This is a genomic window from Pseudovibrio axinellae, assembly GCF_900110875.1.
GTDB classification, from domain to species: Bacteria; Pseudomonadota; Alphaproteobacteria; order Rhizobiales; family Stappiaceae; genus Pseudovibrio; species Pseudovibrio axinellae.
On the sequence record NZ_FOFM01000010.1, the window covers coordinates 1 to 112,367 of the forward strand.

Below are 112,367 nucleotides of genomic sequence, written 5' to 3' on the forward strand. Positions count from 1 at the left end.
CCGGGCAGATAGGGCTGGAAATGATAGCCGCATAAGGCTTGAATACAAACAATGGATCCTCACAAAAACTGGAGGAAACTTGGGTCTCAGGTCACGAGGACAATCGTATGGAAAGCCGGTGCTCCGTATTCTTCCATCCAATGACATATCAAAGCTCCAGATAGTCCGCTGGCAGTGCCAATTTCTACAAATACTTTTGGCTTCCACTCTTCAATCTTGGCTTTTATATAATTGCCCTCTTCCTCGTTAATACTCCTGAGGGTTGTCCCATTTATTTCATTGAAAATATTGCAGATCATGTCCTAAGCCTCCCAACAACCTTAAGATGCCAAACTTTCCTTTTGGGTGGCGTCCAATTCTGCACGCATTTTCAATATGTTCTCGATGGATTGCTCCATGGATATGGTGTTTCCTGTTTTCCCTTCGAAATATATAGAGTTTTTAACACAGGTTAGATAAAACAGTTCCTCGATTGTCCGCTTCTCTGTTCTTCTGTGGTTTTTGTTCCTGTCATCTGTCAGCCCCCAGCCAGAATAAAATGGCTGTCCGTAGACGACGACCTCCTTGTCTCTTAGCAAGGCTTCAAATCCGACCTGTGAAGATATTGTATAAACCTTTGAACAAACGTCTAAAATATCTACAGTAGAGAACTCGTCTCTAACTTCTATAATCATTTCTCTATTTTTAATGTGTATCTCAGCATTCATATGTATATTATCAGGGTGCCACTTAAACAGGATCACTTTATTGGGGTTCTCAGAGAGAGCCTGATCCAACATATTAGTTACAACACCATTGTCTGAACGCGCCAACTCGATAGACATATCGCTTCGCTTTTGATCCACAACGAGCACAACACCTTCAAATGCAGACATATCTTTTCTCTCATTAGAGACGTAGGCATTGTACTTTGTTATTCTGCTATCTATAATTTTTCTAATAAGACTTTTAGATCGCGCGATCTGCTTATCATTAATAATTGGACCGCTTTTATTTAGCTCAATCTCAAGTCGTGATGGTCCTCTTGCATCAAAGTAATATCTAATATCATCTATTACAAAACCAATAGGCCTTCTGTATTTACCATCCAATGTATCGTCAAAATAGCCACCAAATGAAGCAAAAAAACTTGATTCAATAAAGTACGTTGGTAATCCGTAAAATGATGACTGTTCGATACATTTCCAAAACTGCTCTGTATCAGGTCTATAAACTGTTAAGGCAACAAAGCTCGAGTTATTAATATATCTTTGACCAACTGAATTACTTGAAAATAACCAAGTTAGGTTTGAATTATATTCTTGCAGATCGATTTTCCGCATATTCGTGAGCACATTTCCACCTTGCCTTAGATTATCAAGAGCAATCGATGCTGAAAACTCTGCCTCGCCAACCCGTTGGTATAGCAATTCATGGAACTGATTAGAAAGCATTCCGCTATTGTAAGCTAATCTATAATCAACTTTGACTTTGGAAGGCCAGCTTCTCCGATATATATCTCTTGATATTTTCCAAATATCTGTTTTCGTAATCGCTTTTTTTATCTTGCTCCAAGTCTTGGTGATGTATTCGGTGTTGCGCGCAATTAATTTATTCTTATTCGTTCCAGCAATTAGAATATCTATTCTGGCGATTTTATCTTCAAATCCGCATCCTTTTACATACTCATACCATTCTCTTGCTCTAGGATGGTTCAGTGACGTCCAGGGCTTCCTTTTGTATGTGTAGTGAATGCCGCTCGGGTCCTGTATTGCGTCTAGGGCTTCATTGAGAGACATTTTGTTGCGCACACCGACTGTGTTACTTGGCCAGTTCTTCTCGAACATCGAACCGTGCACATTCCAGCGTACTGGCAAGTAGGTGATTTGATCTGAGAACACTTCATTAATGATCTGCTGATCCCCTAGCTCGATACGCTGACCGTGTTCCTCGATAAAGTTCATGCAAAGGTCGGTGAACGGAATGGATCTCATCAGTTTAATGTCGACCAACAAGACCCCCGCATTAACATGCGGAGCATCGGGCGGTACATCAAATTTCTCATTATAATAAGTACTTACTGAGTCTTCGACACCTGCAAAGAGATTCCCTTTTAGGTCGGCTTTAAATAACTCTGAAATACAACTTTTAAATATGACATCACTATCTGTATAAACAACCCGTTTGCAGTCTTCTGGAAGCATATAGTGCATGTTGAGGCGGTAAAAAGTAGCCTCTGATATGCCTGGGGTCGTTCTTATACCAGCATACCGACCAGCAGAAGCTACTAAAAATATGATTGAAGCTTTATCTTTGCTTTGTAAGAGAACATTGAATCTGAATTTGTAGGCCTCATTGGGCTCTTTATCGACCAGTATGAATATTCTAAGCATTGAGGAGCTGCGCCAGTGACGTAGTATCGAGTTAATAGTCACCGCAGTATATGGTAAGAATTTATGATCGGCTGCTAAAACAACGTCTATGCTTTTTTGAGCTTTTACGGAAGTATTTTCCATATTTTATTAGCCTTTGAAAGTTAAGTAGCAAATTAGGCTGCAAAAAGCTATATATTTTTCTTAATACACAAATGTATTGGTTGGCAGTTAATAGAATTGGTGTTCAGAGCCATAAGTTTTACGCTACCCGTTTATTCAAAATCCATCTTAGTTAAATTGGGTTTATAGGAAATCCCCGTGTAATCGCCCCTGCAATTGCTCTGGTTTAAAAATGGAGATATTTTGCGCTTCATATCGAGGTCTGAAACTATGAAAATATCTCGCTTCAACAGCACGCTATTTACCCGGTAAACTCGGCTGCGATTAGACGGACCAAAAACGAATGCGGTCTTTGATATCGTAGTCGTTTTCTAAACTTCGTCTCTTGGCCATGAAACACTCCTCAACACCTCAATTAAGAAACATTTGCTCTTGCATCAAACTGCCTGGGGAAATAATTCCGTTTACGTAAAGTGGAGACTTACGCGCAAGGAAAGTGTGTCTCTGCTAATTGGAGCCAGAGGAGGATTGAATGGCATTTTTTGAATATAAGGACGAAGACGCGTCGGAATTGGTTGTAAATGCGATGGCGCTTGCAACCTATGCAAATCAAACCTACCAATCGGTTTATGCAGCAGGCGATACCTCTATTGTAATTAGTAGTGAGCAAGTTGTGGGTGGATGGACCATACTTGCTCCCGAAGTCTTAGGGTATTCGGGCTCCGTTGACGAGAACGGGGCGTATCATGGTGAAACAGAGGAATTTAAAGACGCTCAGGCTGAAGTCTTTGCCCAATATGACGAAAACGGCAAAGTAACATCAGTTGCTTTTGCTATTCGTGGGACCGACGAGTTTGGTGACATATTTGATTACCTGGAGTTTTTGAAATCTGAGCCAGAATACGTCGAAAAAGCCTTTGCTGACTTACTCGCGTCGCTCAAGGACTTCATGATTGCAAATGGTTTGACTGCACAAGACCTGATCGTTACTGGTCACTCACTCGGCGGGGGCGCAGTGACGAATATGGCGGAACGGAGCGACCAGTTTTTAGAGGGCTTCTTTGTAGATGCGAACTATGTTGGGTTTGCCTCCCATTACACGCCTGAGGACGGCGACAGCCTGCTGGATTCAGGAGCGGAGATCTTCAGTGTTGACTTTGAGAATGATCCGGTCCCTTCAGGTATCTCCGAGGGTTCAGCAGATGTCTTCGGAAATGATCAAGATTATGAGTACGCGACCAGTAATTTGATCTTCTATAATGCATATTACGGGACGCCGCTTTATTGGGATGGGGGTAATATCTACAACCCGTTCGCGTGGGATTCACATTCTTCAGTCAATTATGCCAAGGCTGTCAACGTAATCGCATCCTCAATGTTTTACGAGGAGATGGAGCGCGACAGTCTTGTTATTGTCTCTGGTTTGGACGAGGACACAGCGGATGATCGGTGGGTTGAGGACGAATTCATTCCTCTTGATGACCCCGGCCATTTAGGTGATGACGCCTTCATACTCGGATCTAACGCAGACGACTGGTTGCGTGGCAATACCGGAGACGATGCGATTGAAGGGTTTGACGGGGACGACCACATCACCGCGGGCAATGGCGATGACCGGATATGTGACGGTGAGGGCATGGATGAGCTGACTGGTGGGGCAGGTGCTGATATCTTCATCTTTGTTGCAGATGGACAAACAGACACGATCACCGACTTTACAGTAGGTGAAGATAAGATCGACTTAAGCCAAGCTGGCGTCACTTCAATTGATCAGTTGAGTTTTGATGATGGCGGCTGGTTTGATGATTATGAGGTGGCCTATTTCGACGACGTTATCGTGCTCGAAGAAGGTTGGTTTGATGGTTATAACACTCTCAGTGCCGACGACTTCCTCTTTGCATAAGCTTTAACAATAGCGGTACTTTTCACAAAAGTACCGCTTAGTTCAAAGTGCGATTGTGCGTATCAGCATCTGGGCTATCCCGCTTGGACCGGCGTCTTTGCGCTATTCATTGCCCGCTCATTGTCTACGGTAAAGTCGCGAAGGAGTGGGACAGCGTCACGTTCTTTTGATAGCATGAGCTGAAATACCATGTTGGAGCCGTGGAGGAAGCCGAGTTCAACCGCACAAAGATAGAACTCCCACATCCTGCAAAATTTCTCGTCGTACAAGGCCTTAACCTCTTCGTGGCGTGCCTCGAAACGGCCTCGCCAATCTCGAATGGTGTAGTAATAATGCAGTCGCAAAACCTCGGCATCGCATACCCAAAGACCAAGGCGCTCAGTAGAAGCAAAGACCTCCGACAAAGCCGGAACATACCCTCCTGGAAAAATATACTTGCGTATAAACGGCCCAGTGGTGCCGGGAGGTGTCATCCGCCCAATAGAATGGATCACCGCAAAGCCATTATCGCTCAGACACTCACCAACCTTCGCAAAATATGCGTCCAGATGACCAATACCCACATGCTCCATCATGCCAACCGAAATCACCCGGTCGAATTTGCCTTCAAATTCGCGGTAATCCTTTAAAAGAAACTCAACTCGATCATCCAGTCCAGCCTCAATAGTCCGCTGCTTGGCGATGTTCACTTGCTCAGGCGAAACATTGAGTGACGTGACTTTTGCTCCTGCCTGCGCCATGCGAATAGCAAGGCTCCCCCAGCCTCCGCCAATTTCCAAAACTCTCATTCCTGGCTTTAAATCAAGTTTGGCCACAAGATGCGTGAGTTTAGCTTCTTGCGCGTCTTCCAATGTGTCATCAGCGCTACGATAGTAGGCACAGCTGTAATTCAGCCCGCCCTCCAAAAACAAACGGTAAAGGTCCGTGGACAGATCATAGTGGTGACGCGCCTGCTTTTTGGCGCGCTCCACGCTGTTTTTCTGCTGATGGCGCCGAAGCGATTTCCAACCTTTGCGCAGCAGGCTTTGGACGGGATGAGCACCTAGCGGCGCGCGGTTGATTGAGAACAAGAACAGAAAGTCATAACAAGAAGACCCTTGCTCCATGGTCAGCGTGCCATTCATATAAGCCTCGCCAGCCGCGAGTTCAGGATTTAGGAACAAGGAGCGATATAGCTTTTTGTCGTGTAGCCTAATTGTTACGGTGGGGCCATCATCGCCAGAGCCGAAGCTATGCAAAGCACCTTTAACATCATAAACGCGCATCTGACCGCGTTTGATAAATGACCGCAGTAACCCAGATAACAAACGCATCAATTATGCCCCCAGCACAAACAGGTGTTTTCAAAACGCAGAATGAACGCATAGTACTTTGGCAATATCGATAAATGCGCTTAGCCTGGTGACATCGCCAAAAACTACATGCTGAAATTTTGGAAAAACAGAGCATGAACCTTGTTCTTTATTGGCCCTTGCTGCAATCCCAAGAATTCTCCCACAAATTTCACAGGCAACTCTAACTCCAGGATGCGCCTACCTTGGTTTGCTCACAGCCTTCGGCAGGATGTTGGGGCAAAGGGCATGGTTGTTTGCACAAAGGAGTGTATGACGTTTCTTTCTGACCACCTGTGGGCTGGCAACGGCTTATACAAAGAGGGCTTTGAACATTAGGAAACCAGAGATGAGATCAAGCTTAAGAGAGAAAGCCATTAAGGTGTGCGATGAAAAAATCGCGAAGAAAGGCGAGGGGGTAGGCCTTTCATTTTATGCGTTCTTTGCAAATAAAAATGATGATCCAGACTTACTGATGGAAGCAGCACAATGGTGGATAAAAACCCATGCGCTCGATCATTTTGAAAAGGCCGTTAAAATCCGAGATCTGATCAGCACAGGAAAGTAAACAAGGGAGCCAGATGGAATTTCCTTTCCGACCATCTGCTCTAAATATCAGTTTACACCTTTATCTGCTGGCTGCTCCCATGAGCGCGCGCCCTATGATCCAGACTTAGTTTTTAAGGGGAATGAGCCATCGTCCAACGCGATAAAACTGCAAAACATCGGGTTGGGCTCAATCTTGAACGTTCACAAGCACGAACGCTCGCGAGTCCCGGTCATATTCCATCTTAAGGTTTAAGCGATGAAATGCCTGCGCTGCGGTATCATCTGAGTTTATTAGCTGCTCTAGCTCAACATTTGAAAACTCACTCGTAAGACGTGCAACCAGCTGCGCGGACAGGTCAGTTCGCCCTCTATCAAATATCCGCGTGCTCTTGCGCGGTGATTGGGTCTTTCCTCATATAGATATCAAAGATCACCCCTCGCAACTCATTAAGCGTTGTGTCGCTTAATTTTGCTAGCATTTGGGTTTGCTCCAAATACTGCGTTGCAAGTTGCTCTTTGCTCGCACCAGCCAGTGCGGGCGCTGTAAGAAGCGCAACGCAAAGTGAAACCATATAGATTTGCTTCATTTAAAATCCCTGCACACAGCGTAAACGGCAATTGTCGCGATTAAAATACACCTCCTGCCTCAGGTAGGATAACGAAAAGAATTCAGGGAATTTCACTCAAAACGGGATAGCACGCTTGAACTGTGTCAGCATAAGGCACGTGACGGAAGCAACAAATACCGATTATAAACCTGCCTAACGACCTGACTATACTACCTAGTAATACTACACGTATAATCAAAGGTTATTTATATATGGCTTTGCGATTAAAGTATAATCGAGCAAATTGAATAACACATAATATTAAATACATTATTCATTCTGCATATTAGTTAAGAGATTGGCTTTTATGACTAGGAAATATCTAAATTGTCGCTCTATTTGCTATAGATATTACTTAGAGTTAATTTCTTTGTTGCTGTTTTTTGGGTTAGCTCCGCACCATACATATGCGCAGGAGGCTTCAGGTTGGCAATGGAGCAAGCCTAATGCGCCATGCATGGGTAAATGTGCCGTCAGCGTATATGGTGGCCGTTTTGTGAAGACCGGTATGAGCGATATTGCGACCACCGGGCTGCCTGCATGGAACTGGGACTACAACAACGACTATTTTGTGGGAGCAACAATCTCAAGGTCTTTGCTGTCGTTCAAGAATATTTTGGACTTTGAGCCTGAACTTGGCGTCGGACAGCGGTTCGGCGTTCAGCATGAAACGGAGTTTTGGGCAGCCCTTTATGTACGGTATTCGGCGTTTCCGTGGAATGACTATCTAATGACAAGCATAGCTGTTTCGACAGGGGTAAACTATGCCACCGGCGTGAGTGATATTGAACAAAAGCGCGGCGGGCAGGGAGGTGGAAGCAGGCTTCTTCATTTCCTATCGCCAGAAATTACTTTTGCACTCCCATCAGCTCCAGACAAACAGCTTTTTTTTAGGTTTCACCATCGCTCAGGTGCCTATGGCATTATCAGCGATACAAAGGGTGGTTCTCAATACGCAACTGGGGGCTTTCGCTATAAGTTCTAAGTGTATTGGCTTCATCAGGATCTCAAGTTGCAAAGTTTTAAGCCCACGCAGTATGCAAACCGGCTCTGTCCGTCACAGGCAATAAAGGCTGGGCAGCGCGAAACCTGAACATTTGAAAATCTTCTATAGGCATACAGTGCAACTTGCTTAATTGGTCGGCCTAATAGATCATTGTATGCGCTTCGTTTTTGTTGTATTTCACGGCAAAACACGCCCTAGGGGAAATCTACGAGTTGAACCGCTTGCAAAATTCATCTGAAATTCGGAACACCTGGACACGTGAAGAGGCTGAAGCTCTTTACAATCTGCCATTCAATGATCTTCTGTTTAAAGCTCACTGCGTTCACCGCGAGCATTTTGACCCCAATGAGGTCCAGCAAAGTCAGCTTTTGAGCATCAAGACAGGCGGTTGCCCCGAGGATTGTTCTTATTGCAGCCAGTCTGCCCGAAACAATGCAGACCTACCGGCATCCAAGCTTTTGGAAGTGCAAACTGTTCTTGCAGAGGCCAAAAAGGCGAGGGACGGCGGCGCTACACGCTACTGTATGGGCGCTGCGTGGCGTTCCCCTAAAGATCGTGACATGCGTGCGATTGAAATGATGGTGGAAGGCGTCAAAGAGCTTGGCATGGAAAGCTGTATGACGCTTGGTATGTTGACCCCAGAGCAGATCTTACGCCTTAAAGACGCTGGTCTGGATTATTACAACCACAACATTGATACCTCAGAGCGTTACTATAGTGAGGTCATTTCCACGCGTAAGTTCTCAGATCGCCTTGAAACGCTCAATCTGGTCAAAGAGTCTGGCATTAAGGTATGTTCCGGCGGTATTGTTGGAATGGGTGAAGAAAACATGGATCGCCTTGACATGCTGGTCTCACTCGCGACTCTGGAACAACACCCCGACAGCGTGCCGATCAATATGCTGATTCCGATTGAAGGGACACCGTTGCAGGATGCAAAGCCCGTTGAGCCGATCGAGTTTGTTCGCCTCATCGCAGTGGCGCGCATCATGATGCCCAAGTCTCATGTGCGACTTTCGGCAGGACGAACAGAAATGTCAATAGAAACGCAAGCTATGTGCTTCTTTGCCGGCGCTAACTCCGTCTTCAAAGGCGAAACACTGCTCACGGCAGACAATCCGGAAGAGTCAAAAGACGCACATTTGTTTAAACGCCTAGGCATTCGCCCGATGGCGTTAAAGAGCTGCACAAAAGAAGCCGAAACTTGCTGAAGACCCACAATAGGCACTCTCCAGAGTAAGGCGCGTTCAGCTCTGGAAAGCGCACGGTTATCTATGCTTCTAGGGCTGGCCATAGGGCCAGCTCCTGATCGTCCCTCATGTGCAAACCTTGGCCAGCATACATCGGCAAATGACGACCAGGTGTCGCTCTCCCAAATCGCTTCGTTTGGAGCTTTGGGGGTGCACAGGCAGCGTTGAGAGCTATCAGGCTTGTTTACGAATGAAAGTGCAGGGGCTTGTAATGATCTTATACAGGATTGAGCAAGTACCCGGTGCGTTTTGCCCTCACTCTGCCTAAAAAACTACGCATACGCGGTGCATTCTCACGAAATTAAATATTCGTGAGATAAAACAGTACTTAACGATGTTGGTGGATTGGTTGGAGTTTCGGTATGAAGAGCATACTTTACCTGCCTGCAGATAAAACCCATCTTTTTTCCAAGGCAGTCGGGTCCGGTGCCGAGTGTGTGTTGTTCGACTTGGAGGATGGGGTCTGTGATAACGCAAAAGAAGCAGCACGCGATCAGTTAGCAAACCTCCCACATGGACTTCGCGGCCAAAGTGCTTGCGAGATTGGAGTGCGGATTAGTCCGCTAAGCACCATCGATGGCATGAAGGACATGCAGTGTTTGATGGAGCTTCCTCAGCTGCCTGAGTGGATCTTTTTGCCAAAGTGCGAAAGCCCGAGAGACTTGGTAGTCCTTCATAAATTAGTACATGAACACCCCACGAGAGAACTCGTAAAACTCTGTCCGTACCTTGAAACGCCGTCTGGTATTGCCAACGCAGAAGCGATTGCCTCTGCACCTGCGCCCTTGTATGCTCTGGCTTTTGGTGAGGTGGACTACTCGTTCTATACAGGTGCTACCATGAGCTGGGAAAGCCTGATATGGCCAAGAGGTATGCTTATAAATGCAGCCGTCGAAAACCATTTATGGGCCATCGATGGGGTTTTTCTGGACTTTAACGACCCCGAACATCTTGAAGATGAATCCAAAAGCGCTCGGGATATGGGCTTTAATGCCAAGTTTGCCATACACCCGTCGCAGGTCGAGGTTATCAATGCGTGCTTTGAACCTCGTGATGAAGAGGTTCAGTGGGCGCTGGGTATCATCCAAAAGCATAAAGAAACCGCAGAAACTGGCCTTTTTATTGTCGATGGAGCCGTCATAGGAACGTCTGCAGTGATGCGCGCGCGCCGAATTTTGGGGTTGCCAAGCGATCCGCAAATAGCATCAAGACATACTAAAGATGTACCAAAGTAATATCTGTTAATTCCATAATCTACCTTATGCCTGTACCGAATATTTCGATATAATTACAGTAAATCAAAGTATATATAGATAAAATAAAATATATTTACTTACTCTTTAGCCTGTGATTTCCATGCGCGCCATGCAGTTGTTCATTTCTTAGCATAGAGTAGGGAGGCTAGTCTGTAGCGGCACCCTTTAGATTGAACTATTATTTACCCGCGCGGCCCAAGGAAGATGAATAGCATGACCTTTGTTATGAGATACCCCGCAGCCTTGATGATGAGCCTACAATCATAACCCCCAAGCGTGCCTGAGCACTTGCATTCCTTAAAGGCAGCGAGCTTTGCGCTTCTGTAGTTTTATATTCTTGATGTTCATACATCGCTGCAAAGCCAAATAAACGTACCATCTGACAGATACGAAACGCATACAGCATTATTAAGGCTTTTAATTCTTGGCATGCAGACATGGATTGGACACTGTGAAGTGGCCAAGGCAGCATCATAGGTGTGTCATACCTAATCACAACCTAATTACGCATAAGGTAGATTATGGAACTAAAAGTGAGAGCGGCTTATGGTTAGCCAACATTGCGGATCTTGATGTCATGCGTTGAGTTTATGTGTGTTTCGACGGCCTGAGCAATTCGTTGTGATGCATGCCCATCGCCAAATGGGTTCTTGCGATCTACCTTTGTCTGGTCTGATCGTAAGATGCGTGCGACTTCATCAACAATGGCTTTCTGATTAGTGCCGACGAGTTTTGCAAAACCACTGGTCAGTGCCTCAGGTCGTTCTGTCGTCTTACGTAAGATCAAGAGCGGCGTTCCAAACTCAGGTGCTTCTTCCTGGATGCCGCCGCTGTCTGTGAGGATCAGATCTGCATCGCGTTCCAATGCAATAAGCGTTTCATATGACAGTGGCTCAACAAGATGCACGCGCGGCACTTTCTCGAGCACTGAGACCACAACATCTTTAACCGCCGGGTTTGGGTGCACTGGTAAAACGACCTGCAGATCAGTATGCGCATTAAGGCTCCGCTTGATAGCATTGCAAATATTGCGCATGGGTTGACCCCAGTTTTCGCGCCGGTGCGTCGTCACCAAAGCAATTCGCTTTTCGGGGCCCAGAACGCCTTGAAGCTCCGCTAGCTCGCGCGCCGGCTTAATTTCTCGCGCCAGATGACGCACAGCATCGACAACAGTGTTGCCCGTTGTCAGGATCTTGTCACTGCTTATTCCTTCACGAAGCAAGTTGTCTCGCGCTATAGATGTTGGTGCAAACATACGATGGCACAGCTGGTCAGCAAGCCGCCGGTTAGCTTCCTCAGGAAAAGGATCATACAAATCCCCGCTCCGCAAGCCTGCCTCAACATGTCCGACCGCGACTGAGCCGTAAAACGCTGCCAACGCTCCAACAAAGCCTGTTGTGGTATCGCCATGCGTTAAAACGTATTCAGGATGATGCTCGCTGATATGTTTGCGTATGCCCTTGAGCAGTTCTCCGGCTTGGTCGGCCAGGTCATGACAACCCTTCGCAATCTTGAGCCAGTTCAACTGGAGAATGCCAAAACTCTCCAATGCTTGGGCCGCAATTTCGCGATGTTGTCCAGTCATCAGAACATGGGCGTGAAGCGATGGACATTTGGATATTGCTCGGATGACCGGAGCCATTTTTATGGCCTCAGGGCGTGTGCCAATAATGCACATAACTTTACAGGGACCCATGCCAAGTATTCTTGGTTCTGTCATGATCTTATCACTATCAAGGTTATTGTGTTGCGGTCACAGCGGTCCTGAAGATCGACCTACCGCAGGTCTTAGCATTTTTACTTAAGAATTCTTCAATATCACGACTGTGTTTATTGTCGTATTTCAGGATATGGCTGGAGAGCGAGAATAAGGCGACCGGCTGATTGGGGTCGAATCGAGCGTTATCCAGTCTGCGTTTCATGGTGCCTACAGTGGTTGGCATTGTTCTAAAGTCAGGTTTGCGTGGATCAATCTCAAAAATCTCCACAACAGGAATGACCGTATGGCCGTGTTGCTTGAATTGTGCACTTATGGCACGCTGTAATTTGCGACTGGAATAAGGCTCCATAAGCTTCGCCCCAAGACCATCTTGGAGAAGTAGAACATCCACGAGCGTATTATCTAAAAGTGTGTCCCAAAGACGTGCCAACTTCTTGGGTTCATGGGTAGAGTTCGTATACCCCGAAATCGAGACCGGCCCTGGAAGAATACGATTGAGTATGGCCTGCGTTTCCAGCATATACTGCGTCAACAGCTTTCGAAGCTTGTTATCCTGCAAAAGCGCAGCGTCAATCTCATCTGAAATGTACCAGCCTGCAAATACCTCACTAGGATTTGCAGCGTAGCTCATCTGAGACTTGAGCGCCGTTGCAATCTGTTTGGTCTCATGAAGACGCGCATCGAGATATGGCTGCCCTTTGTTTTTAAGGTTCTCAATAAGAGAAGGATCATAGCGCAGCCCGAACCAAATCTTGGCGCCGGCTTGGTCTGCTCCCATAATCGCGGCCTCTACCCACACCGGTAACGTGATTTCTTTGTTTAAATCAGCGCCCCACATAGTCCACTGCAGGACAACCTCATCAACACCAAGCCTTTGATGTGAAAGGAATTCACTCCTCCATAGTCGTAGATTAGGAAAATATTCATCACCCCACGGCTGAAGGAAGCTCATGTGTATAGGAATACATTCCTTCTCGCCGAAGTCATAGCGTGCTTGAGCTTTATCCATTGATAGGAAAGGTAAAGTTACAAGGAAAGCCACTCCTAAGAGCAACGCTTTAGAAGTTTGCTTGAAGTCCGAGAAGGATACGACTGGTTTGACTGTCATCGGTGTTCAGTACTTCGTGTCCTACACGCCCAAACAACTCAAGAAAAAGAATGTCACCATAGGTTTCGGTGTACAAAGTCTTCCACTTGAAAGATGCTCCCAGCCCTGCTTCGATGGAAACAGCGCTGATAAGGGAGTTCCAGTTTCCGCTGCCAATAGAATACGCAAAAGTTGAGAAAAGCAGGTTAGGATCAAGCCTAAAAGTGTAACCAAGCCGCCCATCGCCATAAAACAAAATTGTCTTTTCGTTTTCAAAGAAACGCCCAGTTTCAAGATAGAGATGGAGGTAAGGTTCTTTTTCAATTGGCTCCCCGGTTTCATAATCGTAAAGCGGAAGAAAGTCATGTCCGGTGGTAAAGGACCAGAGCACCCTGCCCAGCCAGTTATCTTCTGTGAGTTCACCGCCTTCAAAGAAACGCTCCAGCCCCAACTTTAAATTCTGGGTCATAAAGGGTTTGAAGCGTAAGCCAACAATGGATTGGAATGTATCGGGATTAGGCCTGAAACTGTAACGATCATTGAGCCACTGCGCGCGGGCAATGACTTCAAAGGTACGGCCATTTTGATAACCGATGACGGGTGGCCGCCAGGCCACTTCAACTGTACCAAAGGGGCTGCTGGATGGAATACCCAATATGGCTCCCGTAATATCCTGTTCGTCCTGTCGTGAAGGGCTTATGCCGTCAAAAATAAGGAAACTGAACGGGATCTCCAAAATCCGAAGCTGACGCCTGAAACGTTCCAGCTTGTCGCGCTCATAAATATCGATCTGCTCTTGGTTCAAAGCCTCAATACGCTGGCGAAACAATGCAGCTGCCTTCTTGTTTTCGAACACCGCCATATAAGTGTAGGCAAGGTCCTCCTGAACGTCCGGCTGGTCAGGCTGATATTCCAGCGAAGCTTCAAAGCGAATGATAGCCAGATCATCGTCATCCAGCGCGCGTGCAAGATACGCACCCAAAGCCAGCGTGGCAGGGTTTTGTTTGTCACGAGGTGGAAGGCTTTGATATTCAGCTTCGGCCTCCTCAAGTCGGCCGAGTTGGAAAAGGACCTGCACAACAGAAAAACGAATGTCCTCCGTTGTTTCAATGGCGCGTGCCCTGCGCAAGTCTGATAAGGCCTGCTCAAGAGACTCTGGGCTCTGGTTGTCGTTATGCAGTGTAATCTGCGCACGGGCGGCATAGTAACGGGCCATTTGCATGCGCGTTAATGATGCTGGGGTAAGACGCACCAAAATGCGCTGCGCCTCGCCAAACCTCATTTGTTTCAAGTTGATGTAAAGAAGAGCCATACCAGCGCTCTGGTCGTTGTATTTTTCAAAGCTTTCGCTGAACCATCTTTGCGCTGCTGCATGGTCACCCATTTCCTGACTAAGAAAACCAAGCTGGCTAGCCGCTGAAGCACTGGGGCTTAGCTCGTAGGCTTTCTCAAGCTGTTCGTGTGCTTTTCTTTTCTCGCCAAGGTTTTGATAGATCCCAGCCAACGTAAGTCGCCTGACGTGATCGTTGGGGTGTTTGTGGACATCTTGCAGCGCACAGCTCAAAGCTTCCCCATCACGCCTCAATGCACGATAGGCCTCACATTTGATCGCTACTGTTTGATCGGTCTCATCCAGACTCTCAACAAGAACCAGCGCATCGCCGGGTTGTTTTAGTTCCAATGCAAGATAAGCTGATTCAAGGCGTGTTTCCGGCTGTGAATCCAGTTGTAAAGCCCTACTATAAACCCGTGATGCCTCGTTGGTTTCTCCACTGGCTTTTAAAATGCGCGCCAATGAAAGAAAAGCGGCTGCATACTTGCTCTTACTCTCATCAGATAGATTGTTTGAACTGGCGTAATTTGAGACGTAGTCCAACCACATGTCAGGCGTTACATTCTTTGATGTGCTTTCACGAAGCATCAGGTAGGCTGGTACAACCAGTGTCGGTTCCGGTTGAACATCCCAGTCTGCAACCAGGTATTTTAACGCATCCTCCCAATCCTCGTTGGCCGCCGAAACAGCCGCAAGATCAAATAAAAGCCGTGTATAGGCTTTTGTATCGTCATCGCTGAACTGATCAGTTGCACGCGCTTTGGTCGCTTGGTTTAAAGCATCCACCAATAGAGCAACAGCAGCCTGATTGTCGTTGGAAAGCAGGGCGATCTGCCCCCTTTTGGCAGTAATGCGCCAATTGGGTATCAGCACGCCAGCTTCTTTCAGCACTTCATTGGCAAGGTCCAAATCCCCTGCCCGCCGCGCAAGATCAGCAAGTGATTGGAGCATCTGAGCCCAAGCCTCCGGGGCTTTTAGGCGCTCAGCTTCATTCACGAGGGATCTGAGCTCAACAAGGATGCCAACTGCAGCCGTGTCCCAACCATTATTAAGGGCCAGCTTGCTTAAACGAAGACCATATTCCGGGCTTCTTGTAAGTTCGATAAGCAACCGTGCTGCTTCAAGCGCTCTGGCATCGTCACCAGCACGAATGGAAATATCGGCAAGTGCAAGATAGTAATTGGCAATCTCTTCGCGACCAGAGGCTTTGGTACTAAGAATCTTACCTTCTGGCGTAAGGAGCGCCATTTCCGCCTCGGCACTGGAACCTTGCTTCACAAGCGCATAAGCCAACTGAACGCGAGAGGATAGACCCAGCAGCTCAATCTTGCCAGCTTGCAGAAAGTCCAAAAGCTCAGGCAAATGACCGGAATTGAGAGCGCTGGCAGATAAGGCCCTTGCAAATGTGTGCTGCTCCAAAGCCGTCGCCAGCCGACCAGTGAACAAGCCCTTCCTTTCAGCTCCCATGAGAAGCTGATAAGCCTCCTCATCCAATCCTTGATTGAGCAGGAGGAACGCCTCATTTAATATGGCTGTTCGTTGGGTCTGAGGTGCGTTTTCAAGTTTTGAGAGCTCTTGCCATTCTTGGCGTGCTTCATCCAACTGGTTGAGGTTCCGCAGCAAGTCAGCACGTACGAGCCGGTGGCGCGGTGTTCCAGCGCCTGATTCAATGAGAATATTGAGCGCCTGCAACGCATCCTGTGTCCGCCCAAGCTTTATGGCGACCTCAGCGGTACCTTCAAGCGCCTGCTCCCGATCAATTTCCAGGAGCTTTCCGGTTTCCAGTGCCTGTCTGAAGTTTTTTGCTGCCTGCATATACTCGCCAGCCTGAGTATACAACTGAGCGAGCGTGAGATAACCGCGGCTGAAAGCAGGAGCTTGCGATTGCAAGGTCTTGAGTTGCTCAACGGCTGTAACAGGCCGGTTAAGCGAAATCAGTAACTGAATTTTTTGCCAACGTGCGACCAAGTGATCCGGATCCCCTTGCAGCAACTCATCTAATGTCGATAAAGCCTCTTCATTCCTGCCTTCCGCCAACAGACGATAAGCCAGATCCAACAATGGATAAGAGCGGTAGTCACGCCATGTTTTATTTAAAAAAGACCGACTGTCCTGCTTGTCTTTCAATAAGCTGGCGTAATAGGCATCTTTCTGGGAGGCCGTGTAAGAGTCAGCAGGGTTTTGCGAAAGCGTTGGAATGGCAAGACCCAGCACAAAAATGCCAATCCATAGGAGATGAAAGGCAGACCTTCCATTGGCCTGCTTTCTAGCTTCATGGGATTTGCGAAACGGGGTCATTGGTGCGGATCATTCTTTCCAGTTTTGGATGGCGAACTGTTGTTATGCGGATAGTCATGCGCGGTTTTATCCCAACCGATGACATCGCCGGTAATCAGGTGCCTGATCCAGGTTTTACTCGCTCGTATCATGGCGAAATAATTGATTGTGATGGAGACGAAGTAGCGCACAGTGACTGGAAGTAACGCCCGAAATCCATAATGATATCCGGTCCAGATATGACGCTGAATAAGTCGGTGAAGGATAAGGATTAGGTTGAACCAGATAACATACCAAAACGGACTGTTCTCAGGCAGCAAAGGAGGCAAATTGTAGGCATCAGGAGCAAGGCGCTGGTAAAGACTAAGACCCCAGTAAAAGATCAATGCGATGTAGCCGATAACGATGGCGTGGCTAAAGAAAACCATTTTTCTGTCGCGCCAATAGAAGTATTTATCAGCGATTTTTCCCTTCCAACCTAATTGCGCCCAGCCTTGAAACGCAATGCCGATCGTCCAGCGCGTCTTCTGGCGCACACTGCGCCAGTACCTGGAGGGAAACAGCTCTTGCGTGACAGCAAAGCTGGTGTATTCATTCTTCTTGGATGGATGGACCCAGAGCAGGCGATGTGTGAGCCCCTTGCCTGCAAGCCGCATGGCCAGATCATAATCTTCGGTCAATGAACCCGTATTAAAGATCTCATGAATACCGTTTTCATCCACTTCACAAATGGATTTTGCGGTTTCTAGTGTTTTTCTGGAATAACAAGTCCCCACGCCCGCGCCAGGCACTGTCCCGGTCAAAGCGCCTCGTACAAGCACTTCCTTGGAGTGGAACTCAGCAAATTCATCCATGTAATGGCCAGCCGTGAACTGAAGGCCCCTTCTGGGTAACGACAGTACGGGAAGCTGAACCACATCGGCCAGCTCAAGGCTGGCATTGAAAACGCGCAGCGCATTGGGATTGAGAATATCCTCCGCGTCTTGCATCACAAAACCAGCAAAAGAGATATCTTGTTCGTGTTCAAACGTTTCGATCGCAGCAAGAATTGTGTTCACACAATCTGCTTTACAGGTTGGCCCTTCATCTTGGGTGACGACGACACGCAGGTTGTCATGTTCCGCAGCAAGCTTATTGGCGGCTTGAACTGTTGCTTCGTCATTGGGGTAAACGCCGATAAAGACCCAGTAGTTGGGGTAATCCAGCTGAGACATAATATCTGTAACAGCTGGGTAAAGAATTTCGGCCTCATCCCAAGCCGGCATCATGATGGCAAGTGGTTTTGGGTCTGGCTCGCCAGCTTCTTCAAAGATAGCTTCTTCCGTTATCCCGGCCATCGGCCCGCGATACCAAGCAACAAAAAAGTAATAGAGCGTATCGACAAATAGGTCGTCTGCGCCTGAAACAGCAAAGACGTAAGATGCGACAAGAAAAAGGCTCTGGGTAATGAGAAATAGCAGTACAAATGCGTCTGTTACTAACATTCTCGCGTGCACCTTTTCGCAGGAACTCCAATAGAGTAACCCTAGGTGATTCGATCAGTCGTTCTCATTCACGGAATGTTCTGAAGGGTTTAGCGCGAGACACTTTTACCATTGCAGGGAGTGCTACTCGCACTCCACTGTTTTTGTGTTCTCCATCGCTAAATACTGCTGTTTATGCCAAAACCTGCTTCTCCTGCATATGTTTGATATCGTCGAGCGTAAATCCAAGCTCTTGTAAAACTTGTGAATTATGCTCTCCGGTGCGATTTGCTGGTGACGGCGTATCTGGTTGGCTGCGGCTAAACCGTGGAGCAGGCGCTGCCTGTGTGATGCCGTTAAGCCGGATCCGGTTGCCACGTTCAGTGTTAAGCGCAGCAGCATTTGCCTCTTCAATGGACAAAACGGGCGCAACACATGCATCCGTCCCCACAAACACTGCACTCCAGTGGTCTAGAGTTTTGGCCTTAATTGCATTGCCTATGGCCTCTTCCAGAGCGGGCCACTCCTGCCTGTTCATCTGCTTTCTGGAAAACTCTGCGGGCAAGCAGAGCCCCTCCAGCAGAAGCGCAAAGAACTGAGGTTCCAGTGCCCCTACAGAAAGATAGCGCCCGTCAGACGTCTCATAGCAGCGATAAAACGGAGCGCCGCCATCGAGCAGGTTGTCCTGGCGTTTGTCCTGCCACAAACCGCTGCCAAGCATAGAGTAGATCAACCCCAGCATAGCTGGAACACCGTCAACCATAGCCGCGTCAATCACCTGCCCTTTGCCGCTTTGTGAGCGCTCAAACAACGCTGAAAGCACCCCTAGAAGCAGGAACATAGACCCACCGCCATAGTCCGCTGCAATGTTGAGCGGCGGTACCGGCGCACGCCCGGCTTCACCAATGGCGTGCAACATCCCGGTCATGGCAAGGTAGTTCAGGTCATGGCCTGCGCAATGCGAGAGAGGACCCTCCTGCCCCCAACCTGTCATACGTCCATAAATCAGCCGAGGGTTTTTCTGGAGGCAGACATCAGGCCCAAGCCCAAGGCGCTCCATAACCCCAGGGCGAAAGCCCTCAAGTAAAATATCCGCGTTCGTGATCAGCGAGAAGAAGACCTTCACAGCCTCCTCATTCTTCATATTCAAGGCGATTGACTTTTTGCCTCTACGATTGACATCCTTGTCAATCCGCTCACCTGCTCGCTTGTCAATCACTGTGACATGCGCGCCCAGGTCTGCTAGCAACTGACCAGCCATAGGCGCAGGACCTAAACCAGTCATCTCTACCACTTGTAACCCGACCAATGGTCCTGATTTTTGTGCTGCAGACACATGCACCTCCCATACACCTTATCCAAACACGGTGCAGCAGGATGACCTGCTGACCGTAGCGTTGACTAACTCTAGAGTGGCAAGGGCTAAGCCCACAATTCTCCATTTGGTGAATGGGTTGTCCAATAGGTCAAGAATACGGTGGCAAGTCCGCTCAAAAAAACGCAGCTATAACCTAAAAAACGCAAACCAGCGCAAAAGCAACTCAAACCGTTATATGTGATAGATGTCAGTGGCTTAAGTCTATGTATTAAACAGTGTTGTGAGGATAGGACTATGAGCTACTTCCAGTCCTTCAACCACCGTAAAATGGTTTTTGCCAGGGTCTTCATAGGCCGCAATTTTGGTTTCAAACCCTTCCCAAACAGCACAATGCGCAGCATTTTGACGCCGGAATTCAGTCAATTCGTCCGCGCCAACCCAGCCAGTAAAGACGAGATTTTCTAATGGATCATGCAGAACCGGGCTCTCCAAGCGAGCCTCTTCAGCATCGATCTGGAGTGTTTCGTTCATCTGGGTAAGCCGAATTGGACGCAAATCATAAACACCGCTAATGCCCAATATGTGCTTTATCCGCTGGCCAACCGTATCCGGAAGATTGCGATTTTCGCAGCCTAACCGCGCAACAAGATGCCCACCGGCGGAGTGGCCCGTCAGATAAATTGGCCCCTCTACAATCTCAGCAACGACTTCAAGAGCAGCCTGCATCTGATTGGAAATATTGGATATTTTGGCATGTGGGCACAAATCATATGACGGAACAGCAACAGCATATCCCATCTCAACAGCCCCTTTTGCCAAATGGCTGAAAGAAGATTTATCGAACGCCTTCCAGTAACCACCATGTACAATCAACACAACTCCCTTTGGAGCTGTCTCCTTCGGAAAAAAGAGATCTAATTTCTCCCGCTCACCGCTTCCATAAGCGATATCCAGCCGATTTTTGGAGCTCGCTCGAAAGGCCTTAGAGCGTTCAACCCATTGATCAAATAACTCTCCTGCGTTTGGTACCGCACCAGAGTTATGATAGGCCGCATCCCAATCCCGCATTGTTTTTATCCTGCCCTTGGCAATACTGCCGTTGCTTCAATTTCCACTTTCGCACGTTCTTCCACCAGATCGGCAACCTGTACCATTGTCATGGACGGAAAGTGCTTTCCAAAGACCGCGCGATAAGCCCGCCCGACTTCACGCAAGCGCGATGTATAGTCTTTTTTATCTGTCACATACCAAGTCAGACGCACGACATGGTGTGGCTCAGCCCCCGCGGCAGTCAAAATTGTTCTAATGTTTTCAAGAGTTTGTTTTATCTGGTCGACAAGGTCGTCGCTTTCAAATTCCTGTTGGGCGTTCCAGCCAATTTGGCCTCCTAAAAAGATCGGCATACCTTCAGCCATGATGCCATTTGCATAGCCGGAGGCTGGCTTCCACCCCTCTGGTTGCAAGAATTTAAATAGTGCTTGCTGTGTCATGAAGCTTCCTCTTCCTGCAAGAAAACGCTCATTTTCTCTTTGATGGCCTGTGGCCAGCTTGCAGGTTTCTTTTCTTGTCCTTTGACGTAAACAAGCACTGAGCGGCTCGTTAGGCGCAGCTCGCCATTGCAAGTAACATTGAACTGCAAATGAACACTGGAACGTCCCAGCTGTGTCACTGAAAGAGTGAATAAGAGTTTATCGCCAAGTTGGCTCGGCTTCTTAAAGTCTGTTTCTATCTTGGCGGTGGGAACGGCATCCCCTTGTTTTATATGAATATCTACAAAGGATGCGTCCAAAGAGTGCTCAAACCATTCCTCTGTAACTTGATTGATCATCTCAAAGTATCGTGGATAGAAGACAATTCCAGCCGGATCACAGTGCTGAAAGATCACCGGCATCGTGCGTTCAAAGACCAAGATATCTGTCCTTCATTTCTTCTGTCAGCGCTGACGGTTGCCCTGCCCAAACTGACTCGCCTTTTTCCAAGATGATAGCCTGATCAGCGAGCGGAAGAAGCTCCTTAAGCGTTTTGTCGACGATAAGAATGGACAGGCCTTCCTTTTTAAGGGTCGCAATCGCTTGCCAGATCTCCCCACGCACCACCGGCGCCAATCCTTCTGTCGCTTCATCAAGGATCAGCAATTTCGGGTTTGTCATCAATGCTCTGGAGATGGCGAGCATCTGCTGTTCACCGCCAGATAAAGTGTTCGCACTTTGGTTTTTCCGCTCTTTAAGACGCGGAAACAGCGCATACACCCGCTCCAAAGTCCATTGCCCTTTGCGCGCGGCAGCACTTAAGTTTTCCAGCACGGAGAGATTTGGAAAGCACCTGCGGCCTTCCGGAACCAACCCCAATCCAAGGCGGGCAGCTTTGTGGCTGGACATGCGGTTAAGGGTTTGACCACAAAACTCAATTGTTCCCTTTGTTGGCGTCATCATCTGACATATGGAACTGATCGTAGTGGATTTGCCCATGCCATTGCGCCCAAGCATTGCCACCATTTCACCCTCATTGATGGAAAGATCCACACCAAAGAGAGCCTGCGCAGCTCCATAATGAACCTCTAAGCCTCTGACTTTTAACAGCATTAGGCTTCCTCTCCCAAATATGCTTCTCGCACCAATGCACTTGCTCGAATTTCGTCAACTGAGCCAGATAAGATAGCAGCACCGCCAACAAGAACAGTTATGCGATCAGCAAGTCGAAAAACGGCATCCATGTCATGTTCGATGAGCAAGATTGGGATTTCGGGACGAATTTCCTCAAGAAACTCAGTAAGCTGCACAGAACCAGTCGGGCCAAGGCCTGCCATCGGCTCATCCAGCAGCAGCGCTTTGGGTTTCAACGCCAAAGCACAGGCAACCTCCACCTGACGACGCTCACCATGAGAAAGCTCTGAAACAGCAACATCTTCGCGGCCACTCAAACCAACTTTTACAAGCCAGTGCCCCGCTGTCTCGCGCAGGTCACGATCAGATTTGATCTGCCCCCAGAAGCGAAAACTGGACCCCTGACTGGCCTGAACAGAAAGCATCACATTGCGACGAGCACTCACCTCCATAGCCAATGAAGAGACCTGAAAACTGCGCCCAAGTCCCTTTTGCGAACGGCTTGCCACAGTTTCTCCTGTCACGTCCTCACCATCAAGAATGATGGAGCCGCTATCAGGTGTAATCCACCCCGCGATTTGACCAATCAAGGTCGATTTACCCGCTCCATTGGGTCCAATAAGTGCATGAATCTCATTGGGTTTCAGATCCAGACTAACATTCTTGGTAGCCTGCAAAGCCCCAAAGGATTTGTGCAGGCCTTTGACTTGAAGTACCGGCTTAGTCATGGCGCGCTCTCCCTGCAATCAATCCCATAACGCCACCACGTGCAAACAAAACAACGCCAAGCAACGCAAACCCCAGCAACAGTTGCCAATGCTCTGTCCATTCGCCGATATAAGTCTCAAGCAACACGAACAGTGATGCGCCAATGACAGGGCCATACAAACGCCCGACACCGCCAAGGATGACAAAGACCATGATCTCCCCTGAACGGTGCCACGACAGCATTGAAGGCCCGACAAAGCCGTTCAGCTCTGCAAACAACGCCCCAGCCAACCCCGTGATCATAGCGGAGATGATAAAACCGGTAAGTTTGATCGGAAAAGGATTGATGCCTGATGTTGCCAGTCTGGTTTCGTTCATGCGTGCAGTGCCAAGGGCTGCTCCAAAACGAGAGCCAGACAAACGGGCAGACACAAAGATTGCAGCGAGCAATAAGCCAAAACAGATCAGAAAAAACGTCAGAGCATGGTCTGTGTCGACAGCACCTATTTGATTTCGCAGGTAAATCGACAGCCCGTCTTCACCCCCATATGTGGGCCATGAAATAGCGAAGTAATAGATCATCTGGGCAAACGCCAGTGTGATCATAATGAAGTACACCCCTTCCGTACGCAGAGAAATGGCACCAATGGCAAGCGCAGCAAGGCCACACAGCGCCATTGCAACAACCCAGATAATCAGCATCTGATTGGTGCCAGAAATCGCAAATGGAACGGACATGAAGAGCGTTTCTTCAAAACTATGAAAGGCCGCAATGCCAGCTGTATACCCGCCAATACCAAAGAAGGCCGCATGCCCAAAGCTGACCATGCCACCTTGCCCGATAGCAAAATTGAGGCCCACGCCTGCGATCGCAAAGATCGTGATAAGGCTCGCCAGATTGACGTAATAGTCCTCACCAACAGAAGAGGCCCACAGCGGCAAGGCCAACAGAACAGCCATAACAGCCACATTGGTGGCACCTTCACGGTTGAACTTAAATCCTGTAACAGGTTTTGGAGCTGTATCAGTTACTTGCATTGAAAAGCCCCTTTGGTTTTACAGCCAAAATACCGGCCATCATCAGGTAAATGAGCATCGAGGACAAAGCCGCTCCAACACTGTTGGCACTGGAATTTTCCATAAAGAATTTCAAAATTACGGGTAGGAATATGCGCCCGAGCGTATCAACCAGACCAATCAGGATTGAGCCAATCAATGCCCCTTTTATGGATCCGATACCGCCAATGACGATAACCACAAAGGCCAGAATAAGAACAGGTTCTCCCATGCCAACCTGCACAGACCTCAAAGCCCCAACAAGCGCGCCAGATAGACCTGCGATAGCTGCGCCCAGAGCAAAAACGATTGTATAAAGCGTTTTAATATCAACGCCCAAAGCTGCAATCATCTCGCGATCACTTTCGCCAGCGCGAATGCGCATGCCAAGGCGGGTCTTCGAGATCAAAGCGTAAAGCAGCAGAGCCACGGCGATCGCTGCCAAGATGATAAAGAGCCGGTAGAGTGGATATGCCTCAACGCCTGGAAGCGCGACCGTTCCCGTGAGCGCATTAGGAATATTCAGGTAAAGCGGCATGGAACCAAAGACCATGCGTGTGCCTTCTGAAAAAATCAGAATAAGCGCAAACGTTGCTAACACTTGATCCAGGTGATCACGGTCATAAAGCCGACGGATGACCAACGCCTCAATCAACGCCCCCGCAGCAGCAGCCCCAATCACACCTCCCCCAAGCCCTAACCAGAACGATCCAGTCTGCTGAGTTACCCAAGCACAACAAAAGGCACCAACCATATAAAGTGAGCCGTGAGCGAGGTTTATGAGGCCCATCACGCCGAATACCAGCGTCAGGCCTGCTGCCATGAGAAACAGTGTCAGGCCAAATTGCAGGCCATTTATTATCTGTTCGAAAATCAAAGCTGCCGTCATCTATTAAAATTCCCGAGGCTTCTTTTTCATTAATATTTTAAATTCATGCGTATCGTTGTGCACCTGCCAAAACACATGCACAGTATACGCTTAAGGGGATCAGCGGAGGAAAGCATCACACTCCCACCGCTGATTAAACGTTATAATTAAGAGACTTGAACTATTTCATACGGCACTTAGAAGCGTATACATCCTGATGGCCCTTAATGGCTACACCAACGATTTTGTTGGTAATCTGGCCATCTTCCTTCACCACTTCACGAACATAGATGTCTTGAATCGGGTGATTGTTATTGCCAAATTTGAAGTCCCCGCGAACGGATTCAAAGTCTGCCTGTTTCAGAGCTGCGCGGAAAGCATCTTTGTCACTCACGTCAGCTTTCGCCATCGCCGACAAGATCAAGTTCGCAGCATCATACCCTTGTGATGCGTAAAGGGATGGCAGGCGGCCGTATGTTTCTTTAAAGCCCGCAACGAATTTCGCATTTACATCGCTTTCAAGATCTTTCCCCCACTGAGAGGAGTTTGCAACGCCAAGTGCTGCATCCCCAATAGCTGGCAAAATGTCTTGCGAGAACGAAAATGCAGGGCCCATAACAGGTACATCCAACCCAGATTGGGCGTACTGCTTCATGAACGCAATGCCCATGCCTCCTGGCAGAAAAAAGAACACGCTGTCTGCACCAGAAGCACGGATTTGTGCGATTTCGGCGGCATAGTCATCCTGCCCGAGTTTTGTAAACAGCTCACCAGCCAACTCACCTTCATACATGCGCTGAAAGCCTTTGAGCGCATCCGTGCCAGCTGGGTAATTCGGAGCAAGAATAAAGGTCTTCTTGTAGCCAGCTTTATTAGCATGAGAGCCCATGGCCTCATGAAGGTTATCGTTTTGCCAAGCCACGTTGTAGTAGTTCTCGTGACAAGCTTTGCCTGCAAGCGCAGACGGGCCTGCATTTGGGCTGACGTAAAGCGTGCCTTTGCGCGTTGCTGCCGGAACAACCGCCATTGCAAGGTTCGACCAGATGATACCTGTCAGGATATCAACCTTGTCTTTTTGAATGAACTTATCAGCCAGTTTTTTGGCGACATCTGGCTTACGAGCGTCATCTTCAATGAGAAGTTCAATCTCAGTATTGCCGGATTGTTTAAGGGCAAGCTCAAAGCCGTCCCGTACATCAATACCAAGTGTGGAGCCACCGCCCGAAAGGGTGGTGATCATGCCGACTTTAACGTCGGCGTACGCTACGCTTGCTGTACAAGACAAAAGAGCAGCGATACCTGCTGAAACTAGTTTTTTCATATAAGTTCCCCTGATTGGTCCGTGATGGGTTGTTCCTTCAGGCGGAATCTTTGAATTTTACCCGTCGCGGTCTTTGGTAGAGAATCTACCAGTTTTAATGAACGAGGATATTTATAAGGCGCTATAGTGGATTTTACATAGTCCTGAAGACGTTTAACTGTCTCCACGTCATGTGGGTGGCCCTCCACCAGCACCACATGCGCTTCTACAATTTGCCCTCTTGCCTCGTCAGCTACGCCAACAACGGCACATTCAGACACCTCAGGACTACTTAAAAGAGCAGCTTCCACTTCAGGTCCGGCAACGTTGTAACCGGATGTTACGATCATATCATCGGCGCGAGCTGCAAAATGGAAATACCCTTTTTCATCTTGATAGAAGGCATCTCCCGTCAAGTTCCACCCATCACGCACATATTTTTGTTGGCGTTCATCGTCCATGTACCGACACCCTGTCGGGCCTCTCACAGCAAGTTTCCCAACTGTGCCGCGTGGTACCTCGTTCATGTCATCATCGACCACCTTTGCAGCATAACCTGCAATCGGGCGCCCGGTTGTGGCTGGCATCGCATCATTCAGATGATTGGAGATGAAAATATGCAACATTTCCGTTGCACCAATTCCATCCAGCATTGGGACGCCAGTTTTGTTTTTCCATTGCTCAAACACTGGCGCTGGAAGAGTTTCACCCGCTGAAACTGCGATACGCAGAGATGACAGATCAGCCCCTTCGTCCATAGCCGCCATCATTGCACGGTATGCCGTTGGTGCAGTAAAAGAGATAGTAGCTTTGTAAGTCTCAATAATCTCAATTAGTTGCTTTGGTCCTGCTGTTTCCAGAAGGGTTGCAGTTGCACCAAAGCGTAAAGGAAAGATCGCCAGACCACCAAGACCAAACGTGAAGGCCAATGGCGGGCTGCCTACAAACACATCTGATGGCTGAACGTTCAAAACCTCTTTTGCATAGGCATCAGCTATAATCAAAAGATCCCTATGAAAGTGCATTGTCGCTTTGGGTTGACCAGTTGTACCGGACGTAAACCCGAGCAGACAAACATCATCCTGACCCGTTTTGACAGCGTCAAACTGCACTGGTTTGGACAATGCAATCTTATCCAACTCCCCCGCAAAGTTGGCCGTGCCGTCAAAGCTAACGACGCTCATGAGGTGATCGTTCTGCTCGCGGCAAAGTTCCATTTCGTCCATAAGGCGCACGTCGCACAAAGCCAGTTTGATTTCAGCTTTATCGACAATTTGCCCCAGTTCCACGGCGCGCAGCATTGGCATCGTGTTCACCACCACGGCACCCGCCTTCGTTGCTGCCAGCCAGCAAGCAACCATGGCCGGGTTATTGGCAGAGCGGATGAGAACCCGGTTACCCGGCTCCACCCCGTAATCTTCTTGTAAGGCACGTGCTATGCGGTTCGTCCAATCCGCAAGCTCTTTGTAGGTTCGTTTTCGACCATTGCCGATGAGAGCAATGTTGTCACCAAAGCCGCGCTCCACCATCTTGTCGGTGAGCTCTACTGCAGCATTGATATAATCTGGATACGCAAAGCCTTCCATCTGGAAGACGGGCTGCTGATCAACTGGCGGCAGCCTGTCCCTTGTGAAGGTGTCCCTGTGTGCGCTTGGTCCCAGCATTTCTCTCCTCCTGAGAAAGCAATTGCCTTGCTACTATGATCTTTTGAACATCGGAGGCCCCTTCATAAATGCGAAGGGCTCTGATTTCACGATAGAGTTTTTCGACGGTATTGCCAGATCGGACGCCTTCGCCCCCGTGGATTTGAACCGCCTTGTCAATTATTTGCTGTGCCTGATCAGTTGCGAACTGCTTAGCCATGGCCGCTTCACGCGATACACGTGCCGCTCCCATATCTTTCGTCCACGCAGCGCGGTAGATCAGAAGTGCAGAGGCATCAATGTCAATCGCCATCTCAGCCATATGGCCCTGCACCATTTGCATATCGGCAAGTACGCCATCACCAAGTTTGCGCGTTGTCGCGCGCGCAATGGTTTCTTCAAGTGCTCTACGTGCAAACCCAAGAGCTGCTGCTCCCACCGTGCAGCGGAACACATCCAACACCGACATCGCTATTTTGAAGCCCTGCCCAACTTCACCGATGCGGTTTGATGCTGGAATACGAAGCTGTTTGAACCCCAGCCGGGCCAGTGGATGTGGCGCCATCACATCCAGCCGTTCTTCCACCGTAAGCCCAGGTGTATCTGCAGGCACGATGAAAGCACTAATCCCTTTAGCACCGGCTGCTTCACCCGTTCTGGCAAACACAACATATACACCTGCAATGCCACCGTTCGAGATCCAGGTTTTTTCGCCATTCAAAACATAGTCATCACCATCACGAATGGCGGAAAGTTCAATATTGGCAACATCTGAGCCAGAGTTAGGCTCCGTCAATGCAAAAGCTGAGAGCGTTTCACCAGCTCTTGTCTTATTGAGCCACTGTTGCTGCTGGGAGTTGCCGAACAAACTGATCGCGCCTGTTCCCAACCCTTGCATAGCAAACGCGAAATCACCTAGGCCGTCATGGCGTGCCAATGTCTCTCGCATGATACAAAGACTGCGCACATCCAAAGGCTTTGGATCAGACGGATCAACGGCTGATAACTTCAAAAAGCCAGCAGCTCCAAGATCGTTCACCAGTTTAATGCAAGCAGCATCTGTGTCGGAATGGTCCGCAGGCAAGTTGATGCAACACCAACTTTCAATCGCATCGCGCAATTCGCGGTGCTTGTCTTCAAAAAATGGCCAGTCTAGAAATGTGGTATCAGCCATTTATGCGCCCTCAAACACAGGTTTTTCTTTAGCGACAAATGCGTTGTATGCCCTCTCAAAATCTTTGGTTTGCATACAGATAGCCTGTGCCTGAGCTTCTGCTTCGATCGCTTGATCCAGACCCATGTTCCATTCTTGGTTCAGCTGTGTCTTGGTGATCCCATGAGCAAAATTTGGCCCAGCTGTAATGCGCTGAGCCATTGTCACCGCAGCAGATTCAATTTCTTCTGATGTCGACATCGCATTGAAGTAGCCCCAGCTATAGCCTTCCTCAGCGCTCATGGAGCGACCCGTGTAAAGAAGCTCGGCGGCGCGCCCTTGACCAATGATACGCGGCAGCATTGCACAGGCGCCCATATCACAGCCGGCAAGGCCGACACGCGTAAACAAAAATGCTGTTTTTGCTTCCGGCGTTGCAAGGCGCATATCAGAGGCCATTGCCATAATAGCACCCGCCCCAACGCTGATACCATCAACGGCTGAAATGATCGGCTTAGAGCAGTTGATCATGGCTTTCACCAAGTCCCCTGTCATGCGCGTGAACTTCAGGAGATCCTTCATGTCCATTGAGACAAGCGGACCAATGATGTCATGCACATCCCCTCCGGAGCAATAATTGCCTTCGTTAGGCGCAATGACCACAGCATTGACGTCATCAGCATAGGCAAGATTGCGGAATGTATCACGCAGTTCGATATAGCTTTCAAAGGTCAGTGGATTTTTGCGATCTGGACGGTCAAGTTTGATAACCGCAACATCGCCTTCCATGCGCCAAAGAAAGTGATTTGGCTTCAAATCAGCCATTTTATAGGTTGTTAGCATTATCGGGCCTCCCCTTCCCAATCACTCGCAAATACCTTCAAGGTCTCAGCAAGAACTTCAGACTCTTTCGTGGTAAAGTGAGAGAGTAACTCATTTACCCACGCGCGATGGCTTGCAGCCATTATCTCAAAATTCTCACGCCCAGCTTCTGTAAGCAGCACCACGGAGGTTCTTCGGTCTCCGTCACGCAATGTGCGCTGAACCAAGCCATCTGTGGTCAAACGATCAATTAAGCCCGTGACGTTTCCATTTGATACCATCAGGTACTTAGAGAGCTGAGACATAAGCATGCCGTCCGGCTCTCGATAAAGAGCTGCCATCACATCAAAGCGCGGCAACGTCACATTAAACGTTGTACGCAATCGCTCTCGAAGCTCGCCCTCAATCGCGCGTGAGGCCCTAAGGAGCCTTAGCCAGAGGCGAACACGGGACTTGTCATCTGTTGTTTCCGGGTCCATTAGCACTTCCTGGGAGGTCATTATTGTGTCTCACCTCCTGATACAGAAACGGCCTGTCCAGTGACTGAACGGGCTCCATCACTAATGAGCCAAGCAACAGTTGCAGCGATTTCATCTGGCTGAATAAAGCGCTGTTGCGGATTATCTTTAAACAGTGCAGCGCTTGCCTGCTCTTCGCTCATCCCTGTTTTTTGCATGATGTTTTCAATCGAGCGCCTTAACATCGGTGTTTCTGTAAAACCGGGGCACACCGCATTGACCGTAATGGGCTTGCTGGCAAGCTCCAACGCAAGAGAGCGCACCATCCCGACCACACCATGCTTTGCCGCGGCGTAGTGAGAGACATATGTATAACCGCGCAACCCTGCCGTAGATGCAATCGCGATCAAACGTCCATAGTTTTTACCTTTCAGGCCTTCCAAACCCTTTTGAAAACTAAGGAATGTACCTGTCAGATTGACGTTGAGCATACGTTGGAAGCTGTCCATATCAATCTTTGAAAAGGGCGCGGACTCCGCTGCACCAGCATTAGCAATCACGATATTCACCGGACCGTGCAGCTGAACGGCTTGTTGAAACATATCAGCAACGGAATCTTCATTCGTCACGTCAGCTGTAACTGCACGAATTCGGTTGTTTTCAGCTGCCACCTGCTCCAGCGGTTCTGGTCTACGCCCAGTAATGGTGACGTTAATTCCAAGGCCAGCAAGATGGCGAGCAATTTCTGCGCCAACTCCGGTCCCACCACCTGTGATAATTGCGTGTTTTTCCAATTAGTTATTCCTTAGACCCGAACTTTCATCGTCTCAGCGCGCTCTGCCAGACGGTACAGTTGATCTCGACCAGCATGGTATGGTTCTGGCCAGTGAACGCCCTTATCACCAAGTCCAGCTGCTGCATGTAGTGTCCAATAAGGGTCAGAAAGATGTGGACGCGCAAGGCACACAAGGTCAGCGCGACCTGCCATAAGAATGGAGTTTACATGGTCAGGCTCAAAGATGTTTCCAACGGCCATCGTCTTCATACCCGCATCATTACGGATGCGGTCCGAGAACGGTACTTGAAACATGCGCCCGTATACCGGCTGTGCGTTGATACTGGTCTGACCTGCTGAAACATCGCAGATGTCAATTTCGGCCGCGTCTAGCATCCTTGCAATATCAACGGCTTCTTCTGGGCTCAAACCCTCATCTTCCACCCAGTCTGTTGCGGAGATACGAACGGACATAGGCTTTTCCTGCGGCCATATTTCCCTAACGGCTTTAATGACTTCGAGCGGATACCTCATCCTATTTTCTAAGGACCCGCCAAATTCATCCTGGCGTTTATTGGTTAGCGGTGAAATGAAGGATGATAACAGGTAGCCATGAGCACAGTGAAGTTCGAGCATATCAAAGCCCGCAGCTTGTGCCATTTTCGCCGCGCTGACGAAGTCGGCTTTAACCCGGTCCATGTCGGCACGGTCCATCTGCTTTGGAACCTGATTGCGTTCAGACCATGGGACGTTGGATGCAGCAATGAGTGGCCAGTTGTCGCTTTTCAGCGGCGCATCCATCTCCTCCCACCCAAGCTGGGTTGAGCCTTTTGGCCCTGCATGACCGACCTGGCAACAAATCTTTGCTTGGCTGTGTTCATGGACAAAGTTTGTTATGCGCTTCCATGCCGCCTCGTGTTCGCGCTCATATAGACCCGGGCACCCTGGCGTAATACGCCCTGTGGCGCTTACGCAGGTCATCTCAACAACAACCATCCCTGCGCCGCCCTTGGCACGTTCACCATAATGCGCCAGATGCCAGTCGGTTACAGTACCATTGATCGCCTTGTACTGTGCCATTGGGGAGACAACCACCCGGTTGTTCAACTCCATGTCACGTAACATGAACGGAGCAAACATTGGCGGACGCGGGGCATTTCCTTCCTCAAATACACCGGCCTCACTTTGGAACCAGCCCTCTGCCGTTGCCAGCCATTCAGCATCCCGCTCCCGCAAATTCTCATGAGAGATGCGTTGGGAGCGCGTAAGTAGCGAGTAGTTTAACTGGATCGGGTCGAGGTGAAGGTAGCGCTCGACGTTCTCAAACCATTCCAGCGAATTGCGGGCGGCGGACTGGAGTTTAAGGACCTCCAAACGCCGTTCATCCTCATATTTCTGGAAGGCATCTTGAATAGAACTCTCACTGTGAAGGTAGTTTGCCAGTGCGATGGCACTTTCCATAGCAAGCTTGGAGCCTGAGCCGATTGAGAAATGCGCTGTTGCGGCGGCATCTCCCATCAGCACAAGATTTTCATGAGACCACTTCTCACATAGCACACGCGGAAAATTGATCCATGCTGAACCACGAATGTGGTTCGCATTTGTCATCAACTCATTGCCAGCCAGATGTTTTTCGAAGATCTTCTCACATGTACGACATGAGTCCGCTTGGCTCATATCGCCAAACCCAAACGCCTCATAGGTTTCTTCGCTACACTCTACGATGAACGTGGCGGTGTCACTGTCAAATTGATAAGCATGAGCCCAGACCCAACCGTACTCGGTCTCTTCAAAAATGAATGTGAATGCATCATCAAACTTCTGGTGTGTTCCGAGCCAAACAAATTTACATTTACGGGTGTCAATGTCAGGTTTGAAATGCGTAGCAAACTCGGTGCGGCTTGAAGAATTTAAGCCGTCTGCTGCAACAACAAGATCATAGTCAGCCATGAACTCGGTTGCGCTTGTGTAAGCACGCTCAAACTCCATCTTCACCCCAAGTTCACGAGCCCGCTCTTGGAGCAGGAAGAGCAATTGCTTGCGACCGATGCCACAAAAACCATGCCCACTGGAAACGTTGCAGGTGCCGCGGTAATGAACAGCAATGTCATCCCAATAGGCAAAGTGCGAGCGAATGGATTCAGCGCTTTTAGCGTCGTTTATCTTGAGATTTTCCAGGGTCTCAGCTGAAAGTACAACACCCCATCCAAAAGTGTCGTCGAATTTGTTGCGTTCAATCACTGTGACGTCGTGTTCCGGATCACGCAGTTTCATGCTAATAGCAAAATACAGTCCTGCTGGGCCACCTCCAAGGCATATGACCTTCATCGTTTTCTCCCCATCAGAACATATCGGTTGATCAACGCCAATCAACTGAACATGTAATGCGCTGCAAACACCCAATTTCAACTTGAGATAAGCGTGACAGGTTTCTTAAATTATTTCAAACATAAAATATCTAAGTATAAAGCATATGTTGCATACCAAAAAATATACGTAACATATTGTGTAATATAGATTAATTATAGAAATCAGAAATATAAAAGGGTGAGACTTGGAATAAAAAGTACTCCGTCGCCCACCCTATATACCTTCAGAAGGTACAAATTCGCCATCTCGCAGAGCTGCGATTCTATGCGTTCATCATAAGAAGCAAAAGATTCATGCAACCGAATGTATTGGATACTCAATTGCCCAACCATCATAAGCAGGGCAAATGTTCTCAGGCAGTTCTGATTTAAGCTTCTGATAGTCCAAATCACAATGCAGGTTTGTGAGAACACTTTGAGCAGGCTTCATTTTGCTAACCCATTCCAAAGCGTCCTGGACGCAAAAGTGACTTTGGTGTGGCTTTTCACGCAGAGCATCTATGATCCATGTATCCAGCCCTTCAAGAGCATGCAAACTACTGTCAGGAATGTCTTTTACATCCGGCGTGTAGGCAAGGTCCTCAAAGCGGAAACCAAGCGCATCAATATCGCCATGATTGACCTTAAATGGCAAAGCCGTGATTGGGCCACCTGCCCCTTCAATCGTGACGTGCTCTGCGTCCGTTAAACGGTTTTCTTCCAAAATTGGCGGATAGCTTGAGCCTGGTGGGGTTGCAAAGCAATAGTCAAAGGCGGCACGAGCGCGCTTAGATGTAAAACTGTCCATATAGACAGGGATTTTGGCACGCTGCATCAATGCGTAGAACCGCAGATCGTCAATGCCGTGCAGATGGTCAGCATGGGCATGTGTGTAAAGGACTGCATCCACATGCTTGACCCCGGCAGAAAGCATCTGTTCGCGTAAATCTGGCCCGGTATCGACAAGAACCGTGGTTACCCCTTCACTGGAGAACCGCTCAACCAGAAGAGCGCACCTACGACGACGATTCTTCGGTTCATTTGGGTCGCAATGTCCCCAATCACCGCCAATTCTTGGAACGCCCGTGGAAGATCCGGAGCCCAGTATTGTGACCTTAAAATTGCTGGTCATAGTTCCTCTCAATCAATAGCGGCGATACCAACGGGACCGGTTTAGCCAATTATCGTGTCTTTGGTACCTTAGAAAAAAGGCGCAGGAAGTTCTTCGTCGTCGCACTCGCCATCTCACCTTCACTTACACCAAGTGCTTCTGCCAAAATCTTATTGGTGTGTGCGACATAGGCTGGCTCATTGCGTTTTCCGCGCCATGGCTGCGGGGCAAGGTATGGTGCATCTGTTTCAACAAGCAAACGGTCCATTGGAAGCTCAGCTGCAATATCGCGCAGTTCCTGAGAACGTTTGAAGGTTAATATGCCAGAGAACGAAACATAAAGACCAAGCTCCAGGCCTTTTTGTGCCAGTTCCTTACCCGAGGAGAAGCAGTGAAGCAGCGCTGGGAAGCTGCCAATCTTCATTTCCTCTTCCAAAATGCGCATCATGTCTTCATCGGCATCCCGGCTGTGAATCACGAGTGGCAACTGAGTTTCGCGGGCCGCAGTTATATGTGTGCGTAGCACTTTTTCCTGAACATCTCGCGGGGCATTGTCGTAAAAATAATCCAGTCCAGCCTCGCCAATGGCAACTACTTTGGGGTGTTTAGCAAGCTCCAGAATCTCTTCAAGCGTAACGTCCGCCTCTTCCTCCGCCTGATGCGGGTGAGTCCCAACGGAGCAATATACGCTGTCGTAAGCTTCAGCAATTTCTTTGATCTGATCAAAACGACGGACACGTGTACAGATTGTGACCATCAACTTCACCCCGGCTTCATGTGCTCGGGAAATGATCTCATCACGCTCTTCTGCAAAATCTGGAAAGTCCAGATGACAATGACTATCAACTAACATGGTCACAGCAAAAACGCCTCCAGCGCAAACTGTCAATAGGCCATCCAGGCCAACTGTTTCAACAACAAGAGAAACGTGTGTTCTATAACCGGTTTCTCTCATAAAAAAGGGAGGCTTTTATGCCTCCCTCAAACCAAAATAATTTGGTTGTTTATTCAGCACTTTCCGGCTCTACGTAGCGTGGGAACACACCTTGTGGCTTTGGTAATTCACGGCCACCTTTAAGGCGTCCGGCTTCGCCAAGCTGTGCGAAAGTCCGTTCGTCTTCACCAAGAACTAAAAAATCCAACAGTTTTGCAGCAGATCCCGGCATAACCGGTTGAGCCAGAATACCAACCTGCCGGATGATTTCGGCAGTTGTGTAAAGAACTGTCGCCATGCGTTCTGGATCGGTTTTCTTCAGCGCCCAAGGCTCTTGAGAGGCGAAGTAGCGGTTTGCTTCTCCCACCGTTGCCCAAACACAAGCCAGTGCGTTGTGAATTTCCTGCTTGGCCATAAAGCCACGGCACTTCTCAAGCATTTCATCGGCCTGCACCAGAATTGCCTTATCTTCTGCAGAAAACTCGCCCGCAACTGGAAGCTTGCCTTCACAGTTTTTGAAAATCATGGACAAAGAGCGTTGCGCCAGGTTGCCAATATCATTTGCAAGGTCAGCGTTGATACGGTTGACCATAGCTTCATGATTGTAGTTGCCATCCTGACCAAACGGAACTTCACGCAAGAAGAAGTAACGGATCTGATCCAGACCGTAGGTTTCCACCAAATCACGCGGTGCAATGACGTTGCCAAGAGACTTGGACATCTTTTCACCGGAGTTAAAGAGGAAGCCATGCGCAAACACGCGCTCAGGTAATGGCACACCCGCGGACATCAAAAACGCTGGCCAGTACACCGCATGGAAGCGGATGATATCTTTACCAATGATATGAGTATTGGCAGGCCAGAACTTCGCCATGCCGCCATCCATATCTGGATAGCCAAGTGCTGTGATGTAGTTGGTGAGTGCATCCACCCAAACGTACATGACATGCTTTTCATCACCAGGAACAGGAATACCCCAGTCAAATGTGGTGCGAGAAATAGACAGGTCTTTCAAACCGCCCTTAACAAAGCTCATAACCTCATTTCGGCGCGCATTAGGGCCGATGAAATCAGGTTGACCTTCGTAAAGCGCCATCAGTTTGTCTTCATAAGCTGACAAACGGAAGAAATAGCTTTCCTCCTCCACCCACTCAACAGGTGTGTTTTGCGGACCGTAACGCACGCCATCTTCTCGTAGCTCGGTCTCACCTTCCTGATAGTAGGCTTCATCGCGAACAGAATACCAGCCAGCGTAGCTGTCTTTGTAAATGTCGCCAGCGTCCATCATCTTTTGCCAGATTGCCTGACAAGACTTGTAATGACGCTCTTCATTGGTCTGGATAAAGTCATCATTAGAACACCCAAGCATCTCAACCATTTCGCGGAAGAGCTTGGAGTTCTTATCGGCTAGATCTGAAGGTGACATGCCTTCCTTGACGGCGGTCTGAAGCATCTTTTGACCATGCACATCGGTACCTGTCAGAAAGTGTACTTCACGGCCATCCAGTCTCTGGAAGCGGGCCAGCACATCAGTTGCAATTGCCTCATAGGCGTGGCCGATATGTGGCTCACCATTTGGGTAGGAAATTGCAGTTGTAATGTAGAAAGGCGTTTTTTTTTTTGTCATGTCCTAAAGCGATCTTTTGATGCGGGATCTAAATCTGGAAAGATCTTTGAGCAAAACACCCAAAGACAACAATAAACACGTTAGCTTGCGTGGGCTTTCCGCAAATCAATGAGGAAAGACAAAACAACCTGCTTCCGGTCAAGGTTCAAAGCATCTGCCGTTGCTGCAGCGCGGCCCACCTTTTCCCACAAGTCAGCCCACCTGACAAGCGCATCAGGCCTTGTGCTTGCATCTTTACGCAACTGATTGCTCAAGAATGTTCTCGCGAGCTCCAAAAACGTATTCCAAGCATCCTCTGCACCACGCCCTGCAACCTTATCGGCAAAACTGTGAACGCGGATCATGTCCACATTGGCAGCGGTCTCTACCAAACGTGTAAACTCCTGAGCAATCTCCAGTGCGCCGCCATTGATTGCAAGTGCAGCTTGACGCAGACTGCCATCAGCCAGTGTATGCAAAGCTTGCAAATTACGTGGCGGCCCGACGTGACTTTCAGTGAGCGCTTGCTCAATAATCGGTTCATCCAGCTTGCGCATCGTAAGCTTACGACATCTGGAACGCACCGTAGGTAAAAGACGGCCTGGATTGTGCGACAGAAGGATGAACAAAGACTGTTTGGGAGGCTCCTCAAGAATCTTCAGAAGTGCGTTGGCTGCTGACTGGTTCATATCATCAGCTGAATCCACGATGCAAATACGCCAATTTCCACCAGCAGCTGTTGCCCCGAAGAAACCAGTCGTTTTACGCACCTCATCAACGGGAAGGTCTCGCTTAAAGCGCTTGGTCTTTAAGTCCCATGGTCGCCGCAAATGCAAAATATCTGCATGCGAACCGGCAGCAACCATCTGCGCATTATGGCTTTCTGGCGGAACATAAAGACTATTGGCCGCCATAGCATGTGTCGAAAAACGATCAGGGTGTTCAAGAATAAATCGGGCAAATCGGAAAGCAAGTGTTGCCTTGCCTATGCCTTTCGGGCCACCAAGTATCCATGCATGGTGAAACCTCTGTGATCTATATGCATCAAGAAGCTCAGTTTCGGCAATTTCGTGGCCATAAAGACGGGTTTGCTCACGTGGCAAAGGCAAGCCATCAATCTCGTCAAACTCTGGTGTCGCTTCTAGGATGGGTGCCTTAGCCATATTCACCCTTTCTCGTGTGGCAGCTGGTCAGTTGTAGAGTTTTCCATCACAGATGCAAAACGTCTTTGAACCGCCTGCCAAATATCATCAGTTACGTTGTCTTGCGGCTGATCGCCATCAATAACCACGATGCGCTCTGGCTCCTTATCCGCAAGCTCAAGAAAGATCTTCTGCCGGCGACGGTGAGTTTCCAGCGTATCAGTTTCAAAGCGATCTGGACCATCAAATTCAACTGGCGCCGTACGTTTTGAAACGCGCGTCAGGCCAACTTCAGGTGTCACATTGATAAGCAGCGTCATATCTGGATTATGGCCTGCTATGGCAACTTGTTGCAAGGCCTCAACGGTTTGCGATGGGACACCGGATTCCCCTTGATATACGCGTGAGGAATCTGCAAAGCGATCGCACAAGACCCACTTTCCATCTTGCAATGCCGGTTTGATGAGTGTGTCAATATGATCTGCCCGTGCGGCAGCAAAGAGAATGGCTTCAGCTGTCACACCATATTTCTTGGCAGCGCCCGACAACAGAACTTCGCGCACCAGTTCAGCTCCCTGTGAGCCCCCCGGTTCGCGCGTTACAATCGTTTCGATGCCTTTCGACGCGAGTTTATCGCGTAAACGCTGGATTTGGGTGGATTTACCCGCACCTTCACCGCCTTCAAAACTGATAAAAATACCCGACAAGGTCGCACAGGCCTCCAAGACCTCCGGCGTTTCAAAAAACTGAAATCCGCTAAATTAGAACAACTGGTAGAAGAACTCTCCAAGTGCATCCCAAGCACGGCCCTGAAGGTCTCCCATGGCTACATCCTCTCCTGTAACCAGTGTTGCGCGATAAATCACGTCATTTTTGGAAAGAACTTGAACTTCTCCCACCTCCATTCCTTTGGTAACAGGTGCAGGAATGGGCCCATTATAGACAACACGAAGTTTGTAATTGTCCTTTTGACCGGGGTTGATGAGCGTTGCGACCACATCGGTTACCTCTAAAGGGACGGTCATTTGTTTGCCGCCGTAAACCTGTGCAGTGCTCACCCGGTCGCCTTTTTGATAAAGTTGCTGGAGTTTCAGGCCTGAAAAGGACGGAAGTAACAAGATCTTCATATCCTGAATACGGTCTTGTACCGTCGGAGATCCTGCAATCGCAGCAACGTACCTCCGTCCATTGCTGTCCAGCGTCCCAATCCCGGCAAATCCCTCTCTTTCAGAAAAACCAGCCCCAAACCCATCAAGACCCTCAATCTCACGCATCAAAGGGTTTTTGTTTCTTTGCGTAATATTATTCCAGGTAAAGCGGTCAGTCATGAACATAGAATGTAATTCGGGTTCATGTTCAATCACATAAGCTGCTAAAATGGAGAGATCTTCTAGCGTTGTTTTGTGGTTTTCATCTGGAAAGCCCGTTGGATTGGTAAAGTTGGAATTTTGCATACCAATGGACTTTGCAAACTTGTTCATTTCCCTCGCAAAGTTTGCTTCACTACCAGCAAGCCCCTCAGCAAGAACAATAGCTGCATCATTTGCACTTTGAACGGTCAGGCCGTACATCAGATCACGCACGGGCACTGCTGAATTTAAACGCGCAAACATTGTGGTGACACGCGCTGGTGCACCACCAGTTCGCCAGGCATGCTCGCTAACAGGAAAGGTCGTTAACGGCGTAATATCACCGGCATGAATTGCTTGTTGCACAGTGACAGCTGTCATAAGCTTTGTCAGGTTAGCTGGGGCCAGCTTAACCCGCGAATTTTTGGAGAAAATCTGAGATTTATTAGTAAAATCGTAAAGCGTCGCGGCCTTTGCTTTAATCTCAACCGCTTCCGCACGTACACCTGCCACCATAAGCACAAGCGCCATGCTCACAAGTGCGCGGCTCCCCCAAAGACGTAAAGACAATCGGCCAACAACATTTCCGAGAGAGCTAAACGCCCCGCACTTATTCGGCCCAACTTTCACGCCTGCATCTCCCAGATTGCTTTTGGTTGGGCAATGTTACGCCCATCCACTAAAACAAACACTAACGCAGGCGCACAGGTTAGGTAAAGCCGCTTAAAACCAAACGACTTAGTGATTTTCACCCCTACGTACTAAGAGTAGGTCTTTCAAACTAGAACCGCCAGAAAATGACTTAAATGCGTCATGAGCGCCCTCAAGCCTTTGCTGCGATGCATAAGATGAAATTGCATTGCCACTTTGGAGTGCGGGTGCACCATTGCTTGACGGCGTAACCGACGTTCCAGAACTTGGTGGAAGCAGAACCGAACCACCAAACGACGCAGAAACTGGCTGTACTGCATTTGCGCCAGCTGCTGTATTTGGTGTTGCGCTCGATGCTAGTGCGCTATTGATCCGGTTTTCAAAGCTGCTGATAGAGGCAACTTTCGTTGTGCTCAAATTACGTTCATAGACCACCGCTGGATCCAGCTGTTGCGCACTATAGCTCAACATATTTTGTGCTGCCAAGATAGGCAGGTCATACGGCCTGCTCTTCGGCGTGGGAGCAGCTCCTGTAATCTGGTCCAGTGGTCTTGCAGAGGCAAACATTGTTCCCGTTGCAGATCGCCCACCATTCCACTTGCCACCGCGGCCAGAATATGAGGCAAGCAGCTTTTTCTCATCCAGTCCATGCAGTGGAGCCCGGCCAACATATTCAACGCGAACCTTTCCTACACCACTCGATTTGGTACCAAGCATGCCAGCAACGCGTTCAGAAAGGTCAATAATACGGTTGTCATGGAATGGACCACGATCGTTCACTCGAACAATCATGGACTTGCCATTTTGCGTATTGGTGACCTTTGCGTAGCTTGGAAGTGGCATGGTCGGGTGTGCAGCGGTCAGAGCGTTGCGGTCGAAAATCTCGCCATTTGCAGTCTTGCGGCCATGGAAGGTTGGACCGTACCAAGATGCCTTACCGGTTTTGCTATAGTCATCATCCTTCTTAGGATAGTACCATTTGCCCGCAATCTTATATGGCTTCCCAACAACGTAATACCCACCACCTTTAGGGACGGGTTTTGCGTCGGTGACAATCAGTGGACTCGCAGCCACGCCGTATTTCTTAGAGCTGAACTTCACCTTCTTGGTGTCGCCACCACAGGCTGCGATACCTGCGCATAAGGCAAATATAGATATACCAGTCGCTACGCGTTTGATTGTTTCAGGAGCTGGCGCTTTGACCGAGCGTTCCCAATTCAGCAAAAAAGTCATACCGTTGTTACTCACTACATGTTCGGCACTGACGGACTTCAGGATGATTGAGCCATATTACCCGAGCTCATTACAAACTGAACCAATATTAAAAGGATAGTCTATAAATCTTAACTGAATCCCTTCTCAATGTCTCCACAAGAAACAACGATTTTCGCAAGACCAAACTGCCCAAGGGGAATTGGCGGTTTTGATGCTATCAGTTGATTGCATTGCGAAAAAATTAAATTCATGCTGTGGAACAAGTTTTCATTGGCTTGACTTTGGAGGCGCCATGAACCAAATAGAGCCCACCACACACCTCGGAGGGGTGGCAGAGTGGTCGAATGCACCGGTCTTGAAAACCGGCGAGCGTGTAAGCGTTCCGTGGGTTCGAATCCCACCCCCTCCGCCACCTTATCTTATTGATAAGTAAGGCCAAAAAAGCCCGCCCTTGAGGCGGGTTTTTTGCTGTTCGAATGAGAACAAAACATGGTCAAAATCCGGCAAATCCCTACGAAAATCCCAGAAAAGTCCCGAAAGTCCCAGAAAAGTCCCAGAAAATGGAGAACAAGCGTTCCATTCCTGTTCAGGGTTCGATCACGGATTAAATTCAAGGTTTGACAAACAAAAAAAAGACCCGCTGAGTTTCCTCGGCGGGCGTTATTCAAAACTCAATAGATGGGGCCTCCATCTCATGTCGATCATTCCTTTTCTTCTTCGTAATTTTGAATTTTGAGGCGCTTGAGACGAATGTCAAGGTATCGACCGTAAGCAAGCAGTACCGCGCCTATCAAGACTGCGATCAAAAGTGCAAATTGTAGGACTGGCTCAAGATAGCTACTCGCATATCCTAAGATTCCATAGACACTTAGTCCGGTAACAGTACCAAATTCAGTCTTTGGCGTCATGTTGAATTCCCCTCGTCCTGAGCGGAGCGGTAAAGCTCTTGCCAACCCTCCCGCTTTGCTTCACACACAATCAGCGCCGCTCGGTGTCTGATTGCATCAACGCCTTTATCCCCGGATAGTCCAGGGTCTTTACATTTGGTGGTTAAGTCTGGCGGTGGATCCGGGAGGTTATTGAGCGCCACCGAATTGGAGTGCTCGCATCCGCTCAATATAAGCAGGATCAGCAGGACAGGCAGATATGCTGCCTTTTTCAAGCTCAATTTCATAATCCGCGACCTGTTGTTGGAGACTACCGACCTGCACAATACGTTCTAGCAGGTCAGCGTTGGTTTTTTGAGCGATGCGCTTGTGTACCTGCGCAATGCGGTCAAGCGCGGCTACCCGAGCCTTTAGGTCTGCAACCTCTTCATATCGCGCATAATGGAGCGCAGAGAAGGACCAGACTGAAACACACAAAAGCAGCACAGATACGAGTGTTGAGAGGGCTTTGGGTATTCGAGGGTCCAGCCTTGCAGCAAAGGCAAGAGCCGCACCGGCAAGCGCCAGATAAGCAACCAGCGTATGCAGACCTACGCCGATCGTTGAGAGAATAAAGCCAATCACTTTAGGCCCTCCATGCAGAGTTTGTATTCAGCGCTCCGACGGTTCACCAGACCTTTGACCTTCTTGCCCCCGGCCCGGTTGTACCAGGTTGCCGCCTCACAGGCCCCCGCCAGATCGCCTTTGTTTAATCGTTTCGCTGCGGTTGATCTGCAAAACGCACCACTGCCGATATTGTAGGTAAGAGAGACAAGAGCGACATACGACTTAGCCGGGATCTTGTCCGGCTCCTTCAGACAGCGCCGCATGTCCGTTTCGTGACGCTTAAGGCCCTCTAAAAGCATCGCGTCACATTCGGATTTACTGTAGCTGTCACCAAGCCTGACGCCTTTCGTTTCGCCGTAGCATACTGTTTCAACGCCAACGATATCTGTATAGGCTTCAGTCCTAAGCCCCTCCCAAACGCCAACAAATCCGCAGGCCAATAGCGCAAGAGCACCAGTCAGACGGGTTTTATTTCCCATTGGTCAAACTCCATAAAAAAACCCGCCGAAGCGGGCCGAATAATCTATTCTTGGCGTTAATCCCAAAGCCGTATCATACGGGTAACTTTGCGAGGTGGCTCTGGTGGGAGAATAACGAAGTCTCCTACCGACAGAACTGGACCTTTTGCTGCCAGTCCTCGATTGGCGTTTAACACAAGTTCTAAAGTGCCATCGTGATGGCCGTAAAACTGGAATGCAATCAGATCGACAGCATCACCGTCGATAGCACGATAAGCGTAGTTTCCGTTCTCCAGCGGGATAAAATCCATTGATAACCCTATTCTGGGCCGTCGCCCTCATTCAGACCGATATTGTTGGGATTTGGCGCGTAAGGACTGCTAAGACGCGCTTTTGGATCAGGGATTACCTCCCCAGCTTGAGCAGCTTTAGCAGCTTCAGTCCGCCCCACGGTCGGCACTTCACACTGAAAGGTTGTATAATAATAGCTATCACCCTTAAAGTGATGCGTAATGGAAGTACTCGACCAGAGCCCGTCTGCCTCCGGCCTGATATTTCTCGAAAGGACAAAGCAACCGGCCTGTACCCAAATATCACCGCGAGTATTGAATGTTGCCTTGCCTGTTGCTCTAGCAAGTGCAGTTGCCTTAGACTTGGCCGCTGTTTGCGCCTCTTCCTGTGAAGGGAACACTTCTGGTATCTCGAAAGTTGGGCCGTCTTCGACCACCTCTTCCTCTTCAATTTCCTGCTCTGCCTTAGCCCGATCATACCATTTGGCTTTAACCGTGCCGTATTTGGGCCTTTGAAGATCTTCAACGGAGTAGCCGTTATCTGCTAATAGGTTGAAGCCAGGTTCAATTAAATATGGCTCTATTTCTCTTCCTGAAATAGTTTTGCCTGTCCCTTTTTTCATGACAACGAGATTACGGTCTTTGATGGACACACTTGCATCGAACTTGGCCCCCAGTCGAGATGCGAACTCTGTGTCATCTTCTTCGGACTGAGCCTGATATCGGTTCTTTTCATTACCAACGTCGTCGCTGATTTTGAGTGTCCAGTCATTGCGTCTGGCAATTTCATCAAAGATATCGCGAAAGGTCGGGTAGTCCTTGGATTTATAAGCCCTGGTCTGTTTTTCCTTCACTGAGGAGCCAGCATCAAGAGACTGCGCTGAAATGAAAATCGCATGCGGGTAGCCAGTTGGCCTGATCTGGTCGACTTTGAACTTACCAAAGTCCCGACCAAAACGCTCACCTGATGCAGAGTCTTTAAAACCCGCAACAAGATTAAACTCCGTTCCCTTCTCGGGAGGCTCAATTTCGGCGTTAGGGTCCGTGATTGTGAATGTTACAGTATCTGAGTTTCCTCCTGCGTTCTCAGTAATGGAACATTCAATTCCATAGGCGCGCATGCGACCAGAAATATCTTCGCCTTCAGACCAGACTTCAAAAAATGGTGTCATATGGATATCGAAATGAAGCTATCGATGGCTTGCTGGCGGTCAGCATCCTCCGGCGCGATGTATTGAGTGAGAGCAAGCGAGGTCACAAATTTTTGCGGAACAGGGTGGACCCCCCAGATGCTTTCAGTTTCGTCGCTTAAGCGTCCGACCCACATACCAAGCACACTTCCTGTACCATGAACTAGAAGGGACGGTTCTTGAGACCGTACGGCTGCCTGAATTCCCCGGAGCTGTGTCAACCCAAACCGATTTAGATGATGGGGGTAGAATGTACTTTGCAGTGTAATCGTATCGGGGTTTGCTCCAAGGGTATGAACCTGCGCAACAGCACCAACAACAGGGACAGAAGAGACCCGCCCCTCAACTTTGCGCTTCAGCTCTTCTACAGAGTAAGTGGGAACGGAAAATATAAACCGTCCCCATCGCATCATTACTGGCATTGCTTTACCTTATCCAAATTGAGTTCGACCACTGAGGGATATTTGCAATGAGCGATTCATCTGCCTCTCCATAACCGCAAGAACTTTCCGTGCATGAGCTTCTGGGTCTGCTGCAGAAAGATGCCAATGGTTTGTAAACGACACAGCTCCACCTAGCTGCTGTGAAGAAGAACCCGTCATAGCATTGCCAATCTGGTTGTTTGGAATGACGTTGCCATCCTGCCCCATTTCAAGGAGTTCAGGCCCATCTTCACCAACAAGGAATAGACCACCCTTCCACACGGGGCCGCCACGCCGACGCGCTCCGTCAATTTTTTTGCCAGGTTCTGGTGCGCCAAAAGCCACACCAGGAGTGAAGATTGTTGAGTTATGACCATTCCAGACCCCCTTCAAAGAGAGGAGGTTCGAACGAAGAGCGCTCACTTTGGAATTAGCAGCATCAATACTACTGGTATCAATGGTTGGTTTGGCTGTTACGCTCAAACTGGATTGAGTTTTCTTTCCTACTTGCTCAGCGCGCTCACGGAAGCGCTGCAAATATTTATCTTGATACAGTTGTTCAATGGACTGTTCTCCGGCAGCAGCTTTTCTGATACCAGCCTCCAGCTGACCAGCAATTGCACGCGCACGTTCTCCACCTTTACTGAGCATTGCCATGTAGGCTTCCAGCGCAATTTTTAGATCTTCTGGCCAGTCGCTTACAGCGGCCACAAGGGTTTGGTCAGTTTCTGCCATTGACCGTCGAGCACCCTGATCAGCTCCATTTATTGCGTGGCGGGAACGGTTCATTTGGTCAGCACGCAATTGCGCAACAGTCATGATTTCTTCGAAAGAGTACTCTCGCGTATTCTTTGAATTAGGCTGTGCCTTGTTTAGAAAACTCTGTGAAGGGACGGGTGCTTGCGATGGCCCTTTATAGTTATAGTTTGCAGCAGCCCAAGATTTTTCCGCATGTTCAGCGGCGGCCAGCTCTTCTGGCGTTAGGTTTTCAACCCATAACGTGCGCCAAATATCTTTCAAACGGAGCACGAGTGCACGTAATTCTTTCTCAGCGTCACCTGAGGCAAAGTACTCGCGCCAAGGCGGCGGACCATCGAACACCAAGCCCCAAGCAAATGTTCCAAGTTCCTCTGCAAGCAGCGCCCATCCGATAGGACCAATTAGCCCTTTCCAAATCGATTTGCTCAAAAAAGGGATCACTGATGCCCAAGGAAATTTCCCCAGGATACCCTTCATAGCAACCCATGGTATTTTCCCAATTCGTCTCTTCCAAAATGACGGTCTAAGAAGTGGGATGAGAACTGTCCATTTTAAAGCCCCAGCGAGACCCTTCCAATTTTCAATAGGATTAATGATGTCCCCCCAAGGGATGGGGTCAATCAAATTCTTCCATACAGGCGGAAAGATAATCCCTGACCAGTCGTTCAAAGCGGGAAGCAAATCTTTCCATACAAAGGAGGTAGTTGCCGCTATCGCATCAATCGGGCTTGGGATCACCCAATCCCAATTCAGAAACCAAACCTTCAAGTCAGAAAAGGTTGCTTTAACCGCATTGATGCTATCTGTTGCACTGTTAGCCCAGCCAGCGATCCCCTGCCCCATCTGAGAGCCCCAGCGCCGCCAGCTAAACGTATTTGTGTTTCCAGTTAGTGTGGTGAACAAAGAGGTGAACGCAGATCCAATGTCGTCTAGGAGGTTCAACGTATCGTTACTTAGGCCAGTAGTGAGTCCGGCCCAAAAACCGTCTGCAGCAACAGAAAACTGTTTCCATTTCAGATGAACGAATTTGGCAAAACCTTTGAAAAATTGTAGCGCTGGTCCTTTGATCTTATCCCAGTTCATAGCTGCAATCGTGGCCAGTCCGGCACCAACCCAGGTGATCGGGTTCAATGCAAATGCAGCTGTTGCGGCAAGACCGCTCAAAACAAATCCCAAGGGCGCAAGCGCACCAATAGAGAGAGCAGCATAAGCGCCAAATTTTAAAAGTTCAGGATTGGCTTTCGAAAGATCCTTTATGCCTCTCGTCATCCCTGAGATCGCAGTGGAAACGTCTTCCAACATACCCGTTTTAGATAGACTGATCGTGAAGTTCTCCCAAGCAGCCTGTATACGCATCCAGACGCCAACGATACCTTTTACACGAATTCGAGACATTCGGTCAGCTGCACCAACATAGTGCTCAGCCAGCGAGGCAATAGTGCCTTCAAGATCAGACCCCTGCATTGCAAGCATCTTGGCAGAGTGACGTACTCCAAATAACATTGGAAAAAGACGTGCTGCATCTGGGTTCTTTTGTGAGTCAATCAGCAACTGAATTAGATCAACTTCAGTACCAAGAGCAGAAACAGTTTGGAATATCGAGTCTGATAATTGTTTCTTGTCTAAAATACTGTCACCGGCCAGCGATTTGCTTATCAAATCAGTCAGTGCCGCAGTCAGTTTTAGAGGAGAGCGACCAAGATCCGGCGATTCTAACGTCGACTTGATCTTGCCTTCAATCGCTGAGACATTAATACCATCAAGTGAGAGCTGCTTTACCAACTCTTTGGAAGATATTTGGCGCGCTCCCTTAACATAATCTGCGGTAGTTTTACCCATGCGTTGTAAGGCGGCTTCAACCTCTTTTGTGGGCTTAATCAAGCGAGTAATTGCAAATCGTAACCCTGTGCCAGCTCCTGAGGCTTTAATCCCGTTATTGGCTAATACCATCGTCATGGCAGCCATTTCTTTTAGGCTCATACCTGTAGCAGCTGCCAGCGGAGCAACGTACTTAAAGGTCGTTGCCATTTGCTCAATATCAGTATTGGATTTCGTGGCAGCATAGGCAAGGACGTCTTCAACTTCCTTCATGCTGGAAGCTACCTGCTCACGAGTTGCCATCGGCAGACGCATTGCCTGAGCGATGTTCGTCATGATATCGGCAGTTTTGGGGATTTCGATATCACCAGCAAGAGAAACATTCAGCGTGGAACGCAAAGAACCCATCATCTGTTCAAAGTTCATCCCAGCACGGTTGAGCTCAAAGGCTGCTCCGAGAATGTCTTTGTTCAGAGCGGGGAAGTCTGAGTTGAGCGCCATCACATAATTTTCAAGCGATACGCGTTGCTCGTCAGTGATCTGCCCTACTGCCTGTGCAGCATTGCCCATCTTTTTGTAATCGTAAACTGCACGGGCAGAAGCCGTCGCGGCCATTAAAATACCGGCAGACAAGGGCGCTGTATTTACAGCAGAACGACGTGCAGCGTTTCCAACGGCCCCCATAGCAGCCGGTGCCGCAAGAGAGGCAGTCCTTAAAGATCTCGTTGCAGCAGTAACGGCTGCAAGTGAACCGGCAACAGCTTTGCCAGGTCCACTCACACCGTCAATCAGCCGCATTATCAGCTTGGCTTCGCGACCAGAGGACATACCATTCTCTCAGATTGTCTTTGAAAAATGCGCCGAGCGCGGGGGTGCCATTTCCCGATCAATTCATCAAATGGCGTGTCGAGTAAATCTTGTCGGGAAAAGCCGAGTTCTCTTGCAACTTCTGCAGCGTGATCAAACCACAGATCTGTGATCTCTTCCCAAAAGGAGAAATGAGGGACCTCTAACTGTCGTTGTCCCGAATTTGCTCTTGCGCCTGCATTATCAAGCGCTTCGGCAAAAAAGGCACTGCCTTCTCCGTCAGAGTATAAAAGTCTTCCCCGTCCAGACCGTCAAACTCTTCATTCGTCAAACCGCATACGACGGCAAGGACGTTGGTATCATTGGCCTGTGCCTGAACAATGGTCCGGCCAAAGGGCCTGTTCAAAGTTACGTGAGTGATTTCTTTCACAAGAACATCGCCCTCATAAATCTCAATCGGAAATGTCAAGCTCACTGTAACAGGCGCAGGTGCCCCTCTTCGCAACACTCTGCGCTCAGGTGCCCGCTGTACAGCTGTCTCCTTTATGGCGCGAGGTTCCTCCTGTGTTTCTTTGTTCTTTGGAAAAAACTCAGCAGACCCCATCGAGGGCTCCATCTGCATTGTCTTTTCAAGTTCCGATTCAGTGAGTTTATCAAGCTCTGACATAGAACCAACGTTGGGGGTATCATGAGTAGTCATGCAACGCTCCTTGGAGGGTAAAGGATTTCAGTTTGCAAGAGGCAGTGCCTTGGACTAGTAGCCCAAAGCGTTGTTGACTTGCTCAAGGTGATCCACACCATTAATAATGCGCTTTGGCGGATACGCCTGCAAATGGTGGATGATCTGAGTTCCAGCCATGCGCTTATAATAGCTCACACCTTGAATGAGTGCATCAAATCCAGCCTTTTCACCGCGTTGAAGATCGTCTGTGGAGTCTCCGTTAAACTCGCCTTCAACCACAGCAACATGAGGAATGACGTTGCCATTCGCCTTGTCCTTCACGGCCAGCCGGAAGGTTGTACGAATTTTCATGCCTGGTTGCTGCCCAATCATGGCTGCTATGTCTGTATTCAAACCAGAAAATTTGATACCAATCTCGATCGGTTCAAGGGCAGCCATAGGCTGATTTATCCCTAGATCCATACCACCGCCACGATACTCTTGGGTGACTGATTTGGGCATCATGAGCTTTACTACTTCCGTGTCGATACCATGATCTTTTCCTGCAACGAACATGGTAAATCCCAGCATAACGTCACGCATCAGGCTGTCTCCTAATTTTTATATAAGGGAAAAAAGGCGTCAAAAACGCCGTGAATATCAGAGAGCTGCAGAGTTCATGCGACCAATTTCTCGGGTCACGCTTTCGGCCAGTTTAGCGTAGTATCCGTTGTTACGGTTGAACTCGAAGACAATGGTTTCAATTGGCGCAGGTGTTTCTGCGTCGTAGGAAACGTAGAGTTTTCCGGATTGCCACGTCAGCGGTGTGTTCAACTGTGGATCAAACCAAACCTCGCCACCCAGCGTAGCACCTAGCCCCGCCCATCGGCGTAATGCACCGTTGACTGTCTCGGCAATATCCGTAAGCGTTTGCAGGTTAAATGGCTTATCAATGAAAGGTGCATGAGCGATCTCGATGCTCTCAATGATGATATCGTGACCACGACGAACAGACCAAAACTTGTTGAGTGGATCCGCACTTAGGTTTCGACCACCAAATAGCTTAAACCCACCGGTCTCTTCACGAACGACCGTTGTGATATTGTTGCGGTTTAAATGTTGAGACTCAGCAGAAACGTCATACATGGAATGTTCAATTGGACGGCTGGTGCCCAAAACCCCTTCCAGGACCCGGTTTGATGGCGAGTGCCAGAACCCTTTTTCATAATCAACACGAGCCTGCAACCCTGCAGCACGAGCGGAAGTAGGTTCAGAAATAATCTCACCATCACGCTCTACCTTAACGAAGGGATCAATCATCATGAATGGCCGGTCGCTATCATACCCCAATCGGTAATCGAGAGCGTCTTCAAGAAGACCGTTTGGCCCATCAACAATCACACCAGCTCGTAAAGTTCGGCAAAGTGAATGAAGGCCAGCGGCAACCGGGTTATTCACTGTCCCAACCGTTGCAGTCGCAGCTGCACCTGTTCCTTCACCACCTGTAAAAGTAACGGAAGGAGCGGTCGTGTAACCCCACCCAGGGTTGCTCACGATAATTTCGGTGAGTTTACCAGTACTACTGTCAATGATTGCAAGGGCCTCTGCCCCTTGACCACCACCACCGGTAAGTTGGAGGTTAGGCGCACTGGTATAACCACTGCCAGCATCTGTAAGTTCAATCGATGCCAATCCATCAGTCGGTTTTAATGACGTAAAGCTAGGTGCGATGAGGAGTTTCGGCTTTGCTCCCAGCAATGGATAGGCAAGGCGAAGTGCATGCATACCTGTACGAGCAGCAGAATTGCCAAGAACATTACTCATGGTATCAGCAATGTTGTCTTCTTCTTCAACACGGATAGCCACAACAGTCTGAGAAACTTTGCGACTACTGTGATCATGAATACCTTTAAGAAATTGCGGGAGTGTTCCGTTATCACCAAGGCCCTGCATATCGTCACCATCACCAAGGATCAACTTAGCTTTGTCCTTGCTCCATAACGTATCGTCCGCGTCTGGTGCAGTTCCAATGATGCCAATCACGCCTGTATCAATAGTTTGAACAGGACGCGGGCCGTTGTTATTCTCGACCGTTTCGATGCCGTGAAGTTGAATATCAGACATGATTTCCTCATGGATTGTGTACCCGGCATCAAACTCCGGGCATTAAAAAACCCGCTCCAGCGATCTGCTGTGCGGGTGGGTTAGACTGGGGTAAGTGATGTTGGTTTAGGAGGCTACAGCCTCTGAATTCAGAATATCAGGAAGGGTTTGTGACTGGTCCCACAGCTCGTCCTGGGAAGGGTCAGGGATCGGGTCAAGTTGCTGGATTTGTGCAGAACGCTCCAAAACAAATGATCGGTACAGGATTGCAGCGCTGTAGACCGCTTCGACCTGCTCGCGGGTGGTAAACGTGAGCGTATCGCCTGCCTCTGTTGAGTATGTGCGACCCTCTGCTTCTACCAAGCCCATGTCGAATACGTCCATGAGTTCGCGGAGCCTTTGGAGGGATTGCTCGTTGGTTTTAAATTGCGTGCCGTTGATTTGAGCGCCAATCTCAATAAGTGCCTCAGCCTGATAAGCGACTTGCAAGCGCTCAAAAGTCACCGGCACATCAACCCATGTTTCAGCCCCAGCGTCCCACTCACAATTTGCATTAGGTTTAAGAGGAACCTCTACCGTCCCCTCTGGGTAATCATCAGTAAAATGGTGAGGCCGATCAGGCGTTACCCAACCTCCCGGTACCGTGTTTCCGTCCTCATCAACGCTATCTGGTAACTGATAGTCCTCAGGCACAACAGGTGCATGGTAATCATTAACCTGCCAATAGCCGCGCTCTGAGTGGTAAAAGCCTTTATCCATAACCATTAGCTACTGCACTCCATCCATTTCGTGAAGTTGCCCAATACCTGATAATAACTACCGGGCGGAATTGGGATAGGTGCGGAACCAGCATAGATTGATAGGTGTTGTGAATTGTCGCTTGAAACAGACATGGCTACATAGGTCGCATTGTAAGATATGAAAATTAAACCATCACTTGTATTTTGATAGACAGTATTAGGGCTGCGAGATGCGGTCACATCCTTCCACTCCATGCCCTGTAACCAGCCATCAACCTGCCCGATTCCTGCTGCTTCGGCCATTGCCGCCAAGTTGCCTTCATGGACACCTTCATGATCTCCAACAAGCACCTTGCCTATTTGAATAATAGAGTTTCCCTTGGCTTTGTATTCCTTATCAGACACGCAGTGCCAAGTATTAGTAACATCGTCATGCCAGAAGTGATCTACATTTTCACTGGTTTCATACGTGTCGATGCCCCCAGAGCAACTAGTAATAATTGCATTGTTGGGAATAAATAGGGGCTTTTCAAAGCTCTGGAAATCGCTAAATGTATTTTCCTGATCCAGTGAGGCCAATCCTGCCGCCTCTGCCATTTCAGCGAGGTTGCCCTCGTTTACATACATGACCCAATTTGAGCCCCACGTTTCGGCGTCAATGGATGCACGAGTGTATAATGCGCCAGTCTCTTTTCCTACAAACACTTGTAAACAACGTATATCGCTTTCTCTTACAGTTAGGCACGTGCCATGATTTACAGGTCCACCACCACTAGCACTCACTTGTTGGTGAGACAGGCCAAACGGGTAATTTTTAGGTGGTAGATTTAGATCGTTTTCAGACGTTGACTGAAATGAAGGAGCGCTTTGGGTTCCGCTGAACGCGTTTACAGCATCAAGTTTTGCCTTGCCAGCAAGCGCGTCCGATAGACCAGTAATTGTGCTCAAATCGTGCGTGTGGCTATTGTCTGCCTTACCTGCCAGCACTGCAGTTAGAGCTGTGGTAGTGACAAGATTTTGCCCCAGTCCCCACCCGTTATTGATGCGCATCAACACGGCACCAACAGCAGCCCCTTGGACGCTTACATCACTTAAGTCATCAAGAGCGTGATCATGGGTTACTGGTGCCAGGCCAGACAGGCTTTCGATTAACCCGTTGATGCCGGACACCTCGTGCCCGTGGCCCTCTGATGATTTGCCAGTTATATCAATCAGGACTTGCGCGAGGACAGTGTCCAGGTGAGAAATAAGTTGATTGACTTTACCATGATCGAGGGATACCTGCGCACTGCTGTCAAGCAACGGCAGGCCGAGATTGGGTGTGGTTGCCATCGGTAGCCTCCTTAAATTGCAGTCGCACGCAGCTCAGCCAACATGGGACGCACTGCAGGTGCTCCAGTCAGCTCAATCTCAATCGCACTCGTGGAACCCACGGCCCGATCAAGCTCATAAGTCACGTCTTCCCAGCCACCAATTTGCAAAATTTCCGCTGATTTCTTGGGAACATCAACAAAGCTTCCATCTGCCTGCCTCAGGCGTACGGAAACAGCAGACCCACTAGGCACATACTGTTTCAATCGTACAGGAAACCGCAGAGCGCCATCCGTATCAAATGCACGGCTTACGTAATTGGCAGCTTCAGCCATCGAGCCTTCACGTACCTGTATGCCTGGGAACAGGCGCGGACTGGCGTAGGCCGTGCCTTTCAAAATCGCTGCAACTGAAATATCCTCTGTGATCCAATTATCAAATTGATAGTTTTCAAAGGGTTGCAAAAGAATTTTCTCGCTGTTCGCACGGGTGATCTCAAACAATACTGAACAGCCTGTATCTGGCAGGTCACAGGTGGCAGCCACTTGTAAGTCCGAGCAGCGATCCAACGAAACACTACCCAGCTCAACGCGTGCTGTATCCAGCGTGAAAAGCGCCGCCCCCACCTTGAAAGTTAAGTCAGAACTATGGATCGGGACCCAGGTTGAATTGTTCGAGCTCTCAAGTTCAACGCCATTTGTGTACGGTTGTGCAGTTAATTTCCGCTTATTGATCTCATCGTACCCACCCAGTTCCGCCGCCGATATTGAATGCTCAGGGTCCGGTGTTTGTGCGATCAATGCCCATTGCCGGGTATTGCTCAAGTAGGGCAAACTTTCAAAAAAGCATTCATGCGGTGCGCCGATTGTCACTGTGTTCATGTCAATCAGTGTGCGGGCAACGCTTACATGTGTTGGGTAGCCGGACTCGTCCAGCTCACGGATTTCAACAAGTACCGGCACATCGGGATCGCCAAGATGGCAGAACCACAAGGTTGCGCTGGCGCAGTGCCGCGAATGAAACGGCCAGCTAAATGTTTGCCCGCGAGGGTCAACATCGCCATCGCTGCCATCGCGATCATTATTGTTGCTTGGTGTCGGCGGCGGTGCTGGGGTTGGGTCCGGTTCTGGCACAGGTACAGGCACCGGCACCTCTGTAATCACTTCCCGGATAATCACTTCAGGCGGTGGCAGCTGCAGCACTGTGGTTGTAATCTGTTGCATGGTCCGTGTAGTGATCATGCCCTGTCCAACGTGCTGTCCATAAGCGCGAGAGCCACCCTCACCATAAGCCTCGATCAGCTTGGTCCCGGCTGCAAAGGTGTTGCTGGGAATATCAAGATTGAATGAGATCTTCCCCTCATTATCCCCGATCAGATCATCCGAAGGGGTCATATCTACTTCATCAAAAAATACCTTCTCCAGCTTTTCACCATCGCCAAACCCCTCAAGATCAATCACGAGAGATTTTGCGCGGATAAACTCAGCAGGTTCTTCCGCTTCACCAACCACACTGTTTTCAACCACAGTGCCAGGTTCATCTCCATAAACCCGATGAGATACAGCTGACAGCCATGTCTCATCAATATCAGTCCAGTAATCAACAGCTGGTATTACCGTCATTTTTGCAGGAAACGGGGTGTGGTTGGCAAAGCGGTTGATCAACTTGCAGGTCGTCTGTGTGGTCTGCTCAACCACCTGTTCCACCTCATATGGCAGCATTTCAATAGCACCGTGAGCAAGCTCATGGACGGTCACCGTAAGGGGCGCTCGCAGTAACCCTTCACGGGTCGCTGCATTTTGAGAGATGCCTGCGTCACGCCAGCGGTCATCGACGAATGAGTCAACAAACATGCCCTTTTTTGCAACAGGTTCCTTGTCATGAATATCCAGTTGCAATCGATTGAGCGCGACCAAATCGAGCGCCTGCACCAAGCGATAATACATTGCTGCAATTGCATCGAACGTAAAGTTATGTGTGCCGTTGTTGATGACAGCCGGAACGCCATCAAATGAATTATGCACTTCCGCAAGCTTTAGCAGATGTTGCGGTGCAGCTGGGACCACAGGGCGGACATGCGGTAATCCGTGCACGTACTGGGGCACCCCATTTTGATCAAGGCAAACCAGATCAATCCGAGGTAAACGTTTTTTGTAGGTGATCTGCACATCACCGCCGTCCTGACCGGCAGGCAGGCGCAACCGATAAAGCTCAGTATCAAGCGGCTGAACAGCTTCAAAATAACGATAGGAAACAGTCATACTCGAACCGGAAGAGGGTTCATCGCCACTCAAAGACCAGTCAATCTGATCGGCTGTCAGTTGCCAGCTCTGCCCTTCTTGATAGCTTGTAGATCCTACCTTGACAGAAAGAATTTCCCGCACACTGTCAAATGCAAGGGCATCGCGACCACCAGCCACGCCTTTGGTGACTGCCTCGGTGTGCTCACGCTCAATCAAGGTCTGTACAACACTGTCAATTGGACCTTGCCGGATATCGACCCAAAAGTCAGAGCTGCCCTCAACACTGTGAAATTCAGCATCAATCTGGGCAGTCGCCCATCCTTCTTCCGCCAAAAGACGCAGCGCCCCTTCGCGTTGGCGCTTAAAGCCGTTAATGTTGGCAATGCCGCCCGCAATTGAAAACGCCTGTGCTATGCCGTCTATCCCTAGCGCGGTTACCTGGCAGCCCTCAACAATATAGTGGCCTCTAGCCTGCACATCATAAAGGCTGATCGCCTGCATCGTGGTAGAAAGCTCAGTTGGTGATGAGGTATCCAACAACACGCCACCAATGACGCGGTGGACAGGGTAGAATATCCCCTCGCCGCCATCATCAGGCAGCGCCCAGACAAGGCTCTTTTCTTCGCGGCAAGCCCCACCCTCACCTTCAGCTTCAGTTCCCGGTGCCAGCCCTACCAGCGTTGGATCGTCTTCAGGGCCAGTGTTTTTTGACATCAACCGAACACCTACATCCAGCGTGCCGGAAAACTCTACACCCTCAAAAAGTGCAGCCACTACAGGGCGCACGTCACCATCAATATAAATTTCACCTTCCTGCAGCTGCAGGGTCCCTGCGCCCACATTCACTTGCAGACCAGCCCCAGAAACCCGATCCCCATCACGGGAGGATAAAGAGCCAGCCCGAGCTGCCTGCCTTGCTGCAATAGCCTGCATTTCATTGAGCTCAGCACCTTGCAAAAACTGCCCTTCCCGGAAAATCAGCGAGGAGTCATTGGGACGAGCGGACGAGCGGTCATAGGCACCCGGTACAAGCGGATGTTCAAAAGCCATGGGGCAATCCTTATTTTATGAAAAGCTGAGCAAAAGCTTGATGCGCTCGCGGCGTGTATGTTGAAACTCAAAGGCCAACGGCTGGTGAAGCACAGGAGCAATCGGCGTGACGATCTGGTCAGGGAGCAGCCAGCTTTGCGCCTGAGGCAAACCCACGACTGGCTTTGCTCCCATCAAAAGCGCTATTGAGTGGAGCTCCTCACCAGCTCCGTTTCCAAACCCGGTCAAGGCCTCAATGAAAACCCGTTGTCCAGCAGGGTCAGGCCCGACCTTTTCACCATTAATTTGATATGTTGTGGTTTCCGATGAAACCTGCTGTGTGATTTTAAACCGCCGAGCACCAATCAGTGACCCGTCTTCCCGGTAAAAGCCCAGATACCCACCAAGGCGGACAAACTCGCCCGCCATAAATCGTTGTGCCGTCCCTGCGCCTAAATCTTCCCAGGGAACATCAACGCCTTCCCATGGCACGGTTAGGTCATCCCAGCTCAACCCGTCTCCGCCATCAATGTGGATACCAAGAGCCTGCTGAGTTGCTTTATCAAGTGCCAACGCGATTTCGTGATACTGCCCAAAGCTCCACTTGGTTTGATCTTCGCCAACCCGAACGCCGGAATGCGCAGATAAAATTGTAGACCCGAGTTTTGAATAAGAGAGTTCCAGCGCTCTGATATCGTAACCACGGAAAACGCGAGCAACTTTAGTCCTTCGGGAAACAGACAACCGGGCAACCCCGGCAACACGAGGCAGATCAGCCTCAGTTATTGGCAGCCTATCAAGAGCCAGTTGGTCCCAGTGCCACTTGCGCCGCCTGCTTGGAGCAACTTCAAGCGTTCCGCCGTACCCGATAAACCCAAGACCTTTGTAAACAGCCGCCTCAAACCCGCGAATACGCAGCCATTCCAACCCGTCATCATATAGCTCATAAACGTTGTCAACGTATGGGCTTAGCATCCCCAAGCCGGTTTCTTCTATCAGGTGCGGCATGATACGCGGTTGTGGGTTTGCCCACTTCATGCCCATGTTTTCAATATGTGGTCGTAATTGTTCAACTTCACTTTGTAAGTTTTTGCCAACTAAGCGGACCCATAGCTCTGCCGACTGCGGCGTCAATCCAGAACTCATCGCCCACGGCCCATTGATGTTATGCTGATTGACCCGAGCGCAATTGCCTCATTTGGATCTGCAATCACATCAGCAAAAGGTGCCTCAACAATCACATTGTTAATCCCGTCACGCATCGCAGTGCTGACCAACCAGGCCCGTGTAAGGTCTAGCCCAAGACGATCTTCAACCTCCCATGCAGCTCTCAGTTTCTCTTCCAACTCGATAGGCGCAGTGTCTCTGGCGTACTCCTCAAGCTGCACAATGAGTGCAACGTCAACAATCTTAGTCACAGCAGATACGACATTGAAGCGGTCAGAGGTCACTCTATTATCTGGTAAAATCAGGTGGGAATACACCGCCACCAAAAGCTCAGGCCCCGCAATGCCTCCAGGTACTGTTGACAGAACTCCGACGTTTAGCGTTGGATCAATACCATCATCCCAGATTGCAACATCCATCACATCAATATGCGCATCCATCGCAAGCGCTTTGTAGCGCTCCTCTGGCCCGCCACCAGAGCGTCCGGCAATATGAAGAAGGAGCCGTTCACGAAAGCGAGTATCTTCTTCGCCCGTCATGCGAGCAACACCGTAAAAGTCAGCTAACTTATCCAATGGGACGCCTTGTGAATACATCACAAAATGAGAAACCCATTCGTCATTTATATGGTGCCGGGTATTGATGAGTTCCGTTGCAAAAGTCTCAAGTACTCGCCTTAGCGGGTCGGCCTGAATATTCAACGTTGTGTAAGAGACGTCATGAGCGCTGAAATCAGTCATAACATTTTGTATCAATCGATCCGCGATTGTCTCAAAGGAAGTGTCGGTTATCAGCTCTGGAGGAAGAAGAGTATTATCGCTCATGACAGGTTCCATGTCTTAGGCTCTTACGCAAGCAAGTCTGGCTTCGAATATGCGACGTCTTTCCGTTCAGCTCGTTCAAAAGAACCCAAGTGGCCCAAGGGAAAATAGATACCTGATAATATCGTAGTTAACTTCGCAGGAACTGAAGCATCTATCGAAATATTCTCTAGATGAAATCGTGGCTCTCCATACCAAGTGCCACGAACCAAACGTGGCTGTAATGCAAGTGCGATAGAAAAGTAAAAGTCGACAATCAAATCTTGATGTTGAGGTTTATCGATAAGCTTAGAGATGTCACAACCCCAGTCTCGACGTTGAGCATATGAACCCAACTCGGCTTTAAGCGTGGTCAATATACAGTCTGTTGTATTTTCCCAGCCAGAATTCAATTCCGGCTGGGAAGTGCTAAAACCGAAGCTCGACATTATTTGTCCACGTCTGTTTTATCTTTAGACACACTCTGGCGCACCGAACTGTTTTTCTTTGCAGCAGGTTCTTTTTCTTCTACCAAATTGCCAGCTCTGCGATCAGCATCAGTGGCGAAAGGTGTACTGGTGATAACTTCATCTTTCTTACGCAAAGTACCATCAAACCAGAATGGCTTAAGGCAACGATATTTTTTCATGTTTTTCTCCTAAATTATGCTGGCGGGCCGGTGTTTTGGTTGCCCGGTTCAATGCCCTGATGCTGATGATCATGACCAACGTTCTTATCGTTATGCGTGAGACTTTCGCCATTAACTTTCACGTCCCCGACAAGCCTGATTGTCGATGCCGAGATGATCATTTCTTCATCGGACATTTTCATGCTTGTATCGCCTACTCCTTTAAACCACTGTCCGAGTTGGTCATGCGGTTGCAGAAACTCATCAGTGTATCCACCAGGCAAAACAAGGCCTCGCCCCGGTTCTCCTGTGGGATTAAGAACCAGAACCCTTTCTCCTTTTGAAAGAGGAGCCCACTCAGTAATGGCGCCTGCGCGGGTCAACTGAGGGAGGCGGTCACTATCAAGCCCCTGCATTTTGACTTCAACGGTGCCATCCTCATAAGAGGCTGTAACCTTTGCTTCGCGCATGAAATTGTTCTGCGCACGCAAGAGGTGGCGTGTCAGATTCTCAAGGCGCTCCAACCGAAGCAGGAGCTCATCGATAAAGTTGGGCATGTCACGAGCTGCCGTTTGAAGCGTGGAACACAATTTCAGGGGTAATAGATACCGGGGCATCAGGCTTAGGAATGCCGAGGGCTTCTCGCACCTTATTGGGGTAGTTCAGGTGCACAGCATGTTGCGTTGACAGAGAGAGTTCTTTGTCAAAAGCGTAGGCTTCAAGAAGGTCCTCAACGTACTCGCCGTACTCGCCCTTACTGCGAAGTTCTTCCAGAAAAGCGGTAACTTCTTCGCTTGGCTGGCCCACAATTGGGTCACGATCACACAGCACTTCAACCGTGATCTGGCGAGCAGCAACCTTGGATCCTCCTTCAACAGTTGCCCCACGGCGACTGATAACATTGTCATAGCTATTGATCAGAGATCTATAGGCATCACAAGCAAGATTATCGCCATGCAGTGCTCGGAAAATCTGCGCCTCGAACATATCAAGCGAGTACTCAAGCTCAGCGTCTGTGTTGGGGAGGTTCAGGTTAAAGGTTTCGTCCTCATCAACATCAAAAGCACCTATGAACACCTCGAAGGTGATGGTGATCGTCCGCTTATCTCTCTCGTACCCAAGAGCAGGAGGTCCATTGAAATCATAGTCTGTGTAGACTACGCACATTGGATACACGGTATCTTTCTTCTGCGTATGGACTGGCTCAATTTTACTATCAAAGATAAGCCTGCCCGCTATGGTTGGGAGTGGCTCATCCATATAGTTAGATAGTGCTGATACCACCGCCCACCGCAAGACTATCCGATTGAGGATCATCGTGTGACCTCCAACACGCGAAGCCGCATTTCAATGCGCTCCATACCGTCTGGTTGAACATCTAAAATCTTGAATTTTGGGAATTCAGGTTTGGAGGTGATTTCGAAAATATCACCCTGCTCTGGATGAGTTTCCAAGTTCTCAAAGTAGTGAGCTGCAACCGAGGCAAAGGGAGCGCTACCGATTGAGATCGCTCTGAAATCGTTAGCTTCCCTGTAGGTCTTACGTACGCCCAATTGCATGCCAAATTCTTTTGCTGCGTAAATAAAGGGGCAGCGCCCCACAACGACCGCTCTGTTGGGGTCAGGCTTGGCGCGACTGTTAGTGGTTTCATCAGACATAGGAGTGATTTTGAACTCATAATCTCCCATGACATCATCAATGGTGTCAGAAGCCATATGCACCAAGTCCTGAAACATCCCTCTTATCCCTTGGAAGTGGTCTTGCGGGGAGTGCCTCGTTTCGCAGGTGCTTTTTGGGCGTCCTGTTCAAGCGGCTCACCATCTTCATCCACTTCAATCAATAGCCCTGCTTTCACGTAGCCCTTCGCACCTTCTTCAGTTAGGCGCAGAGCAGTGTCTACAGCAAAGGGTTTGCCCTCAATTATCGTTCTGCCAGTGGTCTTGTAGTTTTTCATCGTGGGCTCCGCAATGTGGGTGCGCTATGATCAGCGCACCCAATTGATAAGGTCAGCACTTAGAAGCTGCGCAGCAGCATGATCCGCCCGATTGTGGCATCAACTGAAGCAGGCTGTTCTGCAACGCCCGCATAAGTGTTGTCGGTCGCGGTCGTGGTCATGGTGTCAGTATCTTCGTCGTAGTAGAGCTTTACGCCCTGCTCCCAGACTTGAGCACCTGTTTTGCCGTACTCGTAGACACCTCCGGTGGTGTCCAGTTCGTACTCATCGCCTTCTTCAGCGCTGGTTTGAGAAATTCCAGACATTGCGCCGACCGCGTAGAATTTGCCCGATTGGGCGCCACCGGTTCCAGCAACCACCGTCACGCGTTCACCGGATTTGATATAGTTCTGAGCCATCACTCTTCCTCAGAGTTTGGACATAAAAAAACCGGCTAGAGCCGGTCGTTCATGTGCTGGTTTAAGTAAGGGTTATTCACCAGCGTTGCGCTGGATTGCTTTCCGATCAACAGGTGCTGCACCAAAGTCCAGACGAATCTTGAGCTGCATCCCATCAACTTTAAAGCCCATCTGAGTTTCAGTAGATGGGCCGTTCTCACCTTCCAGATAGGCAAACTCAACTGCAGGTGCCTGATTGGGATCAGCAACCATATGCCATGCTTTCCCGCTGATATCTGATAGACGATCTTCAACGATGCGTTCGTAGCCTGTCAGATACTCAGGAACAGTGTCTGTGGTCTTCGTTGGCGAGATCGGCGCAAATAGATGAGCTGCAGGCAACTCCAGTTCTGTCGGCAGTAGGATAAAGCGAGGACGTAAGCGCAACTTTACCTTGCCAGAAACGTCCAGCTGCTGAGACATCCTGATCCGTCCGGCAGCGATTGCATTCAGCGAGAGCGCCGATGCTGCGCCAGTGAGCAGGTTCTTGTGGTCAGCATGGAACAGAGCCTTGCCGTCCGACATTTTCTTGTTGTCGACCAAGCAGTTGTAAACAACGTCGGATTCCAGAATTGAAACCTGATTACCAAACTTGCGTGGCAGGTCATTAAAGACGTTCAGGTCATCATTGACAATGGCTTGGCGGGTAATGCCGATGATGCGGCCATAAGTGCCGATGCGGTAGCTTTCTTTACCTTCACCGATAGTAGTGCTCTCGTATTCACCATTCTCATTGACCTTGCGCAGCTCGCCAACTTCGCCAACACTGATGCGGTGCATGTCACGGAAATCCGTTGCCGTTGCCTGCTTGGCCCAACCGCGGAATGTTTGAGTTTCTCCCTGATAGGCCTGCATCACCTGACGGTTTACAACACCTTCCAGAATGATCGGGAAATCACTGGTACCTTGGAATGCGCGTTCCGCCAGTTCCATGGCGCTCAAACCGCGAGTTCTTTCGCCAGCAAGCTCCAGACATTCGCGAGCCATTTCCTTCAAGGTCAGGCCACGATAATCGCGAGCAGGGTCAGTGAGCTTATAGTGGCCGGGAGAACAACGATGCAATACCGCATTTGTCATTGCTTCGCGTCGCGTGTCTACTTCGTCCTGGCGGCCCCTAGGTTCAGCGGAGTTGGAGTGAGGGAAGGTCTCGCTTCGCTCCTCATCCTGTGCCTTTGCATCCAGAATTGCATCCTTGAAATCAGCAACAGACGTACCATCGTCGATTGCTTTGCGTACCTTGGCATCCGCCATGTTGTGCTGTTGCCCCAGAACATGAATTGATCGGGCGCGCTCTCGCTCCTGCTCACGGGCTTCATCAGCAGCTGCTCCCCGTTCCGCATCAACATCCACAGGAGGTGTTGAAGAGGCGTCGTTAACAACGACAGGGGGTTGAGCATTGCGCTCGCCACCGGTTGCGGAAGGTTTGTTTGCATCAGGTGCCGGGTCCGCATTGCGCTTTGGCATGTCTTCATCCTCTTGAATTAATGCCGTATCTTCCACGGCAGCTTCGGAGCGTACTAGGACGCAGTCGAATTCGGTTTCATCATTAGGCTTGACTGAGCGTGAGTGCGCACCGGCATCAGCTGGCACAGGAACAACAGAGATCTCTGAAGGCTCCCAATCAATTGCCCGCCATTCCGGAGCTGGCTCATCGTCTTTTTCGATTTTCTCAAATTTGTAGACCCGATACCCAACACTCACTTGGAATGGATGGCCGTCACGCAAATCCTGAATGATCTGTTCTGATGTCTCTGAAGAGTTGAGTTTGACAAGGCAGTATCCCTTGCCGTCAGCCAGTCGCACGCTTCCAGGAACAATCGTACCAAGGCGATCTTTCATGCTCCACTGCGAGTGCGAGTCGAGCAGTGACATGCCTTTTTCAAAACGCTCCATTCGCATGGCTTCAGAAGACATGACCAGTACTTCATTGTAAGGGCCATGCTGCCAGGAGTTGCGCATGTAAGGCGTGTCGGTCGCGAAGATGACTTCAACCGTGCGCTCACCTTCGTTGAAGGTTGCTGAACGCACTTCTCCCGGGGCGTTCCCTTTAGGGATCCGGATATTCTCTTGCAGTCGCTTTGGCATGAGGTTTCCTAGCTTTCGTCGCTATCATTGCCCTCGCCAGATGGATCACCTGCGAGGAAAGCTTGCATTTGCTGGTGAAGCTGACCTTGGCTGGTCAAATAGCGCGGGTCGGAGTCCAAAATGATGCCCATGTCGTCGAGTAAAACATTGGCCTCTTGGATCTCCTCCAGCACCTTACGTGGGTTGCCACCGCGTTCTGTTATCACTTGTTGCAGGGTCTTCATGCCCGATCTGATCGCGATTAAGTCTGCGCGAACATCATCAATCGGATTGATGTGCTCAAAAATCGGCAGCGTCCACATCACCGGGATGGGTTCTTCAGGGGCAATGCCCACAAGGTGTGCCATTTCAAGAAACCAGCGCCAAACCGGACGGCAAACCTGATGGATCATCAGGTGTTTCTGGCAGCGGCGCACAAACGCACGATAGGCAACCAGAGCGGAGCGTCCTGAGGAATAGTTGACCTGCCCAAAGTCTTTGGCAACCAGCTCGTAAGGTGCCCGCATGCCCGCTGAAATACCCCTTAATGATAATCGAGTAAACTGCTCGGTATTGCCGCCAACAGCAGGCGCGTTGAAATTGAGTTGACCTTTTCCTCTAGTAAGATAGATCAATCCTGGTTCGATCTGCTCTATCCTGTTGCCATCTGTATCAAAAACACCAACCCCAACAGTAGCGTCGGTTTCTGATATCTGCTCTTCCCCAATATCCAAAGACCCAACCAGGCAAGCTTCAGTTAGCTTACGAACCAGTTCAGCTCCCTCGTAATCCCTGTATTCTTTTGCGTCGATGATAATTGGTGTGGTCCACGGGAGTCCTCTCACCTGAGTTCGCTTGGGCTCATACAGGTGGAACACATCTGCGGACTTAATTAGTTTTGACGTTGCCTGCCCGCCGCCAAATCCGTTGGCATCATTGGGGTGACTGGAGTACATCCAATAGCCGGTGCGCGCACCAATCTTGTCAAATTCAATACCACTCACGATCTGCCGGTTCTTGGAACTGGCTTCACGCTTGCTCTCATCAATGAACTCAGATTCAAAGACCTGTACCTGCATGGGCACCAAACGTTCATCCAGAAAGCGGCGGGTGCGACGGCGACCAAACATTTCTCCGGAACCAACAAGGCCCGCGCACAGCTGGCCTTGTTGGCCATAAAAGTCTAATTGCCCGTCAGGGGCAGACTTTTCAACCCACAAATCCCACGCGTCATTGATGCGTTGGTTGAGATCGGGGTTATTACTGGCAGCACGAGGGATAATACCCGTGCCCACAAAGTTATCGACGTGGGTGCTGACCGCACTCTCAACATACTTGTTGTTGTTGATAAGATCACGAGATCGAGCGCGCAATGTCGCAGCATTCGCCTGAATGTCCGTATCAGGTGAGTTAGAGCTGGGCCGCCAGTTACTGACACGAGGACCGCTACTAGCACCGTCATAACCTCTGGTGACTACATCAAGCACCGCCCGCGCTCGCGCTCTTTTCAAACCAGAGGACGGAGAAAAGAAGCTTATCGTTTTATCAAGAACGTTGGCCATTACAGTCCATTCGAGAAGTTGGTACGAATAACGGATCTAGAGCGCTTTCCGTCGGCTGCATCGATGGACTGCTTTAGGTCACGGATTGCCTGAACCATTTCGCTGTCAGACTTGTATTCCACGTCGTAGTCACGGAATTTCACTCGCGCAGCTCCAGAAAACCGCGCCTTTTCAAGCTTATTCAAAAGCTCTTTCTTTTCGCTGGTCGTCAGGCCGGATATATCGTCACTCACCAGATGCTCCCTCGCTCACCAAACCAGTTGCTCTTTTTCTTCTGCTGACGTCTTGTGGTCTTGGAAACGCGCCGGACCGGAGAGTTTGCACGCAATTGGAGAACGTTCTCCAACTTACCTGCTGCAGCCTGCATCGCTTCACAATCAAAATAGTGGTTGTCTTTTTGGCGCTGGACCCATTTGACCTGACCACTCGCCTTCTTCAAACGAGCCTCGGACACCATCTGCTTGCAGTAGTCCTCCGAAACATCTTCAGGGAGATGCCATGCACCCAGCTGGTCACTTTCCCAGTTGAGCCGTTCATGCACCCAGCGTTTGAAGTAGTCCGTATCAAGCCGGTAGTGCTCGATCTCGTTCTTGAGAAGTGTACCGTTCACATTCACGTCTACCTTCGTAGCCGCGATGGGGCGAAGCATCTGCGAAGAAGAGCCTTTTGTTGCCCGGGCAATTCGTTTGTTCCGCTGACAAAACTCATAGACGCGGTGAATTGGGACTTCGTCTTTCTTACCTGGCCTAAATCCCGCATCGATGAGAGCGAGACGGATCGGGATACCGTCAAAGTCTTTCTGCAAAAGCTCTTCCAGGTCTTCCCAGACAAAGTGCTCTTTGGTCTCGCCATACAGCTGTCCGTATTCAAGGAGCCACGAAGTTGCGCGTTCACCCCATCCACGAATGGTGTAATACAGGCAGTTTTTCTGCACATCGATGCATGTCGTGATCTTCTTCACGCCGCTGGGGGCCTGCCCGATCACATAGCTTGGTGAGGCGAGTTCCTTCACCTTGGACCAGCTGGGAACCTCTCCGCCACCAGGAGCATACAGCTCACCAAAGGAAGCGTTGATGCAGACCTGAATTTCATCAGGATCACCGGTCTTTACCGCTTCCACATATTCTGCAGCTCTATCACCCCAGGTAACAAAAGGTGATGCTAGTCCACTGACCCAAAGGCTTTTGGTCCAGCTTTCAGGCTCTGCGCCTAAAACCGTTCCATCCGGCTGAATACTTTGGCCCGGGGCAACCGGGACGCCGCGAGCATTCATCTTCTCTTTATGAGAATGATCAATATCCAGACCACATACAGCGCACTGCAGTCTTGCCGTATTGCGTGCAATAATCGGATCTGAAGCCAGTTCCCGCCCTGTATGATCTACTGGCTTGTCCCACTTTAGATTTCGAAATCGCGGGATGAAATACTCACCACAATGTGGGCAAGGCCATGCCCAGTGATGCCGTGTTCCGGATTGCCACATCCTCCAGATAGTAGATTCAATCTGGTCAGGTTCCTGTTCAGCCCAGAATTCAAGCCCAGTTTCCTCATCACGCTCTATCTCCGAAACACCGATTGATGGCGTCGAGGATGCAGCATGAACAAAATCTGCGTAGGTCTCACCGCGCTTATCAATGAGTCGGAGAGGATTACCCTGCCCTTTGACGTTGGCGATGAGTTCATCAACTTCATCACTGAGTGCAAGTCCGAAGGGGTCTGACTTCAGCGCAGTTGAGGACCCCCCATGTGCCAGCCGAAGCGGAACGCCTGCGCATACCTTCTTCGTCTTGGTCTGGCGTTTAGTTGCACTAACTTTGTCGGCAAGAGCTGCGGTGTCCGTAAGGAAATCCTCAACCCGAGGTTCAAGCTGTTCTTTAATAAACTGCTTGGTGGGACCAACAAGGATCATTGGAACTGGAGAGGTGTCTAGCCTCTCGCCAATAATATCAAAATAGCTATCCGTTTTTCCGCCTTGCGCATGCATCACAAGCACAACACGCTTATGCGTTCTGGCCTGTACCCAGCGAACAAAGGGGATGTTGTAGGGTGTCAGCTCTGGCTTGCGTGGTCCGGGGTGGCCACTGTGTTTTGGATACACACGATTGTGCCTACCCCACTCATCCGGCGTCATCCTCGGACTTGGCTTCAGAAGCTCCGCTACCCTGCTGTAAAGCTTTGGTAGTTTTGAGGAAACTTCCAACCAGTCTGCTTCGCTCACCATCACAGATTTTTTCAATGCGGCGCCGTTCATCCAGATCCCTTGTGATCTGCGCTGGAAGTGTGGACATGGAGGTCAAGAACTCACCAGTCACATCTTCCAGAGCTTCCATGGCCTCATCAATTGTGATCAACTCACGATCTTCACGGGCCATCTTGCGAACCAGAGCTTGCTCACGGCGCTGCGCCAGCTTGTCGGCACTGTTTGGCGCCAACTTTGAAACTTCGCCCTGCACTTTGAAATCGATGAAGGCCTTCACGTTGAATGTGAGAGGGAACTTCCCTCGGCCTTCCTTGCGCAGCACACCTTCAGAAACGAGCTGGCCGAGCCTGCGCGGCGTGATATCCAGGAACTTGGCCATCTCACCCGAGCCGACCATCTCCGGGAGCTTGCTATTTGCAGGCGCTGCGCGCTTGGCGCATGCAATCTTCTTTGCCTTCGCATCCTTAGGTGTCTTAGTTGCCATGCATTTGAACTCTTTTTAAAAAACGGCAGGTCCGTGAGATTGGCTCGTCACCACTTCCAAACGTGGATCCAAACATCCCGCGTTTCGCTGGGAAAAAGGTTCCCCGGCTATCGATGCCTGCCCACCGACTCCTCCCTGCCCCTTGGGAGGAATAAGGGCCTCCGCACACGCCTACAAATACTCCTGGTGGAACCAGAACCTTCAACGTGTGCAGAGAGGACTATGCGTCAGTGCTAACTGATATTCACGTCAGAACCACGTAGAGCTGCGATAACACCAACAACGAGCAGGACCGACCATTTGAAGGCGATCCCAAGGCCGCACGTCAATCCTAGCCAAGTCCAGAAACCGGAAACATAAAGCTGTAATATCTCTATCATTGCTTACCTTCTGGCATCGGCAAGCACCCAAATGCCCACAGCATATTGACCTGAAAACAGTAGAGCCCCCAATAGGCTTCAAGAACGGAGGGATGCATCAGATTTCTCTCGCTTTACGTTCAATAAGGTCAAACACAGTGCCCCCTGCAACAGCTTCTGGACTGTTTCAAAGCAGCAAACGGATCATGCCTGCTCCATCCACAGTCCCTCTCTCTGGGGGTGTTAATCGGCTGGTGTGAGGTCGATGTAGAACGTATCCCCCAACCCCAGCTGCTCAAGAGCGGCTGGATTGGTGATGGTCATCTTCAACTCACCACTTGGGGTCCACTTGCTCCAACCCTCGTTGTCATTACCATTGTGCACTGCGTTCAGCGTGACTTCAGCGCTAACTTCTCCAGGTGACGGGTTGTGGTGGTTTGTGATCTTTGTGACGAAAAACTTTGCTCGAATTCCCATTTTTCTTTTCCTTATTATTGAGGTGAGGAAGGACGCGATTTCGCTTCCATCGGATCCAGCAGAAGGTCCTCTCGGGCTCGCTCCATCAGCTTTAGCGCAACAGCAGTGCCTACATTAAAACACGCAATGCCGAGCCAGTTTCTCAGCACCAGCTCTGCATCTGAAACTTCTTCGGCTAGATCTCCGAATGTGCGTTGCTCAACAAAAGTGCCAACGTCTTTTGGCATTTCTTTGCGAATAATCTCACCGACGCCGACATAGCTCTTCTGATGCATAATTTGACCTTTGTTTTAGAGGGATGATTGCAGGGAGTGGATTTGAACCACTGACCTCAAGGTTATGAGCCTAGCGCGCCCGGACTTCTCTACCCTGCTTAAAATTTCACGAGTTTTGCGATGCGTTTCTCAACCTGCACCCTGAGTTCCTTGGGAGCTTCCTGCTTGAAGGTTATCAAGGCTTGGTCTTTCTGCATCTCTTTGCCCAATGCAGGGCCAAACAAACGACGCACACGGTAGCCAGCTCTCTGCGATGACTTGAACCGGCCTTTTGTGTCTCTTGGCTGGCTGGATTTTTTGCCAAAAGTCCAAAATTCTTTAGGCAGCGCACTGGATGTGCTTCCACCTGGGATCAATGCAAAGAAGCCGCCATTGGAGGAGAACGAGCGCTTGAATGTTCGTGGAGCATTCCAGACACCGGACTTAACGAAGCCCTGATCATCAACGGAACGACCCGAGTTATACCGCTTTGCTGTGCGCCCCTTAGAGGAAAGAGCCTTCAGCCCCTTGTAAATCTCGATCTTGCCGCCCTTGTTGTTGGCAACGATCACCCCGGCAAGCTCAGCAGGCTTCGAAAACGCCCGCGTGTTCTTCACAACGTAGCTTTGATAGTTCCCAGGCTTCAGCGCCATCTGCTTGGCGGCAGCTTTCTGAACCTTGGTTTTTACTTTTTTGGTTGCAGCCATCACCCCGCGCTGGGCTTCCTGCTTCCATTTCCCATTTGCAAGCAGTTCAGAATGCTTCTTAAAGCTCACTAAGTGCTTGGTTTTCAGCGTAACTTGAACTTTCATGGCCAGTTTCCATTCCATACCGTTTTCGGAATCGGAAATCCGAAAAAAAAAATCCAAAAAACGTTCAAATACTGCGCTGCGGCTGCCCCGCGGTGGTCCCCCCTCTGGAAGGAACCTATGGGGGTGGGGTGAACAAAGGGGGATCAGGTGGCCTATAGGTCACAGAGTGCAGAAATGCCACGTGGCGCGACGGTGACAGTGTGGTGATCCTGCACTTGGCACGCGGATTGCTACGCGATGCACGCGGGGTTCCTTCTCTGCTTTCCGTGAGGCTAGGTTGATCAATGGGAAACGTTGAGGGGGCAGTTGCTACCGGGTGCCGGTCCATACCGGGCACCCTGCCCCTCTCAGAGAGCACGCAACAAAAAACCCGCCAACTAGGGCGGGTAGTCTTTGGGGAGGCTTACGCAATCTCTCAACGTGGGAATACTTGTGACTCGTTTTTAGCGTTTCGGCAAGTGATTCGCCTACCAAATCCAAATATTTTTGGCCTTTCTTTTGTTGTTTCTCAATGAGTTATCATTTTAACGGATCAAATTGGTGCTTTTAATGTTGACTATAAGCTCAAAATGATCTTTTATTTAGCCATCGGAACAAACAAGCCGATTGGCCCAGAAGCCAGCTCATTGACAATAAGCCGATAGGAAATTCCAATTTTTGGAATGTTTGCCAAAACTGAGTTTAACCGCTCCCCTTGGCAGATTGCACAAAACACGGATCACAATTTCAAATCGTCGCAATAGGGGAACCTTCGACAACGCACGACAAAGCGTTGCAGGGAACGGGGTTAGCGTGTGACCTGACTTACAAGCAACACGACGGAATTTTGCAGAAGGACTGCAACACACTCGCAAAGCATGAGTGTGCCAGCCGATTACCTAGGGGCTTTGCTTCTTAGGTTTTCGTCTAAGGCACTGGATAGGGCGACGGATCAACAATGGGTTCGTTTAAGTGAACGAGTTGGAATTCCTAGACGCCATGCGGAAAACGTGTGGCGTTCGGTGTTCTAACAGGGGGGTTACATGTTCTCGATTTCTGAAGTTCAAACCAGCATCAAACAATTTGCATCATCCAACGGGACAATCACACTTAGAGGTGCAACGCTAGCGCTTAAGCCTTTTGGATTGTCAGTGCATGCTCGCATCACTGATGGCGCAATGTGCAAAGACTTCTCTGGCTCTCTCATAGCGCAACGTATCAGCGAAACGCACAACATTTACCGCGCAAGCGATGTCCTTACATTCGCTTCTAAGCAACTCACCTAAGCCAATGCCTCTTCACTAGCCGCCAGTCTTGGCGGCATTTGTGGAAGTATTGTTTATTCTAACCAAAGGAACCCAATCATGTCTTTCAAAGTTCTTTCCGGTAAAGCTCTCTCACGCGCTATCTCTGGCTACGGCAAAACAGCTGCGAGCTTTGCGCAGCGCACGCACCAACTCGCATACTGTGCACTCCTGCACGTGGAGGAGCACAATTGTGCCTCTCTCCTTACAAAACTCTACGAGTCCTCTCCTACCAATTATCGCACACAAATTCGCGAATATGCATGTGCACTTGGCAAGGTTGCATTCGACACTGACAAGCAGGAGTTTGCCTATTCCAAGGGCAAGAAGTCCGACATGGAAACCGCGTTGCGTGTATCGCCAGCTGAGTTCCAGCGCGAGATAAAGCAAAGTGCAAGTGCGTCTAAGTCCTTCGCTGACCGTCTGTCAGCACTGGTTGAGAAAGAAATGAAGGCGGAAAGTGGTGACCATGCGCTTGCAAAGAAGCTCGCCAACTTCCTCAAAGCGAACGAACCAAAGTCTGTAATCGCTCCTGCAAATGATCAGGGAGAGGTGCAGCTGGAACTGGCATCCTGATAGTCCCCCACACTCCCCCCTTGTATGGGGGTGGTGTGGCTCCCTGAAAGCACGTGCCAACGCATGCTTTCAAGGTGCCATACCTGCACCTGTATCCCACCCACCAGCCAATTTTCAAAACACCAGAGATTTAGACGGGAGGAATCTGTCTGCACTCTGGCGTATGGAGGACACGGACATGCCACGTTATCACAAGCATTTTGAGACTTACGCGCAAGTACAGCGCCGTGAATTCCGTGATGAAATTGCTGAGTTTGTCGCCAACGCCGCGCTCCAACGCAAGCGCTACCAGTCTCGACGTATCCTGACTGCACGCTGATATGTCGCGCCACTTCTATTTCTCAGTAGCCATGCTGGCGCTCTGCATCATGGTGGCTGTCCACTCCCTTTTCATCATTCCAGCCTGACGGAGAACGCATGGAACACTCCATTCCAACAATCTACTCGCGGCTTGAGCAACACGCCGAGCCAGTTTTGCAGAACTACAAGACTGATCTCACAGAACACGACCGTCTTGAGTGTCGCAGTCTGAAGGCAGGACAAGGGGGGATCTGGGGTGTTCGCGAAAATGGCACACACTTTGTCGTCTTCCCTCTCCTCTATGGGCTGTCACCAGTGGTACTCGCCGAGCTCCTCAAGAAAAGCCGCATTACCCTTGAGCACATCAAAGAGATTATGCGTCTTCACCCTAAGGCGCGTTGGTACAACTTCACCTGTGAGACGAACCAACGTGGAAAAGTGCGCCTAACTACAGCTGAGCACGCACTGTCACGGCTGAATGCGTCACTTGCCTCAATCCAAGCAAGACTTGCAGAGGTAACCAACGCTCAACCCCATTCACAGTGAGACACTGACAATGGCCCTAGTTTTTGATAGCCTGTCCTACGCAAAAGATTTGGAAGATAAAGGTGTGCCACGCAAGCAAGCAGAGGCACACGCCAACGCAGCGCGGGACTACATCATGAAAGATCTTGTCACGAAAGAAGACTTGCGACTGGCGCTGGAGAACCACGCCAATGTTATGACCATTCGCCTTACTGGCATTATGGCCGCAATTCTTGGTTCGTTTGCGCTGTTCGATAAGTTCTTTATCTAGCCCTCCCACTCATTCAACAATCCACTTGAAGCGCTCCCATCTGGGGGCGTTTTTTTTATGCCTGAAAGGATGCATCAATGCCTGTACTCCTCCAGACTACTGCGTATTGCCTCACCGAGCTTCCGAAGAATGTCCAGAGCCGTGTGCTTGAGCGTTACCGTGCGTTCTATGTGCACGATGACTGGTATCAATCCATCTATGAACACGCGGATCAGGCTGCCCAGCTCTTGGGTATCACGATCAACCGCAAGCACATCAACACCCAACGCCTTTGCACGACACCCGCAATCTATTTCCAAGGGTTTTGTTCGCAAGGCGACGGGGCTTGCTTTGAGGGGCATTTCTCCAGCCCAGGCAACAGTTCGCAGATCGTTGCCAACATTGCAGCATTCAGTCCTGAGGATGTGGACTTACTGAACATCGCCAAGCGGATCCAGCACCTTCTAGTGCACACAGATGACCAGTTGACTGCCACCCTCACCCACAATGGGTCTCGTTACTCTCATCCTTCCACTATCTGCGTAGATGCAGAGCTGGTTTCTGAGAGTGATGAGACCATTGAAGCAATCACTCCCCCTCAAGGCATTGAAACAGAGCTCACTGAAGCTCTGCGCCATTTCATGGGCTGGATCTATCGCAAGCTTGAGCGGGAGTTTGAGTACCTGACCAGTGATGCTCAGATCGCTGAGGCGCTCAATAGCAATAGCTTCCTCTTCACAGAATTTGGCGAACCAGCTGCCTAATTCTCTCCCTTTCCCGAACCACACTTTCACAAGGACGAGTAGCCATGAACGCTATTACCGATATTCCATCCGTATCCAACACCCTCGCCAGCCGCGCTATGCTGATTTCATTGTCAATCAGCAACTGGTCCGGTCGCAAACTGGACCGCAAGGTAACAGAAGAGGTCAATACCTCTCGCGGTGCTGCATCCGATGCCGGTCGCTACAACAAGCAGTTGCTTCCCAAAGAAGCGCTTGATGCAATCCATAAGAAAGCAGGTGCAATCCGCAACGAGTTCTATGCTCGTACCCTCCCATGGATGGACGACGGTCAGCGCATTATGGCGGCCAATGCGTTTCTTGCACACTCCCAGTGGTTCGCAAACCAGCGCACAGGTTATGACAAGCTGGTTGAGGACTTCCTGAAGGAATATCCAGATTTCGTTGAGCAGGCCAAGTTGAACCTGAAGGACATGTTCAACGCTACAGACTACCCACCTGTTGATGTTCTGCGCCAGAAATTTGGGATTGAGATCACCGTCCTCAATGTACCCAACTCCGAGGACTTCCGTGTCTCCATCAGTGAAGCACAGGCAGACCAGATCCGCACCCAGATTGAGGCTAAAGTCACAGAGGCCTCACAGAATGCGGTGAAGGATGTTTACCGGCGTATCACCGAATCCCTGACCCGTATGGTGGAGCGGCTGAACAACTACAAGCCAGGTAACCGCGTTGAGCGAGCGCAAGGTGTGTTCAGGAACAGTCTTGTCGAAAACATTCGTGACCTGATTGAGGTCATGCCTGCTCTCAACATCACCGGAGATCCAGAGTTAGACCGGCTGGCAGAGCGTTTGAAAGACGTGACCATCTATGACGCAAATGTCCTGAAAACCAATGCAAATAAGCGGAAAGACACAGCTCAGGAAGCCCAGGCGATCCTCGATAGCATGTCTGCATTCGTGGCGTAAGACCCAACAGGCGGCCTACCGCCACCTCTCTCTTTCTTGGTAAATTCAATGTCTGACAATGTTCGAAATTTTCTCGACCTTTCAACGGGTCATCTCCTTCCGTCAACACGAGATCTTCTCGACGGAGAATTGCTCTCCATCAGAATGTTTCAGCATGAGTATGGATGGCTCCTACCAACCCTAAGCGAAGACCATCCAGATCTTGGCGCTATTCCATCCGACTTATTGGCATGCATTGCGCTGGCTCGGAAACGCTCTTGTGACTACATCTTGTTTGATAGAGATGCTTCTCCTGATGACGACCTGATCTATTACGACGACAATCATATTGGCACCGTGCAGGTTCAGGTCTCAGAGATCGTGGAATACCACTTCGATATGCCGGTCACTCAAGAGCAATTGGACCTCATCCAAAATGATCCCAATGCACTGGATGAACCCGCAGAGAGCTTCTTTACCGAGGTTGGAGCCAAGCCAGAGTGGGTGACATCTGTCCATAATCGCACAGTCGATATGATCGACGCGGACGACGCCACCCAGTCCTGAACTTCCTTTTCACGATTACCAATTTCCTGGAGAACACAGCATGACCGCCGTAACCATTTCACGCGCATCCACATTGCTCGAACACTACATTGCCAAGGATATTCCTGCCTTTCTTTGGGGCGACGTTGGGATTGGCAAGTCAGACAGTGTTGCTGCTGTCGCCAAGAAACAAGGCGCCGAGCTGCTGGACATTCGCCTTTCCATGTTTGATCCGGTGGACTTGCGCGGCCTACCCACAATCCAGAACGGTGAAACCGTTTGGCTAAAGCCAGCAATCTGGCCAAAGGACGACAACACTCCCAAGTTTCTCTTCTTTGATGAGTTCGACCGTGCTTTGCCGTCCGTACAGAACGCTGCCCTTCAGATCGTTCTGAACCGGCGCATTGGTGAACATAAGCTGCCTGATAACGTGCGTATCATTGCCGCTGGCAATGGCAACACTGACCGTGTTGGAACGCAGCGCACGTCAGCCGCTGGTGATAACCGTTTCGCTCACATCTATGCGGAAGCAGATCTACCATCATGGCAACGTTGGGCGGCTTCAGCTGGCGTGCACCCACTCATCATCGCCTTCGTGTCATTCCGGCCTGAACTTCTTCACAAGCGCGGAGGAAAGAACGAGAAGACCTTCCCCACTCCCCGCACATGGGAAGCCGTCAATGACTTCGCGGATGCACCTGATGATATCCGGATGGATTTGGTAACGGGTTTGATTGGAGAAGGAGCAGCAGCTGAGTTTGAAGGCTTTGTGGGGGTGTTCAAGAACCTGCCTTCGCTTGATGCGGTCATTACAGACCCAACTGGATCACCAGTTCCCTCAAAACCAAACACCCGCTACGCAATCAGCGCTGGTCTTGCAGTGAAAGCAGACATGAACAACATCCAGAACATCATCACGTACCTGGCACGCCTGCCTCAAGAATTCTCAGTCCTTGGCGTGATGAATGCGTCTCGCCGTGATCCATCAATCACCCACACTCCAGCCTTTATCCAATGGTCGTGTGAAAATCAGGATGTGACCTTATGAGTGCATTTGATGCCATCACCAAGGCTCGATCGAAACTTGTTTTGCAACAGCCGTTCTTCGGCTGCATGGCCTTGTTCCTCACTCCTGAAGAGGAAGAAGGTCTAGAAACCATGGCGACAGACGGGAGCAAGCTGTTCTACGATCCTGTCTGGCCAACAACCTTGAGTGAGCAAGAGCTAATGGGCGCCCTCGCTCATGAAGTCATGCATGTAGCTCTTGAGCACACCATCCGCCGCGGTCAACGAGATCCACAACATTGGAATGAAGCTTGTGACTATGCGATCAACGCCGAGCTCATTGAAGCAGGGTTTCAGCTCCCAAAAGATGGCTTCTATCGCAAAGAGTTCGCAGGCCTCACGGCTGAAAGTATTTACAGCCAGCTCGCAGATGAACGGGAGCAAAACAAGGACCAGCACAACAATGATCAGGGTCAGGGGGATAGCCCTGCAAAAGACCCCGGGGGCTGTGGTGCGGTCCGTGATGCCACTCAGGCACACGACAAGGCCGGGATGGAAGCCACTCGTGCAGACATCCAAGCCAAGGTGAGACAAGCTGCAATGCTGGCGCGTAAGGCTGCCGGTGGTGATCTGGGAGAAGGTGTTGAGCGTCTGATCAAGGAGATCACTCAGTCACGGATCAATTGGCGCGATGTGTTGCACCAGTTTATCAACGACCGAGTTGAGCAAGATTACTCTTGGCAGCGCCCCAACCGGCGCTACCTGCAGCATGGGCTGATCATTCCCGATCTGGTGGCTGATGGGATATCGCACGTGGTCATTGCAATCGATACCTCCGGCTCGATTAACCAGCGTGCACTTGAGGCCTTCACCTCGGAAGTTTCCGAGGCGTGCGAAAATGGCGCGCTTTCACGGCTCACCATTGTTCATGCAGATACCTGTGTCCGCAAAGTGGATGTGTTTGAAGGTGGTGATACTGTCAGCATCAAGCCCAAGGGAGGTGGTGGTACAGCGTTTGCCAAGACCTTCGAGTGGATCGAGGACAATGCAACAGATGCAGCTGCTGTAATCTACTTCACCGACCTGGAGGTGAGGAGCTTTGGCGAAGAGCCCCACTGCCCCGCTCTCTGGGCTGTCTGGGGTGATGAGCGCAGGTTCGAACAACTCTCGCAAGCCACTCCGTTCGGAGAAGCAATCTATCTAGCCGCTCATTAGCGGCCAGTCCAACTAACCTTCATTCATTGCGTAAATCAATTTTGAGCTGACCGGTCGCAGATCGGGAAGGAGTACAATCATGACCAAACACACTGCAATCGTACCGGCAGCCTCCTTGGAGAAGATGTGTGAGGAGCGGGATCTCGCTTTGGAGGTACAGCGACAGGCGGAGGTGCATTCAGCACAAGCAAACACATTATTCAGAAACGCCAGAATTCGTGCAAACGGTATGACACGAGGTTTCTTCACGCAAGAGTTTGGAGCACCAGTCAATGAAGAACAGTGCATCAATGACGGTGTTGAAAGCTTCCGACAGGAGATTGACCGAGCTGCGTGGCGTTACCTTCGGCACCTGATCAGGTTTGATGAGATACTCGACAAGACCGCAAAAGAAGAGTTCGAAGATGGCCTGAAGGAGGATGTTCCAGAGTTTACAGCAGGCAATGTTCAGGCAACGGTTGCAGACTTTCTGATGAACTCCAAACTGATCTTTCAACGCGGTTTGGCGCGCTGCTTCAGTGAGTTAGACCGCCGCTTCAAATCACATGATGGCTTCAAGGTTGGCTCCCGTATAATCTTAGACAAAGTATTTGATGATTGGGGGCATTGGAACCACTACAGAAATCACAAAGATACCTTCCACGACATTGAGCGTGTCTTCAATAAGTTGGATGAAGGTAACACGACGTACATCCCAGAGGGTGAAGAACCTCCAAAACATCGTTCTCTTGTCGATGTAATCGATGATGATCGAAAAGTGAACCGCACTGCACTTTCTGCCTATCGCTCTACGGTCGAGTCCGAGTACTTCAAGATTCAAGTGTTTCTGAATGGCAACGCCCATGTGTGGTTCAAGCGGAAAGATCTGGTTGAGAAAGCCAACAAGCATCTTGCCGAATTCTACGGTGAGGTGATTGGAGACGCTGCAACCAAAGACACCAATCCAGATGATCTGAGAAGCAAGTCAGGACTACCAGCCAAGAACTTATCATTCTATGCAACACCAGAACCGGTCGTGCGTAAGCTGATCGATATGGATGTTAGGGATTGTATCAAGGGCAAGCTTGTACTGGAGCCAAGTGCGGGGAACGGAGCAATCGTCGCCAAGTGTCTGGAACTGGGCGCCACAGTTAAGGCAATTGAAATCCATCCAGATCGAGCCCATATGCTCCGCCGGTTTCAGACCTGCAGGCTGGAGGTCGGGGAAACGAACTTCCTCAATGCAAAGCCTCGTCCGGTCTACGACTACGTGTTGATGAACCCACCGTTCTCCGGAGCACATTGGATGGAACACGTCATACACGCCTATGACTTTCTAAAGCCGGGGGGCGTCCTGCGTGCTGTTTTACCAGCAAGTGCTGAACTGAACGACACCAAAAAGCATCGCACATTCAGAAAATGGGCAGAGCAACGTAAGCCACGGTACGGCAGGCTCTGGGAAAGCCTCCCTCCTGAGAGCTTTGCATCGACCGGCACGCGGATCAACACTGTCATCATCGAACTTTACAAACCTCACTCCTAAGGACACCTCCATGAATTTCTCAGAGTGCTCCATTGCCGGAGCGGTCAAGGATCTCGTGCGCCTCGGTTTCGTCATTGCGGATCAGAAATGCTCCGAAGATGGTGACGCCAGCTGCACGGTCTCCGGCCTCCTGCCCTTCGTCCACGTCCGCTGCTCTGGCAAGGTAGTATCAACTGAGACTGCACTGAACGAGGGTTCTCATGGGCCTCTTTACCTGGCACCTGCAAGCAACTTCAAGGCAGAGATACTCGCGATTTTGGAAATGCAGGCCTTGGAATTGTCGCGGCCCTTTCGAAAAGAAATGGCAGCTTCTCTTCCCTCTGAAACGCTTCTTGAGATCGATCGCCTGAACAGCACACCCGAATACGAAGGGTGCTGTGCTTCTCACGACTTTATCGACGCCAACATGGTCATGGACGCTGCGCTACGCAAACGCGGTGAAAGATTCCAAACCAATCACGACAACTACGAGACAACTGCCCTTCGGAACCGTGCGTGGTCAGTTACTCGCGAACAAGGATTTGCCAATGAAACTTCCTCCTGAGTTTGATATCCGCCCGGTCATTGAAGTTGGCAAGGACTGCCAGTCTTTTTCCTCTGAAGAAAGCTACAAGTCTGCTCTGAAGGATTTGCTGGAAGATGAGAAGTCCCCCTCATTCAGCACCTTCTGGACGGTATATCTACTGGATGACGTTGGATGCAGTAGCGCCGTTGCCGACCGTTCCTCCAAGCAGTCTGCATTGTTGCTGGTGGCCTCCCTTGCGAGCCTCAAGACAGAACCAAATCGCAGTCTCGCAATCAATGCCGCATGTGTTTGGGAAGCCATTGTTGACGGCTCCTGTGAGAACAATGCTCTCTGGGAAGGTTGGCGCAGTGACCTTGGTTCATGCGAAATGCGTGATCAGGTTTACGACCTCGCGGTTTGGGTGCAACAGGTCTACGACGAGTGCATCAAGCAGGATGCGGAAACCACACAAGGACATCCTTTCGATTGGGATTTTGTCCCTGCAGCACTCGGCTTCATCAAATGCCCCAGTGAAGACAAATACCCCGGTCCGGATGACTATCCTAAGCCGGATGAGATAGCCCCTCAGGTACTCGCCAAACTCTCGTAACCGCCACACGGCGGTTTTTTGTGTCTCAATTTCATTTAACGTCATTGTTTAGAGGACTAACCCATGTCTGCATTGCCACAAGCCACCATCGCTGCAACCGATTTCTCCGCCGCTATCAAGAACTGCTATAACGTCGCTGCACGTCGCTCAACAATCTCTGTATTAACCGGAGTGGTGATCTCAGGAAATGATAACGGCGAGCTCTCATTCACGACCACTGATCTAGATCAACTGAACACCTCCACAGTGAGAACAACCGGCGATACCATTCCCGTTGATTTCACCGCACTGGTGAGTGTTGAGAAGATCAAAAAAGTGCTCGACAAGTCAAAGACTGGCACACAGGTCGAGCTCACATCAAACAATGATAACCTTGAGCTGAAATGTGGTTCACTCAGTCTCACCTTTCCGATGATTGCAGACATCTCTGAGTTCCCGGACACATACCTGACAGAGGATGCACAAGTGAAGGCATTTGAGCTTTCTCGCTCGGAACTCAAAGACATCTTCACCAAGACGCTCATGTCAGTCTCAACCGAGGCCACGCGCTACTACCTGGGAGGTGTCTACATGCACACTGTTGAAGGGAACACGCTGATCTTCACGTCCACCGATGGCCACCGAATGACAAAATACGAAACACGCCATCAGATAGAAGGCCTGCCAGATGTCATCATCCCAGCACTGGCTGTTAAAGAGATGCTACGTCGCCTGAAAGACAAGAGCTGTCCTGAGACCGTTACAATTGAAGTAAGCGACAGACAGGTCAACCTGGTTTCAGGTCACGATAAGCTCAGAACAAAGGTGGTTGATGGTACCTTTCCCGACTACCAGCGCATCATTCCAGAGCTATCTCGGGACAGTCATGTCACCTTGAAGATGGACGCAAAGAAAGCCATTGAAGCGATTGGAAGCGTAACATGCGTAGCAGACAAAAAAGGTCATGCAATCAAGATCTATCAGGAAGACGATAGCTACTGGATCTCATGCAGTGCACAAGGCGGCACAGCAAAACACAAACTCGAAGCAACCGGTGAGCAACTTGATTTTGCGATTGGATTTAACAATTCCTACGTCACGGACATTCTCAAAGATGTTGGCTCTGAAGCACAGATCCATCTCTCAAACTCTGACAATCCAGCAGTGATCCAGCCGGTCGATACCTACGGCCTGACCTACGTTCTCATGCCGATGAGACCCTGATATTCTAACAAAAGAGCTCCTTAATGGAGCTCTCTTTCAGAAGTCAAACCTGACATCCTTCAGCTCTGGTCGCTGCCCGACCTCCACGACCTCTGCCTCTATATCAAACTGGCAGCGCGGGTTTTCTTTCACGCAATTGTCCAACATCAAGCGAACGAGAGGCATTTGGTCGTTTGAAAAGTTTGCTATTAGCGTCGTCAGAAACTGGCCGTTGTAAAACACCCTACAACTCATGCCGTACACGCCATTGGCGACCCACATACAGCTGGTCAACTGGACCCGCTGCCCTACCAAGGATTGCTCACCAAATACCAAGTCTTGGGCGGTGATCCGAGGGGCTGCCTGAGCCGACTGCACAGCGCTCAAAAACAAAGAGCAAACAATAAAGAATACACGCATCAATCAATCTCCCACCAACAACAGATAGTCAACATCGCTTGCCCCTTGGCTGTCAACATCATCATATGAGGAAATTTATGGTTGCAATCACGACGCCTAAAAGCTTTAAAGTCGCCACAGGCAAAGGTGGTGACATGGTTAAAGAACAGACTGACTTTGAGATCTGGATGCAAGCCCATGGCTTTCACGGAAAACAGGTTTCAGCAGCCGGGGAAGCAATTGGGTTTGCCAGCGCGACATCCAAGCGAGCAAAAGCCGGTACGAAAACCCTTTCCAAGACCGACCGTCTTGCAATGGCTGCTGTGAGAGCCGGAATACCTGAGTGGACACCGGAAACAGATGAAGAGATACACGCCCTTGGTGTGTTGCGTCAGGCTCTTGCCGCGTCTTCACAGTCCTCCGGCGACTGATGTGGGGGAGTGATAAAGTCTCATACTCAGTATTCTAAGAAGTAGGACTCTACGAGCGGTATTTTTGGTCGGTGCGGGTTCTGGGTAGACCGGATGGCGACCGTCTCCCCTTGGTTCTTGATGCCAGCGGAGTGTCTGCTCATTACCCAGCTTGCAAAACGGATCAGGGACACTGCTGTGGGTGAGAATCTGATTGTTATTCAAAAGCCAATCTTGTCCAATTTAACTCGACTACGAACAATCAATCTCAACCTATTCGATAAGCATAGTTTAGTACTCGCCATTGGTCTTGCAGAAGATTTCTTGCCGGTGGAAAGCAAGGAACTTTCTTTGCGCAGAAGACGGCCTTTTTCTCAAGGCGCTTCCTAACTGTAAGAGATTCCGCTCGGACTCCGTGAGTGAAGCGGATATGAGCATCTCCCCAGTATCAGAAAAAGAGATTAGGCCGCGATCAAATAGGGCGTCAAAATTTGCTGTTAGCAGAAGGCCGTTTTCTACGTCCAATCGTTCCTCGTTGGTCGATGATCGCCAGGGCTTGATATGTGAAGCTCTTAAAACTTCGCGCCTTTGACAGTCGGTTACGGCACAGCCATTTTGCCAATAACCATCTAATTTGCTGCGAAAGTTTCCCTGCCCAACACGTGCCAGTTGAAGTTGTTGTCTATCCGTATTGGAGATCAATTTGTCATTAGCAATTGCGTAAACGTCTTGTTCTAGTGAACTCGTTAATCCACCAACAAGCTCGTCAATTTTTTTCCACGCAGGTTTTCTTTGATCAAATGGAATTTGATGAAGAATTGATTTTGCGACCTCTTCAGGAATTACTGTATGACTTGTAAATCGCGGAATAAGACGACTCTTACCGGTGATGTTTGGAGCTGACAAAGTAACGGGTTCAGAAAGCCACAAAAAGTGATCTTCAGGACAGTGCCAGTTTGGAATCCAAGTTTCGCCCTTTTTAAAAGATTTATTGAACTCGGTTTCGTTGTTTTTGTATTTCTCTCTTACAAGAGGCTCCGCCCATGCTTGCTGCCGCATTGCTCTGAAATCGAAGTTTCCCGTAATCTTACGTCGTTCTCGCTCTTCTAACCTATGTGTTGCAGACCCCGCGACCCCAACCAAGTCTTGTCTTCCATCGTGACATGCATACATGAAGACCACTGTGTTCCCCAAATTCTCTAAGGATGTTGCCGCTTCAATACCTTCTGTGTGAAATGCTCTTTGAGGAATGTTGTCGAGAGAAAACCGCATGAGATCGGAGTTATTCCATTCTTCATGCCCATACCCTTCTTCAAACGGAAAGCCCGAACCAGCCTTGTGCCCGCTTGGTTCCTTATAGTCTTTTGAGTTCCAAAATATTGGTTTTAAAATATAGAGAGACATTTTTTGTTCTGCCTAAATGAGATTCATAATTGTTAAAATGAAATCAACTGCTAGCACTCGCTATGCCAATATGCGGACGAAGTGGACCTTCGTTGCACTGCGTGAACTGAGGTAAGAGAGAGGCCGTTGCCTGCACGCAGGGCACACTGCGGACATTCGGGTGGTCCGATCAAAGGTTGAGCCAGTCGTTGCGGATGAGACGACGCTCTCGTTCTGGAGAACTCGTCTCGGCATATGATCGTGTGACTGCCGGATATGAAATGGGGTCATTGTGCGGACAGTCAATATGACAAACTAGGCCTCCGCTCAACGCACATAATGGTAGATTGAAGATGGCTTTACGTTCGCGATAGTTACATCATCCCTGATAGGGCCATCCCGTCAATTCAAGTCTATTGAGGAATTCACCATACAGATGCGATACTGCAAGGTCTGTATGATCGTGCGGAGCCCAATCTACAAAGTTTTCGTTATTGTAGAGCTCAGTTTCTAACAAACGGGCTTCGTCAATTTCCCCTTTTCTTTTCAATACGCGAATCTTACGCAATGGATTGGCATGCAGTTTTCTCTTAAACTCCAAGTTCGGATGTAGTTGCGTGTCCTTTGTCCCAAATGTCCGGTTTGTATCAGTAGGTCCACCAAGATAATCAACAGCACGTATGTCTGCAGCTACAAGTGAAATTCCGTATATATTCGCAAGGTTCAATGTTGCTGCATCTGCAAATGCCGGAACCACAGATCCAGTAGGCGGGATTGGTCGGTTCAGAATTGCATGATCGAAGCTCGTGCCTCGCAGTTCAGCACGAAAGAAGTCTGCATAATTTAGTAGAGAGCCACTTAGCAGAGAACCTTTAAGCTGGCTCTCTCGAAAGTTAGCCGCTTCCAGTCGACTGCGAATAAAAATTGCGGCTGAAAATTCGCCCTTGTTAAAGTTAACACCGGACAAATCTGTTTTTCTCAAATCCAATCTAAATTCCTGGCCCCACTCAAGTTGTATTTGCTGTTCGGAACGCCGCCCAATGACACTGATGGCAGCCTGAATATCAGTTCGGGGAATAGCAAATTTAAACGGTGGCTCGCTTGGTTCTAGAGAAGTAACTGGTGCATTTTCTCTAACGTAGGCACAAAGTATTTCCATGATCTGTATGTGATCACGAAGGCTATCTTGTGCAATACGCTCCAAAGCATAAATTGCCCCAATTCGAACTTCCAAATTGGGGACACTTTGTTCGTACGTTTCGCGGTCTACAATCGATGTTCCGTCAGGATGCACAGCTGGCATTGGATTTCCGTCTTCACCCACCTGCCATTTGTCATCCACACTCTTATATCGAGGTGTTTCTATTATTTCTCTTACGGTCTTTTCAGTACCGAGTCCCTCAACAGCCTTATTAATTCGGTCTGTAATCTGACTTTGCAGTGCAACATCTGCATTCTGCTGGGCTACTATAGACCGCCAAACCAGGAATGGGGCAGCAAATGTGGCAGCTAAAACAAGACCAATGTTTCTAATAGCTCCCCCAGTAGGGTCACCTGCATACGGGCCAAGACCAATGAATGCGAGGCAAAGCAGTACTAGCCCAACAAGGCTAATTAAAAAAACCATAATCATTGCAGCGAACAGAACTGCTCCAATAGAGCTACCCAACCAACGGACGCTTGAAAAGTCAGGGTTCTTCTTGAGATGAATCCAGTCCCAGAAAGTCAGCTTTTCGCTTTTCATGGAATATTCTTTCCAGCAATACAAATGTGTTAAATCAAGATTACGCCAAGTAACTAAGTATTCTAGGCTACTTATGGCAGACCAATTTTCTTAGCTCAAGCAATTAAATTATTAACAAAAGGCGTAACAGCCACCTAGAAAATTTAATTACCACTGGGTAGCTAGGAAGTTCTTATTCTCTATTGAATATTCGTAGAGGTAGCCCTGAGAGGGCTAATACTGGATCGATAAACTCGGCCAGTCAGAGATTTGTCTTTTAGATGAAACGATGAGGGAACGGGATGATCTTTAAGTTTTATGGCGAAGATATCTTAAGTCACGAAAGTACATCTAAACGACAGCTTTGGTCACCAAGCGCTATGTTGCATCCGCGAGAGCCTGCGCTCCGATGAAGGTCAGCTATGTTTTCGTGTGGAAATTTACTCAACGTAGTATGATACTTTATTTCTCTCCTCCGACTGAAGCCACTTCTCCCAGAACTCACCCTTTGGGAGCAGGTTGTAGTGGAGTGCGGCATAGTCCAAGGCCCGTTGAACTGCGACTATGATCGAGCGCTTGCCCTTTCCGCTCTTCCGCTCCCAGACCCATTCATCACACCACACCACACGCTCAAGCAGATCAAAATACTCCTTGGGCATTGCTTTGGTGAGTTTGCTGATCGACTCCATTGCCTCAAGCTTAGTTCCTGCCAGAAATTTCGGGCCTTGTGATCCGGTAGGCTCACTCATCCAGTCTGGAGAGCGCAGGCCGGAGATCTCTGCCTTGCTCATATCCTGCCGGAAGCGAAACCCAGCATCGGCCCTGTCATTGGCGATATTCTCGTGCATTGTCGGATCATGTAGCTTGTCGTTGAAGACCAGCCATTCAAAGGGTGCAGAATTAGCATCCAGAACAAGTATGTTATTCCTGCTGATGCGTAAATCGCGCTTCTTACCGTTCCGGCCCACATCCTTGTTTGTGAGGCTTCGTGCAGCGGGCTTGGTGTGCCAGTTCTCAAAATCAAACTCTCGGGCCATAGCTGCATAAAACCGGTAGCGCTTGCCTTCCAATTTGTCAGACCGGCGATAGAAGCCAGCAAGCGGGATAACAACAGGAGCACCGGGACGACGTGATATCGGTTGAGCTGCTGCCAGAGCTTTCAAAATCGCATTCATCCATGTCTCTCCTTGCTCATAAATCCAAAGTATGCTTCTTCCGCTTTCTCAATCGCCTCAAGAGCCGTCGGTGCGTAACCTTGCTCTATAAATCTCCGTTCATTTGCAACCCAATGCCAGGTCTCTTCACCACCTCCACCTGAAACAAACTCACGGTAAACTCTGAGCTGGCACTTTGGGTTGTGCGGGTCATTCCCTGTGCCCTTTTGCCGCTCATCTGGCCAACTGCGTTTCCACACCAGTGCAGGTCTAAATGGGTTGTTTGGCATGGTAGAGCTGCTTGTTCCCTAGTTGAAGGTGTGAATGCCCACAGCCGACATCAAAATGTGTCAAAGTGGTGTAGTGATTGCACCAGATAAGGGAGAGACGTGCGCCCAGAGCATGTTGTCAGAAATTACTGTGTTGCCTTACAAGTTTCTGTAAGTATTTTATATAATGATTTACTCATAGCTGGATTTGAAAGTCCTATCAAAGCTGCTTTATTAGTTTCCCAACATGATTCATAATTTGTCGGCTTAAAGTAATAGGCCGATGCAAGCAAAGCTGTACCAGTTATGAAGGAAACTGAGACTGTTAGATTTTCCATGTTTTCACCTTAGCTGGGTTTCTGTTCAAAATTCCACTCACATGTCTAGCAAGACAGCCTTATGCCGCGGCAATTTATCGGCTGCGTTTCCTCTGATCACTACACAACGGCTCAATCGACCATTCGAAATTCCGCAGCCTGCCGCCACATCGGAACTGTTTTGCATCTGCATCATAGTGGATCTGTCTCAGTTTTGTGAGCTCGTCCTGACGGGCTACATCCCCCAATCCTGCACGATCCTTCCATGGAGATCTGGCAATGATCCCGGCAACCTGTTTCTTTGTTTTCAAGCCTGCTACACGAGCGGTGATCGCCTCCGTATGGCCCTTCAGCCACATGGCGTAAACGATAAACAAGGTTGCATCTGAGTGTTTGCTTTTCCGCGGCATTGCTATACCTCATAGATGCGGCCAGCGCGGCCATCAAAGATACCATCACGCACAATCAGATCACCTTTCCGTCGTTTAAGACCATGAAATTCGATCTTACCTTTGTGATCTTTCATCTCTTTCAGCCATTTACTGAACTCGTGGTGTTCTTCAGGGTCCACTCCCGCTGGAATATGAGGCTTGTTCTTTTTGAGCCAAGTTTCTGGCCTCGCCAAACCTAATACCCAGTCTGCGTCCTGTTCAATTGAGGAGCCGCCATCAAAGTCATCGAGCCTCGGTGCCCACCCATCTCTGCGTTGGGATGTTCTCGTTCTTTGAGAAAGTGCGACAACAGCAATACCAAGTGTTTTTGCCAATACTTTCATTTCCCCGGTAATCCACTCAACGCGGTCGAATTTGTTTGAGAAGCGCTTTGTTGCCCGAAGGAGACGAAGGTGATCGACGACAACAAGGCCCAAGTTTTGAGACCTTTTAAGTTGGATACACCTATCCCTAAACTGTTCGAAGGTTAAACCTGGCCTGTCATCGATGTAGACACGTTCTTCAGATAATAGCTCTTGCTCTCTTTGAAGGGCCTGAATTGAGAACATATCATAAGTGCCCTCTTCAATTTGGGAGACGGACAGGTCTGTTCCCCCAGCAAGTTCTCTTCGGGCCATATCTTCCGCTTCCATTTCCAACTGGAAGAATGCAACTGGCCTAGTTATTTGCGCTGCCCTACATAATTGAAGGCCAACGACAGTCTTACCATCACCTTGAGCTGCACCGATAAACCCAAGGTCTCCGGGCAAAATACGTCCCATAACTTCATTCAGGGTTGGTAACCCCCATTCCATACCAACCACTTCACCTGTTTCGTGTGCTCTCATAGAATTTGCTAGTGCCCGTTTAGCACTATCACCCAGTGTTTTTACAGGTTGGCCCTGCGATTGAAGGCCAATCTCTTGGAAGCGCTCATTAATTTCTGAGAGGAAAAGTTGTGGAGGCTTATCCTTCTTACCCAGCTCTTTGACAATCCATTTCTGTGCATTTGCAATTTGGCGACGAGCCCAATCATCGACAAGGTCTTCTAAAAAATCAAAGGGGCTTAAAATCTCATCTCTTTCCGCATCTCTAATAATCGCTGTAAGCAGGTGAACTGTACTTTTCCCGTCTTCATACTCTTCTCCAATTCTCGCAACTAACTGTTGAAGAGAGGGTTTTCGACCGGTTGAGCATATCTCTAGGAGAGCCCTGAATATTTTGGAGTGTATCTCTCTAAAGAAATGTTCAGGTTTAAGGACTTCAGCCACATCAAATAAAACAGAGCTGTCTTTTAGCAAGGAGCCAATCACAATACGCTCTGCTGTTGGGTTATGCGGCGGGGTGTCTTTGTTCGAATGCACTATATGTTTCCCAAAGGTCTAAGTTGTCACATTTGTAGATGCAGGGCTCATTGATCACGACATGGACGCCGACTTGCCGCAGATTGGCAGCGCATTGTTCGGCAGCTTTCGTTCCAGGCGGCTCCCCAACCTTCTCACCCTCTGAGATTGCGTTATCGCTATCAGGGAAAATATCGGAGCGCTCAACAAACCCGGGCGCTTCGAACGTCACCATGCCGCTGGTGCTCATAGTGGCCCACATGGGATAACGGAAGTCATGAAGCGCCCAATTTCCAAGCGCAGTTTCGCCACCCTCCAACAGACCTATGCGCGAGGCATCGCCCCCTATTCTGCAGGCCGCGCCGGAGGACGCAGCGAACATAACCTTGGCATTCGGAATGGTGTCATTCGTCTGCGTGATCTTCACACCCATGGCAGCATCCAAAAAAATGCGTTGCAGAGAAACGATGTCTCCAAATGGGTCCTGAAGGAAAAACACCAGAGCCGGAAAAGACGGCCCCTTCTTGATCAGTTTTTCGTCGCGGTACTGACGCAGGTTTTCCATCTCAAGGCCTGGATGAAACCCAATGTGTTCGCGCAGGTCAGTCGGCCATGCGGATACGGGAGGTAGTCTGCGTTGCCCCTGTCCTGCGCCACACAGATACTGTTCAGCAGCAGTGTCCAAGATTGGCCGGCACTGCTTTGCTATCTCCGCAGCTGTAACGGCCTTGCGCTGTGCGCGCTCCAAAACCGCCTGCTCTCGTTCCTGTCTCGTGCGCTCCCTGGCTTCCCGGTCTTTGGCTTGGCGGGCCTCTCGCTCTTTACGATCTTCTTCAGTTTCTTGCCTGTCGTCGATCCCAAGCCAACCACGCGCCCATTTAAAAGCTTCTCGGTATCCTTCAGCCGATTTGGGCTCATATCCCAACGCATAGGCCACAAGCTCAACAGAGCCACCTCCAATCTGCTGAGAAAAGCGATACCATTGGCCTTGCCTGTCTCCATCCAGATTGACTGTAAAGGAAGAGCTGATGCGCTTCCCCTTCTTAGCTGGTGTCATCAGGCCTTTGTGTTTATTGGAGGGGTCGGTGATCCAGCCCCCGTAAAAGTAGTCGCAAATCTGAGCGATACGGCTATTAAGAAGCTCGCGGATCTCGGTCGCAACATCGTTTTGTCTCAATGTTTCCGCCTCCCCTTATCTTCGTCCACGCGCCGGATCTCGTAGTTCCTTAGATGGTACTCAGCTGCGTAGAGCATTCGAAGAAACTGGGCGACCCCCTCTCCTTCAAAGTGCATTTGGAATTCACGAACCGGTGCACCGTTCCGGTCTTTTGCCCTGCACTGCAATTCACCCAAAAAGATCTGGATGTCATGCAACGGAATCTGAGAGGCACGCTGTTTAGGTTGAGCCAATCACGCTGCCTCCGCTCTAACAATCATCTCCGGGCAGTTGGCCTGCGACAGAGCTTTGGCCCATGGAGGGGGAACACCGTTCCCGCACTTGGCAACCTGCTCCTCTTTCGAAAAAGGTTTGCCGTTATGCTCAAAGTCGATGATATGGCCCTCTGGGTAGCCGTTGGCCCTGTAAAGCTCCCGGCTCGTGAGCATTCGCATTCCAATATCGGTGATGACATATGGCTCACCGCTGATCTCGACACTCACTAAACCAAAGCGGTCTTTGGTTGTTGTCGTTCCAATAGGCCTTGAAAGCTTCTGCCCTACGCTAGTGCCATAATAGGCCGTCAGGAAAGAGCGCACCTCCGCAATATGGTTGCCGCCTGCTGTGTTGGTAGGCATGGGCTGGTCAACAGATCTTCCGTGCTTGCAGCTTCCTCGCATCATCGTGAGGTGACTGGTAACAAGCCCGTACCGGCGAGCAGTGGTCAGAGTATGGAGTGGACTGTCTGGGAGATGACCGCGTATCTCCCCATCACGCTTCTGGCCATAATATTTGTGCAAAAAAGCAGCCACCAAAGCAGAACCACCACCGCCACCAGCAGTTACAGTCCCAAGAGGGTCTGTGATATCAGCACATTTGGAGTTACCGTACTGCCGGTCAACACAAGGAATCACAAGTGCCCTGCACCCACCTTTTTCTGTTTTGATGGTCGTCATGGGTCTTCTCAAAGGTTCCAATCTGCCACCATGACTCATGTTGAGAATGAAAGGTTCCTGAGCATCGATGACAAACTTCTGTATGCCCGCCGCAATGCGCTTCATTGTCTTTGGAACCAGAGGCTTCTTCCGGTTGAAGATCGATTTACAGGGAATGGACCAGTCAATACATTCTGCTGCTGTGCGCCAAGGTCTCAGGCCAGATCCAACAAACTCTGCTTTGTTTGGGTCTCCATGTGTTGGCGCAGGCCAAACAATCGGCTTTCCATCCCTTCTTGCAATGATAAACAAGCGTTTTCGGATAGTCGGCGCCCCATAGTCACTCGCTCTTAGAACTCTGACTTCGAGCTTGTATCCGAGCTTACGCAGAGCTTCACACCACTGTTCAAACGTCTCACCTGCCCGAGACTTTATTTGATTTCCTTCATCATCCAGCGGCCCCCAGCCTTTGAACTCAACCACATTTTCAACCATGATGACCCGAGGGCGTTTAGCCTTGAGTTTCTGGCAGAAGTGTACAATTGACCAGGCCAGCATACGCACTTCCGGCGAGAGAATACGCTTGCCCCCAGCACGCGAAAAGTGCCTGCAATCAGGTGAGGCCCATAGCAAACCAACTGGGCGACCGTTGGTATGGGTCTTAAGGTCGACGTCCCAGACGCTTTCTGTCAGATGGATCGTGTCTGGATGGTTCTGCGCATGCATCGCCAGCGCTTTGTCACAATGATTGATCGCAATATCGGGAGAGCGGCCAAGTGCTTGCTCGATGCCTGTAGAGGCACCACCACCACCCGCAAAAGCGTCAATGATCAGCTCTTCGTGCGGATATACTGGCGACTGAAAACTTTCAAACTGAAACAGATCTTGCATCACACCGCCTTTTTCTGCGCGAACAGATCTTGAGGTGAATTTTCCAAGTGAAGGTGAAAGGCGATCAGGAGACCTTCAGCTGCATCGCCACTCTTTTGTGGGTAGCCCAGCTCGGAGCACAGCTCCTTAGCGCGATTTTTGTACCAAGTGGTCGGTGTGGTTTTTGAACTCTTTGGTGGTTTGCCGACCCCTGTTGTACTGCGCCAACTTTGAGATGGAACGTAGACTACTGGAACATTGCGCTGCACCGCCAGCTTGACTGACAGCATCACTAAACCATTCAAAAAGTGAACTACGTCGAAAGACGTTCCACCAACCGTGATTTCCTTGACCTTCTGAAACTCCATGCGATTGTCGCCAAGCGAATTCTGATCGTCTTCTTTGACTTTCTTCGTACGCGTAGGGTTGCCAGGTAAGGGTTGTTCAACACCAATTGAGTCAGGCTTGAGCTTGACCAGAAGCGCGTCTAAATTTTGACAATACCAATGCCCAACACGGCCAGAGTAAGCAGCATCAATCTTGCCGCGAACCAGCCCAAAGGGTGGCTTGATGGGACACCTGAGGGTGCCCGCATCAACTTCATCGGGTGAGTACAATCCCCACCCAGTACAGGATTTGGAAACATCTAACCCAAGGAAGCGCATCAGTCCTCCTCGGTCTGAGCAGCAAGAGCAGCATCCATTGGATCTGGATCACCACTATCTGGATCGCCTTTCACGAGTTCCGGGGCCGCATCCGGGCCTTTCTTCGGCTCCATGGAAAGAACAACACGTCGCTCTTCCGCGCCTTTATTCCAGCCTTCCATCCATTTCTGACCGGCATCTGAGCCCAAATCATGAGGGTTTTCATTTTGATTTTCACCAAGACGGCCTGCGGAAAGACCACTTACATAAGCGCGTTCATCAACTGGCGCTAAAGTGGTGTCGGTAAAATTGAACAGCTCAAGCTGGTCTTTGGTAAGCTCAATACCGCACAGCCGCAGATACCGGACAGTTTCGCAGACCTCTTCAACCCAGTCCTTCGTTTTATCATCGCCCTTCTTCAGTAAGGAGAGTGCTTTTTTTGCAGCCTGCAGGTTCAGTCCGGCAGCCTCCGCTTTCGAGTATTCAGCGCGCATCTCTCCTTGCGAGCTGGCTGCTGTGTCCGCGACCTTGCGCAGCTTGGAGAGCGTTGTAGTAACAACCGCATCTTGTGGGGGTTCATTCACTAAGGTGGTGTCAGACATGCTTGTCCTCTTTGGGTTCGGGGGCAAAATTCCAAATCAGGTATTCTTGAGCAGGCAGCAGATCAGGCAGCGAACTTGTGAACTTCGTCGCCCCAGGCAGTCCAGCCGGGTCGCACCTGTCTGGAGAACAGATCCAGACGGTTAAAGGCATCTGGGCATAGGCGTTCAGCTGTTGCGTAAGCTTCTTCAGGTTTCCGCGAATGGTCTCTGCGCAGGCCCTCAACGACAGAGCGGACATTGTTTGCAAACCTGGGCTTACCAATCTTTCCTATGAGAAAAGGCTCCCCTGCAGAGCGCAGGCAGTATCCGGTACCAAACCCCAAAGTGCGCCGTTCCAACCTCTTGTTGTAAGTGTACTTCACCCAATGACCGGCAGTTACGAACTTGAATCCCCAGGCATCCATCAGTTGGAACGCCTGCGGCAGCATCGGGTTTGTCGCCCATAACCACAGGCAACAATCCTTTTGAGAAAAGTTGCTGAGCGGCAAGGTCATGATGTCCTCAACCTTCAAGCACGTGTACTTGCTGGAGGCATTCTTGTGCTCGCCCTTCTTTGACCAATTCTCATACTTCCACGGGGGATCAGCCATGATCAGGTCATAGGAAAGCGGAACCAGTCCGCTCACATCCCAGATCAATTCGCACCCCGGCTCGCGCCACGGCTATTTGGATGAAACGAGAGGTAGACCTGTTCCAGTGTGTACTCAGACATTTCAGCGATAAGCCAGTAAAAATCTGGATTTGGTTTGGTTTTTTGTGACCGCCAGTTTGCAATCGTAGATCCACTCACTTGAGTACCAAAGCGCTCTTTTATTTTCCCGATAATCTTCCGTGGAGGGCCTGCCCTCTCCCAAATCCGCTCTACCGATGGGAGCTCACAAGGAGTATCATTCATGCGAAATACCTCTATTGGTTCAGAAACACCCTCTACAACGGGCCAACCTAAATTGGCGTTTAAGCCAATATATTTTGACAAAAAGCAAAATGCAAGAGTGAAAAATTCAGCATTTGGCGCCAAAAGCCAAAATATTCCAAATAAATTAATGTATAATGCCAGCATGACTAGAGGTGAAAGAATTATTCAAAAGCGTAAGGAGCTTTCCTGGAGCCGCGTCAAGCTGGCAGACGTGTCTTGCGTTGGCTATGACCGACTGAACAAGCTTGAACGCGATATGACAAAGGAACCCCGTGGCGACACTCTCAACAAAATTGCGAGAAGCCTCGGTGTTTCAGTGCACTATTTGGAAACTGGCGAAGAACGAGATCCAAACTTGGACAGTGAAGAACTTCACTACGCCATTCAGGGCAACTTAGATGGCGGAAACGGAGTACTCGCTAAAAAAGCCTGGGAAGCAGCCGAGGCTATTGAGGAACGCGTATACGGTAAACAACGCGGAGGTATGGACTTCCTGCTGGAAACCTATGAACGAATACTCAAGCGACTGATAAATGATAAAGATGAAACAAAGTAAATCAGCCGCCAACTAGGGCGGCTTTTTTCTTGACTACCGTAGAGGTTACCCAACCTCAAGCGCATGCTCTCTGAGCATGAATTAAGAAAATCTTCACTCAAAACCTCAAAAACCTAATGACACTTTAATAAAGTGGCTTTTGGAATTTCCTTGCGAGGAACAATGTATTTGAAATTAGTATCGGAAGACCTCGATCTTCAAAAGAAAGACCCTTTACCTATCGAAGATCGTTTTATGCAGCTCGTTGAATGGGCAGAGGATGAGGGTATTGAAGTCCTGCTGTTCTCATTCATTAAGTCACGCTTTGACAAGATAGACCTGGAAGACCTGTCAGCTCGCGAAAAAGAGATTACCTACGAGCATAATAGAAGAGCCGTTGTCATGACACGATATAACCGTTGTCATGGCACGATATAACCGCGAGACCTCATATGACCACCATCATTAACTACCCAACCAACATCGCTGAGCAAGGGCTTTTGGGGAGCCAAGCAGCGCAACTATTTGAAACGTGGAGAGAAAATAGCTTTTGTCTCAATCACAACTTCTTAGAGTTGCTGCCATACCTCAACCATTTCGCAAACCCGATGGATAACGCAGGCGTAACCGACATCTTGATGGTCGGTGATAAATCATACCTGGCCAGTGTCTATGGCGCATCGTGGACCAACGATTCCCCACTGAAACGGGCACAAGTTGACCCTGTCTTGATGAAAACAGTGTCGACGGACTATGAGATTTCCGCTCAAAGTCTGGCCCCAAGGCTGGATCTTCTTTGCACACCGATTGCGTTGCCCCAAGGCGGAGTGGAGTTTGTTCACTACTTCAGAATCATCCTGCCATTCCGCCTAAAGCACGGCAATATCACGCTATTTTCTTATGCCAGCCCAGTTCATCAATAACAAGCCGAGCCAAATCGGCTGTCTCATCGCATGTGATAGCGACAAGTCCAAGGTCATTTGGAATTTCTGCTGGTGCTCTTTCCCAATTGAGCGCCTTCAAATAAGCACGTGTCCAGCCATATTGCTGGGGGCCAACCTTCATGTGTTTTGATGTGAGGAAAGCGTAGATGAACCCTACCCCCCACATCTGAACAGATAATAAAATTGCCAATTTAACCAGTGCCTTAGCCGCTTTCAAATTACGAAGATCTGGGCGTACCCACAGCTCTCCCACATAGGAGATTTCGTGCATAGGTTGCCGTGCATAAGCTGGAACCGCGTCAACCAGGGCCGCAGCTCCACTCTCGCTTGTATAAATCCGCCCAAAATAATTCTGCAGATATTCTCCCAGGCACTGCCCGCCTAGGTTGTCTTTACGTGCAGCAATACTGGCTACGCATTCACCACCGTCATCACTTAACGAAATCCCAAAAAACCCGGCTGGTGTGAAGGAGTTCAGTGAAAGACTCATGTTTTCACCGAGCTTTGATTTGGCGCTTTTTTCTATTACGTTTGAGAATTCTTTATGAGACCTATGAAAATCAAGAAAAAAATTCCTATCTTTCAATTCAGTTGATAATAGCGAAATTGCTTCACTTATTTCTATAGGATTTAGATACACCATTACTACCATTCCAATATCAATTTACTCTCTGTCGGCAGGCTAGACCTGAGCTGAGTCGGGCAGACGAGACCCAAACCCGTTTAAAAAAACAGGTTGGCCGTCACCCGTGCAACGTATCTGCCGTATAGGCTGAGCCATCGCTTTGCCGGGGGCGCCAGCACAATAACCAAGCTGGACACCGGGGTACTTTTTCGGCTGGATTGCCGGAGGTACGGGCACACCCCTCTCGACGAGACCCGTAAGCGCTTAACCTCATTCCCATCCATCGCGCTGTAGTTTCTATGCAAGTCGGACCGGTTTCCGCTTGAACTTGCACGCTAGTGGTAATTCCAAAATTGGCTAAAAGTCAATCCATCGTCAAAAAAATTGGATTTTAGACAAAAAAATGTTTGACAAAAGGCCAATTTCGCAATTACCGTACAGCCAGAACGGGAGAGCGAGATGAATGTAAACGGTGCAGTTGTTGAAGAGAGCCTGACCAATCTGGAGCAATCAAAGATCCGGATGTTGCTGGCTTTGCAGAACAATTCTCGTAAGCTCTCGGCAGTTATGCGCAAAGAGCTCTTTCGCTTGCTCAAGGGCAAACACCAGTCTGGAACTGCTACAGTCGTAAGCAACCAAATCGCCTGCCAAGACGCATTTAAGCTTTTGGCTGAATATCAAGCGGAGTTGGAACATGTCAGAACCGTAAAGAAAGCATACCAGCAGTTTATCAAAACTGGTGAACACTCGGGCATGTGTCAAAGTCCAGACCAAACACCAAAATGTATATTATTTGATTTCGTCGACGGGCCAGCATCAGACCAGTTTCTGACGCCTGCCCCGTAACTTGGAATTCCACTGACAATCTTCATTTACAGCCACCATGAGGAGACCTCCCACTCCTCAGGGAACCGGAGAGTTATGCCCCTCGTCTCTCCGGTTCCCCCTCCAATGGCTGAGAACCAAAGGACTTTTTTATGCGCATCCTTAGTGCGAAAGTTGAAAACTACATGGGCGTCAAGCTGTTTGACGCGGATTTTGACAAAGATAAGAATGTTGTCGAGATCACAGGGAAAAACGGTCAGGGCAAAACTGGCTCATTGGATGGGATTTGGGCAGCGATTGCAGGAAAAGGCGCGATTGCAGACAACCCAATCCGTGAGGGTGAAGAAAGCGCCACCTTGCAAGTCAACTTCGGGCATCTCATTGCAACCCGCAAGTTTAAGCGCAAAGAGGAAAAGGAATACACCACCAACCTCACACTCACGACACCGGAAGGTGCGCGGTTCCCCAAACCGCAGGAAATGCTGAACGAGTTCTTCAACTCGATTGCGCTGGATCCCATTGAGTTCCTGCGAAAGGAGAGCAAGCAGCAGACCCTGATCTTCCGCTCGCTGATCTCTGACTTTGACTTTGATGAGAACGATGAGCAGATCAACACACTGGCCGAGAAGCGCCAGAACACCAATCGTGACGTGAAATCACTACAGGCCCGTGTGGATGCATTCCAGCTGCCGGCTAAACTCCCTGAAGACGCCATCGACGAGCACGAGCTGATCAAACAGCTGGCGGGCGCTCAGGAGAGAAACCAGGAGCGTCAGAACGAGATCAGCAGGCGCGATACCTCTGAGGCCGAAATCAAGGGCCTTCGCGACACCGCCAACGCTCAGTCAGTAGAAAGCGCAAGTGCAACCTCCCGCGCCATCGAAGAGGGGCACCGCTTGATTGCAGAGGCTAAGGCACAGGCTGACAAACTGCGCGCTGATGCCGAAATTCAGGCGGTTGAATTATCTAAAGAAGCCGAGACAAAACATCAGGCTGCCAACGACATACAGGCAAAACTTGATGAACTGCTTCCGATACCAGGCCCCATCAACCCAACTGAAATTCAAGAACTCATTGAAGAGGCCAAAGCTTCAAATGCCCTCTACTCAAAAAAGCAGCAATACGATGCGCTGGCAGAAGAGCTACGGCTGAAGAAGCTGGAGGCGAGAGGCTTTGATGGCAATATTAACGAGCTTCGCAAGAAGGCGGAGGACGCTGTTAAGACCGCAGACCTGCCAGTCCCTGGCATTGGCTTTGATGAAAACGGGCTGACCTTCAAAGGCCTGCCGCTGTCACAGGCCAGCAAGGCAGAACAGATCCGCGTGTGCTGCGCCATTGTGGCTGCCCTCAATCCCGAATTACGCATTTGCCGGATCTCAGATGGTTCGTTGCTCGATCAGATGAGCTTCGATCTACTGGAAGGCTTTGCCAAGAAATACGACATGCAGGTGTTTATCGAGACCGTGGAGTCCTCTCGACAGGGTGCCATCGTTATCGAAGCCGGTGAAATCGTAAGCAAGAACTGAGGCATTTCACCTATGGCACGCATCCTAATCGCACCAACAACAAGCAAGTCGGTCAAAGACAAGCTCTCCAAGCTGCTGAGAGACGAAAACCACGCGGTCATCGACAGCAATAAAAACGCTCTGGACTGGAGCGACGTAGACCCTGCGTATTCCAATTGGACCCCTCAAGAAGCCATGTCCTCGTTGCTTGAAGACACCGCCGTGAAGAGCGCTTACGCCGACTTAGAACGCGACATGCGATCAGCTGATGCGTGCCTTCTCTTCTTCCCTGCAAGCCAGGACGCCGCGCTTATGGCCGGTTGGTTTGTAGCACATCAAAAAAACGTTGTCGGGGTGGTTTCTGGCAACGGCAATCTCCCCACTCTGGCTTTCATGACAACAGACCTTTGTCTGAATGTTGATGAGGTCGTGGAAGCATTTTCTGGCCGCTGAACACGGTCGCAACCCTGAGAGGACAACATGAGCAACTTTAAATTCCAACTCAACGATACGGTCAAGATCACTGCCAGTGGAGAGACCGGAACGATCAAAAGTCGAGCCGAGCACACCACAGGAACCAACAACTATCGCATTCACTACAAAGCGGCGGATGGACGTGCGGTCGAAGCTTGGTGGGACGAATGCGATCTGGCTAGTGATTTGAGTTCTGAAGACGTCCAGTTCTGAACCCCTTCCTTCAACTCAACGGCGTAGCCCTTGGCTACGCCCTCTCTTCCAAACCTCTTGGAGTTCCAAATGTTCGACCTAAAAATTGGCGATCCGGTCCCCCTTGGTATCTACTTCGGGCTCCCCGAAGACATCTATCACGCAGACCCTGAGGCCCTTGGCTCTTCCCCTATCAAGGAAATCCATGTCAACCCAGCTGACCACCAATACAACAACATCATGGGACAGGAGCACGTCAAAGAGTTTGATCTTGGCTCCGCATTGCATGCTCGCATCCTTGAGGGTGAAGACGCTCTGAATGCCCGTTTTGCGCCTATGTTCGATCCCTCCGAATACCCGGGCGCTCTGGATACAAACGCAGACCTGATCAAATTCCTGAAAGAACATGATCAAAAAGGCATGAGCGGCAAAAAGAAAGCTGACCTCATTGAATGGGTGCTCGAAGTCGATATGGACGCAGAGGTCCTTGAACTCCGGAAGAAAGACTATTTGTCCGCCAATGAAGGCAAGACCTTTGTATCTGTCAAAGACTGGGCGCTGGTCGAGAATGCTGCTCAAATGCTACAGAAAGATCATGACCTCGGGCCTGTCATGGAAAATGGCGCCTTCATTAAAGGTGCACCAGAAGTTTCCTTCTTTTACATGGATGGTGACATCAAACGGAAGTTGCGTGTTGACCGTCTTCTCAGGCATGCCCTCGTAGACCTCAAGAGCTTCTCTCCCAAGTCCACCGGCAATATGCAGCGACTGGTTCTTGCTGCCATTCGAACCAACTATTACGAAATCCAGTCCGCTGACTACCTTCGCTCATTTGGCATCGTCAAAGAACTCTTCCGGGATGGTGACATTGAGGTGTTTGGTGAGCCTCCTTACGACACCTTCCTTGAGGAATGTTTCGCCTCTGACGAGGACCCTGACTGGGTCTGGGTGTTTGTTAAAACCAAAGGCTGCCCGCAACCTCAACTCGTAAATTGGAAAGGCAAACAGCGCATAGACGACCACAAGCAGAAGGTCGTCGAAGCACTCGAAACCTATCGTTTCTTTGTCGGAGAGTACGGCAAAGACGATATCTGGCACCCGCAGCACCCCGCCATTGATTTGGATGATGAGGACTACCGCGGAGGTGCCTCATGAGCAACGATCTCCAAATCATGGATGAACACACTGACACCTCACTGCAAGGTGAGGTTCTGGCGCCATCCAATATTTTGAGCCAGGAGCGGTTCGAGCTTACCAACAAGTATGCCGTTGCCATTTCACGCGCCTCTCTACTTCCCGAGCATCTGCGCGGCGAGAGCCCGGAAGAAGCCTACTCCAACTGTTTTTTGGTGGTCAATCAAGCTCTCACTTGGGGCATTGACCCTCTTGCAGTCGCACAAGCCACTGCCGTTGTGCATGGCAAGCTTTGCTATGAGGGCAAACTGGTCCAGGCCGTTCTTAATATGAACAGGATCCGCTTGCACTCCCGATATGAGGGGGAGCGCGGGACAGGCGACTACAAGATCTACCTGTCTGATAAACCGTTCAAGGAAGACGGCAGCACTGAAGGGCGAATGGTGGAAGGCTCAGTCAAAGACTGGGCGACATACGGCAGCAAAAAAGCTGGCAAGGATGACGTGATGAATGCCGCGTGGAAGAGCGACCCCTACTCTATGCTGCACTACCGTGGCCACAGGCAATGGACGCGGCTGCATGAACCAGGGCTGATTATGGGGGTCTACACCCCGGATGAAATGGCTCTGGAAAACGATGCCCATCGCGCGCGCCAAGCGAAGGACATCACAAAGTCTCGTGAGAACAACCCCCTGCTCTCTCCTGAGGAGCGCCAATCCGGAAATCATAGTTCCTCCAACCAAGCCCCTGCACAGGCGCGGTCCGGATCAGGTCCCCAGGAGGGCGGCACGCCGGAGGATGGCACAGCTGACGATAAAACGTCATCCTCCGGCACTCCACTTTCCATATCGCGTGGAACCTTTGAGCTTTATGCCCAAAACCTGTCCAAGCTGCGCAGCGAAGAGGTCTTGAAGAAAGGCGATAAGAAGTTTTCATCTGAGTTAAACGCCACGCCGAATGAGACAGACGTTGCCCTGTTCAGACGGATCTACACTGCCTGCGCAAATCGCGTCAGCGGCAAGATCACGGCAAAGGACTGTGAAACCCATATTGCAGATCTGATCGAGGAGGCCTTTAGCTGATGCTGTTGTTCCTCGACCTTGTGACCAGCGGTCTGCTGCGAAGTGAATTGCCGCTTGGTCATTCCTCCCAACCTTGGGCGTTAAAGATTGCTGGGGAACTGTCCGATGCACAGGGCAACCGCATCAGTGCAATCGACATGCTGATCAAGGCCGAGGGACGCACCGTCAAGCCCCAAGCAAAGAATATCCATGGCGTTGAAGAACGCAGCTGTGAACAGCTGGGCGTAAAGCAGAACGCGGTGCTGGCGTTAATCTCGGACCTTGCAGGAAAGGCCCTGCGGGTCGTGACATACGGCGAATTTGACCGGCGCATTGTTACTTCGCTTCTGACCAATCTTGAAGAGCAAACCCGGGCCAGAAAAGGCTCGTTCGTGGGCAGGTGGGAGCGCCCTGGTCTTGAGTTTTTAAACATTCAGGACCCCGTTTGTACCCGTGAATGCGGGCTGCTCCAAAAGGAAAAGGACACTGAAGAGGCTCAGCTTCGCTGGCCCACCATGGAAGAGGCCTGCGCTCACCTCCTACCCGCTCCCGTCGAGATTGACAAAGCTGATGCCTGGTCAGGTCTCAATGCAACCAAGTCTCTGTTTTTTGAACTCTTAAAACGCGGTCATTTCGAACAAACGGCCTGCTGAAAACCAAGGTGAAATCATGTCAAACGTAAAGAAGGCTCCTAAACCAGTTGATGTTCATGTTGGCTCCCTTATTCGCACGCGGCGGATGTTGATGGGCATGACTCAGGAGAAGCTGGGCGACACTCTGGGGATCACATTTCAGCAGATCCAGAAGTATGAAAAAGGCACCAACCGTGTTGGATCAAGCCGCCTGCAGGATATCGCCAATGCGCTGAAAGTCCCCGTAGCGTTCTTCTTCGAAGGCGCTCCCGGGTCTGAGATGTCCAAGGACAGCACAGCGACAGATGAAATCCAGTTGCTTGCCATCCCAGGGGCGGTTGATCTCCTGAAAGCCTTTGCCGTCAGTTCCAAGAATGGGCAACGCTCGCTAATCAACATTGCCCAGCAAGTCGCAGCGTAGGTGCCAGACATGGACAACACAGCCCATTTTGAACGCGCCAAAATCCTTGCTTCAGATCTAACCACGTTCCTGCACGAGCGTGGACGCTTCAATCCACATACCCCTGAAGTCACTGTGACCGCGCTTGCTTACGTCTTGCGTGACCGCTTAGAGGAGCAGCCAGACGCTATTAAAAGAGAGCTACTACAAGGCATTTCTGACCTTGTTCGCAACCCGGATTCTCAAGTGCAGGTCGTTCAGGTCCCCTTCAATGGAACCATCAGTTAACCCGTTCTCTAGCGAGGACAGATAGGGCGTACGCGCCCTTTCCACCCCCTTTACCTGTCATCACCAGACGGAGATCTAGCAGCCATGAGCAATCGATCGTTGATAAGAAATTCTAAGGGTGAGTACGCCGTCCTGGCAGATCGGGGTTGGGTACCAGGCAAGAAGATTGAGTGGACCACTGACATTCATCAGGCCACCGTTCTTGCCACCTACTACATGGAGAGAATTGCAAGGTCTTCTCGTGAAGAAATCTATGTGCTTCCTGCCAAGTGCGAGCGCAAGGTAACACCTCTAAGACCGTGGCAAATACAGCCAACCCCTCCTGCACAAACCGAAGAGCCACTTAACGCTGCCACACTCGAACATTTTGAAGAATGGGCACACACCGAGCGTGGGCAAAAGACGCTTCTGGCAGTTTTACTGAACGCTCTCAATTTTCCGCGCTCTTCCTGAAAGCTGGCATCTCATTTTTCAGCCAATTCTTAAACGGAGCTTTTTTGAAATGAATGCATTTACTCCAAGCAAAGACCTTAAAAAGCAAGCACGCCCCTTCGGATTGACAGAGCGCGAGATGGAATGTGCAGACGCGCTGATCTCAGGCAAAACATCGGCTGAGACTGCAAAGGATCTGGGGCTCTCACAATCGACTGTGGTCGGCTACATCACAACAGCAAAGCAGAAGACCGGCGACACGACAATTTACCACCTGTGCGCTCGCATGGCTGCCTACAAAGAACGTCAGAAGGTGGTGGACTATCTGCGTGTTGCTGCCGATGCCGAAAATAACGCCTATCGCTGTTCCCCGTGCACGCACTGCGGCTCGATCTCTCTAAGCCGCTATAGGCTGCTTTCTACGGTCGCTGGAGTGGTTGATAGCGGTTTAGCTGGCCCCGCCTTTATCAACCCAACTGGCCTGAGCAGTCGTGATGGCAACACTATCGCGTATTTGACGCCTGAACAGTTGGTGGAGGAGCACGCTGCACTGGATGTGCTGCAGAACAGCCCCAGTGTGGAAGGAGAAGGCTGATGGCTGAGAACACCAACATTGAATGGTGCGACCACACCTTTAATCCTTGGATGGGCTGCACCAAGATAAGTCCTGCGTGCGACAACTGCTACGCGGAAGCAATGATGCAAGAGCGCCTTAAAAAGGTGAAATGGGGAGCAAAAGAGCCTCGTCAACGTACCAGCTCCATGAACTGGAAAATGCCGCTCAAGTGGGACCGTGATGCGCGGATCACAAGCACCCGTCCTCGTGTTTTCTGCGCTTCTCTTGCAGACGTGTTTGATAAAGAAGCCCCGCAGGAGTGGCGTGAAGATCTATGGAGCCTAATTGAGGCGACCCCTCACCTTGATTGGCTTATTCTGACAAAGCGCCCACAGAACATCCAGAAGCTTTGCCACTGGAGCTACGGTACCTTTCCGGACAATGTTTGGATGGGTGCCACAGTTGAGGATAAAGCGTCAGCAGCGCAGCGCATCAAGCATCTGGGACAAACACCATGTAAGGTTCGCTTCCTCTCCTGTGAGCCCTTGATGGAGCCTGTAGACCTAACTGATATAGTGGGTTTCTGCGGCGAGAGGTTGAATGCACTGACGGGCTACATCCATGAGCATGACTCTTGGGTGCATTCCATTGATTGGGTAATTGCAGGCGGAGAAAGTGGATCTCGCGCGCGTCCTACTCACCCTGATTGCTTCCGCTCCCTTCGCGACCAATGCGCCGCTGCCGGGGTTCCATTTCTCTTCAAACAATGGGGGGAATGGTTGCCAATTGAACGCACACCCGAGATTGAGAATAAGATCACGATGCCTGGTCAAAATAGCGGACTTTGGGCATGGCCTGACGGCACAAGAGACGGCTGGAAGAACGGGATTGTGAGCGCCCGTTTAGGCAAAAAAACCGCAGGTCGCTTGCTCGATGGCATCGAGCACCACCAATTCCCTTCACCCTTGAAGGAAGCAGCGTGATGAGTTCCCGAATCCTACGCCCGAGCACCGCCTTCACCCTTGACCCCTCAGGGAAAGAGAAGAAGCGCAAAAAGGATGAAGGCCACCTGGCCTTTGTCCGTAAGCTCCCTTGCCTGATCACTGGCCGGTATGGCGTTGACCCTTGCCACATCCGCTATGGCGACCCGCTTTACAACAAGTCGCGGACTGGCAAAGCCACCAAGCCTGATGATTGCTGGGTCGTTCCGATGATCAGGGAAAAGCATGACGAGCAGCACAGCCAGAATGAGCACCTGTTCTGGAAAACCCAAGGCATCGACCCGCTCGCAGTCGCACGAGATCTTTACGCTATCTCTGGCGATGAGGAAGCCGCACAGCGGATCATTGCAGCAGCAAGAGTGAGGAAGAGGATATGAGTTGCGCAATAAGAATAGAGAGGATTGTTTCGAACTTCTCCAATCTTGGTGGAGGATGGAGAGAGCAACGGAACTACGTCCTCAACCGAATGCCAACCGCAGAGTATGAATGGCTTGATAGCAAACTGCTGCAAGCTAAAGACGGCCCATTCTATAGGTTTTTGGGATGGGATGGCAGGTCGCACAACAAGCCAGAAATTGCACGCCACAGTATTGATCTAGCGTTTGCGGGCGCAAGGTTTGACGTTCCCATGAAGGATGGCAGCAAAATTGCAGCTTGGGGGCAGCTTTGGCAAGTTGCCGGACCTCAAGAGCCTGAACGGATCGCGGTCGGACTTAGCACCGAAGAAGACTTGCGGGGCTGCTTTTGCTTTGTCGGCGGCTATGAAGTGCATGCAGTGGAGTTTCAGAAGCTCATTGACGAGTACAAAGAGCGGACTGGCGGTGTTGTTTATGACTATCGCACCTTGCAAGACGCCTGGCACTTCAGGAAGTGCTGGAATAACGATCGCAAGAAAGTCAGCTACTTAAATCGCAAATGTGAAGCGCTTAAGCGACAGATGGTGCTTCAGGCTGTCAAGAAGGAGGCTGTTTGATGGCTGCACTTGCTGCTGGTTTCATAGGCGCATCTGCTGTTGCTGGAGCCGTTTACTTAATCGCGCAAGGCGGTAAGGACGGTTGGGGTTGGCTACTCTTCATAGCCTTCTTGTGCCTCTTTGCCCTTGAGGAAATTGGGGGTGCTAAATAATGTCTACCAGACCAATCTTATTCTCCGGCCCGATGGTCAATGCCTTACTTGAAGGGCGTAAGACACAGACGCGGCGCATACTGAACAGGCTCAAAGGCTATCCCGCGCTTAGCGATTTCATGCTCAGCGAAACGAAAGGTTTCGACTGGGAGTTCCGGCGCAAAGACAAAGTATGGTGCTCATTCAGACACGAGGATTTACTTAAGATAATGCCGCACCTTGTTGGCGATCTGCTCTATGTTCGTGAGAGATTTTCGGCGCCAGCAATCAATGACTTCATCAAGTACAACATACCACCACAGCATTGGGAGAATGTGGCCCTCAATGAGTACGGAATGCACTTCTGGGCAGATGGTGAGCCAGAATTTGGCGACTGGGAAAAGCCTAAACCTTCAATTCACATGCCGCGCAAGCTTTCCCGCATCACGCTGGAAGTGACTGGTGTGCGCGTAGAGCGGTTGCAGGACATCAGCACACCTGATGCGATTGCAGAAGGTATCGAAGAGGCATTACGTCCCTCCTGGCACCATGACCGCCGATGGAAAGATTACAGCAGCAAAGCTGAGTATCTACCCCACCCAAATGAAAGCTTCCGTTCGCTCTGGGACTCCCTCAACAAAGCCCGTGGCTTTGGCTGGGATGCAAATCCATGGGTAAGCGTCACTGAGTTCAAGGTTCACGAGTGCAACGTTGATGAGTTTGAACGGGAGGCCGCGTAATGTCCAGCTTGTCACAAGCAGTAAAAGAAATCGAGAGTCTTGCTAAAGACCTAGAGGCCGCAAAAACCGCTCTTAAGTGCATTGAGACCCCTGCCTCAGTTGAGTCCATCCAACTTAGCTTTGAGCGATGCCATTTAGATCTAGGCTATCGCAACACCATGCTTATTGGAGATGCTACCAAAAGGGCCATCGAACAGGCGATAAGGGCGGACTTTTCGAGCTACCTCAAGCGCGCTATCGAAGCCATGGAAGCCGATCTTAAAGAACGCAACGAAAAGATGCTCATTCAGGCAGCACAGTTCGTAGCAGGTAGGTAGACAGCATGACAGACATGTCACTACTCCTTGACCGGTTAAACAAAGTTCAAGGGATCGGCTCAATGCTGGATTACCAGGTATCTCTCTTGGAGCTTCGGGCCGTACTTGGTCATATTCGGGACCAGAAAGACCTCATTAAGATCCTATTAGAAGCCCTTGAAAATCTTGAAAATGATGACCGGCAGCAGATGCCGCCATCTGCATGGCAACTGGTGCAAGAAGCAATCAAAGCTGCTGGAGGAGCTTCCAAGCCCTTCACAACCCCTTCAGCCGATTGGCGCGAGAACGGAGAAGAAGATCCGCATGGCAAGCGATACGACTGCAAACGCCATGAAACCACAGGCGGGCATTTGTCCGATGATCAGGTTGCGAACATGCAGTTCATGTGCAGCAACGACCTTGAGAGTGCGACAATTGCAAAGGATCGTATCCGCTGGTTGTCGCGCAAAGTTGTAGCGCACGAAGCAGAGCTTGAGCAGCTCAAATCTGACTTGCAAGACAAACACAAAGTCCTCTCCAACATCCATATGGGCGACATTGCACCGGGACTGACAGAGGAAGACGTTGCAAGTCTGTTTCCTGAATTGATTGAGAAAGCTTGCTCTGAACTATGTGAGAAGATTTGCCACTTGATAGAGGGCAAGGCACGCACAAAGGAAAGAGTTGGGGACTCAATGCACAGCAACGGCCGTGGAATTGCAGGAACTTGGCTGCTTGCAGCAGCCGACGAGTTTCGAGCTCTTAAGAAGGAAGTTCAATCACTGAAAGGGGAAGCTTGATGCCGCGAAGAAAGATACTTGGGAGATCAATGAAGAACCGTCCCAGCTTCTACTTTCACCGACTAAGGCGCCGAGATTACACCCTGAATGAGCTGTCGCGATACCCAGAACTTAGGCGGGTAATGCGAGCAGGCTTGGATAGCGCGAAGTCCAGAGGGTTAGTGATTTGTGACCCTAATACCGGCCGCTGGTCACTTACAGAGAAGGGTAAAGATCGAGAGGCGTGGGGTAAGTTACCAAAGGAACTGGGGGCAGAGTTTGAGAACCCTATGCCTAATCCCCCACTGCTCCAGAACAAGGCGCAAGCCCCTACCCCAAGGCCACACAGAGTGGATCTGCGCCAAGCACTACAAGCTCGTTGATAAAGACCTAAAGAACCTTCGCCAGCGCGCAACCAGAAACAAGCGCTGGAACCTCGTCGGGCTCTGCTGGGAGAGGATGAAGCGTCAGGCAACAGAGAGAGGAATGGGGATTTGAGTGAAGCTGAAAAAGATACACAGCGAGCCCTTGCAGCTGCAGAAGGTATCTATGCAACGGGCAGTTCAGGTTTCCCATCAGCGTATTCTCTTTCCTGTTTGGGGTGTCGTCACATCTGGAGACCACGCCAAGCGACCGTCGATAAGGTTTTGAAAGCTCATCTTGAGCAGTAGTCCAACAACCCTGGAGGTGAGAGTGGCTGAATACCCGCAAAATTTGACCGAGGAACTGCGTGACGTGCTGGGCCTAATGATTATGCAAACCTGCCCAATCGCACACGCATTACGCAGAGGCGGCGAAGACATTCCACACAAGACTGAAGCTGAACAAGCTTATGTCCTGCACTGGCTGATTGGCCTCACCCTAGAGCATGGCGAGGGCTGGCGCGAAAAAGTAGGTGAGCGCCTCCAGCATATCGCCGCTGATGCAAGAGCGGAACAGTCCAACAAAGTCGGTAGGTGAAACAATGAGTAGACCAATCTCACCAGAAATATTTAGGATGGCCTCCGAAGCCACGTTGGAAGATCTTCGCAAGGCTATGGGGGGGGCTCTTCTGGTCGGCCATACCAAGGCTGCTGAGATACTTGGTACTGATACAGAGATACTTTTCACAGCTGGCGACAAAGGAGAGATCAAGTTTAAGGTAAAGGGTAAGCGCCGTTACTACTCTTTACCGTTCTTATTTGAATATTTACTAACGCCCAGAAAGGAGGCAGCATGTCCGTCTTTAGGTTTAAAGACAACAAGGGGAACTACAAAAGTAAAGAATTCTACTACGACTTCCAGTGGCACGGTCGTCGCTATTACGGGAGCACGGGGAAAACCAAAAAGCGGGAAGCGGAGAACGTAGAAAAACTGGTTCGTGACAAGCTCAAAACGCCAGTTGACATCACTAGAATTGACGATGCCTTCGATCAGTTTTGGGAAGAGAAGGCGAAACACCAATCCGACCCAAGCACCCTTTCCTGGCGGATGCAACTACTGCAAGACAATCTTATTGACATCTTGGATGAAGACAGACTGCCTTTTAATCTTGCGGAGATCCGCACCAAGCACCTATCCAAATATGTTGCAAAACGTAGGGATCAGCCAAATAAACGCAATAGGCTCCCTGCCCCAGCCACGATAAACCGTGAGATTCAGCTGCTTCGGACCATCATGAACTATGCTTATGATATCTGGGAAACGGACTTGAAACTTCCAAGCTTTGGAAAGGTGCTACTGTCAGAGCCGCAAGCCCGTGTCGTTGAAGTGACCAAGGATGAGCAGAGCAGAATAAAAGAGCACTTGCGGGAAGACTTCCATGACCTCCTTGATTTTCTGATTTATGCAGGCCCAAGAGCATCCAATGTCATGGTGCGTAGTGGTGTTGTCTTAAGAGACGAGCACATAGACTTTGTAGCGATGGTAATGAAGTTCTATGTGAAGTCGAAATTGCCCGGAGGTCGTGAGATTGCGATCCCAATCACATCACCTATGGCAGCAATCCTTTCCAATAACATTGGAAACCATCCTGACGCTGTATTTACATATATCGCACAAAGTACGCGAAATGGCCGGGAACGAGGGAAACGGTATCCCATCACTCACGGTGCTTTTTATAGCTACTTCAAAGCCGCTGCGAAGAAAATTGGCAATCCCAAACTGCGTGTACATGACCTTCGTCACACTGCTGCGACCAGGACACTTCGAGCAACCAGGAACCTTTTGGTAGCGCGTGACCTTCTTGGGCATACTCGATCCAGCACTACAGAAAAATATGCTCACCTCATGACAGATGATCTGCGAGTTCAGTTGGAGCAGGCTCACTCCGAGACTGATCAAGCTGTTGAATCACTCCCAAAAAAACCGTCGAAGAAAACTCTGAAAGGCAAACGTAGAAAGTAGTGCTCCACTTTTACGAGGGGTCTGCTACAGCTCCAAGTATGAACATCAGGCGTCTAGGGAATTCAAGAAAAAGCTCGGGATCCGCCATAAACTCCCAGAAAAGTCCCAGACCTAACCCGTATCATGACGCTAACCCTCTAAGAAAAAAGCGATATTTCTATTGCACTTACATTCCTTGAAAACCGGCGAGCGTGTAAGCGTTCCGTGGGTTCGAATCCCACCCCCTCCGCCATCACTATTTGTTCTAAGTAGTTGATGATTAAAGAAAAACCCGCGAAAGCGGGCTTTTTTTTGCCGTTTCGTTACCCGTAGAGGGTAACATATAAGGTTTTTAGAACCCAAAAAGTTCTCTCTAAGAACCCCAAATCCCCCTCTGAATTCTGATGGTATTTCTTTTTTTTGGAGTTTCCTTTTACCATTACGGGCAAGCTTTAAGCGCAGACTTATGTGCAATCTTCAAATGTAGGGCAATTTGTAGGACATGTACCGCATCTAACTTTCACAGCATCTATTTGCATTCCTGTGAGGTGAAAATAAAGCATCGCTCCAAATGGGAGTAAATTCGGAGAGTTTTTACCCTGAGGGTCATGAGCTGCCATTCAGGTGTTTCTATCATGGGTTGAGACACGTCCAACTGAAGGCTTCTACAGTAACTCTTATGGACGATCTGGAAACTACCCGACTGACCACTTGCGGACATACAGGTGTTTCTATCGAAAGTTGGGCTGGCTTCTAAGGAGGTTGATGCAAACGTTTTTGTGAGTACTCCTTTATTACCTGCTTCGGCGCAATCCCCTCACTGGAAAGTAGCTTGATACCGCAGTGCAACTTCAACAGATTAGCCTTTCATGCACCGTGCAATATTTTCGAAACGCGGTTCAAGTGAGCTGGATTCTTGCCCTCCAAGGGCCGTGTTGCGCAAAGCAAGTTCAGCTTACGGCCACGCCCTTAGCCTCCATCTTCTAATCTTCCAACTTACGGGACTTGAGTGTGGTCGCGATGACTTGTTTGTAGCGCGCCACTAAGGTCTCCCCTTGTAAGCGCGCCCGTATCCTTTCTACTTTTGCCAGCCCACTCTGCCATGTCCCTCTATGAGCAGAAGATCCCGGTCAGGTGCAGTCGGAGCTGTCGCAACCTTAAGGCTGGCGATTGCTGTTTTGTGCGGTGGTATGATGACTTCAACGCTTTCATAACGGTCCACTACTTCCTGTCGTGTTGGGAAGTCATCACCAAGGAACGTGGCAACCAGACCCCCAACATAATCCAGCATATCCGATGCAACGGTTGGATCACCAACATTGTCTACGGTCAGTTCACTGCGCAGAGTTTCGCCGCTCTCAAGGTCGATCCCGAGGTAAAGTTTTCGCCATATTCGGTGCTTTTTCTTTGTTCCGTGTTTGATTTCCTGCTATTTGCCAGCGCCAAAGACCTTCAGGCGGTACTATCGATCACGACGGTTGATGGTGCTGATACACATTCTGGTTTGGGCTTGGAAAACACCAGTCCGCCAGAGCGGCGTGACAGAGTAGAGAAATCACGAACAGGCAAATCAAGACCAATCAGGGCTATGACGGAACGCACAAATTCTTCACTCTGTCGCAAAGCAAGGCTGAAGGCAGACTGGGCGCGAAGACAGGTTTTAATTGCAAAATCAAAGAACATGGCAGGTCGACCACGTCGCTTGGGTGTCTGAGCAAACCAGAAATGGGCCACGCTCTCATCTAGCCAGTTAGTGATATCGCTACGCTGACGTAGGCTCTCTTTATAGTCTGACCAGTTCGTTACCTTGTAGTCGGCTTTAGCGAACTTATGACGACGATCGGCATTGTGTGTAAACGGCATAAAGAGAACCTTCTAAAAAGAAAAGCTCAGAGAGCCTACACATCATCAGCGAGTTCTGTAACAACGCCCACTTAAGTAAGCTCAAGCAACAACTATATTTTTACTAGTAATTTTTTGGGGTATGTCAGGATAACGAAGATAGTTAAAGTATGCGACTAAGAAGTTATCAACCCTTTTTGCTTGTGAGTTAAGCATGCCTAAGCTGTGTTTACTACCTACCATTCTCGGATCCGCTCTCCTTATTCTTTCAAACCCGGCTCTGGCTGATCTGGATCAAACATGTACGGACGAGCTTGTTTTGGGACGGGATGCGGGCAGTAATCAGCGCTGGTTCGTCTACGGGGACTCAGCTGCAGACTTTATTATTCAGAGCGAAGGCGGCGATGGTTGGGGCATAGCCCGCGAAACGCTTTCTGTTGCAGTTGGCGACATTGACGGAGATGGACGTGATGAGTTTGCCATTGGGCGTGACGGTGCAGTATCTCAGTCTGTGCGCGTGTTGCTCTTTGACGATGCTTCTGCTGGGTTTTCTCAAATAGACACTTTTGGAGAGGAATGGGGCGCAGGACGGCGGGCAACCTCTATTGCCTTTGGAAATGTGGATGATGATGCTGCATTAGAAATGGCTGTAGGCCGCGATGGTCCTACCGGTTTTCGCTACCGCATTTATGATGACCGGGATGCAAATTTCATCACTTTGCATACAGGAGGGACCACGTGGGGTTCCGACAGGCGGGTCACAGCCTTAGCATTTGGGGACTTGGATGGTGACGGGCGTGAAGAGTTGGTGGTTGGCCGGAGCGGCGGTGCCGTAGCCAGGCCGCGTTGGTTGGTATTGGATGATGCAGAGGGCAATTTTGCCGAACTGTTCGTTGGGGGCGATACCTGGGGGGCAGCTCGCCGAGTAACTGCCCTTGCGACTGGAGATGTAGATGGCGATGGAATTGCTGAACTCGCTATCGGAAGGGATACTGGCCCCAACTTTCACTGGCAGGTTTTGGATGGGATTGAAGGCAA

At 49.8% G+C, this 112,367-nt stretch carries 123 protein-coding genes and 2 tRNA genes (1 of these 125 running past the window's edge); 46 read left to right on the plus strand and 79 right to left on the minus strand.

The genetic code is table 11. The features are described 5' to 3' along the window. Window positions 1–86 precede the first annotated feature (86 nt). Together BMZ51_RS18045 and BMZ51_RS18050 are read right to left on the minus strand one after the other, a co-directional pair. Window positions 87–299 (minus strand): hypothetical protein, encoded by a 213-nt coding sequence (locus BMZ51_RS18045; RefSeq protein WP_068007623.1) that lies wholly within the window; start codon window positions 297–299, stop codon window positions 87–89. Window positions 300–320: 21 nt separating this feature from the next. After that, entirely contained in the window at window positions 321–2,495 is a 2,175-nt protein-coding gene (locus BMZ51_RS18050) for a glycosyltransferase (protein ID WP_068007620.1), read from the minus strand. Between the two features lie 511 nt (window positions 2,496–3,006). Between BMZ51_RS18050 and BMZ51_RS18055 the strand changes: the two genes are divergently transcribed. Beyond that, window positions 3,007–4,377: a M10 family metallopeptidase C-terminal domain-containing protein gene (locus tag BMZ51_RS18055; protein ID WP_068007617.1), complete on the plus strand. Its 1,371-nt coding sequence runs from the start codon at window positions 3,007–3,009 to the stop codon at window positions 4,375–4,377. Between the two features lie 74 nt (window positions 4,378–4,451). On the opposite strand, the gene BMZ51_RS18060 is transcribed toward BMZ51_RS18055, so the two are convergent. Then, window positions 4,452–5,690, minus strand: coding sequence for an SAM-dependent methyltransferase (locus tag BMZ51_RS18060; RefSeq protein WP_068007614.1), 1,239 nt, complete (start codon window positions 5,688–5,690; stop codon window positions 4,452–4,454). Between the two features lie 367 nt (window positions 5,691–6,057). Between BMZ51_RS18060 and BMZ51_RS18065 the strand changes: the two genes are divergently transcribed. Next, on the plus strand, window positions 6,058–6,276 hold the full coding sequence (locus BMZ51_RS18065) for a DUF6500 family protein (protein ID WP_068007611.1): 219 nt from the start codon (window positions 6,058–6,060) through the stop codon (window positions 6,274–6,276). A gap of 352 nt (window positions 6,277–6,628) precedes the next feature. Here the strand turns inward: BMZ51_RS18065 and BMZ51_RS18070 are convergent, their stop codons facing one another. Further along, window positions 6,629–6,844 (minus strand): hypothetical protein, encoded by a 216-nt coding sequence (locus BMZ51_RS18070; protein ID WP_068007608.1) that lies wholly within the window; start codon window positions 6,842–6,844, stop codon window positions 6,629–6,631. 478 nt (window positions 6,845–7,322) lie between these two features. Between BMZ51_RS18070 and BMZ51_RS18075 the strand changes: the two genes are divergently transcribed. The 3 genes from BMZ51_RS18075 (at window position 7,323) to BMZ51_RS18085 (ending at window position 10,356) form a co-directional block, all read left to right on the plus strand. Continuing rightward, window positions 7,323–7,850, plus strand: coding sequence for a hypothetical protein (locus tag BMZ51_RS18075; protein WP_068007606.1), 528 nt, complete (start codon window positions 7,323–7,325; stop codon window positions 7,848–7,850). 233 nt (window positions 7,851–8,083) lie between these two features. Beyond that, window positions 8,084–9,082 carry a biotin synthase BioB gene (bioB, locus tag BMZ51_RS18080; protein WP_244271397.1) on the plus strand — a complete coding sequence of 333 codons (999 nt, stop codon included), beginning with the start codon at window positions 8,084–8,086 and terminating at the stop codon, window positions 9,080–9,082. A 401-nt stretch (window positions 9,083–9,483) separates the two neighbouring features. Next, on the plus strand, window positions 9,484–10,356 hold the full coding sequence (locus tag BMZ51_RS18085) for an HpcH/HpaI aldolase/citrate lyase family protein (protein ID WP_074882223.1): 873 nt from the start codon (window positions 9,484–9,486) through the stop codon (window positions 10,354–10,356). Window positions 10,357–10,927: 571 nt separating this feature from the next. Here BMZ51_RS18085 and wecB read toward each other — a convergent pair. From wecB to BMZ51_RS18215, 26 genes are all read right to left on the minus strand, one after another. After that, window positions 10,928–12,097, minus strand: coding sequence for a non-hydrolyzing UDP-N-acetylglucosamine 2-epimerase (wecB, locus tag BMZ51_RS18090; protein WP_068007602.1), 1,170 nt, complete (start codon window positions 12,095–12,097; stop codon window positions 10,928–10,930). Between the two features lie 19 nt (window positions 12,098–12,116). Then, entirely contained in the window at window positions 12,117–13,205 is a 1,089-nt protein-coding gene (locus tag BMZ51_RS18095) for a DUF4434 domain-containing protein (RefSeq protein WP_208979569.1), read from the minus strand. Continuing rightward, a complete protein-coding gene (locus BMZ51_RS18100) occupies window positions 13,156–16,815 on the minus strand; it encodes a tetratricopeptide repeat protein (protein WP_082825657.1) in 3,660 nt (1,219 codons plus the stop codon). The genes BMZ51_RS18095 and BMZ51_RS18100 overlap by 50 nt, the downstream gene beginning before the upstream one ends. Further along, the gene (locus tag BMZ51_RS18105; RefSeq protein WP_068007600.1) at window positions 16,812–18,278 is read right to left on the minus strand and encodes a glycosyltransferase; all 1,467 of its coding nucleotides are present in this window, start codon (window positions 18,276–18,278) and stop codon (window positions 16,812–16,814) included. Before BMZ51_RS18105 ends, BMZ51_RS18100 begins: the two co-directional genes overlap by 4 nt. Before the next feature lie 172 nt (window positions 18,279–18,450). Then, window positions 18,451–19,593 carry a CaiB/BaiF CoA transferase family protein gene (locus BMZ51_RS18110; protein WP_074882225.1) on the minus strand — a complete coding sequence of 381 codons (1,143 nt, stop codon included), beginning with the start codon at window positions 19,591–19,593 and terminating at the stop codon, window positions 18,451–18,453. Window positions 19,594–19,836: 243 nt separating this feature from the next. Then, window positions 19,837–20,643 carry an alpha/beta hydrolase gene (locus tag BMZ51_RS18115; protein WP_068007595.1) on the minus strand — a complete coding sequence of 269 codons (807 nt, stop codon included), beginning with the start codon at window positions 20,641–20,643 and terminating at the stop codon, window positions 19,837–19,839. Between the two features lie 5 nt (window positions 20,644–20,648). Further along, a complete protein-coding gene (locus tag BMZ51_RS18120) occupies window positions 20,649–21,065 on the minus strand; it encodes a RidA family protein (RefSeq protein WP_068007592.1) in 417 nt (138 codons plus the stop codon). Next, a complete protein-coding gene (locus BMZ51_RS18125; RefSeq protein WP_208979570.1) occupies window positions 21,062–21,484 on the minus strand; it encodes an acyl-CoA thioesterase in 423 nt (140 codons plus the stop codon). The genes BMZ51_RS18120 and BMZ51_RS18125 overlap by 4 nt, the downstream gene beginning before the upstream one ends. Further along, the gene (locus tag BMZ51_RS18130; RefSeq protein WP_068007589.1) at window positions 21,474–22,157 is read right to left on the minus strand and encodes an ABC transporter ATP-binding protein; all 684 of its coding nucleotides are present in this window, start codon (window positions 22,155–22,157) and stop codon (window positions 21,474–21,476) included. The genes BMZ51_RS18125 and BMZ51_RS18130 overlap by 11 nt, the downstream gene beginning before the upstream one ends. Further along, entirely contained in the window at window positions 22,157–22,906 is a 750-nt protein-coding gene (locus BMZ51_RS18135; protein WP_068007586.1) for an ABC transporter ATP-binding protein, read from the minus strand. The genes BMZ51_RS18130 and BMZ51_RS18135 overlap by 1 nt, the downstream gene beginning before the upstream one ends. Beyond that, on the minus strand, window positions 22,899–23,924 hold the full coding sequence (locus tag BMZ51_RS18140) for a branched-chain amino acid ABC transporter permease (protein WP_068007583.1): 1,026 nt from the start codon (window positions 23,922–23,924) through the stop codon (window positions 22,899–22,901). The genes BMZ51_RS18135 and BMZ51_RS18140 overlap by 8 nt, the downstream gene beginning before the upstream one ends. Beyond that, complete coding sequence (locus BMZ51_RS18145; RefSeq protein ID WP_068007580.1) at window positions 23,911–24,831, minus strand: branched-chain amino acid ABC transporter permease; 921 nt, start codon at window positions 24,829–24,831, stop codon at window positions 23,911–23,913. The genes BMZ51_RS18140 and BMZ51_RS18145 overlap by 14 nt, the downstream gene beginning before the upstream one ends. A gap of 160 nt (window positions 24,832–24,991) precedes the next feature. Beyond that, window positions 24,992–26,131 carry an ABC transporter substrate-binding protein gene (locus BMZ51_RS18150; RefSeq protein WP_068007579.1) on the minus strand — a complete coding sequence of 380 codons (1,140 nt, stop codon included), beginning with the start codon at window positions 26,129–26,131 and terminating at the stop codon, window positions 24,992–24,994. Further along, entirely contained in the window at window positions 26,128–27,774 is a 1,647-nt protein-coding gene (locus tag BMZ51_RS18155; protein ID WP_175485046.1) for an AMP-binding protein, read from the minus strand. The genes BMZ51_RS18150 and BMZ51_RS18155 overlap by 4 nt, the downstream gene beginning before the upstream one ends. Next, entirely contained in the window at window positions 27,716–28,927 is a 1,212-nt protein-coding gene (locus BMZ51_RS18160) for an acyl-CoA dehydrogenase family protein (RefSeq protein ID WP_068007576.1), read from the minus strand. The genes BMZ51_RS18155 and BMZ51_RS18160 overlap by 59 nt, the downstream gene beginning before the upstream one ends. Next, window positions 28,928–29,749: an enoyl-CoA hydratase family protein gene (locus tag BMZ51_RS18165; protein WP_082825656.1), complete on the minus strand. Its 822-nt coding sequence runs from the start codon at window positions 29,747–29,749 to the stop codon at window positions 28,928–28,930. Beyond that, complete coding sequence (locus BMZ51_RS18170; RefSeq protein ID WP_068007574.1) at window positions 29,749–30,228, minus strand: MarR family winged helix-turn-helix transcriptional regulator; 480 nt, start codon at window positions 30,226–30,228, stop codon at window positions 29,749–29,751. Before BMZ51_RS18170 ends, BMZ51_RS18165 begins: the two co-directional genes overlap by 1 nt. Continuing rightward, window positions 30,228–30,980 (minus strand): SDR family NAD(P)-dependent oxidoreductase, encoded by a 753-nt coding sequence (locus tag BMZ51_RS18175; protein WP_068007571.1) that lies wholly within the window; start codon window positions 30,978–30,980, stop codon window positions 30,228–30,230. Before BMZ51_RS18175 ends, BMZ51_RS18170 begins: the two co-directional genes overlap by 1 nt. An 11-nt stretch (window positions 30,981–30,991) precedes the next feature. After that, on the minus strand, window positions 30,992–33,289 hold the full coding sequence (locus tag BMZ51_RS18180; RefSeq protein ID WP_068007567.1) for a bifunctional salicylyl-CoA 5-hydroxylase/oxidoreductase: 2,298 nt from the start codon (window positions 33,287–33,289) through the stop codon (window positions 30,992–30,994). A 333-nt stretch (window positions 33,290–33,622) separates the two neighbouring features. Continuing rightward, window positions 33,623–34,441, minus strand: a complete 819-nt coding sequence (locus BMZ51_RS18185; protein ID WP_068007562.1) for an MBL fold metallo-hydrolase — start codon at window positions 34,439–34,441, stop codon at window positions 33,623–33,625. 49 nt (window positions 34,442–34,490) lie between these two features. Beyond that, window positions 34,491–35,273 carry a TatD family hydrolase gene (locus BMZ51_RS18190; protein ID WP_068007633.1) on the minus strand — a complete coding sequence of 261 codons (783 nt, stop codon included), beginning with the start codon at window positions 35,271–35,273 and terminating at the stop codon, window positions 34,491–34,493. A 151-nt stretch (window positions 35,274–35,424) separates the two neighbouring features. Further along, a complete protein-coding gene (gene metG / locus BMZ51_RS18195; protein ID WP_068007559.1) occupies window positions 35,425–36,981 on the minus strand; it encodes a methionine--tRNA ligase in 1,557 nt (518 codons plus the stop codon). An 80-nt stretch (window positions 36,982–37,061) separates the two neighbouring features. Next, a complete protein-coding gene (locus BMZ51_RS18200; protein WP_068007557.1) occupies window positions 37,062–38,123 on the minus strand; it encodes a DNA polymerase III subunit delta' in 1,062 nt (353 codons plus the stop codon). A gap of 2 nt (window positions 38,124–38,125) precedes the next feature. After that, entirely contained in the window at window positions 38,126–38,809 is a 684-nt protein-coding gene (gene tmk / locus BMZ51_RS18205; RefSeq protein ID WP_068007631.1) for a dTMP kinase, read from the minus strand. 54 nt (window positions 38,810–38,863) lie between these two features. Then, window positions 38,864–40,081, minus strand: a complete 1,218-nt coding sequence (locus BMZ51_RS18210) for a D-alanyl-D-alanine carboxypeptidase family protein (RefSeq protein WP_208979571.1) — start codon at window positions 40,079–40,081, stop codon at window positions 38,864–38,866. A 108-nt stretch (window positions 40,082–40,189) separates the two neighbouring features. Continuing rightward, complete coding sequence (locus BMZ51_RS18215; protein ID WP_068007554.1) at window positions 40,190–41,335, minus strand: septal ring lytic transglycosylase RlpA family protein; 1,146 nt, start codon at window positions 41,333–41,335, stop codon at window positions 40,190–40,192. Window positions 41,336–41,639: 304 nt separating this feature from the next. Here BMZ51_RS18215 and BMZ51_RS18220 point away from each other — a divergent pair. Next, window positions 41,640–41,729 (plus strand) — tRNA-Ser (locus BMZ51_RS18220). Between the two features lie 289 nt (window positions 41,730–42,018). On the opposite strand, the gene BMZ51_RS18225 is transcribed toward BMZ51_RS18220, so the two are convergent. From BMZ51_RS18225 to BMZ51_RS18380, 32 genes are all read right to left on the minus strand, one after another. Next, on the minus strand, window positions 42,019–42,225 hold the full coding sequence (locus tag BMZ51_RS18225; RefSeq protein ID WP_068007552.1) for a hypothetical protein: 207 nt from the start codon (window positions 42,223–42,225) through the stop codon (window positions 42,019–42,021). Between the two features lie 168 nt (window positions 42,226–42,393). Continuing rightward, a complete protein-coding gene (locus tag BMZ51_RS18235) occupies window positions 42,394–42,828 on the minus strand; it encodes a hypothetical protein (RefSeq protein ID WP_068007548.1) in 435 nt (144 codons plus the stop codon). Then, entirely contained in the window at window positions 42,825–43,289 is a 465-nt protein-coding gene (locus BMZ51_RS18240) for a lysozyme (protein WP_074882227.1), read from the minus strand. The genes BMZ51_RS18235 and BMZ51_RS18240 overlap by 4 nt, the downstream gene beginning before the upstream one ends. 56 nt (window positions 43,290–43,345) lie before the next feature. Further along, on the minus strand, window positions 43,346–43,579 hold the full coding sequence (locus tag BMZ51_RS18245; protein ID WP_068007546.1) for a tail protein X: 234 nt from the start codon (window positions 43,577–43,579) through the stop codon (window positions 43,346–43,348). Between the two features lie 8 nt (window positions 43,580–43,587). Further along, complete coding sequence (locus BMZ51_RS18250; RefSeq protein ID WP_068007543.1) at window positions 43,588–44,730, minus strand: phage late control D family protein; 1,143 nt, start codon at window positions 44,728–44,730, stop codon at window positions 43,588–43,590. Beyond that, on the minus strand, window positions 44,727–45,170 hold the full coding sequence (locus BMZ51_RS18255; protein ID WP_068007541.1) for a phage tail protein: 444 nt from the start codon (window positions 45,168–45,170) through the stop codon (window positions 44,727–44,729). Before BMZ51_RS18255 ends, BMZ51_RS18250 begins: the two co-directional genes overlap by 4 nt. Before the next feature lie 9 nt (window positions 45,171–45,179). Continuing rightward, window positions 45,180–48,575: a phage tail tape measure protein gene (locus BMZ51_RS18260; RefSeq protein WP_068007538.1), complete on the minus strand. Its 3,396-nt coding sequence runs from the start codon at window positions 48,573–48,575 to the stop codon at window positions 45,180–45,182. Between the two features lie 181 nt (window positions 48,576–48,756). After that, complete coding sequence (locus BMZ51_RS18265) at window positions 48,757–49,254, minus strand: phage tail assembly protein (RefSeq protein ID WP_068007535.1); 498 nt, start codon at window positions 49,252–49,254, stop codon at window positions 48,757–48,759. Between the two features lie 54 nt (window positions 49,255–49,308). Next, on the minus strand, window positions 49,309–49,818 hold the full coding sequence (locus tag BMZ51_RS18270; RefSeq protein ID WP_068007533.1) for a phage major tail tube protein: 510 nt from the start codon (window positions 49,816–49,818) through the stop codon (window positions 49,309–49,311). Between the two features lie 57 nt (window positions 49,819–49,875). Beyond that, window positions 49,876–51,339: a phage tail sheath subtilisin-like domain-containing protein gene (locus BMZ51_RS18275; protein WP_068007530.1), complete on the minus strand. Its 1,464-nt coding sequence runs from the start codon at window positions 51,337–51,339 to the stop codon at window positions 49,876–49,878. A gap of 105 nt (window positions 51,340–51,444) precedes the next feature. After that, window positions 51,445–52,083 carry a hypothetical protein gene (locus tag BMZ51_RS18280; RefSeq protein WP_068007527.1) on the minus strand — a complete coding sequence of 213 codons (639 nt, stop codon included), beginning with the start codon at window positions 52,081–52,083 and terminating at the stop codon, window positions 51,445–51,447. Then, window positions 52,083–53,390, minus strand: a complete 1,308-nt coding sequence (locus BMZ51_RS18285) for a hypothetical protein (protein WP_068007524.1) — start codon at window positions 53,388–53,390, stop codon at window positions 52,083–52,085. The genes BMZ51_RS18280 and BMZ51_RS18285 overlap by 1 nt, the downstream gene beginning before the upstream one ends. An 11-nt stretch (window positions 53,391–53,401) precedes the next feature. Further along, window positions 53,402–56,662, minus strand: coding sequence for a DUF4815 domain-containing protein (locus BMZ51_RS18290; protein WP_068007523.1), 3,261 nt, complete (start codon window positions 56,660–56,662; stop codon window positions 53,402–53,404). 15 nt (window positions 56,663–56,677) lie between these two features. Next, complete coding sequence (locus tag BMZ51_RS18295; protein WP_068007520.1) at window positions 56,678–57,787, minus strand: hypothetical protein; 1,110 nt, start codon at window positions 57,785–57,787, stop codon at window positions 56,678–56,680. After that, window positions 57,784–58,632, minus strand: coding sequence for a baseplate J/gp47 family protein (locus tag BMZ51_RS18300; protein WP_074882240.1), 849 nt, complete (start codon window positions 58,630–58,632; stop codon window positions 57,784–57,786). The genes BMZ51_RS18295 and BMZ51_RS18300 overlap by 4 nt, the downstream gene beginning before the upstream one ends. A 23-nt stretch (window positions 58,633–58,655) precedes the next feature. Continuing rightward, window positions 58,656–59,057 carry a GPW/gp25 family protein gene (locus BMZ51_RS18305; protein ID WP_068007515.1) on the minus strand — a complete coding sequence of 134 codons (402 nt, stop codon included), beginning with the start codon at window positions 59,055–59,057 and terminating at the stop codon, window positions 58,656–58,658. Then, window positions 59,057–59,257, minus strand: a complete 201-nt coding sequence (locus tag BMZ51_RS18310; RefSeq protein WP_068007511.1) for a hypothetical protein — start codon at window positions 59,255–59,257, stop codon at window positions 59,057–59,059. Before BMZ51_RS18310 ends, BMZ51_RS18305 begins: the two co-directional genes overlap by 1 nt. A 14-nt stretch (window positions 59,258–59,271) precedes the next feature. Continuing rightward, a complete protein-coding gene (locus BMZ51_RS18315; protein WP_068007508.1) occupies window positions 59,272–59,793 on the minus strand; it encodes a phage baseplate assembly protein V in 522 nt (173 codons plus the stop codon). 1 nt (window position 59,794) lies between these two features. After that, window positions 59,795–60,553, minus strand: a complete 759-nt coding sequence (locus BMZ51_RS18320; RefSeq protein WP_074882229.1) for a hypothetical protein — start codon at window positions 60,551–60,553, stop codon at window positions 59,795–59,797. Further along, window positions 60,550–60,972 carry a hypothetical protein gene (locus BMZ51_RS18325; RefSeq protein ID WP_068007502.1) on the minus strand — a complete coding sequence of 141 codons (423 nt, stop codon included), beginning with the start codon at window positions 60,970–60,972 and terminating at the stop codon, window positions 60,550–60,552. The genes BMZ51_RS18320 and BMZ51_RS18325 overlap by 4 nt, the downstream gene beginning before the upstream one ends. Window positions 60,973–60,977: 5 nt before the next feature. Then, entirely contained in the window at window positions 60,978–61,190 is a 213-nt protein-coding gene (locus tag BMZ51_RS18330) for a hypothetical protein (RefSeq protein WP_068007499.1), read from the minus strand. A 59-nt stretch (window positions 61,191–61,249) separates the two neighbouring features. Next, window positions 61,250–61,588 carry a DUF2190 family protein gene (locus BMZ51_RS18335; protein WP_068007496.1) on the minus strand — a complete coding sequence of 113 codons (339 nt, stop codon included), beginning with the start codon at window positions 61,586–61,588 and terminating at the stop codon, window positions 61,250–61,252. A gap of 72 nt (window positions 61,589–61,660) precedes the next feature. Then, entirely contained in the window at window positions 61,661–63,712 is a 2,052-nt protein-coding gene (locus BMZ51_RS18340; RefSeq protein ID WP_068007493.1) for a prohead protease/major capsid protein fusion protein, read from the minus strand. A gap of 8 nt (window positions 63,713–63,720) precedes the next feature. Beyond that, the gene (locus BMZ51_RS18345; protein ID WP_068007488.1) at window positions 63,721–65,253 is read right to left on the minus strand and encodes a phage portal protein; all 1,533 of its coding nucleotides are present in this window, start codon (window positions 65,251–65,253) and stop codon (window positions 63,721–63,723) included. Next, complete coding sequence (locus BMZ51_RS18350) at window positions 65,253–65,486, minus strand: phage head-tail joining protein (protein ID WP_068007485.1); 234 nt, start codon at window positions 65,484–65,486, stop codon at window positions 65,253–65,255. The genes BMZ51_RS18345 and BMZ51_RS18350 overlap by 1 nt, the downstream gene beginning before the upstream one ends. Further along, window positions 65,483–67,474 (minus strand): terminase gpA endonuclease subunit, encoded by a 1,992-nt coding sequence (locus tag BMZ51_RS18355; protein WP_068007482.1) that lies wholly within the window; start codon window positions 67,472–67,474, stop codon window positions 65,483–65,485. The genes BMZ51_RS18350 and BMZ51_RS18355 overlap by 4 nt, the downstream gene beginning before the upstream one ends. Continuing rightward, window positions 67,371–67,937: a hypothetical protein gene (locus tag BMZ51_RS24535; protein ID WP_068007479.1), complete on the minus strand. Its 567-nt coding sequence runs from the start codon at window positions 67,935–67,937 to the stop codon at window positions 67,371–67,373. Before BMZ51_RS24535 ends, BMZ51_RS18355 begins: the two co-directional genes overlap by 104 nt. 233 nt (window positions 67,938–68,170) lie before the next feature. After that, a complete protein-coding gene (locus BMZ51_RS24125) occupies window positions 68,171–68,317 on the minus strand; it encodes a hypothetical protein (RefSeq protein ID WP_161941225.1) in 147 nt (48 codons plus the stop codon). Between the two features lie 222 nt (window positions 68,318–68,539). After that, entirely contained in the window at window positions 68,540–68,773 is a 234-nt protein-coding gene (locus BMZ51_RS18365) for a hypothetical protein (protein ID WP_068007477.1), read from the minus strand. A 14-nt stretch (window positions 68,774–68,787) separates the two neighbouring features. After that, window positions 68,788–69,048, minus strand: coding sequence for a hypothetical protein (locus BMZ51_RS18370; protein WP_068007475.1), 261 nt, complete (start codon window positions 69,046–69,048; stop codon window positions 68,788–68,790). Between the two features lie 27 nt (window positions 69,049–69,075). Beyond that, window positions 69,076–69,147 (minus strand) — tRNA-Met (locus BMZ51_RS18375). Beyond that, complete coding sequence (locus BMZ51_RS18380; RefSeq protein ID WP_139201425.1) at window positions 69,147–69,839, minus strand: hypothetical protein; 693 nt, start codon at window positions 69,837–69,839, stop codon at window positions 69,147–69,149. The genes BMZ51_RS18375 and BMZ51_RS18380 overlap by 1 nt, the downstream gene beginning before the upstream one ends. A gap of 1,022 nt (window positions 69,840–70,861) precedes the next feature. Here BMZ51_RS18380 and BMZ51_RS18385 point away from each other — a divergent pair. The 14 genes from BMZ51_RS18385 to dnaN all read left to right on the plus strand — a co-directional run bounded on the left by BMZ51_RS18385 (window position 70,862) and on the right by dnaN (window position 81,069). Then, window positions 70,862–71,104, plus strand: coding sequence for a hypothetical protein (locus BMZ51_RS18385; RefSeq protein WP_068007470.1), 243 nt, complete (start codon window positions 70,862–70,864; stop codon window positions 71,102–71,104). Between the two features lie 78 nt (window positions 71,105–71,182). Then, a complete protein-coding gene (locus BMZ51_RS18390) occupies window positions 71,183–71,698 on the plus strand; it encodes a hypothetical protein (RefSeq protein ID WP_068007468.1) in 516 nt (171 codons plus the stop codon). 178 nt (window positions 71,699–71,876) lie between these two features. Beyond that, entirely contained in the window at window positions 71,877–72,017 is a 141-nt protein-coding gene (locus BMZ51_RS24130) for a hypothetical protein (RefSeq protein ID WP_161941224.1), read from the plus strand. A 98-nt stretch (window positions 72,018–72,115) separates the two neighbouring features. Then, window positions 72,116–72,544 (plus strand): hypothetical protein, encoded by a 429-nt coding sequence (locus BMZ51_RS18395; RefSeq protein ID WP_068007466.1) that lies wholly within the window; start codon window positions 72,116–72,118, stop codon window positions 72,542–72,544. A gap of 10 nt (window positions 72,545–72,554) precedes the next feature. After that, the gene (locus BMZ51_RS18400; protein ID WP_068007462.1) at window positions 72,555–72,794 is read left to right on the plus strand and encodes a CCDC90 family protein; all 240 of its coding nucleotides are present in this window, start codon (window positions 72,555–72,557) and stop codon (window positions 72,792–72,794) included. Between the two features lie 77 nt (window positions 72,795–72,871). Next, window positions 72,872–73,537, plus strand: a complete 666-nt coding sequence (locus tag BMZ51_RS18405) for a hypothetical protein (protein ID WP_068007459.1) — start codon at window positions 72,872–72,874, stop codon at window positions 73,535–73,537. A gap of 44 nt (window positions 73,538–73,581) precedes the next feature. Further along, window positions 73,582–74,484 (plus strand): hypothetical protein, encoded by a 903-nt coding sequence (locus BMZ51_RS18410; RefSeq protein ID WP_068007456.1) that lies wholly within the window; start codon window positions 73,582–73,584, stop codon window positions 74,482–74,484. Window positions 74,485–74,532: 48 nt separating this feature from the next. Continuing rightward, window positions 74,533–75,030 carry a DUF5983 family protein gene (locus BMZ51_RS18415; protein ID WP_139201426.1) on the plus strand — a complete coding sequence of 166 codons (498 nt, stop codon included), beginning with the start codon at window positions 74,533–74,535 and terminating at the stop codon, window positions 75,028–75,030. A gap of 40 nt (window positions 75,031–75,070) precedes the next feature. Next, on the plus strand, window positions 75,071–76,057 hold the full coding sequence (locus tag BMZ51_RS18420) for an AAA family ATPase (RefSeq protein ID WP_068007450.1): 987 nt from the start codon (window positions 75,071–75,073) through the stop codon (window positions 76,055–76,057). After that, window positions 76,054–77,229, plus strand: coding sequence for a vWA domain-containing protein (locus tag BMZ51_RS18425; RefSeq protein WP_068007447.1), 1,176 nt, complete (start codon window positions 76,054–76,056; stop codon window positions 77,227–77,229). Before BMZ51_RS18420 ends, BMZ51_RS18425 begins: the two co-directional genes overlap by 4 nt. 79 nt (window positions 77,230–77,308) lie before the next feature. Next, a complete protein-coding gene (locus BMZ51_RS18430; protein WP_068007444.1) occupies window positions 77,309–78,751 on the plus strand; it encodes a DUF4942 domain-containing protein in 1,443 nt (480 codons plus the stop codon). Between the two features lie 10 nt (window positions 78,752–78,761). Next, window positions 78,762–79,295 carry a hypothetical protein gene (locus tag BMZ51_RS18435; RefSeq protein WP_068007442.1) on the plus strand — a complete coding sequence of 178 codons (534 nt, stop codon included), beginning with the start codon at window positions 78,762–78,764 and terminating at the stop codon, window positions 79,293–79,295. Next, window positions 79,279–79,866 (plus strand): hypothetical protein, encoded by a 588-nt coding sequence (locus tag BMZ51_RS18440; RefSeq protein ID WP_068007439.1) that lies wholly within the window; start codon window positions 79,279–79,281, stop codon window positions 79,864–79,866. The genes BMZ51_RS18435 and BMZ51_RS18440 overlap by 17 nt, the downstream gene beginning before the upstream one ends. Window positions 79,867–79,929: 63 nt before the next feature. Further along, on the plus strand, window positions 79,930–81,069 hold the full coding sequence (gene dnaN / locus BMZ51_RS18445) for a DNA polymerase III subunit beta (RefSeq protein ID WP_068007436.1): 1,140 nt from the start codon (window positions 79,930–79,932) through the stop codon (window positions 81,067–81,069). A 36-nt stretch (window positions 81,070–81,105) separates the two neighbouring features. Here the strand turns inward: dnaN and BMZ51_RS18450 are convergent, their stop codons facing one another. Then, window positions 81,106–81,468, minus strand: a complete 363-nt coding sequence (locus BMZ51_RS18450; RefSeq protein WP_068007434.1) for a hypothetical protein — start codon at window positions 81,466–81,468, stop codon at window positions 81,106–81,108. Window positions 81,469–81,545: 77 nt separating this feature from the next. On the opposite strand from BMZ51_RS18450, the gene BMZ51_RS18455 reads away from it, so the two are divergent. Then, window positions 81,546–81,878 (plus strand): hypothetical protein, encoded by a 333-nt coding sequence (locus BMZ51_RS18455; RefSeq protein WP_068007432.1) that lies wholly within the window; start codon window positions 81,546–81,548, stop codon window positions 81,876–81,878. 270 nt (window positions 81,879–82,148) lie between these two features. Here BMZ51_RS18455 and BMZ51_RS18460 read toward each other — a convergent pair whose 3' ends face one another. From BMZ51_RS18460 to BMZ51_RS18520, 13 genes are all read right to left on the minus strand, one after another. After that, complete coding sequence (locus tag BMZ51_RS18460; RefSeq protein ID WP_068007428.1) at window positions 82,149–83,261, minus strand: HNH endonuclease; 1,113 nt, start codon at window positions 83,259–83,261, stop codon at window positions 82,149–82,151. Between the two features lie 358 nt (window positions 83,262–83,619). Next, window positions 83,620–84,984: a pentapeptide repeat-containing protein gene (locus BMZ51_RS18465; protein ID WP_068007425.1), complete on the minus strand. Its 1,365-nt coding sequence runs from the start codon at window positions 84,982–84,984 to the stop codon at window positions 83,620–83,622. A 419-nt stretch (window positions 84,985–85,403) separates the two neighbouring features. Next, entirely contained in the window at window positions 85,404–86,138 is a 735-nt protein-coding gene (locus tag BMZ51_RS18470; RefSeq protein WP_068007423.1) for a hypothetical protein, read from the minus strand. After that, window positions 86,135–86,407: a hypothetical protein gene (locus tag BMZ51_RS18475; RefSeq protein WP_068007420.1), complete on the minus strand. Its 273-nt coding sequence runs from the start codon at window positions 86,405–86,407 to the stop codon at window positions 86,135–86,137. The genes BMZ51_RS18470 and BMZ51_RS18475 overlap by 4 nt, the downstream gene beginning before the upstream one ends. Before the next feature lie 391 nt (window positions 86,408–86,798). After that, window positions 86,799–87,113, minus strand: a complete 315-nt coding sequence (locus tag BMZ51_RS18480) for a hypothetical protein (protein WP_068007417.1) — start codon at window positions 87,111–87,113, stop codon at window positions 86,799–86,801. Window positions 87,114–87,115: 2 nt separating this feature from the next. After that, window positions 87,116–88,498: a replicative DNA helicase gene (locus BMZ51_RS18485; RefSeq protein WP_068007415.1), complete on the minus strand. Its 1,383-nt coding sequence runs from the start codon at window positions 88,496–88,498 to the stop codon at window positions 87,116–87,118. Then, window positions 88,467–89,654 carry a DUF7146 domain-containing protein gene (locus BMZ51_RS18490; RefSeq protein WP_068007412.1) on the minus strand — a complete coding sequence of 396 codons (1,188 nt, stop codon included), beginning with the start codon at window positions 89,652–89,654 and terminating at the stop codon, window positions 88,467–88,469. The genes BMZ51_RS18485 and BMZ51_RS18490 overlap by 32 nt, the downstream gene beginning before the upstream one ends. Then, a complete protein-coding gene (locus BMZ51_RS18495; RefSeq protein WP_068007411.1) occupies window positions 89,651–89,887 on the minus strand; it encodes a hypothetical protein in 237 nt (78 codons plus the stop codon). Before BMZ51_RS18495 ends, BMZ51_RS18490 begins: the two co-directional genes overlap by 4 nt. After that, entirely contained in the window at window positions 89,888–91,459 is a 1,572-nt protein-coding gene (locus BMZ51_RS18500; protein WP_068007408.1) for a DNA cytosine methyltransferase, read from the minus strand. It abuts the gene before it with no gap. Continuing rightward, the gene (locus BMZ51_RS18505; RefSeq protein ID WP_068007406.1) at window positions 91,459–92,103 is read right to left on the minus strand and encodes a RuvC family protein; all 645 of its coding nucleotides are present in this window, start codon (window positions 92,101–92,103) and stop codon (window positions 91,459–91,461) included. Before BMZ51_RS18505 ends, BMZ51_RS18500 begins: the two co-directional genes overlap by 1 nt. Continuing rightward, on the minus strand, window positions 92,103–92,684 hold the full coding sequence (locus tag BMZ51_RS18510) for a ribosome modulation factor (protein ID WP_068007404.1): 582 nt from the start codon (window positions 92,682–92,684) through the stop codon (window positions 92,103–92,105). The genes BMZ51_RS18505 and BMZ51_RS18510 overlap by 1 nt, the downstream gene beginning before the upstream one ends. Window positions 92,685–92,746: 62 nt before the next feature. Continuing rightward, a complete protein-coding gene (locus BMZ51_RS18515; protein ID WP_244271396.1) occupies window positions 92,747–93,322 on the minus strand; it encodes an MT-A70 family methyltransferase in 576 nt (191 codons plus the stop codon). After that, window positions 93,319–93,579, minus strand: coding sequence for a hypothetical protein (locus BMZ51_RS18520; protein WP_068007401.1), 261 nt, complete (start codon window positions 93,577–93,579; stop codon window positions 93,319–93,321). The genes BMZ51_RS18515 and BMZ51_RS18520 overlap by 4 nt, the downstream gene beginning before the upstream one ends. On the opposite strand from BMZ51_RS18520, the gene BMZ51_RS18525 reads away from it, so the two are divergent. From BMZ51_RS18525 to BMZ51_RS18535, 3 genes are all read left to right on the plus strand, one after another. Continuing rightward, entirely contained in the window at window positions 93,578–94,156 is a 579-nt protein-coding gene (locus BMZ51_RS18525) for a helix-turn-helix domain-containing protein (protein WP_068007399.1), read from the plus strand. The two genes, BMZ51_RS18520 and BMZ51_RS18525, sit on opposite strands and share 2 nt — an antisense overlap. Window positions 94,157–94,318: 162 nt before the next feature. Then, window positions 94,319–94,573 (plus strand): hypothetical protein, encoded by a 255-nt coding sequence (locus tag BMZ51_RS18530; protein WP_068007397.1) that lies wholly within the window; start codon window positions 94,319–94,321, stop codon window positions 94,571–94,573. A 14-nt stretch (window positions 94,574–94,587) separates the two neighbouring features. Then, window positions 94,588–95,058 (plus strand): hypothetical protein, encoded by a 471-nt coding sequence (locus tag BMZ51_RS18535; RefSeq protein WP_068007394.1) that lies wholly within the window; start codon window positions 94,588–94,590, stop codon window positions 95,056–95,058. On the opposite strand, the gene BMZ51_RS18540 is transcribed toward BMZ51_RS18535, so the two are convergent. Continuing rightward, window positions 95,021–95,722 carry a hypothetical protein gene (locus tag BMZ51_RS18540; RefSeq protein WP_153039312.1) on the minus strand — a complete coding sequence of 234 codons (702 nt, stop codon included), beginning with the start codon at window positions 95,720–95,722 and terminating at the stop codon, window positions 95,021–95,023. The genes BMZ51_RS18535 and BMZ51_RS18540 overlap by 38 nt on opposite strands. A gap of 441 nt (window positions 95,723–96,163) precedes the next feature. Here BMZ51_RS18540 and BMZ51_RS18545 point away from each other — a divergent pair, with 441 nt between their 5' ends. From BMZ51_RS18545 to BMZ51_RS18640, 21 genes are all read left to right on the plus strand, one after another. After that, a complete protein-coding gene (locus BMZ51_RS18545) occupies window positions 96,164–96,550 on the plus strand; it encodes a hypothetical protein (RefSeq protein ID WP_068007389.1) in 387 nt (128 codons plus the stop codon). A gap of 131 nt (window positions 96,551–96,681) precedes the next feature. After that, window positions 96,682–98,055 carry a hypothetical protein gene (locus BMZ51_RS18550; RefSeq protein WP_068007377.1) on the plus strand — a complete coding sequence of 458 codons (1,374 nt, stop codon included), beginning with the start codon at window positions 96,682–96,684 and terminating at the stop codon, window positions 98,053–98,055. Between the two features lie 12 nt (window positions 98,056–98,067). Next, on the plus strand, window positions 98,068–98,487 hold the full coding sequence (locus tag BMZ51_RS18555) for a hypothetical protein (protein ID WP_068007374.1): 420 nt from the start codon (window positions 98,068–98,070) through the stop codon (window positions 98,485–98,487). 27 nt (window positions 98,488–98,514) lie between these two features. Continuing rightward, on the plus strand, window positions 98,515–98,721 hold the full coding sequence (locus BMZ51_RS18560; RefSeq protein WP_068007371.1) for a hypothetical protein: 207 nt from the start codon (window positions 98,515–98,517) through the stop codon (window positions 98,719–98,721). A gap of 69 nt (window positions 98,722–98,790) precedes the next feature. Then, window positions 98,791–99,855: an exonuclease family protein gene (locus tag BMZ51_RS18565; protein WP_068007369.1), complete on the plus strand. Its 1,065-nt coding sequence runs from the start codon at window positions 98,791–98,793 to the stop codon at window positions 99,853–99,855. Then, window positions 99,852–100,916: a recombinase family protein gene (locus tag BMZ51_RS18570; RefSeq protein WP_068007366.1), complete on the plus strand. Its 1,065-nt coding sequence runs from the start codon at window positions 99,852–99,854 to the stop codon at window positions 100,914–100,916. Before BMZ51_RS18565 ends, BMZ51_RS18570 begins: the two co-directional genes overlap by 4 nt. Then, complete coding sequence (locus tag BMZ51_RS18575) at window positions 100,916–101,548, plus strand: hypothetical protein (RefSeq protein WP_068007364.1); 633 nt, start codon at window positions 100,916–100,918, stop codon at window positions 101,546–101,548. Before BMZ51_RS18570 ends, BMZ51_RS18575 begins: the two co-directional genes overlap by 1 nt. A gap of 16 nt (window positions 101,549–101,564) precedes the next feature. After that, complete coding sequence (locus BMZ51_RS18580; RefSeq protein ID WP_068007361.1) at window positions 101,565–101,948, plus strand: helix-turn-helix domain-containing protein; 384 nt, start codon at window positions 101,565–101,567, stop codon at window positions 101,946–101,948. Between the two features lie 9 nt (window positions 101,949–101,957). Next, window positions 101,958–102,215: a hypothetical protein gene (locus BMZ51_RS18585; RefSeq protein WP_139201428.1), complete on the plus strand. Its 258-nt coding sequence runs from the start codon at window positions 101,958–101,960 to the stop codon at window positions 102,213–102,215. An 84-nt stretch (window positions 102,216–102,299) separates the two neighbouring features. Beyond that, window positions 102,300–102,668, plus strand: coding sequence for a hypothetical protein (locus BMZ51_RS18590; protein ID WP_068007356.1), 369 nt, complete (start codon window positions 102,300–102,302; stop codon window positions 102,666–102,668). Between the two features lie 49 nt (window positions 102,669–102,717). Further along, a complete protein-coding gene (locus BMZ51_RS18595; RefSeq protein ID WP_068007353.1) occupies window positions 102,718–103,242 on the plus strand; it encodes a helix-turn-helix transcriptional regulator in 525 nt (174 codons plus the stop codon). Continuing rightward, on the plus strand, window positions 103,242–104,186 hold the full coding sequence (locus BMZ51_RS18600; protein ID WP_068007351.1) for a phage Gp37/Gp68 family protein: 945 nt from the start codon (window positions 103,242–103,244) through the stop codon (window positions 104,184–104,186). The genes BMZ51_RS18595 and BMZ51_RS18600 overlap by 1 nt, the downstream gene beginning before the upstream one ends. Beyond that, a complete protein-coding gene (locus BMZ51_RS18605) occupies window positions 104,186–104,581 on the plus strand; it encodes a DUF968 domain-containing protein (protein ID WP_068007348.1) in 396 nt (131 codons plus the stop codon). The genes BMZ51_RS18600 and BMZ51_RS18605 overlap by 1 nt, the downstream gene beginning before the upstream one ends. Further along, the gene (locus BMZ51_RS18610) at window positions 104,578–105,177 is read left to right on the plus strand and encodes a hypothetical protein (protein ID WP_139201429.1); all 600 of its coding nucleotides are present in this window, start codon (window positions 104,578–104,580) and stop codon (window positions 105,175–105,177) included. Before BMZ51_RS18605 ends, BMZ51_RS18610 begins: the two co-directional genes overlap by 4 nt. Next, window positions 105,177–105,329, plus strand: coding sequence for a hypothetical protein (locus BMZ51_RS24135; RefSeq protein WP_161941223.1), 153 nt, complete (start codon window positions 105,177–105,179; stop codon window positions 105,327–105,329). The genes BMZ51_RS18610 and BMZ51_RS24135 overlap by 1 nt, the downstream gene beginning before the upstream one ends. Next, window positions 105,329–106,048, plus strand: a complete 720-nt coding sequence (locus BMZ51_RS18615) for a hypothetical protein (RefSeq protein WP_068007340.1) — start codon at window positions 105,329–105,331, stop codon at window positions 106,046–106,048. Before BMZ51_RS24135 ends, BMZ51_RS18615 begins: the two co-directional genes overlap by 1 nt. Further along, window positions 106,048–106,365, plus strand: coding sequence for a hypothetical protein (locus tag BMZ51_RS18620; RefSeq protein WP_068007337.1), 318 nt, complete (start codon window positions 106,048–106,050; stop codon window positions 106,363–106,365). Before BMZ51_RS18615 ends, BMZ51_RS18620 begins: the two co-directional genes overlap by 1 nt. A gap of 5 nt (window positions 106,366–106,370) precedes the next feature. Next, window positions 106,371–107,144: a hypothetical protein gene (locus BMZ51_RS18625; protein WP_068007334.1), complete on the plus strand. Its 774-nt coding sequence runs from the start codon at window positions 106,371–106,373 to the stop codon at window positions 107,142–107,144. 473 nt (window positions 107,145–107,617) lie between these two features. Then, window positions 107,618–107,794, plus strand: coding sequence for a hypothetical protein (locus BMZ51_RS24140; RefSeq protein ID WP_161941222.1), 177 nt, complete (start codon window positions 107,618–107,620; stop codon window positions 107,792–107,794). Between the two features lie 22 nt (window positions 107,795–107,816). Next, a complete protein-coding gene (locus tag BMZ51_RS18635) occupies window positions 107,817–108,083 on the plus strand; it encodes a hypothetical protein (RefSeq protein WP_068007328.1) in 267 nt (88 codons plus the stop codon). Between the two features lie 255 nt (window positions 108,084–108,338). Next, on the plus strand, window positions 108,339–109,508 hold the full coding sequence (locus BMZ51_RS18640; protein WP_068007325.1) for a tyrosine-type recombinase/integrase: 1,170 nt from the start codon (window positions 108,339–108,341) through the stop codon (window positions 109,506–109,508). Window positions 109,509–110,565: 1,057 nt separating this feature from the next. Here BMZ51_RS18640 and BMZ51_RS18645 read toward each other — a convergent pair. Beyond that, window positions 110,566–110,778: a hypothetical protein gene (locus BMZ51_RS18645; RefSeq protein ID WP_068007322.1), complete on the minus strand. Its 213-nt coding sequence runs from the start codon at window positions 110,776–110,778 to the stop codon at window positions 110,566–110,568. Between the two features lie 161 nt (window positions 110,779–110,939). Next, complete coding sequence (locus tag BMZ51_RS18650) at window positions 110,940–111,350, minus strand: transposase (protein ID WP_068007319.1); 411 nt, start codon at window positions 111,348–111,350, stop codon at window positions 110,940–110,942. Window positions 111,351–111,543: 193 nt separating this feature from the next. Here BMZ51_RS18650 and BMZ51_RS18655 point away from each other — a divergent pair, with 193 nt between their 5' ends. Next, a protein-coding gene (locus tag BMZ51_RS18655) for an FG-GAP repeat domain-containing protein (protein WP_068007311.1) crosses the window boundary here: on the plus strand, window positions 111,544–112,367 show its beginning. Its footprint extends 2,374 nt past the window's final position; only the first 824 of its 3,198 coding nucleotides appear in the window; the start codon lies at window positions 111,544–111,546; the stop codon falls past the right edge of the window.

Excerpts from the sequence above, each read along its gene's own strand:
- BMZ51_RS18440 (WP_068007439.1), top strand. The coding sequence starts at position 79,279 with ATGAAACTTCCTCCTGAGTTTGATATCCGCCCGGTCATTGAAGTTGGC.
- BMZ51_RS18600 (WP_068007351.1), top strand. The coding sequence starts at position 103,242 with ATGGCTGAGAACACCAACATTGAATGGTGCGACCACACCTTTAATCCT.
- BMZ51_RS18640 (WP_068007325.1), top strand. The coding sequence starts at position 108,339 with ATGTCCGTCTTTAGGTTTAAAGACAACAAGGGGAACTACAAAAGTAAA.
- BMZ51_RS18335 (WP_068007496.1), bottom strand. The coding sequence starts at position 61,588 with ATGGCTCAGAACTATATCAAATCCGGTGAACGCGTGACGGTGGTTGCT.
- BMZ51_RS18560 (WP_068007371.1), top strand. The coding sequence starts at position 98,515 with ATGAGCAACTTTAAATTCCAACTCAACGATACGGTCAAGATCACTGCC.
- BMZ51_RS18465 (WP_068007425.1), bottom strand. The coding sequence starts at position 84,984 with ATGAAAAGCGAAAAGCTGACTTTCTGGGACTGGATTCATCTCAAGAAG.
- BMZ51_RS18225 (WP_068007552.1), bottom strand. The coding sequence starts at position 42,225 with ATGACGCCAAAGACTGAATTTGGTACTGTTACCGGACTAAGTGTCTAT.
- BMZ51_RS18045 (WP_068007623.1), bottom strand. The coding sequence starts at position 299 with ATGATCTGCAATATTTTCAATGAAATAAATGGGACAACCCTCAGGAGT.
- BMZ51_RS18120 (WP_068007592.1), bottom strand. The coding sequence starts at position 21,065 with ATGACACAGCAAGCACTATTTAAATTCTTGCAACCAGAGGGGTGGAAG.
- BMZ51_RS18500 (WP_068007408.1), bottom strand. The coding sequence starts at position 91,459 with ATGCAAGATCTGTTTCAGTTTGAAAGTTTTCAGTCGCCAGTATATCCG.
- BMZ51_RS18430 (WP_068007444.1), top strand. The coding sequence starts at position 77,309 with ATGACCAAACACACTGCAATCGTACCGGCAGCCTCCTTGGAGAAGATG.
- BMZ51_RS18395 (WP_068007466.1), top strand. The coding sequence starts at position 72,116 with ATGGAACACTCCATTCCAACAATCTACTCGCGGCTTGAGCAACACGCC.
- BMZ51_RS18145 (WP_068007580.1), bottom strand. The coding sequence starts at position 24,831 with ATGACGGCAGCTTTGATTTTCGAACAGATAATAAATGGCCTGCAATTT.
- BMZ51_RS18410 (WP_068007456.1), top strand. The coding sequence starts at position 73,582 with ATGAACGCTATTACCGATATTCCATCCGTATCCAACACCCTCGCCAGC.
- BMZ51_RS18415 (WP_139201426.1), top strand. The coding sequence starts at position 74,533 with ATGTCTGACAATGTTCGAAATTTTCTCGACCTTTCAACGGGTCATCTC.
- BMZ51_RS18310 (WP_068007511.1), bottom strand. The coding sequence starts at position 59,257 with ATGAAAAAATATCGTTGCCTTAAGCCATTCTGGTTTGATGGTACTTTG.
- BMZ51_RS18425 (WP_068007447.1), top strand. The coding sequence starts at position 76,054 with ATGAGTGCATTTGATGCCATCACCAAGGCTCGATCGAAACTTGTTTTG.
- BMZ51_RS18190 (WP_068007633.1), bottom strand. The coding sequence starts at position 35,273 with ATGTTAGTTGATAGTCATTGTCATCTGGACTTTCCAGATTTTGCAGAA.
- BMZ51_RS18555 (WP_068007374.1), top strand. The coding sequence starts at position 98,068 with ATGGCACGCATCCTAATCGCACCAACAACAAGCAAGTCGGTCAAAGAC.
- BMZ51_RS18460 (WP_068007428.1), bottom strand. The coding sequence starts at position 83,261 with ATGTCTCTCTATATTTTAAAACCAATATTTTGGAACTCAAAAGACTAT.
- BMZ51_RS18075 (WP_068007606.1), top strand. The coding sequence starts at position 7,323 with ATGGGTAAATGTGCCGTCAGCGTATATGGTGGCCGTTTTGTGAAGACC.
- BMZ51_RS18085 (WP_074882223.1), top strand. The coding sequence starts at position 9,484 with ATGAAGAGCATACTTTACCTGCCTGCAGATAAAACCCATCTTTTTTCC.
- BMZ51_RS18150 (WP_068007579.1), bottom strand. The coding sequence starts at position 26,131 with ATGAAAAAACTAGTTTCAGCAGGTATCGCTGCTCTTTTGTCTTGTACA.
- BMZ51_RS18055 (WP_068007617.1), top strand. The coding sequence starts at position 3,007 with ATGGCATTTTTTGAATATAAGGACGAAGACGCGTCGGAATTGGTTGTA.
- BMZ51_RS18100 (WP_082825657.1), bottom strand. The coding sequence starts at position 16,815 with ATGACCCCGTTTCGCAAATCCCATGAAGCTAGAAAGCAGGCCAATGGA.
- BMZ51_RS18330 (WP_068007499.1), bottom strand. The coding sequence starts at position 61,190 with ATGAAAAACTACAAGACCACTGGCAGAACGATAATTGAGGGCAAACCC.
- BMZ51_RS18565 (WP_068007369.1), top strand. The coding sequence starts at position 98,791 with ATGTTCGACCTAAAAATTGGCGATCCGGTCCCCCTTGGTATCTACTTC.
- BMZ51_RS18215 (WP_068007554.1), bottom strand. The coding sequence starts at position 41,335 with ATGACTTTTTTGCTGAATTGGGAACGCTCGGTCAAAGCGCCAGCTCCT.
- BMZ51_RS24125 (WP_161941225.1), bottom strand. The coding sequence starts at position 68,317 with ATGATAGAGATATTACAGCTTTATGTTTCCGGTTTCTGGACTTGGCTA.
- BMZ51_RS24135 (WP_161941223.1), top strand. The coding sequence starts at position 105,177 with ATGGCTGCACTTGCTGCTGGTTTCATAGGCGCATCTGCTGTTGCTGGA.
- BMZ51_RS18325 (WP_068007502.1), bottom strand. The coding sequence starts at position 60,972 with ATGTTTCAGGACTTGGTGCATATGGCTTCTGACACCATTGATGATGTC.
- BMZ51_RS18455 (WP_068007432.1), top strand. The coding sequence starts at position 81,546 with ATGGTTGCAATCACGACGCCTAAAAGCTTTAAAGTCGCCACAGGCAAA.
- BMZ51_RS18520 (WP_068007401.1), bottom strand. The coding sequence starts at position 93,579 with ATGAATGATACTCCTTGTGAGCTCCCATCGGTAGAGCGGATTTGGGAG.
- BMZ51_RS18130 (WP_068007589.1), bottom strand. The coding sequence starts at position 22,157 with ATGCTGTTAAAAGTCAGAGGCTTAGAGGTTCATTATGGAGCTGCGCAG.
- BMZ51_RS18530 (WP_068007397.1), top strand. The coding sequence starts at position 94,319 with ATGTATTTGAAATTAGTATCGGAAGACCTCGATCTTCAAAAGAAAGAC.
- BMZ51_RS18475 (WP_068007420.1), bottom strand. The coding sequence starts at position 86,407 with ATGCCAAACAACCCATTTAGACCTGCACTGGTGTGGAAACGCAGTTGG.
- BMZ51_RS18290 (WP_068007523.1), bottom strand. The coding sequence starts at position 56,662 with ATGGCTTTTGAACATCCGCTTGTACCGGGTGCCTATGACCGCTCGTCC.
- BMZ51_RS18260 (WP_068007538.1), bottom strand. The coding sequence starts at position 48,575 with ATGTCCTCTGGTCGCGAAGCCAAGCTGATAATGCGGCTGATTGACGGT.
- BMZ51_RS18550 (WP_068007377.1), top strand. The coding sequence starts at position 96,682 with ATGCGCATCCTTAGTGCGAAAGTTGAAAACTACATGGGCGTCAAGCTG.
- BMZ51_RS18535 (WP_068007394.1), top strand. The coding sequence starts at position 94,588 with ATGACCACCATCATTAACTACCCAACCAACATCGCTGAGCAAGGGCTT.
- BMZ51_RS18105 (WP_068007600.1), bottom strand. The coding sequence starts at position 18,278 with ATGTTAGTAACAGACGCATTTGTACTGCTATTTCTCATTACCCAGAGC.
- BMZ51_RS18300 (WP_074882240.1), bottom strand. The coding sequence starts at position 58,632 with ATGAGCGATAATACTCTTCTTCCTCCAGAGCTGATAACCGACACTTCC.
- BMZ51_RS18525 (WP_068007399.1), top strand. The coding sequence starts at position 93,578 with ATGCGAAATACCTCTATTGGTTCAGAAACACCCTCTACAACGGGCCAA.
- BMZ51_RS18255 (WP_068007541.1), bottom strand. The coding sequence starts at position 45,170 with ATGCCAGTAATGATGCGATGGGGACGGTTTATATTTTCCGTTCCCACT.
- BMZ51_RS18570 (WP_068007366.1), top strand. The coding sequence starts at position 99,852 with ATGAGCAACGATCTCCAAATCATGGATGAACACACTGACACCTCACTG.
- BMZ51_RS18590 (WP_068007356.1), top strand. The coding sequence starts at position 102,300 with ATGAGCAATCGATCGTTGATAAGAAATTCTAAGGGTGAGTACGCCGTC.
- BMZ51_RS18370 (WP_068007475.1), bottom strand. The coding sequence starts at position 69,048 with ATGCATCAGAAGAGCTATGTCGGCGTCGGTGAGATTATTCGCAAAGAA.
- BMZ51_RS18540 (WP_153039312.1), bottom strand. The coding sequence starts at position 95,722 with ATGGTGTATCTAAATCCTATAGAAATAAGTGAAGCAATTTCGCTATTA.
- BMZ51_RS18620 (WP_068007337.1), top strand. The coding sequence starts at position 106,048 with ATGTCCAGCTTGTCACAAGCAGTAAAAGAAATCGAGAGTCTTGCTAAA.
- BMZ51_RS18280 (WP_068007527.1), bottom strand. The coding sequence starts at position 52,083 with ATGGTTATGGATAAAGGCTTTTACCACTCAGAGCGCGGCTATTGGCAG.
- BMZ51_RS18650 (WP_068007319.1), bottom strand. The coding sequence starts at position 111,350 with ATGCCGTTTACACACAATGCCGATCGTCGTCATAAGTTCGCTAAAGCC.
- BMZ51_RS18140 (WP_068007583.1), bottom strand. The coding sequence starts at position 23,924 with ATGCAAGTAACTGATACAGCTCCAAAACCTGTTACAGGATTTAAGTTC.
- BMZ51_RS18510 (WP_068007404.1), bottom strand. The coding sequence starts at position 92,684 with ATGTCTGACACCACCTTAGTGAATGAACCCCCACAAGATGCGGTTGTT.
- BMZ51_RS18070 (WP_068007608.1), bottom strand. The coding sequence starts at position 6,844 with ATGAAGCAAATCTATATGGTTTCACTTTGCGTTGCGCTTCTTACAGCG.
- BMZ51_RS18155 (WP_175485046.1), bottom strand. The coding sequence starts at position 27,774 with ATGCTGGGACCAAGCGCACACAGGGACACCTTCACAAGGGACAGGCTG.
- BMZ51_RS18505 (WP_068007406.1), bottom strand. The coding sequence starts at position 92,103 with ATGCGCTTCCTTGGGTTAGATGTTTCCAAATCCTGTACTGGGTGGGGA.
- BMZ51_RS18270 (WP_068007533.1), bottom strand. The coding sequence starts at position 49,818 with ATGCGTGACGTTATGCTGGGATTTACCATGTTCGTTGCAGGAAAAGAT.
- BMZ51_RS18380 (WP_139201425.1), bottom strand. The coding sequence starts at position 69,839 with ATGAAAGTTCAAGTTACGCTGAAAACCAAGCACTTAGTGAGCTTTAAG.
- dnaN (WP_068007436.1), top strand. The coding sequence starts at position 79,930 with ATGTCTGCATTGCCACAAGCCACCATCGCTGCAACCGATTTCTCCGCC.
- BMZ51_RS18545 (WP_068007389.1), top strand. The coding sequence starts at position 96,164 with ATGAATGTAAACGGTGCAGTTGTTGAAGAGAGCCTGACCAATCTGGAG.
- BMZ51_RS18240 (WP_074882227.1), bottom strand. The coding sequence starts at position 43,289 with ATGGGAAATAAAACCCGTCTGACTGGTGCTCTTGCGCTATTGGCCTGC.
- BMZ51_RS18315 (WP_068007508.1), bottom strand. The coding sequence starts at position 59,793 with ATGCCCAACTTTATCGATGAGCTCCTGCTTCGGTTGGAGCGCCTTGAG.
- BMZ51_RS18285 (WP_068007524.1), bottom strand. The coding sequence starts at position 53,390 with ATGGCAACCACACCCAATCTCGGCCTGCCGTTGCTTGACAGCAGTGCG.
- BMZ51_RS18185 (WP_068007562.1), bottom strand. The coding sequence starts at position 34,441 with ATGACCAGCAATTTTAAGGTCACAATACTGGGCTCCGGATCTTCCACG.
- BMZ51_RS18390 (WP_068007468.1), top strand. The coding sequence starts at position 71,183 with ATGTCTTTCAAAGTTCTTTCCGGTAAAGCTCTCTCACGCGCTATCTCT.
- BMZ51_RS18065 (WP_068007611.1), top strand. The coding sequence starts at position 6,058 with ATGAGATCAAGCTTAAGAGAGAAAGCCATTAAGGTGTGCGATGAAAAA.
- BMZ51_RS18400 (WP_068007462.1), top strand. The coding sequence starts at position 72,555 with ATGGCCCTAGTTTTTGATAGCCTGTCCTACGCAAAAGATTTGGAAGAT.
- BMZ51_RS18345 (WP_068007488.1), bottom strand. The coding sequence starts at position 65,253 with ATGGCCAACGTTCTTGATAAAACGATAAGCTTCTTTTCTCCGTCCTCT.
- BMZ51_RS18645 (WP_068007322.1), bottom strand. The coding sequence starts at position 110,778 with ATGCTGGATTATGTTGGGGGTCTGGTTGCCACGTTCCTTGGTGATGAC.
- BMZ51_RS18245 (WP_068007546.1), bottom strand. The coding sequence starts at position 43,579 with ATGGATTTTATCCCGCTGGAGAACGGAAACTACGCTTATCGTGCTATC.
- BMZ51_RS18420 (WP_068007450.1), top strand. The coding sequence starts at position 75,071 with ATGACCGCCGTAACCATTTCACGCGCATCCACATTGCTCGAACACTAC.
- metG (WP_068007559.1), bottom strand. The coding sequence starts at position 36,981 with ATGACAAAAAAAAAAACGCCTTTCTACATTACAACTGCAATTTCCTAC.
- BMZ51_RS18165 (WP_082825656.1), bottom strand. The coding sequence starts at position 29,749 with ATGCTAACAACCTATAAAATGGCTGATTTGAAGCCAAATCACTTTCTT.
- BMZ51_RS18295 (WP_068007520.1), bottom strand. The coding sequence starts at position 57,787 with ATGAGTTCTGGATTGACGCCGCAGTCGGCAGAGCTATGGGTCCGCTTA.
- BMZ51_RS18405 (WP_068007459.1), top strand. The coding sequence starts at position 72,872 with ATGCCTGTACTCCTCCAGACTACTGCGTATTGCCTCACCGAGCTTCCG.
- BMZ51_RS18470 (WP_068007423.1), bottom strand. The coding sequence starts at position 86,138 with ATGAATGCGATTTTGAAAGCTCTGGCAGCAGCTCAACCGATATCACGT.
- BMZ51_RS18450 (WP_068007434.1), bottom strand. The coding sequence starts at position 81,468 with ATGCGTGTATTCTTTATTGTTTGCTCTTTGTTTTTGAGCGCTGTGCAG.
- BMZ51_RS18060 (WP_068007614.1), bottom strand. The coding sequence starts at position 5,690 with ATGCGTTTGTTATCTGGGTTACTGCGGTCATTTATCAAACGCGGTCAG.
- BMZ51_RS18385 (WP_068007470.1), top strand. The coding sequence starts at position 70,862 with ATGTTCTCGATTTCTGAAGTTCAAACCAGCATCAAACAATTTGCATCA.
- BMZ51_RS18305 (WP_068007515.1), bottom strand. The coding sequence starts at position 59,057 with ATGTCGAGCTTCGGTTTTAGCACTTCCCAGCCGGAATTGAATTCTGGC.
- BMZ51_RS18275 (WP_068007530.1), bottom strand. The coding sequence starts at position 51,339 with ATGTCTGATATTCAACTTCACGGCATCGAAACGGTCGAGAATAACAAC.
- BMZ51_RS24130 (WP_161941224.1), top strand. The coding sequence starts at position 71,877 with ATGCCACGTTATCACAAGCATTTTGAGACTTACGCGCAAGTACAGCGC.
- BMZ51_RS18135 (WP_068007586.1), bottom strand. The coding sequence starts at position 22,906 with ATGACTAAGCCGGTACTTCAAGTCAAAGGCCTGCACAAATCCTTTGGG.
- BMZ51_RS18250 (WP_068007543.1), bottom strand. The coding sequence starts at position 44,730 with ATGACACCATTTTTTGAAGTCTGGTCTGAAGGCGAAGATATTTCTGGT.
- wecB (WP_068007602.1), bottom strand. The coding sequence starts at position 12,097 with ATGACAGAACCAAGAATACTTGGCATGGGTCCCTGTAAAGTTATGTGC.
- BMZ51_RS18180 (WP_068007567.1), bottom strand. The coding sequence starts at position 33,289 with ATGAAGGTCATATGCCTTGGAGGTGGCCCAGCAGGACTGTATTTTGCT.
- BMZ51_RS18200 (WP_068007557.1), bottom strand. The coding sequence starts at position 38,123 with ATGGCTAAGGCACCCATCCTAGAAGCGACACCAGAGTTTGACGAGATT.
- BMZ51_RS18605 (WP_068007348.1), top strand. The coding sequence starts at position 104,186 with ATGAGTTCCCGAATCCTACGCCCGAGCACCGCCTTCACCCTTGACCCC.
- BMZ51_RS18580 (WP_068007361.1), top strand. The coding sequence starts at position 101,565 with ATGTCAAACGTAAAGAAGGCTCCTAAACCAGTTGATGTTCATGTTGGC.
- BMZ51_RS18340 (WP_068007493.1), bottom strand. The coding sequence starts at position 63,712 with ATGCCAAAGCGACTGCAAGAGAATATCCGGATCCCTAAAGGGAACGCC.
- BMZ51_RS18050 (WP_068007620.1), bottom strand. The coding sequence starts at position 2,495 with ATGGAAAATACTTCCGTAAAAGCTCAAAAAAGCATAGACGTTGTTTTA.
- BMZ51_RS18625 (WP_068007334.1), top strand. The coding sequence starts at position 106,371 with ATGACAGACATGTCACTACTCCTTGACCGGTTAAACAAAGTTCAAGGG.
- BMZ51_RS18610 (WP_139201429.1), top strand. The coding sequence starts at position 104,578 with ATGAGTTGCGCAATAAGAATAGAGAGGATTGTTTCGAACTTCTCCAAT.
- BMZ51_RS24535 (WP_068007479.1), bottom strand. The coding sequence starts at position 67,937 with ATGGCAACTAAGACACCTAAGGATGCGAAGGCAAAGAAGATTGCATGC.
- BMZ51_RS18480 (WP_068007417.1), bottom strand. The coding sequence starts at position 87,113 with ATGCCGCGGAAAAGCAAACACTCAGATGCAACCTTGTTTATCGTTTAC.
- BMZ51_RS18595 (WP_068007353.1), top strand. The coding sequence starts at position 102,718 with ATGAATGCATTTACTCCAAGCAAAGACCTTAAAAAGCAAGCACGCCCC.
- BMZ51_RS18170 (WP_068007574.1), bottom strand. The coding sequence starts at position 30,228 with ATGACCTCCCAGGAAGTGCTAATGGACCCGGAAACAACAGATGACAAG.
- BMZ51_RS18265 (WP_068007535.1), bottom strand. The coding sequence starts at position 49,254 with ATGACTACTCATGATACCCCCAACGTTGGTTCTATGTCAGAGCTTGAT.
- BMZ51_RS18585 (WP_139201428.1), top strand. The coding sequence starts at position 101,958 with ATGGACAACACAGCCCATTTTGAACGCGCCAAAATCCTTGCTTCAGAT.
- BMZ51_RS18575 (WP_068007364.1), top strand. The coding sequence starts at position 100,916 with ATGCTGTTGTTCCTCGACCTTGTGACCAGCGGTCTGCTGCGAAGTGAA.
- BMZ51_RS18320 (WP_074882229.1), bottom strand. The coding sequence starts at position 60,553 with ATGATCCTCAATCGGATAGTCTTGCGGTGGGCGGTGGTATCAGCACTA.
- BMZ51_RS18160 (WP_068007576.1), bottom strand. The coding sequence starts at position 28,927 with ATGGCTGATACCACATTTCTAGACTGGCCATTTTTTGAAGACAAGCAC.
- BMZ51_RS18435 (WP_068007442.1), top strand. The coding sequence starts at position 78,762 with ATGAATTTCTCAGAGTGCTCCATTGCCGGAGCGGTCAAGGATCTCGTG.
- BMZ51_RS18115 (WP_068007595.1), bottom strand. The coding sequence starts at position 20,643 with ATGCGGGATTGGGATGCGGCCTATCATAACTCTGGTGCGGTACCAAAC.
- BMZ51_RS18615 (WP_068007340.1), top strand. The coding sequence starts at position 105,329 with ATGTCTACCAGACCAATCTTATTCTCCGGCCCGATGGTCAATGCCTTA.
- BMZ51_RS18365 (WP_068007477.1), bottom strand. The coding sequence starts at position 68,773 with ATGGGAATTCGAGCAAAGTTTTTCGTCACAAAGATCACAAACCACCAC.
- BMZ51_RS18095 (WP_208979569.1), bottom strand. The coding sequence starts at position 13,205 with ATGACAGTCAAACCAGTCGTATCCTTCTCGGACTTCAAGCAAACTTCT.
- BMZ51_RS18355 (WP_068007482.1), bottom strand. The coding sequence starts at position 67,474 with ATGGTGAGCGAAGCAGACTGGTTGGAAGTTTCCTCAAAACTACCAAAG.